A 95,898-nucleotide genomic window follows, 5' to 3' on the forward strand; every position below is an offset into this window, starting at 1 on the left:
TTGTTTCTTCGGCGGCTGCTCGGTCTTTTCGGTATCGCTGTCCGTTTCGACCTCATAACGGCGGATATAGGCGCCCGCGAACGCCTGCACCGTCGCGGTGACCGGAATCGCCAGCAGCGCACCGGTCGGCCCGAGTATCGCCGCACCCGCAATGACCGCGCCGAATGCCACGGCCGGATGCATATCCAGCGTGGTCGCGGTGATTCTCGGTTGCAGCACATAGTTTTCGAACTGCTGGTACACCACGATGAAGCCCAGAATCCACAGCGCGGTGGACGGACCGTGCACCAGTGCGACGAGTACCGGCAGCGCACCGGCGAGATAGGTGCCGACGGTCGGAATGAACTGGGAGACAACGCCGACCCACAGCGCTAGCGCGAATGCGGAAGGCACATCGAGGATGCGCAGCGCGGCATAGTGCGCGATCGTCGAGCACAGCGCGAGCAGCCCGCGCGAATAGATATAGCCGCCGGTCTTGTCGACGGCGATATCCCAGGCGCGCAACACATGTCGCTGGTGGCGCGGCGGCAGCAACGAGCAGACCGCATTGCGGAAGCGCGGTCCGTCGGCGGCGAAGTAGTAGGTGAACAACAGCACGCCGAGGGACTGGAAGATGGCCCCGACCGCGGCGGTGCCGACACCCCAGGCATTACCGGCCAGCCCGACCAGATAGCGGTCGATGGTGGAACTCCACTCACCAAGATACTTCCGCAGATCATTGCCGGACAGATTCGTCTTGAAGTTGCGATTGGCCCAGTCGACGGCCTGATCCGCGTTTTCGGGCGCGTTCTTGACAAGGGTGGTGACCTGGTCGACCAGTAGCGCGCCGAGCGTCCACACGAATGCGACGGTGCCGACGGCCAACACCAGGAACACCACCCCGGTCGCCAACCCGCGCCGAACCCCGCGCGCGGCAAGCCAATTCACCGCTGGCTCGATGGCAAAGGCAAGGAACAGCGAAACCAGCAGCACCAGTAGGAAACCCTGCAATTTCTGCAGAATCCAGAAGCCGCACACCAGCCCGGCCACCGTCGCCGCCGCGAGCAGGAATGCTCGCAACAGCCACGGCGGCGGCCCCGCGGTCACATCGGCGATGACCACCGCCGTTTCGGCGGGTGGGGATTGCTCTTCATCCGCAGACACATCGCCAAGCTAGCGAACCGGCGACGAATCGGCGCAACGACACGGACTAGATCGTCGAGGCGTCGATCACGAACCGGTACCGCACATCGCTGGCGACGACCCGGTCGTATGCGCCATCGATCTCATCGGCCGAGATCAGCTCGATCTCCGCACCGATTCCGTGGTTGACGCAGAAGTCCAGCATCTCCTGGGTCTGCGCGATACCACCGATCATCGACCCTGCCAGCGCCCGCCGGTATCCGGCGATGGTGAAAGGCTTGACGCTCAACGGCTTCTCGGGCATACCGAGGATCACCAGGGTGCCGTCCAGCCTCAGCAGGCGCAGGTAGCTGTCGATCGGCAGATCGGCCGAGACGGTATTGAGGATCAGATCGAAGTGGTTGCGCAGATCGCGGAAGGTTTGCTTATCGCCGGTCGCGTAGTAGTGGTGCGCGCCGAAGCGTTTGCCGTCGTCCTGCTTGCTGAGCGAATGACTCAGCACGGTGACCTCGGCCCCCATCGCCGCGGCGATCTTCACCCCGACGTGTCCGAGTCCACCCATGCCGATGATCGCGACCCGCTTACCCGGCCCCGCATTCCAGTGCCGCAGCGGGGAGAACACCGTGATACCCGCGCAAAGCAGCGGCGCCGCGACATCGAGTCCGATGCCCTCCGGAATCGACAGTACGAAGTTCTCGGTCACCACGACCTGGCTCGAATAGCCGCCCATTGTGTACCCACCCGGCTGGATGGATGCGTCCACCTGGGTGTTGTAGGTCATGGTGGCGCCGTTTTCGCAGTACTGCTCCTCATTGGCCAGACAGGGACCGCAAACGCCGCAGGAATCGACCATGCAGCCGACGCCGACGCGATCGCCGACCCGATGCTTGGTCACCTCCGGACCGACCGCGGCGACAATGCCCGCGATCTCGTGTCCGGGGACGCACGGGTATTTGGCGCCGCCCCATTCATCGCGGGCGGTGTGGATATCGGAATGGCAGATGCCCGCGTATTCGACATCTATCAGCACATCGCGTCGTCCGAGCTCGCGCCGCTCGATCGTGAGCTTCTCGAAATGCCCATCGGGCGTGGACATCGCATACGCAGCAGCAACGCTCATGCCCGCGCCTCACTGGTGCTCGGCTTCGGCATGCGCGGTGGGCGCCGCGTCATAATTCGCTCACTGCGTTCGCTCATGCGTACATGCCTACCGCCGCAGCGGAGGTTTGCCAAACGCGCCGCCGAATATTGATCTCCGGCCACAATGGAATTGGTCAAGGGCCCAGCCGGAGGCGGGAGAGCGGCATGGACGACGAGCGGCACCGCGCGCCCGAGCGGCAGCGAGAAGGTGGCGGGCGCGCGTTGGCGCTGATCGCGGCCTTCCTGCTCGCCGTGGCCGCGTTCTTCGGCTTCCGCGGTGAACTGCCCGACTGGTCGTCGACCTCTGGTGCGGACAACTCCCCGCCCGCCCTACTCGAGCCGCTGCCGCCGCTGGATCCGGTGGCGGTCGCCCAGGCCGTGGAACCGGCGCTGGTGAATATCAGCACGTCCTCACGGCCGTTCGGACTCGGTGCGGCCGGATCCGGGATCGTGCTCACCGCCGACGGACAGGTGCTGACCAGCCATCATGTGGTCAAGGGCGCCGAAACCGTGACGGTCACCGATGTCGGCAACGGCGCCGTCTACGACGCGAAGGTGCTCGGCTACGACGGCGGTGCCGATATCGCGCTGCTGGAGCTCAGCGGCGCCACCGATCTGACAATCGCGCGCATCGGCCGCTCCGCCGAGCTGCGCGTGCACGAGGACGTGCTCGCCATCGGCAATGCGGGCGGTGCGGGTGGCACGCCGACCTCGATCCAGGGCAATGTCACCGATCTGAACAGCTCGATCGTCGCGCTGAATTCCTCCGATCTGACCCGCAAAGCGCTGACCGGGATGGTGGAGATCGCGGCACCGGTCACCGCCGGACAGTCCGGCGGTGCGCTCGCCGATCCCGATGGCACGGTGGTCGGGGTGATCACCGCCGCCTCCGGCGAGACCTCACGCGAGGTCGGGCGCACCCCTAACGGCTATGCGGTGCCGATCGACACCGCGATGCGGGTGGTGGGCCAGATTCGTTCCGGCACGCCCACCGAAACCGTGCACATCGGGCCGACCGCGACGCTCGGTGTACTGATCTCCGACGCGAAACCGAGTGGGGCACGGATCGATGTCGCACTGTACGGGTTGCCGGCTCGCGCCGCCGGGCTCATCGATGGCGATGTGATCACCTCGATCGACGACCGTGACATCACAACCGCGACGGCGTTGCGGGCCGCGATCAATGTGCACAAACCCGCTGACACCGTGCAGTTGGGTGTCCTCGGTGTCGGCGGAGTGCAGCGCAAGATCACCGTGGTGCTCGCGCTGGGCACACCGAACTAGACCAGCGACAGCCAGTAATCCTGGAACTTCAGGAAGATCAGCAGCAGCACCACGGCGTAGAACACCGCGACGAAGGTCCAGCGCCACTCGACGACGATCCGCATCGGCCCCTGCGCACCAGCCCATAGCTGTTCGGTGGCCACCGCGAGCAGCGGCGTGATGATCGCCCACACCACCATGCAGTACGGGCACAGCGCGCCGATCCGGTACAGGCTCTGGAAGATCAGCCAGCAGATGAAGATCGTGCCGAGCACGGTGCCCACCCACAGCCCGCCCCAGATCCAGCGCGGGAAGCGCACATTGGCGACGGCGAGCACCGCGAGGGTGACGACCACCGAGAAGCCGACGATGCCGATGATCGGATTGGGAAATCCGAATCTGGCGGCCTGTTCGGTGGTCATTACGCTGCCGCAGGACAGGATCGGGTTGATGCTGCACGAGGGCCGGTAGCTCGGATCGGTGAACAGCTTGAACCGCTCGATGGTCAACGTGACCGAGGCGAGCCAGCCGGCCAGCCCGCCGATCAGCAGCACCCAGGCGGACCTGGATGTCGCGGTGTTCACTGGCCCGCGGCGGCGGCGATCGCGGGTGCGAGGCCGCCGGGAACCATCAGTTCCTGGCTGGACTGGAGCTGTTTGCCATTGACGAAGACCGTCGGGGTGGATTTGATTCCGCTGGTCAGCATGTCCTTGGTCTTGGCCCCGATGTACTTGTTGTAGCTGTCGTCCATGATGCACTGCCCGACCGAATCGGGAAGGCCGAGGCCCTTCGCGATGGTGATCAGCTGGTCATCGCTCAGCCCCGCGCTGCCCTCGGCGGGCTGCTGCTCGTACATGGTGGACAACCAGCCGAGGTACTTCGACGGATCCGCCTCGGCGACGCAGTAGGCCGCATTGGCCGCGCGCGAGGAGTACTTCGTAGTGGAGGCCTTGTCCAGGAACGAAATGATGTTGTATTCGACGATGGCCGTGCCCTTGTCGACGGCATCCTTGATGACCTGCGCGTTGGCGGCTTCGAAGGCCTTGCAGGCCGGGCACTGCAGGTCGGCGACGACACGGACGGTCACCTTCGCGTCCGGCTTGCCGATGCGGACCGCACCGTTATCGGTGATGGTCGCGGCGGCCCCATTGGGCAGCTGGCTCGCGGTGGCGGCGATGGACGGGGTGGCACCGAGATCGTTCTTGTCGGCGTTCTTCACCGCGATACCGATGCCGATCGCCGCGATGAGCCCGACCAGCACAACGGCCACGCCCACCTGGATGAGGATCTTGCGGTTGCGGTCGGCGCGCTCCGCCGCCGCGAGCGGATTCGTTTTACCACCCGGTTTTTTGCTCACCGTGCGTTCACCACGCCTTTCGCTTGCCTGCCGGTTTCCTGCCGCCACGATGGTAGATCCGGAACACCCCCGGGGCGTGGACGGGCACGGCCACATCATCCGTGGTCAACCTGAGAGGAACCTTGGTCAGACCCGGGTGAGCCTGCGCTGCTGATCCTCGACATCGAATAGGGCCGGCGGCCAGTCGAGTTTCAGCCCCGCCAGCGCATCGATGAGCAGTTCGGTGACCGCGAGGCGGGTGAACCACTTGTGATCGGACGGAATCACATGCCATGGGGCGTAGTCGGTCGAGGTGCGGTCCAGCACCACCTGGTAGGCCTCCTGATAGGCAGGCCAGTAGCCGCGTTCGTCGATATCGGCGGGATTGAACTTCCAATATTTATCCGGTCGGTTCAGCCGTTCGCGCAGCCGCTTCTTCTGTTCGTCGAGCGAGACGAACATGGCGACCTTCACCAGCGTGGTGCCCTGGTCGACCAGTTCCCGCTCGAAGACGTTGATCTCGTCGTAGCGCGGTTCCCAGACCTGCGGCGGCACCAGATTATGCACCCGCACGACCAGCACATCCTCATAGTGCGAGCGGTCGAAGACGCCGAGTTGGCCGGCACGCGGCAGGGCCTTGCGGATGCGCCACAGGAAGTGGTTGCTCTTCTCCTCCTCGGTCGGGACGCCGAAGGAGGCATGGTCGACGCCCTGCGGATCGACCGAACCGATCACGTGGCGGACGATGCCGCCCTTGCCCGCGGTATCCATCCCCTGCAGCACCAGCAGCACGCTGCGGGTATCGCCGGAACGGCCGTTGGCATAAAGCTTCTCCTGCAGATCCGACAGCACGGTGGTGCGTTCGGCGAGCAGCTTCTGGCCCTGCCTCTTGTCACCATTGAATCCGGGCGTACCGGAGGCGTCGAGATCAGCGATGCGCAAGCCATCGGCCCGCAGGGCCTCACTGGGCGGCAGAGACCATTTCTTCGCCATCGATGTATCTTATGGCTGTATTCGTGGCCGCGCCTTCGGCGCGAACGGGTCGCTCGCAAGATTCGCTCCGTTCGGGTGCGCGGATGCTGCGACGTGGCGACTGCCAGTGCCTGGCGACGGTCAGCTGACCTGGGCCAAGCGGAGCAGCTGAGCGGCGAAATCCTCGTCGGTGACCGGGGTCAGGGTCAGCTCGTGCGAGGTGCTGAGCAGATAGCGTCCGTCGCCGGTGAAATCGAGCCAGCTGCGGTGCCGGGTGGGCGGCGACATCGGGTTTTCCGGTTCCACGGTCACGGTGATGAAGCCGCGACCGTCCACCGGTTTTCGCAGGGCCTGGCGGAACCGGGCCGCGCGGCGATGGCCATTGGTGGCGCTGTCGCCTTCGTCGGAATTCAATACCGCGTCCTGCGGCTCCCGCATGGGCGCTAGCTTGCCCGGCTCGGCTGGACCGATGATCTCGACCAGATTTTTGCCGAGGTTGCGGGCGTGGGACATGCGCACCGTCACCTTGTCGATATCGGCGATCAGAATGCCCGCGTGGTTGTGCACCACCGCTGCGAAAACAAGGATCCGCTTGGCCCCCGACTCACCGGAGATGGTGATGGTGGTGGCGTCGGTGCGCGCGCACAGCATGAGTGCGGCGGCCAGATCGGCATCGGCCTGGCGAGCGAAACGCTGGGGTAGTCGCAGTGCGGCGTACTCGGATTCGGTGCGGACGGTGGCGGCGGGCGCCAGATTGACCGGGTAGGGGCGGCGGTCCAGACTCGTTTCGTTCTCCCAGACATGCGTGAATTCGTCCGGGGTGAATACCCATTTCACCGTGTGCCCCCGGGATCCGCCCGCGCGATCTGTGGTCCATCGGGTGGCGGGGTGAATCGGGGGACACGGTCGCCGGAGGTGGGCATGATCGGGGTGTAGACATAGGTCATCGTGTCCTGGACATCGGCCTGCGCCGTAGCAGCGGCCATGTCGTGGTCCATCCTGCGTTGTCCGCCGTGGATCGCCTCGGCGGCCGGATCTTCCAGAGCACGATACTGCGGCGGCGGTGGAATCGCCGCTCGGATGGCCTGTGCCGCATCGGAATTGAGCTCCATCAGGCGCTCTACCGCGCGGCAGATATCGTGCGCCTCGGTGCCGGCGCGGACGAATTCGCGGGTGGCGCGCAGTGCGGCATCGGCGGAACGACCAGACCAGTGCGCGAATTCGCGATTTGTGGCATCGGAGAAAGCCTGGAATGCCTCGGCGACCGCGGTGGCATTGGCGCGCCAGGCATCGGCGACCCGGCCGAGAGCCGCGGGATCGATGACCTCGTGCACCAGATCCCAGATCTCCTGGTGCGTAAAGGCGCCGAACAGTTCGCGCTCGGGTGCGTAGGGGGGATCGGTTCCGCCGCTGGCCGATCGGGCGGAGGCGGCGACGGCGCGCTGCTGGACCCGGATGGCGTCGGCGGCTGCCCTGGTGACGGAATCGGCCATGGGTCAGTGGTTTCCGTCGGCCTGTTCGCCGCGCGGCGACTCCAGGTAGTCGGTGATCAGCTGTAGCGCGGCGCGGTTCGCGGCCTCGGCATCCTCGAAACGTTTGCCCGCGGCCAGATAGGCGGCCTTGTACAGCAGGGCGGTCTCCTGGAATGCGGTGACGGTGTCGAGGAATTGAGTGCCCTTGTCGCCGAAGCCTTTTGCCAGGCCGTGGCCCGTCGGCAGATTGGGGAAGCCCGATACATCGGTGACGAGATGTCCGGTGGCCGTGGCTTTTTGTAGATCCTCGACGAGCTTGTCGCATGCGGCGGCAAGGTTTTCGGCGACATCCTCGGCCAATTCGAAGGGGGCGCCGCCGCTGGTTCCGGTGGCTGCGGCATACAACTGTCTGGCCATCCGCTGACCGGTATCCGGTACCGCCATCTGGGTCGCCCCCTCACGTTCGGTCCACCCACCGTTGCGGGCACTTTACCGCCCCCACCCACCGCCCCGTAACGCCTTATCCCCATCCCCCAACCAACCCTCCGCCGTAATGTGCCCCCTCACATACGTTCTGGGCATGTCGCACACCTTGGTGCTTGGGGTGCAGCGTGTCGTGCGGTGAGTCGGTGTGCGAGGTGTAGCGAAGGTGTGCGGGATGCGCGGAGGTGTGGGTCAGGTGGGGCGGGCGGCGCTCAGGTATTGGAGGGAGCGGTGGATCTGTTGGTCGATGTCGGTGAGGCCGTGTTCGGCAAAGAGTTCGGGGAAGGTGTCGGTGTCGAAGACGCGTAGACCGGCCCAGCCGGCGACGATTTGGCTGGCGCGGCTGAAGGGCGGGTCCCAACGGTGGCTGGTCGTGATGGCGATGCGGCCGCCAGGGGCGAGGACGCGGATCATTTCGCGGGTTGCCGCAATCGGATCGGGGATCAAATAGAGCGCGCCGAAGCAGCAGACGGCGTCGAAGGTGCCCTCGGCGAAGGGCAGGGTGCGGGCGTCACCGCGGAGGTAGCCGACGCGCGGGCCAGCGTTATCGGCGACGGCGCGGGCGAGCATCGGTGCGGAGTAGTCCAGACCGATGGCGTAGCCGTCTCCGTCGAGGGCATTGCTCAGGTAGCGAGTGAAGTTGCCTGGGCCGCAAGCGATATCGAGTACCTTCTGCGACCCGTCGAGGCGCAGGGTGGTGACGGCGTCGCGGCGGTCGGCGGTGGTGCTGCGTCCGCTCGCCAGATAGAACAGTGCAGGCCGCCAAGCCTTTTCGTAGATCGCGGCGAGGGCGGGGGCGTTCATGGTGCGTCGAGCCAGGTTCACCGCACCGACCTCGGGTCGGCTGGTAGCGGTGCGGTGACCCGTCTATGACGCTCGACTGGTCCGGATCTCATTTGTGCTCCTCGTCGTTGGGGAGTTCCGATCACGCGATCGAAGTGTCCGCATCTCGAGCTCTCGCATAACCTCCCGGTTCGGGTGCGGTGTGTCGCGCGGCGAGTCGATGTGCGAGATCTGCCGACGGTCTGCCACGTACGCGGAGGGTATGTGAGGCGGCGGCTGGTCGGGCGACGCGGATGGCAGTTAGGTGCGCTCGACCTCGATGGTCATGCCCGTGGCGCGCAACCGCTCGGTGAGCGCGTCGCCCATCGCGGATGCGGGGGTGAGGATGCCTGCCAATTCGGGCTGCTTCGCACCGTCGAATGCCAGGCACAGTCCGGCCTGTCCGAGCATAACGGCGGTGGCCTGGTAGCCGGGATCGCCGGTGCCGGAGAAGGTCGCCACGTATTTCCCGCCCGAAGACGTGCGCGCGTAGGTCTTCATGCTGAACCAGCCACTGGTGCGCGCCTGTTCGCTCGGTCCGGTGCCGGGCTTGGGCACGATCCGGTCGAGTAGCTTGCGGCCCACCGAGACTCGCGACAGCACCGCACCGGCGGCCATCGTCGCCACGATGCCGCCTGCCATACTGGCGGCCACCAGCGGTGCCGCGGCAGACTTGCCCGCGTTCATCACCTCGCGGTAGCGGAAGTTCTTGCCGTAGACCCAGCCGAGCAGGCCATTGGTGCGGCGCACGATCTTGGTGTTGTGCGCGGCCATGACGAAGGTGCCGACCCATCCGTCCAGGCTTGGATCGATGCTGCTTGCCCGCTGCAGCGCCTGGTCGGTTTGACGGCCGACATCGGGTTCCATCGACTTATCCGGGCTGAGCGAATACGGGTGGCTCATCACCGAACCCTTGGCCGGATCGGCCGCGATGGCCTCCATCATGGCCCGGCCGGAGTCGATGGTGCCCCCGCTCACGCCGCCCTTCAGCGATGCGATCAGCGTGGTGTCCTCGAGCTCGCCGGTGTTGTCCGCGACCGTGCGCTTGTACAGCTGGTACACGCTCAGATCCGACGGAATCGAGTCGTAGCCACAGGAATTCACGATCTTTGCGCCGGTCTCCACCGCCTGCTCGTGATACCCGTCGATCGCGTCCCGGATGAACAGCGGTTCACCGGTGAGGTCGGCATAGTGGGTCCCGGCCTTCGCGCACGCGGCCACCAGCGGCAGGCCGTAGCGCAGGTACGGGCCCACAGTGGTCACCACGACCGCGGCTCGCGCGGCCAGTTCGTCCAGAGCGGCCTGGTCGGTCGAATCGGCGACCACCAGACCCCAATTCGCGGCGGCCGGGCCGAGTTCGTCACGGACCGTGGTCAATTTGTCGAGCGAGCGACCCGCCAATGCGATGCGCGCCTCAGCAGGCGCCGCGCCGAGTAGATACTCCGCGGTGAGCTTGCCGACGAAACCCGTTGCGCCGAAGAGCACTAGGTCGAATTCTCGGTTGTCTGCCATGATCTTCCGTTCGATAGCCGCTGTGGTGGATTATTTGGTGCCGGAACCGCGCGGGGTCGGCTTCTTCGCCCGCGTCCGCGGTTTCTTGGTCGGCGTCGGCTTGCGCTCGATCAACCACTCCCGATGCGCCTTACCCAAATCGGTGACCGGTTCCTCGTCGTAGAGCCATTCGCGGGCGATCTTGTGCCAGTTCGCGGTGCATTCGAGTTGGCCGAGCATGCCGAAGGTGAGGAAGTCGGCGCGCCGGGAGAACAGGTGCTCCGGCGGCAGATTCTGTTGCTTCATCCCGGCGAATTCACTGGCCCGCGGATCGACAGCGAGCAGAAACGCACCGCTTGCCAGCTCCGGGGTAATGGTCAGTTCCTCGTCGGTCAGACACCATTCCGAGGCCGCGAGCACATATTCCAGGCATTCCTCGGCGCCGATCTCGTCCGGCGAATCGATCACGCCGCGCTCGATCATCAACTGCCGCAGGTCTTCGGCCCGATCCTCGGCCGCCGCGCGCAGACAGATCGTCTCGAACCGCACATGTCCGGGATCCATCCGATTGAACAGGCCGAAGTCGAGGAAGCCGACCCGGCCGTCGTTGGCCAGCAACACATTTCCCGGATGTGGGTCGCCACAGAATTCGTTGAAGCTGAACAGCGAACCGACATAGAAGCGGTAGATGATCTCGCCCATTCGATTGCGTTCGGTCGCGGGCAGCTGCCGGATCTCCTCGAATCCCTTGCCCGCCACATATTCACTGACCAGCACGCGCGTCGTACTGAGTTCGGGCAGCGACCGCGGCACCATGATGAACGGATGTCCGGCGTAGAGCTCGGCGATCTGGAGTTGGGTATCGGCCTCGGCGTGATAGTCGAGTTCGCTCTCCATATTCAGCCGCAACTCGTCGAGTACGGCGGGCGTCACCCATGGCATCGCCGATTGCAGTATGCGCCGGAACATGGCCAGATTCTTGAGATCGGCGCGCACCGCCGCATCGATGCCCGGGTACTGCACCTTCACCGCGACCTGACGTCCGTCGTGCAGCCGCCCCAGATACACCTGCCCGATCGAGGCCGCGGCAATGGGCTCGGGCTGGAATTCGGCGAATACCGCGTCCAGCCGCTGCCCGAAGTCCTCCTCGATCACCTGTCGCATCGATTCGAACGAGACCGTCGGCGCGGCGTTGCGCAGCACAGCGAGTCGTTTCTGGAAGCGTTCCCGATGGCTCTCCGGTACCAGATCCAGATCGAGCACCGACATCATCTGGCCGAGCTTCATGGCCACGCCCTTCATGGTCCCGAGGACCGTGACCACCTGCTCGGTGGTGCGGATCATGGACTCCTCGGCCATCTTCGCGCGTACGGCCTCCGACCTGCCCCGCATGGATAGGCGTGTGCGCTGGGTTCGGATTACCGAACTGGCTGCCACCGCACCCAGCTTGGTGCCACGAGCAAGCCGAGAAGTCGGCACTTGCTTCGCCATCGAGGTACCTCCATTGGTGCCAGCGGTCGGCGCGACGGGCGCGCAGGCGGTAGCTTGCGTAACCACGTAGCGACCCGCGCAGACCGCCATCAGGCAGAGCGCGGTGACGTGGGACACCCGCGTACCGCTGGGCTTCAGAGTAGCCAACCTCGCGGCGGTGTCGAGACCGCCGTCACTATTTCAGCTAGCGCCCCAGCTAGCGGCCTGTTAGCGCGCGAAGTCGGGCGATTGATCAGTTGGCGATCACGAGCTAGCGCTCAGGCGCCGGTCTGCGGCGGGTCCGGCAGGATGTGCGGCTGTGCGTTGAAGATCGCACGGGAGCCGCCAGCGCGCGCCATGCCCTCGATGGCACTCCAGGCCATCATGGTCAGGTAGTCGATGACTTCCTCGCGCGACATCGCCTTATCCGTGGTCCACCAGTGTGTTGCCAACTGGATGCCGCCGACCAGCACATACGACCACAGCAGCGCGCCCTCGGTCGCGAAGCCGTGCTCGGCGCCGCGATCAATGATGACCGTGGTGACGACCTCGGCGAAGAGTTTCTCGAATTCGGCCAGCGAGGACTGATCGGTCGAGCCGTTGCCCATGATGAACCGGTAGACCTCCGGGTCCTCGTCGACCGTGCCGACGTAGGCGGCCAGGGCCGAACGGACCAGGTGGTACTCGTCCGCGTCGAGGCTGATCGCCTCGTACACCCGCGGCATCAGGGTGCTCTCGATGAACCGCTGCATGGTCGCGTGGACCAGGTCGTTCTTATCCGAGAAGTACCGGTAGAGCACGGTTTTCGAGACGCCGATCTCCGCGGCGATCTCGTCCATGCCCGCATTGCTGCCTCGCGTGCGAATAGCCGCGAGGGTGCCATCGACCAGCTCTTCGCGGCGGTCGATCTTGTGCTGCCGCCATCGGCGCTTGCGACCGTCCGTCCGGCCGGTGCGCACCGCCGCCGGTCGTTCGGCAAGCTCGCCGACATCGACAAGGTCATCGGTGGACAGCGTGAGCTCCCTCGTTTGTATGGGTTCGTGGACCACCAGCTTAGGTCCAGGCAACGACCGACATGCGCGTTTGGGTGTGGGTTGCGACAGGTTGCACATAATCGGGCCATTCGGCGTCGGTTGCGTGTCGCTCGAGATCGGCCGGGAGCTCGGTCGGTGACACACAGCAGAATGGATGTCATGGAGAAAGCTCCCGGCAACACGGCGGCGCGAGCGACGGGCCCGGAGGCGGTAGCGGAGCGTAACCACGAAGGGCCCCGCGAACGCCGCCAATCCAGTACAGCGGTGCTGGATACGCCCAGGTCCGCAGCACCGACCAGTTTCGCGGCCTTCGTCGACGAGGCGGGTAAGCGTCGCGATCTGTTCAAGATGAAGGCCCTGGCCACCGGGTTTTTGGCGTTCGCGACGGCGATCTATCTGTTCTGCCGCTGGTTGGAATCGCGCGGGGCGGGTGATGATTGGGTCGGTTACCTGCGGGCCGCGTCCGAGGCGGGCATGGTCGGCGCACTCGCCGACTGGTTCGCCGTGACCGCGCTGTTTCGCCATCCGCTCGGCCTGCCGATCCCGCATACCGCGATCATCAGGAAGAAGAAGGATCAGCTCGGTGCCAGTCTCGGCGCCTTCGTCGGCTCGAATTTCCTTGCTCCGGATGTGGTCTCGGCGAAGGTGAATTCGGCGCAGGTCTCCTGGCGGGTGGGGCGCTGGATGGCCGATCCCGGACATGCGGGCCGGGTGGCGCAGGAGAGTTCGACCATTCTGCGCGCGGTGGTCGGGGTGCTGCGGGACGAGGATGTCGAGCAGGTGATCGACAACACCATCGTCAAGCGGATCGCCGAACCGCTGTGGGGTCCGCCGATCGGTCGGGTGCTTGCTGAGCTGCTCGCCGACAATCGGCAGTTGCCGCTGCTCGACATGCTTGCCGAGCGTGCGCACCAGTGGGCGCTCGGTTCGCAGGAAACGATCGACCGGATCGTTTTGCGGGACGCACCGCAATGGGCTCCGAAATTCGTAAACATTCTGCTTTCAGAAAGGATCTATCGAGAACTGGTCGAGTTCACCTGGAAGGTGCGGTCGAATCCGGAACACGAGGTGCGGCTCGCGGCGAATCGGTTCCTCGAGGAATTCGCCTACGACCTGCAGCACGACGACGCCATGATCAAAAAGGCCGAGCGGATCAAGGCGCAGATCATGGGTCGCGAGGAGATCACCGGCATGGCCGAGGCGACCTGGCGCGCGGCCAAGCGGCTGATCCTGGAATCGGCCGACGATCCGAACTCCACGTTGCGGCGCAAGGTCGCCGAGAATGTGCAGCAGCTCGGGGAGCGGCTGCGCGACGATGCCGAGATGCGTGCCAAAGTCGACGATTGGATCGACCGCGGCGCGCGGTATCTGGTGGAAAACTATGCCGGGGAGATCACCACTCTGGTCACCGATACGGTTGCCAGGTGGGATGCCGAGGAAGCTAGCAAGAAGATCGAATTGCAGGTTGGGCGTGATCTGCAATTCATTCGCATCAATGGCACCGTCGTAGGATCGCTGGCAGGGCTGGTGATCTACACGATTTCGCATTTGATGTTCGGCGGCTGACCGCCGCGGCGTGAGTTCAGGCCCGGAGGCAGCAGCCTGCGTAACCATGGCGAACTGGGTGGAGCGCGCTGTTACCGGAACGGTGCTAACAGTGTGCTTGCAATAGCTAGCACCCTGCCTTAGAATTGGATACGTACAACCGCCAGAAGGTGAGTGATGGCAGACCAGCCCGAAGGTTCCGCCGAGTACACCGACGATTCGCAGGAGAGATCCAGCGGTGTCGGCGAAAAGGCGGCGCGTGTGGCCAACGCGGCACACGACATCGGAGGTTTCATCAGGGCACAGCGAGAAGCCGCGCAAGTCTCGTTGCGTCAGCTCGCCACGCTGGCGGGAGTGAGCAATCCGTACCTCAGCCAGATCGAGCGCGGATTGCGTAATCCGTCCGCTGAAGTACTCGCGCAGATCGCAAAGGCACTGCGGGTCTCTTCGGAGGTGTTGTACGTACGGGCTGGCTATCTCGAGCAACGGCCGCACAGTCCGGTCCGGGATGCCCTGCTTGCCGATACGTCGATCAGCGAGCGGCAGAAGCAGGTGCTGCTGGAAATCTATGAATCGTTTCGCCGGGAAAACGGAGGAAGCGAGCCAGGGGGGAACGAGTGGGACAGCGACGTTCCGAGCACATCACCAACTCCGCCACGCCAGGAGAGCGAAGAATGACCGAAAACGCAACCATCAAGCCACTGTTCGCAACCGTCGGTGCCGGTGATGCCGTGTACACCGCGGTTGTCGACGCCGTCAGCCAGGTGCGTGAGCGCGCCGCCACCGCCGATGTCAGCGGTCGCGTCGAAGAGGCGCGCGAGCGGTTCGCCAACGTACCCGCCGATGTCCGGGCCCAGTTCGAGACGCTGCGCGAGCGGCTGTCCGGACTGCCCTCGGAGTTGCCGGAGGACCTCGCCGAGTTGCGCGAGAAGTTCACCCCGGAGGAGCTGAAGGCGCTCGCCGAGAAGTACTACACCCAGGTGCTCGACATCTACGCGGATCTGGCTGTGCGCGGCGAGGAGACCGTCGAGCGGCTGCGCGCCAACCACCTGGTCGAGGATCAGATCGAGCGCGTCGAGACGCTGTACAAGGATGCGGCCAGCCGCGCCGAGGATGCCCTCGCCAAGGTCAACGAGTTGATCGGCCGTCCGGTCAAGGAAGAAGACGAGGCCGAGGTCGAGCCGGTCGTCGAGGCCGAGGTCATCGATGTGACCACCGAGACCGCGCCCGCCACCGACGGCGCCGCCGCCAAGAAGGCTCCGGCCAAGAAGGCGCCCGCCGCCAAGAAGGCTCCGGCCAAGAAGGCGGCCCCCAAGAAGGCCTGACGCCCTTACCTTCTCCACGCCGACGGCCCCGCACACCCGACGTGTGCGGGGTCGTTGCTTCTATGATGGGCTGGTGGACACAGCGCACGGATTGGCCAGCTGGATCTTGTACGGGCTGCGGCTCTTGGCGCTCGGCGCGACGATTTTCGCGCTCATCCACGCCATCCGCCAGCGTCCCGACGCCTTCACCGCGGTCGACAAGCTGACCAAACCGATCTGGATCGCGATCCTCGGTGCCGCGCTGTTGTTCCTGCTGCTGTCGCTGAGCGTCACGAGTTTGCTTGCGCTGGTGTCGATTATCGCGACCGGCGTGTACCTGGCCGATGTGCGGCCGAAGGTGGACGAGGTTCAGCGCGGGCCGCGCTGGTAGTAGTGCGCTCGGTTGAGCTGTCGGGGGAGTGCGGCGCTCGCGGTTGGCTGCGTCGTGCTCGGCACGTCCGCCAACTACTCCCCGGAACGAATGATCTCTTCGATATTGCGCTCAGCCAGCGCACAGATCGTCAACGAGGGGTTCACTGTTCCGGTGCTGCCGGGCAAAGCCGCCCCGTCCATCACGTACAGGCCTCGATAACCACATACCCGACCGTACGGGTCCGTCGCGCGTCCGATCACCGCGCCGCCCAACGGATGTGAGGTGAATGAGGCGTCCGCCTCCAAGGCCGGTTGGGCGATGGACGGGCATTGGCAGGTCGCCTTGTTGTTGACTTCCCGCGCTCGCGCCAGGTAGTCGGTGGCACCGTTTGCTGGCCACTGCAGCTCGACGCTCCCGTCGGTCGGGTTGTAGACGAAACGGCCGCGGGTGTCGTCGAGCACAATGCCCAGCGACGCGACGATACCGATGTCGAAGGGCGTCGTGCCGGGGACGAACCAGTTCTCCAGCGACACGGGTGCGCCCGCCTCGTCCAGAATCCGGCTCGCGGACGGCGTGCCCTGCGTACCGACCTCGAGCGAGTTCGCAGGCCGCGCCAAGGCGACGTCGCCGTTGCTGCCCCAGCCTTCGCCGATATGCTCGTTCAGGTTCGGCAGCGCTCCGGTTTCCCGCGCGCATACCAGCAGCTCGGAGGTGCCGATGGAGCCCGCGGCGAGGAACAGCTTGTCGCAGGTCAGTGTTCGTATGCGGAGCACCTCGCCGGTAGGTGCGAGTTTGGTCACGGTGACGGTATAGCGACCCGACGCTCCCGGTTCCTTGGCGACGGCGTCCACGCGATGGCCGGGATAGATCTGGGCGCAGCCGGTGTCCTCGGCATAGCGCAGGTAGTTCTGGCTCAGATCGAACTTCGCGCCGTTGGAATTGCCGAGGTTCGAACAGCCGACCGTCGCCGACGGCATCGATCGTCCGGTCAGCTCGTCGCGGATGACGTCCCAATTCCAACTGCCGCCGATGCGCTGCGGCGTGTAGCCGGCCGCGCGGACCTGCTCGTCCCAGGCCCGCGAGTGGGTGAACGCGAAAGAGTCGTAGATATCGTTCGGTATCGAGCTCAGCCGCAACGTATTTCGGACCCTGGGGTAGTAGACGTCGTGCATCTCGCGGTAGTCGACCACACCCTGGAACACGCTGTCGAAGAACCGCTGCTCCGGCTCGATCATCACTCCGGTGAACACCACCGAACCACCGCCCACGCATGCACCGTGCCACACGTCGATACCCGGATAACTGGAAACGTCGAGGACCCCGCCGAACGGATCGATTTGCACCGGGATCTTGTTCACGCCGGTAAAGGTGGCGCGGTGCCAGAAGCCGCGGCCATCCGGAATCGTGTCGGTGGCGAAGATGTTGCGCCACGGATCACTGGGCCAGCGCGACCCCCGCTCGAGCACCGCGACCTGGGTCCCCGACTGCGCCAGACGCAGGGCGGTGATCGACGCCCCGAATCCCGATCCGATGACGATCGCAGGCACATGATCGGCCGGGTCCGGCAGCGGCGCGAAGATCTCCGGCACCAGCGTGCGGTACACCGACGATCTCGGGCTCGGGCTGTAGTCATCGGCCCGCGCCGCAAGCGTGCTTCCACTCGCAAAACCCAGCATCGTCGCCAGGCCAGCGCCCTTGACGAAACCGCGCCTGTCCATGGTGCCTCTCACCCGATCCGAAAGTTGCTCCAGCAGCCGATAGCTCCAGTCCGTCCATAGCGGCTATCTATCATATGAAAAGGGGGAGTCGGAGGTGACAACATGTGGATACGCGTATGGATCCGGTGGCTGATGATGCATGGCGTGCCACGGTTCTACCTCCTGTGGGCGGCGCGTCGGGGCGATCCCCTCGGACAGATCGCGGTCGGTCCGGATCGTTTGCTCGGCTCGTCGCAGTACATCGAGGAGATCCGCCAGCGAGGCCGGATGCCCAAGGTGTCGGGTTTGCGCGTGACCGCGGACTACGAATTGTGCCGACTCATCCTGCGAGACCGTCGCTTCAGCGTTGTCACGCCCAACCATTCGGCCTTGCCGAAGCCCATCCGCTGGGTGATGACCAAAACGGATCCTGGACTTCCCAACCTCGCGGAGCCACCCTCGATGCTGGTGACCGATCCGCCCGACCACACCCGGTACCGACGCCTGGTCGGGCAGGCGTTCACCCCGAAGGCGATCGCCAAACTACGGGAGCGGGTTGTCGAAGTGACCGATGACCTGCTCGACCGCCTGGAATCGGAGCCGCGACCGGATCTGATCGTCAACTTTTCCGCACAGTTGCCGGTCGCGATCATCGCCGAGATTCTCGGGTTGCCCGCGCATATGCATTCGACCCTGCTGAAGTGGGGAGATTCCGGTGCACCGCTGCTCGAACGCGGCCTGAGCTGGAGCACCTACCGCCACGCCATCGACGACTTGGCCGAGGTGCAGCGGTACTTCGACCAACACCTCGATGGACTCACCACCCAGCCGGGCGAAGATGTGCTCAGCATGCTGGTGAAGGGTGGTGAGCTGACTCGCCGCGAGCAGATGGCCAATGCGGCGCTGCTGCTGGACGCCGGATTCTTGACGACGGTGAATATGCTCGGCAACGGAATCGCCCTGCTGACAAGCCATCGTGACCAGCTGGAACTGCTGGCGGCGCGGCCGGAGCTGTGGCCACGCGCGGTCGAGGAAATCCTGCGCTACGACGGACCGGTGCGGATGACGGGCCGAGTCACGAACTGTGAGGTTCACATCGCCGATCAGCGCGTCGAATCCGGATCCCTGGTCCTGCTGTCGTTGGCGGGCGCAAACTACGACCCCGCCGTCTTCCCCGATCCCGAACGATTCGATGTGACCAGGGCCAACGCCGCGGATCATCTCGCGTTCGGCAGCGGGTTGCATGGTTGCCTGGGCGCCACGCTGGCCCGATTGGAGGGCTCCATCGCGCTGCGAGCCCTCTTCGAGCGGTACCCGGATCTGTCTCTGGACGGTCCGCCGATACCGCATCCCCTGCGCAATCTGCACGCCTACCGCTCCATGCCCGTCAAACTGAGTGCTTGAGCCGGTCGCGGCTGAGGTTGGGGATGGCCGTATTGAGCGCTCGCGGTCTGCGCGCGGTGGTCGGCTAGTCGGGAGATTGGGCTCTCGGCCCCAGAGGTAGCTGGGCGACGGGTGCTGGGCGGGAATTCGGTGGGTGGCGGGTGCTGGGCGGGAAAATTCGGCAGCTGGCGGACGCCGGGCGCGCGAATTCGGTGGGCGGCGGGTGCTGGTCGGAGATTCGGCTGGGCGGCGGGAATGGATTTTCGATCGACTTGGAGAGATCTGGTCGGAGGAACGGAGATTCGATTCGAGTGTGGTCCGCAGGTGGGCGCAATGGTTGGTTCGTGCTGGTGACGGCAGGTTTGAACCTTCGAGCGGTTGGGCGGATGGGCCCGGATTTGTGATCGGTCACAAGGATGGGCGGGGAGAAGTGGGGATAACTTTTGGGGTGCTTGCACTAGCAAGCACGGCGGTTTGCGTTTAGTGTATCGGGGAGTAACACAAAGGAGTGTCCGATGCGTGCAATGCCGCCTGCGCTGGTGGACTTCCCTGGTCGGGTCCGGGGGTTGCTTCACACACACCGCGCCAACCTGCGGTCGCGTACCTATGCGACCGCGGCCTTCAATCCGCCGACCGGGCCGTATGAGGTCGTTCCGGTGGTCACTCGGGATGGTGCGCGTTTGCGCGTACACGTCTACGGACCGGCCGATGCGCAGACGATCGTGCTGGTACACGGCTGGACCTGCGCCATCGAATACTGGAATGCGCAGATCAACGAGTTTGCCGATCAGTACCGCGTAGTCGTCTACGACGTGCGCGGTCACGGCGAGAGCGAACTCGGCTCCAGCCCTCTGACCACCGATCTGCTCGCCGACGATCTGGCCACTGTGCTCGATGCCACACTGCGCCCGGGCGAGCGGGCGGTTGTGGTCGGCCACAGCCTCGGCGGCATGACCCTGCAGGCCTGGGCCGGACGTTATCCGGACCGAGTCGCGAAGCAGGCATGCGCAGTACTGTTGACCAACACTGCGCCGGGGCGACTGATCGCCGAGACGACCGTCCTCCCGTTCCTCAATGCCCCACTCCCGTTGCTGAATTGGCGAATCGCGCTGCCGTACGCCCTCGGCCGCCTCGGCCTCGGCGCCGCGCTCGTCTTCCCGCCGATCGCCCCGGTGAAGTGGGCGTTCGCCCGACAGATCATGAGCTCGCGCTCCACCGGCGACGTAGTCGACTACAGCCTGGCGGTCGTCCGCTCCTGCCCCGCCCGCGTCCGTGCGAAATTCGGAATCCTGCTCGCCGAACTGGATCTCGGCGAATCGGCCCGCAACCTCGTCGTACCGACCACAATCCTGGCCGGCGAATTCGACGATATGACCCCGCCGGTACACGCCGAGCGAATCGCCGAAATGCTCAGGGAGACAGGCAGCCTGGTCAAGTACGAGGTGCTCCCGCAGGGACATCTGGGAAACACCGAGATGTACGAGCGGTTCAACGAGGAACTGGTTCTGATCCTCGATTCGATGCGTCAGCTCGCCAAAGCAGCCGGGTAAGGGGTCAGGAGAAGACCACGGTTCGGCGGCCGTGGACCAGGACGCGGCCCTCGAGGTGCCAGCGAAGGCCGCGGGCCAGGACTACGCGTTCGATATCGCGGCCCTGGCGGACCATATCGCGGACTTCGTCAGCATGGTCGATGCGGATCACGTCTTGTTCGATGATGGGACCCGCGTCGAGTTCGGCGGTGACGTAGTGACAGGTCGCCCCGATCAGTTTGACGCCGCGAGCGAAGGCCTGATGGTAGGGCCGGGCGCCGACGAACGAGGGCAGGAAGCTGTGATGGATATTGATCGCCTTGCCTGCCCAGTGTTCGCACAGTTCGGCGGGCAGCACCTGCATGAAGCGGGCCAAGACGACGGCGTGCGGGTCGTGGGCGTCGACCAGGGCGCGGACTTCCTCGAAGGCGGGGCCGCGTTCGGCCGGATCCTTCGGGAAGGGCACGTGGTGGAACTTCACGCCGTGCGCCTCGGTCATCCCAGCGAGGTCCGGGTGATTGCCGATCACCGCTTCGATGGTGGCAGGCAGTTCACCGCTCGCGGCACGACCGAGCAGATCGTGCAGGCAGTGGCCGTCTTTGCTGACCAGTAGTACGGCTCGGCGACGCTCACCGGAGTCCAGCAGTTGCCACTCTGTCTCCGTGCCGAAGTCGGCCGCGACTCCGGCGAACCGGTCGCGCAGTTCGGCGATGCCGAACGGCACCGTCGACGCCTTGATCGCCTGACGGGTGAAGAACCAGCCGATATCCGGATCGGAGTGATAACCCGCCTCCACAATGGACCCCCCGAACTCCGCGATGAAGGAGGTGATCCTGGCGATGATGCCGGGACGGTCCGGGCACCCGAGGGTGAGCACGTAGCGTCGGTCGTCCGAGGCAGGTGGAGCGGAACTCATGGGCTCATCCTCCCAGGTCGAGTATGTGCAATTCGCACCACCTGCGGGACCAGGTGTTGAGCGACCTCGCCGCCGAGAAAGCGCTCTTGGCGGGCCGCTGTCGGTGTTTGCCTCCACCGAGACATGCTGATCTTGAAATCGTCGGCCCCGACCCGTGCCCGGAAAACCCGCAGCGACCCACCTACAACTCGTAAAACGGCTCCGCATAACGGAATTCACCAGTGATCTGCGAGTCATACGCCGACAGCGTGCGCACCTGGAAGTGGGAAACCCAGGCCGGTTCGTTCGGCGTTATGCCGAGGCGGGCGGCGGGCAGGAAGCCGAACTGGGGGTAGTAGTCGAGGTGGCCGAGCAGGCCGATCAGGGGTTCGTCGAGGGCGTCGGCGGCGCCGAGAGCGGCGTGCATCAGGGCCGCGCCGACGCCATTGCCCTGATGTTCGGCCAGGACGCCGATCGGGCCGAGGGCGAGCACCGGGAACGGGCCGACACCCGCTCGGGTGAGGCAGACGTGGCCGATGACGGTGTCGTGTTCCACCGCGACCATCGATAGGGTGGGGATCCAGCCGGAGTCGCTGCGCAACCGGGTGACGAGGTCGACCTCGGGTGGGTCTTCGGTGAGTGCGGCCGTCTCCCGGTCGTTATCGGCGTTCGCGTACTGCGGTCCGAAGGCGCTGCGGTGGACGGCCGCGATCGCGGCGGCATCGTCGGCGCGTTCGCGACGGATCAGCACGGTGTCTTCTCCTCCTGAACGATTGGGCCATCCGCAACTGCGCAACACCTCGGCCGTGCAGTCGCAAGCGCTGTCTAGCTCCACCGACACTATCGAGTGTGCGCGATGTGTCGGAGGCACGCAACGGAATTCGCCACCGGTGTGCCAGACTCTCACCTTGTGGCAAATTCCGCGTCGCTGACCAGGGCCGAAGTGGCGGCCATGATCGATCACACGCTACTGGCGCCGGAGGCGACGGCCGCGGAGGTGGACGCGTTGGTCGCGCAAGCACGCGAACTCGGCGTCTACGCGATCTGCGTATCGCCGTCCATGCTGCCGATTCGGGCATCCGGCGTGGTGGTCGCCACAGTCGCCGGATTCCCTTCTGGAAAGCACCATTCGCTCGTCAAGGGCGCCGAGGCGCGCCTCGCGGTCGAGCAGGGTGCGGCCGAGGTCGACATGGTGATCGATGTCGGAGCCGCGCGCGCAGGCGATTACAGCGCGGTGCTGTCCGATATCGTGACGGTGCGTGAGGCTATGGGGGATCGCGCGGTGCTCAAGGTGATCATCGAATCGGCGGCGCTGTCCGATGCCGCGATCGTCGAGGTCTGCCGCGCCGCCGAACGTGCCGGCGCCGATTTCGTGAAGACCTCCACGGGATTCCACCCCTCCGGTGGTGCCAGCGTGCACGCGGTCCAGTTGATGGCCGAGACCGTCGGCGGACGTCTCGGTGTGAAGGCCAGCGGTGGCATCCGCACCTGCGAGGCCGCCGCCGAACTGATCGCTGCGGGCGCGACTCGTCTCGGACTGTCGAAATCCCGTGCGGTGCTGGAGGGTTTCCCGGCCTGATGCCGAACGCGTCGTCGAAGCATGCCGAGCGTGTGGGCTAATTCCTCTGTTGATTGCGATATCTCGGTCGGATCGCGTATGCCGCTGGTTCGACCGCGACGACGACCGCCACCGCGGGCGGTCGTCGCGGGCTTGATCCGCTCGTGCCCCTGCTGCGCACCGTCGGCAACCCAGACCTGCGTTGCTGGCGGACCTGGGTACAGCAAACGTGACTGATGACGCGGCGGCGGTCGGTCGAACCGGATGGAACCGAGGCCTGGGTCGGGCGTTGCATGGCGGATCCGACTACGGACCCCGGGGATTCGACAACCCAGCTATGGAAATGCCTACCTAGAACGCGTTTTCACCGACCGAAAGTCCGCTGCACCGCGCGGCCCGATGAGCCGCCTCAGCAGCTGACATTGCCGTTATTCTGCGCGGCGGGCAGTTCGGTGCGCCCACCGGCCAGCTTCACCACGACGCCGTTATCGGTGACCTTGACATCGGTGGCCTTCAGGCCCAGCGGGTAGCTCTGCAGACTCTGCGTGAACACTTCGACGATGCCCGACACCACATCGGTCGGTATCCCCATGCCGAGCAGCGCCGCCGACTTCGTCTCGATCTGCACGGTGCCGTCCTTGATCTCCGGCTTCACCTGCAGCTGCGCGAGTCCGCCGAGCACATCCAGGGTCAGCATCCCGGTCGACGATGCGGACGACACGCCGCTGACCAGGCCGCCGAGCGTCTCCCGGATGCCGTCGTTGCCCCAGGTGACGTCGGCTGAGGAGCTGCCGATGGTGCCGCCGCTGCCATTATCGCTGATCTCGACGTCGTTGAACTTGGCGTGCACCACCATGCCGACGGCCGGACCGAACTTGGAATCGTCGCTGTTCACCTTCAAGTGATCGACCTTCCCGTCGATCCAGGTGATCAGCATCGGCTTGGCTCCGAAGCTCACATCGATCTTCGAACCCATATCCTTCTCGAACTGTGTGCTGATGCACCGCGAAACCTGGTAGCGCGCGTATGCCTCCCCGCCGACCAGCACGGTAGCGAGCAGAATTGTGACCACGACGAGCGCGATCACGAGTGCCCGCCGGTTGACCGCCCGGGGCGGTGGGCTCTGCGTTCCTGTGTTCATGGGTCGCTCGTTGGGCTGGCTCATGCGCTCGATTCTTCCCGACCTTTCTGTGCTCGCTATGAGGGCGCTGTGAGGGGTTCGATTGTGACATGCGACACAGAATTCGAGCGTAGCCTGGTCGACATGGCTGGCGATGCGGCGGGCCGTGCACTCGATTCCGCCGAGCACGGGTGGCGTGTGCTGCGGCGATTGGCTGGGCGCCATGCCGGGTTCTTTACTACCAGGCAGGTGCTGCGCGCCGGATGTGAGGCGCGTGTTCGCGTCGGTCTGGGCGACGGCTCGGTGTCGCGAGCCGGGGTCGGGATTTTGCGGTTGGCCGAGTGGCCCACCGGCCCCCTCGACGAATACGCCATGTGGGCGGCCTGGTTCGACGGGGCCGCCGCGGTATCGCATCAGAGTGCTGCGGAGTTGCATGGACTCGGTCGACTACGGCCGCGATTCCTGCATTTGTCGGTCGGTTCCGGACGACCGCCGGTCACCCCGCGACTGGTGGTGCTGCGCCGCCCGCTGATTCCGGCCGATCTCGAATCCGCGGGCGCATTTCTGGTGACCACGCCGGTGCGCACGGTGCTCGATCTGGCCGAGGCCGATATCGGGCAATCCGCATTGGATGAGGTGGTCGGCGATGCGGTTGCCATCCATCGCTGCGATAGCGACGAAATCCGGTCCGCGAGTGTGCGACTACCGCCGCGTGCGGCGGCACGGGTGCGCCGGGCCCTCACCGCTGTGTGATCGGCGCGGTGAAGTCGCGAATGATCCGATTCGGCTATCAATTCGGTCGATCTCCGGTTTTGCCCGGCGCGCAATCATGGCAGGGTGACTGACCATGGGGACGGTAGGTCAGGGCAAGTGGGATCTCGTCTTTCCGTCCGGACCGCCCGAGCGCATCGGCGATATGTTCGCCACCGCCGTGGTCGCCGATGCGGTGCGCAGATATGACGCCGACCTCGCACAACAGGTCGAAACCTGCCGTGACTGGCGCTGCGGCTACCGCGGCATCTTCCGTGGCCTGACCGCGCTGGCCGCGAGCTCGCCCGCGGTGTCGGTGGGGACCGCGACCGACGGTTTGCGGGCCGCACGCCAGCTGCTGCGTTTCGTGACCGGGCACACGATCGCACCGCTGCACAGCGTCGACATCGATGCGATCGCCACACCCGATGGACTCCAAACCGGTCGGATCGACGGTACTGCGAAACCTGCCCCCAGACTCGAAATCCCGTTCCGTGGAGAACTATTGGCCGAAGAGGCGCTGTGGCAGCAGCTGACCGACTGGCGTCGCCGCGGCATAATCGAGCCTGCCTTCGCAGCGGCGGTGGAGCGGGTGATCGATCATCCGGAGTGGTTGTCGCTGCCCGGTTTTCGAGTGATCGTGACCGGGGCGGCGGCCGAACTCGGTCCGCTACGGCCGCTATTGCACTGGGGCGCTGACGTTCTCGCGATAGACCTACCCGGAGCGCAGCGATGGCGCGAGATTTCGGACCTCGCGAAGGCGGGAGCGGGTCGGCTGCGCTACCCCGTCACGGCGGGACCCGGCGCGGATATCACCAGGCAGTTCCCGGCATTGGTGCACTGGATCCGCGCCCAGTTCGACCGCGACGCCCGCCCGGTATTCGGCCTGTACGCGAATGGTCCCGGACCGCAAGGGGTTCGACTGGCCGCGGCCATGGATGTCCTCGTCGAGGATCTGCTCGAGCACCGCGATGACGCCGCCATCGCATACCTCGGTTCGCCGACCGACTGCTACGCCGTGCCCGAGGACGTCATCGCGGACGCTCACGCCCGTCTGCGCGAGCGCGGCGTCGGCCCGCACCTGTTGCGCGTGCTCACCGCATCAGCCCTGTACCGGCCCAACTACCGCACCACGAACCCCGACCACCTCGGCGCGACCTGGAGCGTCGCCGACACACTGCTCTCCGCCGAGGGGCCGAATCACGCACTGGCCCAACGCCTCCTGCGCTGGCGCACGGTCCTCGCGCACACCGCGGGCCGCACGGTCTCATGTGTCGTCGCACCACCCGCCATGACGAAATCCCTCCGCGCCCAACGCTCCCTCGCCGCCTCCTACCGCGGCGCCCGGCACTTCGGCATCGAAGTCTTCGACCCCGACACCGCCCGAACTCTGCTGGCGGCCAAGCTCGTTGCCGATCTCTCCGCCCCACCCGAAGCCGACTCGAACCCCGAGAACATATTCGTGGCCGGTGCCGCCCACGGCGGCCTCTGGCGTCAGCCCTTCGAGCCGACCTCGATCCTCCCGCTCGCGGCGCTGACCGGCTATTTCCGCACGCTCCTCGGCCGTCCCTGACGACCGAGGCCGATCGCCGCCGGGTCTTCTCGGGCGCGCGTCGCCGACCGAGAAGCCCCCGCCACCAGTGCGACCTGATCTTGATCTAAGGCGTTGGGTTGGGGGCGACGACGGGCCAGGGGACCGAGAGCACACAGTCGCGCATGCGGCGGCGATAGGTGCGGACCGGGTAACCCTCCTGGCGGAGGGTCTCGGCCGCTGCACGCCAGCGCACTCGGGGGCCGAAGGGGGCGAGCGGCGCGGCACGAGCCCACGCGCGATCAGCGGCCGTCAGCAGCGCGTGGATCGGTTCGCCGGGAACGTTGCGGTGGATCAACACCTTCGGCAGGCGCTCGGCGATATCGGACGGACGTTCGACCGTGAACGGATCCCACGCCAGGGTGAGCGAGAGCGGTCCGGATCGATCCAACAGCACCCAAGCGCAACGTTTGCCCAGCTCATCGCAGGTGCCGTCGACGAGTAAACCGGCCGGATCCATCCCGGACAGAATGGTGGCCCACGCATCGGGAACGGCCGGCTCCGGATATTGGCGCAGCACATTGAACGCGCGCACCAGCACCGGCCGTAGTCCGGCCAATTCGAAGCCGCCGCGCGCGAAGGTGACGCCGTCGCGGGCGGGCACCACACGTTCCGGATCGATCTCGAGCCCGACCACCCGCACGTCCGCGCGGACGGTGCGCAGGCGGGCCGCCAACTCCAGCGTGGTCCACGGACTCGCCCCATAGCCGAGGTCGACGACCAGTGGATCGGCCGCATCGCGCAGTCGACCGGTGACCAACTCGTCGTGGATCAGCCAGCGGTCGCTACGTCGTAATCGATTGACACCAGTGGTGCCCCTGGTGATGGTGCCGACCGGCCTCAGCGGGTCGGGTTTTGCTCTTCCAGCCACTTCACGGTCTGCTCGGCCTCGCCGCGGAACAGGTCGACCAGGTTGACCAGCATCAGCTGTTCGAGTCGCGGGCCGACCATCGGGATGAACACCTTGGCCTCGGAGGAGAATCGCATGGTGCAGCCGGTGTCGGTGGGGAACAGGCGAATGGTGCCGCCGAGGCTGCCCGGCCCGGCCGGAATGGAGGCCGAGAACTTGCCGACCGACTCGTTCTCGTCGAACGGTCCCCAGCTCTCCTTGCGGGTGATGACCATATCTTTGCGCATGACCGCCTGCGCGATCTCCGGCAGCATGTCGCGCGGCAGGATGTGGTTCAGCACGACATCGATACCCGAGTCGCTGACATCGAGGCTCGCGACTTCGTTACCGGGCGCTATTTTCGACATCTCCGCGCACCGGTCTTCCCAGTACTCCCGGGTCGACATCGCCGCGTACAGCTCCTTGGTGGTGTGCAGCGGGAAGCGGGCTGAATAGTCCAGTCGGCGAGCCATGAGGGTGTACGTTACCGGGACCGCATGCCGCCGCATCGCTCGGCGGTGGGTCTGGGGATTCGCCACAACTCCACACTCACGCCACGCGGAATCAGCACATCGTGTTCACTGCCCTGCCGACCAACCTCAGTGCTTGCCGACCCAGTTGTTCGTGAATTCTTCCTCGTTGGCCAGCAGTTCGGTCAACCGCTCGGCGATCGCGGCCTCGATCTTTCCGCCGAACAGCGGAATCTTCACCTCGATGGTGCCCTTGGTCTGTGCCACCGAACCGGAGCCGTCGGCCGTGAGCTCGATTGTCCCGTGGACCTCGGCGGGCGCACCCTCGACCCGCGCGGTGAAGGTGGCCGAATCGCCGGTCCAGCGCTCGGTGCGCGGGATGATCAGATCGCCGGGCCGCACCGCGGTGATCGCCGGCGGCAGCAGTTCGGCGGCGATGATCTGCGCCATCTCGACAATGACCTGGTCGCCGTTGGCGGTGACCGAATCCAGCCGGGCTTTATCGCCACCCACCTCGGCGATGCGGTCCTTCCAGTACTGCTCATCGGCGAAGGCCGCGCGTACGGCGGCAACCGGAGACGAGTAGTGAGCCGTGTACGCCAGGGGTGTAGCCATGGTCGAACAGGCTACCGTCTGGGGCGTGCGAACTTCACGGGTGGTGTCGGCGGACCAGCTGCGCGAGCTGCTGGTCGATAGCGGTGCGCGGCTGCGCGAATCGGTGCGGCTGGCCGAGCTGACTACATTGCGGGTCGGCGGTCCGGCCACGGTCGCGGAGTGCGCGACGACCGAAGCGCTGATCGCGACGGTCCGGACGCTGGACACCGCGGGCATTCCACTACTGCTGCTCGCGGGCGGATCCAACCTGCTCGTCGGCGACGACGGCTTCGACGGTGTGGTGGTCCTGGTGCGCAACGAGACGGTCGAGATCGGCGCGGACAGTGTGGTTGCCGAAGCAGGTGCGAACTGGGACGCGGTGGTCGCGGCCACCATCGAGGCCGGTCTCGGGGGGCTGGAATGCCTGTCGGGCATTCCCGGATCCGCCGGCGCGACGCCGGTACAGAACGTCGGTGCGTACGGCGTGGAGGTCGAGAGCCTGCTGCGCCGGGTGCGCCTGCTGGACCGCGCGAGCGGTGAGATCCGCTGGGTCGAACCGGCCGAACTCGGCTTCGGCTACCGCACCAGCGCCCTCAAGCATCGCGATACCGCCGTGGTGCTCGAGGTGGACTTCGCACTCAATCCCGACGGCTCGAGCGCACCGTTGCGCTACGGCGAACTCGCGAACGCACTCGGCGCGGACAATGGTGACTCCCGTCCCGCCGACCAAGTCCGGGCGGCGGTGCTGAAGCTGCGCGCGGGCAAGGGCATGGTCCTCGACCCCGCCGATAACGACACCTGGAGCGCGGGCTCGTTCTTCACCAATCCGGTCGTTGCGAACCATCGGGTCGAGCAAGTGAAGGCTGCGATCACCGCCCATGTGGGCGATGTCACGATCCCGACCTATCCGGCTTCCGACGGCGTCAAATTCTCCGCGGGCTGGCTCATCGAACGGGCGGGTTTCGCCAAGGGTTTTCCGGGCCCGGACGCCCCGGCCCGGCTGTCTACGAAACATACGCTGGCCTTGACCAACCGCGGCAGCGCGACCGCCGCCGATCTGGTCGCACTGGCCCGTACGGTCCGCGACGGTGTAGCCGAGCGATTCGGGATCCGGCTGGAACCTGAGCCGGTACCCATCGGGGTGGCTCTCTAAACGGTGAAACGGACACCACACTCTTCGCTGGCCGGGCACCCGGTTTTCGCCGCGTAAATTCGATGAAGTGAGCCATCGCCCAGTCATTCACAGACCGGCCGCCGCCGTCTCCGCCGTGCTGCTCGTGGTAGTCGCGCTGATGGCCGGATGCACGTCCGACAAAGGTGGTAAGAGTGACTCCGCCGAAGACAACGCCCCCGTCGCGAAGGTCACGCTGACACCTGCCGCCGACGCCAAGAACGTCAATCCGACCGCACCGATCTCGGTCACCGTCACCGACGGCACCATCGACCAGATCGCGCTGACCAATGCCAACGGCAAGCAGGTCGCCGGCGAACTCGCCGCGGACAAGCACAGCTACCGGACCACCGAACCGCTCGGCTACGACGCCGAATACACCTGGTCCGGCACCGCAGTAGGCCCCGACCACAGGCCGGCCCCGATCGAGGGCACCTTCACCACCCTGGCGCCGAAGAACACCTTCCCCGCGACGCTCAATATCGCCGATAACCAGGAAGTCGGCATCGCCGCGCCGATCATCTTGCAGTTCAAGGGATCTGTGCAGAACAAGGCCGCCGTGGAGAAGGCGCTCACGGTCACCACCAACCCGCCGACCGAGGGCGCCTGGGCCTGGTTCCCGGACGACAACGGCGGCTCGCGCGTGCATTGGCGGCCGAAGGACTACTGGGCGCCCGGCACCACCGTGCACGTCACGGCCAAGCTCTACGGCCTGGATCTCGGCGGCGGAAACTACGGATATTCGGATCTCACTTCGGATTTCCGCATCGGCCGCAGCCAGATCGTCAAGGCCAACGCACCGAGCCATCGCATGCAGGTCGTTCGCGACGGACAGATCATCTTGGACTTCGCGGTCAGCTATGGCCAGGGCAATGAAGCGCGCAACGTCACCCGTTCCGGTGTGCACGTCGTCACCGAGAAGTACGAAGACTTCATGATGTCGAATCCGCCGTTCTACACCAACGTTCGCGAACGCTGGGCCGTACGCATCTCGAATAACGGCGAATTCATTCACGCCAACCCGGAATCCCTTTCGGCACAGGGCTCTTCGAATGTCACCAACGGCTGCATCAACCTGTCGCCGACCGATGCGCAGGCCTTCTTTCCGACCGCCCTCTACGGCGATCCGGTCGAGGTAACCGGCACATCGATCGCGCTGTCGGCCGCCGACGGCGATCTCTACGACTGGACCATCGATTGGAATACCTGGACGGGGCTGTCGGCATTGCAGGGCGAGCCCAAGAATCCGGTATCCGCGACACCCGTGCCGCCGCTGCCGGCCGGTGGTCGCTGAGCTAGGCAAACCCAGCGCGACATGCGACGATCGGTCAGGTGACCAGCAAACCAGCCACGGAGGACCACCTACGCGAGCTCGCGCGCCTGCGTCGCATCCGTGACCGGATCGACCGGGAATACGACCAACCGCTCGATGTCGAGCGGCTGGCTCGCGACGAGCACATATCGGCCGGTCACCTGAGCCGCCAGTTCAAGCTCGCCTACGGCGAGTCGCCGTACTCCTACCTGATGACGCGGCGCATCGAGCGCGCGATGTCGTTGTTGCGGCGCGGCGATCTCAGCGTGACCGAGGTCTGTTTCGCGGTCGGCTGCCAGTCGCTGGGAACCTTCAGTACGCGGTTCACCGAGCTGGTCGGGATACCGCCCAGCGCCTACCGGGAGCAGGCCGAACACGCCACGGTGGACCTGCCGACGCTGGTCGTCAAAAGGGTGACCAGACCGATCAGGAATCGAGAAGCGCGGGTCACCTAGCAGCAATTAGCGTGAAAGCCATGGACATCATCATTCAAGCGAGCTTCCTTCCACAGGACGACCCGGAGGCCGCCCTCACCTTCTACCGCGACGCCCTCGGCTTCGAGCTGCGCAAAGACGTCGGATTCAACGGAATGCGCTGGCTCACCGTCGGCCCGGTCGACCAGCCCGGCACATCCATTGTCCTGCACCCACCGGCCGCCGATCCGGGCATCACCGATGAGGAGCGCCGCACCATCGCCGAGATGATGGCCAAGGGCACCTACGCCAGCATCCTGTTGGCTACCAAGGATGTCGACGCTACCTTCGAGAAGGTGCAGGCCACCAATGCCGAGGTCGTCCAGGAGCCGACCGATCAGCCATACGGGGTCCGCGACTGCGCCTTCCGTGATCCCGCCGGAAATATGGTCCGTATCCAGCAGTTGAGCTGAGTGCGATCGCTGCGCTCGACGCCGGTGACTACCGCGGGTCACCGGCGTCGAGCCAACGGCAAGCCACTTGCCACGACTCCCGCCGTAGAAGAACCGAAACGCACTGCTCGAAGCTGATTAGATCGAGCTAGTGGACTCCGACGGAGACCGCGCAGGCGGCCCGCGCAACCAGATGGAGAACCGATCGGCATGGCCAAGAAGACGGACACGCAACCCCACGCTGCCGACAGCCACGATCTGATCCGCGTGCTCGGCGCACGCGTGAACAACCTCAAAGACATCAGCATCGAAATCCCGAAGCGCCGGCTGACGGTGTTCACCGGTGTATCCGGCTCGGGCAAGAGTTCGCTGGTATTCGATACCATCGCCGCCGAATCGCAGCGGTTGATCAACGAGACCTACAGCAGCTTCGTGCAGGGCTTCATGCCCACACTTGCGCGGCCCGAGGTCGACGTGCTCGACGGGCTGACCACCGCGATCATCGTCGACCAGCAGCGCATGGGCGTCGATCCGCGCTCCACGGTCGGCACCGCCACCGACGCCAATGCCATGCTGCGCATCCTGTTCAGCCGACTCGGCAAGCCGCATATCGGCTCGCCGCAGGCGTTCTCCTTCAATGTCGCTTCGATCAGCGGCGCGGGTGCGGTCGCGATCGAGCGCGCCGGGAAGACGGTGAAGGAGCGCCGCAGCTTCAGCATCACCGGCGGTATGTGTCCGCGCTGTGAGGGCCGTGGTTCGGTCAACGACATCGACCTGACCCAGCTGTACGACGATACGAAATCGCTGAACGAGGGCGCGCTCACCATCCCCGGCTACAGCATGGACGGCTGGTTCGGCCGCATCTTCACCGGTTGCGGCTTCTTCGATCCGGATAAGCCGATCAAGAAGTACAACAAGCGCGAACTCAACGATCTGCTCTACAAGGAACCGACCAAGATCAAGGTCGACGGCATCAACCTGACCTATGAGGGCCTGATCCCGCGGATCCGCAAGTCGATGCTGTCCAAGGACGTCGACGCGCTGCAGCCGCATATCCGCGCGTTCGTGGAGCGGGCGGTCACCTTCCAGACCTGCCCCGAATGCGATGGCACCCGGCTCAGCGAGTTGGCGCGATCGTCGAAGATCAAGGGCATCAGCATCGCTGACGCCTGCGCTATGCAGATCAGCGATCTGGCCGAATGGGTCAGCGGGCTGAAGGAACCGTCGGTGGCGCCGCTACTGACCTCGCTGCGGCATACCCTCGACTCGTTCGTGGAGATCGGGCTCGGCTACCTCTCGCTGGAACGGCCCGCGGGCACGCTGTCGGGCGGTGAGGCGCAACGCGTCAAGATGATCCGCCACCTCGGCTCCTCGCTCACCGACGTCACCTACGTATTCGACGAGCCCACCGCGGGCCTGCACCCGCATGACATCCAGCGGATGAACGAACTGCTGCTGCGGCTGCGGGACAAGGGCAATACGGTGCTTGTGGTCGAGCACAAGCCGGAGACGATCGTCATCGCCGACCACATCGTCGACCTGGGTCCCGGTGCCGGTACCGGCGGCGGCACCGTCTGCTTCGAGGGCAGCGTCGATGGGCTGCGCGGCAGCGGCACCATTACCGGCCGCCACTTCGACGATCGGGCCGCGCTGAAGGAGACGGTGCGAAAGCCCGACGGCGCGTTGGAGATTCGCGGGGCATCGACGAACAACCTGCGTGATGTCGATGTAGACATTCCGCTCGGTGTGCTCGCCGTCATCACCGGTGTCGCTGGCTCGGGTAAGAGTTCACTTGTGCACGGTTCCATTCCGGCTGGCGCGGCTCGACTCGATGGCCGCTCCGCAAGCTCCGCGGACGTGGTGTCGGTCGATCAGGGCCAGATCCGCGGCTCTCGGCGGAGCAACCCGGCGACCTACACCGGACTGCTGGACCCGATCCGCAAGGCCTTCGCGAAGGAAAACGGTGTCAAGCCGGCGCTTTTCAGTGCCAACTCCGAGGGCGCATGCCCCAACTGCAATGGCGCGGGCGTCATCTACACCGACCTGGCGGTCATGGCCGGTGTGGCGACCACCTGTGAGGTGTGCGAGGGCAAGCGGTTCCAGGCCGCGGTGCTCGAGTACCACCTCGGTGGCCGCGATATCAGCGAGGTGCTCGCGATGTCGGTGGCTGAGGCGCAGGAGTTCTTCAGCGACGGCCCGGCGCGTACACCGGCCGCGGAGAAGATTCTCGACCGGCTCGCCGATGTCGGGCTCGGCTACCTCACCCTCGGCCAGCCGCTCACCACGCTGTCCGGCGGCGAGCGGCAGCGGCTCAAGCTGGCCACTCATATGACGGAGAAGGGTGGCGTCTACGTCCTCGACGAGCCGACGACCGGCCTGCACCTCGCCGATGTCGAACAGTTGCTCGGCCTGCTCGATCGGTTGGTCGACTCCGGTAAGTCGGTGATCGTCATCGAGCATCACCAGGCGGTGATGGCGCACGCCGACTGGATTATCGACCTCGGTCCCGGCGCCGGCCACGACGGCGGCAAGATCGTCTTCGAGGGCACGCCCGCCGACCTGGTCGCCGAGCGTGCCACCCTCACCGGCGAACATCTGGCGGCATACGTCGGCGCATGAACGAGAATCGCCCCCGCTCGGACGAACCGTGCGGGGGCGAAACGCGGGGCGATTACCGCGCGTTCTCCTTGACGAGCGAACCGTCCTTACCGAACGATTCGGCATCGACGACCGAATCCTTCTGCTGCTTGGCGAGCAGATCGCGAATCTCGATGAGCAATTCGATCTCGCTCGGCTCGGCCACCTTGGCGGTGCCGAAGCGGTTCTTCAGCGTCTTCATCGGCACCATCAGCACGAAGTACAGCACCCCGGCGACCAGCATGAAGTCGATGAGCGCGGTGATGATCGGCCCGATCGCGATGAAGGTGGCCGGCTTACCGGAGACCAGCTGAACTCCGAGCCCCAGCTCATTGGTCTTACCCAACACCGCGAGCAGCGGATTGATGATTCCCTTTGTCACTGCCGTCACCACTGCGGTGAACGAGGTCCCCATGACGACCGCGACGGCGAGATCGATGACATTCCCGCGCATCAGGAAATCTTTGAAACCCTTGAGCATGAGCCGAGCTACTCCAATCTGGTTAAATGCTTGTCCGCCTCCCCGCGCCTTTGCCCGGTGGTGCCACCCGAGTTCACATCCGGGCCGGCGGTCTTGTGTCAGCTGGGTTCGGGCGTACCCGGTGAGTTACTTGCGAGGCCGATTCGATCAGCCGCGGCGAGCGAAGCGTCCGGGACCGGCCTGATCACGGGGTTTGACGATGATCTGGTCCAGATTCACATGTGACGGTCGCGACGCCACGAACCCGATGATCTCCGCGATATCCTGCGCGACCAGCGGATCGATACCCTCGTACACCTTGGCGGCACGCTCCTCGTCCCCGGCGAAACGCACCAGCGAGAACTCGGTTTCCACTGCGCCGGGCGCGATTTCGCTGAGCCGCACCGGCTGGCCGAGCAGTTCGCCGCGCAATGTGCGGTGCAGTACGGCCTGTGCGTGCTTGGCCGAAGTGTAGCCGGATCCGTTGTCATAGGCCTCGAAGGCGGCGACCGAGGTGATGGTGACGATGAGCCCGTCACCCGAGGCGATCAGCTTCGGCAGCAACGCCTTGGTCACCCGCAGCGTGCCGAGCACATTGGTTTCCCACATCCAGCGCCAGTCGTCCAGATCCGCCTCGGTCACCGGGGCCAGCCCCTTCGCACCGCCCGCATTGTTGACCAGCACATCGGCGTTCTCGATCGCATCAGTGAAGGCGCATACGGAATCTTCCGAGGTCACATCGAGTTCGAGTGCGGTACCGCCGATTTCGTCGGCGAGGCGCCGCAGCCGATCGAGCCTGCGCGCGCCGACGACCACGTGATAGCCCTGTTTGGCGAGTTCCCGGGCGGTGGCTTCGCCGATTCCCGAGCTGGCTCCAGTGACGACGGCAGTGCGAATGCTCATGGTCCCGATCCTAAGTGCAGAAAATTTGCCGAAGACCGCGGCCGCGTGGAACGCATGAGCTGATTACGTGGGTAGCTCGCCGGGTACGTCCAGCAGCCGATCGGCCACTGACCGCCGGTCCGCGACGGGCCGTCCGCGGCACCTACGACGGGCAAAAGTCCGCCGGAGGCGGACTAGCCTCGGTGGCATGGCTATTCGGGAAGCGGTCAGTGCGGACGGAACGAGCATCGTCTATCGGGGCAGTGGCCCGGCCGACGGCAGGCCGCTGGTGCTGGTGCACGGCTGGTCGGCCAATCTGCAGTGCTGGGGCGCGGCCGCGGACGAACTGGCCGAGCGCTTCCGGGTACTCGCCGTCGACCTGCGCGGCCACGGCTACTCCGGCGCCCCGGCGACCGGCTACGACGATCCGAAGAATTGGGCCGCCGATATCGCCGCGGTGCTCGCCGCCGAGGGCGTCGACTCGGGTGCGGTGCTGCTCGGCTGGTCCTACGGCGGCATCGTGATCAGCGACTATCTGACCACCTACGGCACCGGCGCGGTCGCGGGCGTCATCTACTCGGGTTCGATGGCCAATATCGGCCGCGCACCCGGTGCGGAGACCGGTTCGGCCATGCAGGAGGCCATTCCCGGCGTTTTCGAGGAGAGTGCGGGTCGTGCGTTGCGCGCATTCGGTGCTTTCGGCAATGCCAACACCGGACCGGGTCCGGATAAGGGCGTCGATGCGCAGCGCATCTTCGGCGCGAGCCTCGGCACGCCGCCTCGGGTGCGCAAGGCGCTGTTCTACCGGACCGTCGACAACACCGAAACGCTACGTGCCCTGGACATTCCGGTGCTGGTCCTGCACGGAACCAAGGATCCGGTCGTGCCGATCGAGAATGGTCGCTACATCCTCGACGCGGTGCCCGATGGCCGCGGCTCGTTCTGGGAGGACGCCCAGCACGGGCTGTTCATCGAGGATCGCGCCCGCTTCATCGCCGAGGTCAGCGCGTTCATCGACGGTCTGAACTAGACGTCCGAAATTCGCTGGCGCCGCACGCTCGGCTCCAGCAGACTTGTCGTATCTCGGCGGATAGCGAACCGCGCGTGAGAACTCTCACGAAACTGCTGTGACGACTGTCACTTGGCCCGGTTACGGCGTCTGAGTTGGGCAATTCAACGTGCACTATGGATGGTGTGAGTCAACGCCCGGACCTACGGCCGAATCGGATCGCCGTGTTATCGGTGCACACCTCACCACTTGCTCAACCGGGCACCGGTGATGCGGGCGGCATGAACGTCTATGTGCTGCAAACCGCCATTCAGCTGGCCCGACGCGGCACCGAGGTCGAGATTTTCACCCGGGCCACCTCCTCGAACGTACCGCCGGTACAGGAGGCGGCCCCGGGGGTCCTGGTGCGCAATGTGGTGGCGGGCCCGTTCGAGGGGCTGGACAAGCACGACCTGCCGACCCAGCTGTGCCCGTTCACCGCCGAGGTGCTGCGTCAAGAGGCCAGACACCTGCCCGGTCACTACGACCTCGTCCATTCGCACTATTGGCTCTCCGGTCAGGTCGGCTGGCTGGCGCGCGATCGCTGGCGGGTGCCGCTGGTGCACACCGCGCATACCTTGGCGGCGGTGAAGAACGCGGCGCTGGCCGAGGGCGACTGCCCCGAACCCGCGACCCGCGAGATCGGCGAAAAGCAGGTGATCGCCGAGGCCGATCGGATGGTCGCCAATACCGCGGAGGAGGCGCGCCAGCTCATCGAGTTGTACGGCGCCGATGCCGAGCGCATCGATGTGGTGCCGCCCGGCGCTGATCTGACTCGCTACTGTCCCGGTGAAAAGGCCGCGGCCCGAGCCGAATTGGGTCTGGCCACCGACGAACGGATCGTCGCGTTCATCGGCCGCATCCAGCCGCTCAAGGCCCCGGATGTGCTGGTCCGCGCGGCCGCGGAATTGCTCTACCGCGACCCGTCGCGCAAGCTGCGGGTGCTCATTGTCGGCGGCCCGTCGGGCACTGGACTGGAGCGCCCCGATGCACTGATCGAACTCGCCGCCGCACTCGGCATCGCTGAGCATGTCACCTTCCTGCCGCCGCAGCCGCCGGACCGCCTGGTGCAGGTGTATCGGGCCGCCGACCTGGTCGCGGTGCCCAGCTACAACGAATCCTTCGGCCTGGTCGCCATCGAAGCGCAGGCCAGCGGCACCCCGGTGCTCGCGGCCGATGTGGGCGGGCTCGGCACCGCCGTGCGGCACGGTGAGACCGGCCTGCTCGTGCCCGGACATCGGACTCCGGACTGGGCCGATGCCCTCGGCCACCTGCTCGATGACGGTGAGCGCCTACGTCGGATGGGTATGCGCGCGGTCGAGCATGCCGGGCATTTCTCCTGGGAGCACACCGCGGACGGACTGCTCGCCAGTTATTCGGCGGCGTTGGCCGATTTTCGTGCGCTGCGCGCCGGTCTCGGTGCGGGCCGGCGCAAGGTCTTCGAGGCCGCGCGGGCGGAACTGCCGGGCGAACGCGCTAGCCTCCCGGGAGAACTCAGTGCTGTTCTCCTCGGCGAGATCAGTCAGGCCAGATCGCGGGCGCTGTGGCGGCGCCGGACGGGAGCGCACCGATGAGCACGGAAGCCGCGACCGCACAGCTGATCGACGAAACGCTGCGCGAGCGCGAGATCGAGTACACCCATCCAAGCCAGGAGACCTTCGTCGTCATCCTGCCCGGTGAGCGCAAACTGAAGACCACCGTGATGCTCACCGTCGGCAAGCACGGACTGCGGATCGAATCGTTCGTCTGCCGCAAGCCCGACGAGAACTTCGAGGGCGTCTACAAATTCCTGCTGCGCCGCAACCGCCGCCTCTACGCCGTGGCCTACACCCTGGACCGGGTCGGCGATATCTACCTGGTCGGCCGCTTGGCCACCCATGCCGTCACCTCCGACGAACTGGATCGGATCTTCGGCCAGATCCTCGAGGCCGTCGAGGCCGACTTCAACGTCCTGCTGGAACTCGGCTTCGCCGAATCCATTCGCCGGGAATGGAAGTGGCGCGTATCGCGCGGGGAATCCCTGCAGAACCTGCGCGCCTTCGAGCATCTGGTCGAGGCCGCCGACCAGCCCTGAATCCGACCGCGACGGTAGTCATATGGGTGCTGTCGAGTGCCATTCGAGCCGCCACACCTGACTACCGTCGATATGTCGCGTGCTCATGGTCCGCGCAGTCCCGGGAATACCGCGCCGGTGTGGGCGCGGTGGGCGACAATCGCGCTGTGGCGCATACGCTCGTGTGGGCCGCATAGCACGGAAGGTCGCACGGCGATGATGGTTCTTGCTCTGGATATCGGTGCGACGAAATTCGCTGCCGGGGTGGTCTACGGGGGCCGGAAGGTGCGCGATGTGCGGCGGGTCGATGTGCCACGCGAATCGGTGTGGGCCGGGTGCCGCGCCCTGCTGCTGGAAGTGGCCGGTGACGCGACGGTTTCGGCGATCGGGATCGGCTCGGCCGGGCCGGTCGATGTGCGGACCGGTGTCACCAGGCCGCTGAACATTCCGGAATGGAAGCCGGGCTTTCCGATCGTCGCCGAGGTGCAGCGGCTGTTCCCTTCCGCCGCAGTGCGGTTCGCCATCGACGGTGCCTGCCTTGCGCTGGCCGAACATCACCTCGGCGCGCTGCGCGGCATTCCGAACGGCCTGGCCATGACGGTTTCCTCGGGCATCGGCGGCGGCATCATCGCAGACGGTCGGGTGGTGCTCGGGCGCACCGGCAATGCCGGACACGTCGGCCACATCGTGGTGCCGGGTTGGGATGTGCCGTGTGAATGCGGCGGCGTCGGCTGCGTCGAGGCGATTGCCAGCGGCATGTCATCGGTGCGCTGGGCACGCGAACAGGGTTGGCGTGGCGAGACCGGTGCCGCGCTGGCGAAGGCAGCACACACCGGCAATGAGATCGCACTCGCCGCGCTGCATCGGGCCGGAACCGCACTCGGCACGGCCATCGCCTCCGCAGCCTCGACGCTCGATATAGATCGGGTGGTGATCGGCGGCGGCTTCGCGCAATCGGGCGAACCACTGTGGCAACCGCTGCGTGCGGCCGTGACCCGGCACGTCGGCTTGGACTTCCTGCGCGAGCTGCGGGTGGTGCCGTCGCGAATCACCAATGGCGCCACCCTGGTTGGCGCGGGCGTGCTCGCCGCGGGCCACGATACGGCCGATGCCATCTCCTGAGCAGTGGGAACGGATGCGAGCCCGGTTCGCGTACATGCCAGAATGGCCTGCATGACGTACACCCTCGTGTTGCTGCGCCACGGCGAGAGCGAATGGAATGCCATGAACCTTTTCACCGGCTGGGTGGATGTGCACCTGACCGATAAGGGCATCGCCGAGGGCAAGCGCGCCGGGGAACTGCTGGCCGAACACGGCATCCTGCCGGATATCGTCTACACCTCGGTGCTGCGTCGCGCGATCAGCACCGCGAATATCGCACTGGACGCCGCCGACCGGCACTGGATCCCGGTCGTGCGCGACTGGCGCCTCAACGAGCGCCACTACGGTGATCTGCAGGGCAAGAACAAGGCGCAGGTCCGCGACCAGTACGGCGACGAGCAGTTCATGCTGTGGCGGCGCAGCTACGACACCCCGCCGCCGCCCATCGACCCGGCCAATGAGTACAGCCAGGAGAGCGACCCGCGCTACGACGGCATCGACGTCCCCAAGACCGAATGTCTGCTCGATGTGGTGAACCGGATGGTCCCGTACTGGGAGTCGACCATCTCCAAGGACCTGCTCTCGGGCAAGACCGTTCTCGTTGCGGCACACGGCAATTCGCTGCGTGCTTTGGTCAAGCACCTGGATCGGATCTCCGATGACGATATCGCCGGGCTGAATATCCCCACCGGTATCCCGCTGCGCTACGAGTTGGACGAGAACCTGCGCCCGGTTCGTCCGCGCGAATATCTCGACCCTGAAGCCGCCGCGGCGGGTGCCGCGGCCGTCGCCAGCCAGGGCGGTAAATAAGCACTCAGATCGATAGGATCACGCGCCGCGACCGGGTTTCGGTCGCGGCGCGTTGCTGTTTCGACGGTGACACGCGGTTTGCCCCGATTGGAAATGGAACTGGGGCGCGAGTCGTGATCGGTTAGCTGCGCCTGTCTGGGTTAGTGTGAATTCTGCAGGTGGGCCTGAATTTTTTCAGGCTTGTGCAGGCGTTATGCGGTGTTGGTTGCTATATGTGAACCGACATTCGACTCATAATTCGGGTAACCCCGAGTTCGAACCTACTCGTCGGTATGTAAGCTCTGGTCGTTCGACCAGTCCGAGAGGCGGATCACCCCTGATGCAGACAATGTTGCGTGCCACAGTGGCGGCAGTCGCCACGGCGGTGCTCATTCCATTCGTCACCCAGAGCGCGATCGCCGCGCCGGAGCCGTCCGGTCCCGACGGGGGCGCGGCCGGCGCCGCCTGGGTCGCGGCCGAGGACGGTCCCCAGCAGTACCCGAATGTGAATATCCAGTGGGATGTCCCGATCACCATGAGCGACGGCACCGTCCTCCAGGGCAACGTGTACCGCCCGGCGGATTCTGCGGGGCGTCCGATCGACACCTCGACGCCCACCGTGGTCAATCTGACTCCGTACACCAAACTGGTCTCGAATATCGCCGACAGCGCCATGTCCATCCCTGGCCTGTCCGACGCTCTGATCGAACTGTTCCGACAGATCGACCTCAGCGGCACCCCACTATCCGGCGTCACCGATCTGACCAAATCCTTCGGCGGCGGCGAACTGCGCAACTTCGCGGTCGACCGTCAGCTCATCAAGAGCGGTTACACCCAGGTCGTCGTCGATGTGCGTGGCACCGGTTTCTCCCAGGGCACCTGGGACATGTTGCGCCAGCGCGAACAGCAGGACACCTACGAGGTGATCGACTGGGTCGCGAGTCAGCCGTGGTCCAACGGCCGCATCGGCATGAACGGCCTGTCGTATTCGGGCATCAACCAGCTCCAGGTGGCCGCGATGCGACCGCCCGCCCTGAAGGCGATCTTCCCTGTCGTGCCGGGCAGCGACCTGGTCAACGATGTGCTCGCACCTGGCGGCGGATTCGGCTTCAACTTCATTCCGCTGTGGCTGACCGCCATCAACGGCCTCAAGCTCGTACCGGATGTCGCATCGATACTCAACGGACAGTTCGATATGAAGTGGCTCGCGGATCGCGCGAAGGATCCGTTCACCTTCATGGATGTGCTGCTCAACGTCTACAGCACCACCCGGATCGAGGACCTGGACCCGCGTGCCAAGGAACTGCTGACCGGTTCGTCGACATCGCGCGCGGCTTGGCTCGGCGATCCGAGCAAGATTCAGGTGCCCACCTTCGTCACCGGTGGCTGGCACGATCTGTTCACCTACTCGGAATCCAAGATCTACAACGAAATTCCGCTGCCCGCGGGCCAGAAACAGCTGCTGATGGGCAATACCTACCACGTCAGCTCCGGCAATGAATACGGTAAGCCCGGCCTGCCGCCGCGTCTGGACGTGCTGCAGCGTGCCTGGTTCGACAAGTGGCTCAAGGGAATCGACAACGGTATCGATCAGTACGGCCCGATCACGCTGCGCCAGCAGGGCGGCGGCTGGATCACCACCGACTTGTTCGCCGATCCGCAGACCGGATCCCGAGATGCCGAATATCGCCGGATGTATCTGTCCGCCAACCGAAGTGGCACCGCGAACAGCCGGTACGACGGATCGTTGCTCGCCGCGGCGAGCCCGGACCCGGCGCGGCTCACGGTCGCGCCAGGCCTGACTACCCTGTGCTCCAACGACGCAGCGCAGGGTAGCGCGGGTTTCCTCTCGATCATCGATGGCTGTGCCAAGGACTCCCGGATCGCGGAGCTGAACGGGCTGACCTTCACCAGCGACCCGGTCGTCGAGCCGACAATCATCTCCGGCCGAATCGCCGCGCACCTCAATACTGTTCAGGATGCGACTGACGGCTACTGGGTGGTCACGGTGAACGATGTCGCTCCGGACGGTCAGTCCACCGTGCTGTCCTCGGGCCAGTTGATGGCGTCGCTGCGTCAGGTCGACGAGCCGAACAGCACCCGTTCCGCCAGCGGCGATTACACCGACCCGCGTGCCTACACATCGCTCGACCTGCGTCAGCCGACCGTGCCGGGGGAGGAGACGACCCTCGATATCGCTCTGCCCGCCACCGAGGCGATTCTGCAGCCGGGCCATCGCCTGCGCGTGGATGTCTTCGCGGGCAACTTTCCCAAGGGCCTGCCGGTACTGCCGATGCTGATCGATACGGGTCTGAAACCGCAGCACATCCAGTTGGATCCGGACCGGGCGAGCTTCGTCAACGTTCCGGTGCAGGGCAGGCCGGGATGGTGAAACTGACCTGACAACAGAGTTGAGCTATCCGCTCGGGTAGCGGCGCCTCTTCGGCTTTATCCGAATGCGCCCGAGTTTCGCGAATAACCAGTGCGGACGAACGCGGGCTGATAAGCCGAATCCGGCCCGAGCGTGCACCTCTCGCGCATTCATGCTCGAATCCGCGGGGTATGGGCGATTGGTGCACGCTCGGACCGTTCTCACGGGCTAGTCGGCCACGGCGAACGCCGCGTCCAATGGCGGGAAGATCGCGCGGGCGTCCGCGCCGGAGAACCAGAGACCGACGGTGAATACCGAGGTGGCCTCCAGGTATTTGGCCCGATGCAGGCCGCCCGCCGAAATCGGTTGGAGTGCCAGATCTTCCGCCAGCGCCGCGACCTGTTCGACGGCGGAAGCATCGTCACCGCAGATCGGTACCGCCAGCCTGCGGTCCTCGAAGACACGAGTTTCCGATTCCCAGACCTCGGCCGCGCAGACGTTGAACGCTTTCACCACATGCGCCTCGGGAACCGTCGCCGCGATGCGAGCGGCGACCGCGTCCTCGGACAGCACGAATGCCGGAACTCCTGCCGGCGCGGCCTCGTCCGGCAGGAACGCATTGGTGCAGTCGATCACAGTCCGCCCGGCGAGTTTTCCGCCGATCTCACCCAGTACTTCGTCAAGGGCGCTTACCGGTAGCGCCAGCAGCACGACCGCCCCGAATTCGGCGGCCGCGCCGACGCTTCCGGCTCGCGCTCCGTGCCCGATGGTTGCCGCCAGCGCGTCCGCGCGGGAACGAGCGCCGATGAGGACCTCGTGCCCGGCTGCGGCCCAGCCGCCGCCGAGTGCCTTCGCCATCGCGCCCGCCCCGATGATTCCGATTCGCATATCAACTCCTGATTCGGGATGTATACGGCACTGACGCTAGAGATTTCGATAGGCACCCGAAGGTGCGCAATGACGATGGCAGGCTGGTCTCATGACGGTCGAACATGCCGAACCAGTGGAATTCGCGCCCTATGGCGACTACGAGGCCGACTGTCCGGCCCGCCTCGGCGTCGACCTGTTCGGTAACCGCTGGCTCGCGGTCATCGTCTACATGTTGCGCGAAGGCCCGATGCGCCCCGGTGACCTGCGCACCGCCATCGGCGGCATCAGCCAGAAGATGCTCACGCAAACGCTGCGCCGGATGGAAACCATGACGCTCATCGAGCGCCACCGCTACGCCGAGGCGCCGCCGCGCGTCGAATACGAACTGACCGAAGCCGGACGCGATCTGCTCATTACGATCTATTCCCTCGGCGAATGGGCCGACCGCCACGGCGACTCGGTGCGCTCGGCAATGTCGGATTCCGACGAGTGAAAACGATCCGGACGCCATCGCGCGAACAACGCGTAAACAAGCGGCTAACGGGCCTGGAAGTGCCCATGACCTGCGTGAAACTTCGCGTACCCCGAGTTGGGTTGTCGGTTGGCGACCGTACGATTCAAGTGTGAGTGTTCCGCAGGCCGTACTGCTGGCAGTTCTCGCGGCTGTCGTCGGCCTGGCAGTCGGCGGGCTACTGATCCCGTTCATGAACGCCAGGCAGGCCGCCCGCAGGCAGGCAGATTCCGGTCTCACCATGTCGCAGGTGCTCGACCTGATCGTGCTCGCCTCCGAGAGCGGAATCGCGGTCGTCGACGAATACCGCGATGTGGTGCTGGTCAATCCGCGCGCCGAGGAACTAGGCCTGGTCCGCAACCGGCTGCTCGACGAACGCGCCTGGGCCGCGGTGGAGAAAGTGCTCGCCACCGGCGAATCCACCGAATTCGATCTCACCGCCAAGAACCCGATGCCCGGCCGCAGCCGGATCGCGGTGCGGGGGGTAGCCAGACAGTTATCGCGCGAAGAGACCAGTTTCACCGTGCTGTTCGCCGACGACGATTCCGAACAGGCCCGCATGGAGGCGACCCGCCGGGACTTCGTCGCCAATGTCAGCCACGAACTCAAGACCCCCGTCGGCGCGATGAGCCTGCTGGCCGAGGCCATGCTGGAATCCGCCGAGGACCCCGAGGCCGTCCGGCACTTCGGTCAGCGCGTACTCGGTGAATCCCGGCGCCTGGGCAAGATGGTCACCGAATTGATCGCGCTGTCGCGACTACAGGGCGCGGAAAAGCTACCCGAGCTAGAGGTGGTCGACGTCGACACCGTGGTCATGCAGGCGGTCGACCGCTCCCGCACCGCCGCCGAGGCCGCGGGCATCACCGTCAGCACCGATCGCCCGAGCGGACTCGAGGTGCTCGGCGATGAAACCCTGCTCGTCACCGCATTGTCCAACCTGGTGGAGAACGCCATCGCGTACTCACCCGCCGGTTCCCACGTCTCGGTGAGCCGCTCACTGCGCGGCGATCACGTCGCGATGGCGGTGACCGATCGCGGCATCGGCATCGCCAAGGAAGACCAGGAGCGGGTCTTCGAACGGTTCTTCCGATCCGATAAGGCGCGCTCGCGCGCCACCGGTGGTACCGGCCTCGGCCTGGCTATCGTCAAGCATGTGGCGGCCAACCACAACGGTGAGATCACCCTGTGGAGCAAGCTCGGCACCGGATCGACGTTCACCCTGCGAATACCTGCCCACCATGAAACCGGCGGCGAAGAAGAAGTCGACGGTCCCGCGGTGAGCATGAGAGAAACACACCCGCGCCCCTCGGGGCCGGGCAGACCCAATGGTGTGGAGGCACGCAGATGACGAGTGTTCTGATCGTCGAAGATGAGGAGTCGCTGGCCGATCCGCTTGCGTTCCTGCTGCGCAAGGAGGGCTTCGACGTCACGGTCGTCGGTGACGGACCATCCGCGCTCGCCGAATTCGACCGCTCCGGCGCCGATATCGTACTGCTCGACCTGATGCTGCCCGGTATGAGCGGCACCGATGTGTGCAAACAGCTGCGCACCCGCAGCGGCGTCCCGGTGATCATGGTCACCGCGCGTGACAGCGAGATCGACAAGGTGGTGGGCCTGGAGCTCGGCGCCGACGACTACGTCACCAAGCCGTACTCGGCGCGCGAACTGATCGCCCGCATCCGTGCCGTGCTGCGCCGCGGCGCGGGCGATGAACTGGACGGCGGCAATGAGAGCGGTGTGCTCGAGGCCGGTCCGGTCCGGATGGATGTCGACCGCCACACCGTGCACGTCAACGGCAGGCAGGTCACCCTGCCATTGAAGGAATTCGATCTGCTCGAATATCTGCTGCGCAATTCCGGGCGAGTGCTCACCCGGGGCCAGCTGATCGACCGGGTCTGGGGCGCCGACTATGTCGGCGACACCAAGACCCTCGACGTGCACGTCAAGCGATTGCGCTCGAAGATCGAGGGCGATCCGGCCAAGCCGGAGCATCTGGTCACCGTCCGCGGCCTCGGCTACAAGCTCGAGGCCTGACCGCCTCCCCGAATATTCGCAGACGCCGAGGCCCCGACAACCTCGGCGTCTGCTGCGTGCGTCCGAGAATCAGGGCAGGTAGACCCAGGTGGGGCCGAGGCCGGGGAGGTCGTTCTTGTGCAGGGTGATCCAGCCGAGGTCGTCTTCCTGCATGCAGTCGTAGACGTCGCCCGCGCTGGTGCCGCGGCAGGCGATGGTGCGGGTGACGCCGTAGGGGCTCATGATCAGGTTCTTGCCGTTCGCCTGGGCGTTGATCGCCTCGGGGGTATTGGCGGGCAGGAAGTCGGCGGTGAAATCGGCGTATTTGGCCGGGTCGCCATTGGGCTCGGCATGCGCGGCACCGGTCAGCGCGGCGGTGGCGCCGAGCGCGATGGCGGTCAGGGTCAGGGCTTTTTTCAACATGACCGCACATCCAACCGCATCCGAGTAAAGCCTGCATGGCGGGCAGGTGAATCACCCCAGATAGGTCACCCCAGATAGGTCCCCCAGATAGGTCACCCCAGATAGGTCACGCCGACTGGTCTGTGACGTGGTCGTCGGATCTCATTCGATTTGCATGCACGGTCGCGGGATGGATCGCGATGAGGCCGAGTCCCTCGCGGCGTTTGCAGTGTCTGGCCAGCTCTTCGTAGGCGGGTGCGCCGAGTAATTCCTTCAGTTCGGGAGCGTAGGACTGCCACACCGGACGGGTGCCGACGTGGGCGTCGGGGGAGCCTGAGCAGTACCAATCCAGGTCCTCGCCGCCGGGTCCCCAGCCGCGCCGGTCGTATTCGGTGATGGTGGTCTTCAGGATTTGCGCGCCGTCCGGGCGTTCCACCCAGTCCTGGGTGCGCCGGATCGGCAGCTGCCAGCACACGTCCGGCTTCACCTCGAGCGGCTCGATGCCCTTGCGCAGCGCCATGGTGTGCAGCGCGCAGCCGACGCCGCCCTCGAAGCCTGGGCGGTTGAGGAAAATGCAGGCGCCGTCGAAGCGGCGGGTGCGCAGCGCGGGCTCGTCCTCCAGTTCGTCGAGCTCGAGATAGCCCTTCTTGGTGATCTTGCCGTCGGCGTCGGTCGCCTCATCCATCAGCTGCCAGTCGCTCGGTGTGAGCATTTTCACAGCATTGGTCAATCGTTTGCGGTCGTCCTTGTCGGAGAGGAACGCGCCGTGCGAGCAGCAGCCGTCATCGGGGCGGTCGCTCAGAATTCCCTGACACGCCGGAGTTCCGAAAACGCACGTCCAGCGCGACAGCAACCAGGTCAAATCCGCGACGATCACATGCTCGTCGTTTGCTGGATCCACGAACTCGATCCATTCACGGGGAAAGTCGAGATCGACCTCCGGTGCCGGATCGATCTTTCCCGCTGGTCGGGGCCTCTTGGAGCCGCTGTTCGTTGCGCCTACCGTCACACTTCAGGACGCTAACAGTTCAGTCGCCTGGGCTAAAGGGCCGGATCACCCAGTACCGTATTCATGTGCGGCTTGGGGTACTCGATGTCGGAAGCAATACCGTCCACCTGCTAGTGGTGGACGCCCATCGCGGTGGTCACCCGATGCCGATGAGCTCGACAAAGGCCACCCTCCGGCTATCGGAGAATATCGATTCCGACGGCTGCATCACCGTCCAGGGGGCCGAACGGCTGATCGCGACGGTGGCCGAATTCGCCAGCATCGCCGAGACTTCCCGCTGCGTGGAGCTGATGCCGTTCGCGACCTCCGCGCTGCGTGAGGCCGCGAACTCCGATGAGGTACTCGCCAGGGTCCGCGCCGAAACGGGTGTCGAACTGCAGGTGCTCTCCGGTGTCGACGAGGCCCGGCTGACCTTCCTCGCCGTGCGCCGCTGGTACGGCTGGAGCGCGGGGCGGATCCTCAATCTCGATATCGGCGGCGGCTCACTGGAAATGACCAACGGCGGCGACGAGGAACCCGATCTCGCGGTCTCGCTGCAACTCGGTGCCGGACGGTTGACCAGAGAGTGGCTGCGTGAGGATCCGCCGGGTAAGCGCCGCGTCGCGGTGCTGCGCGATTGGCTCGACGCGGAGCTCGTCGCACCGGCGAAAGAGCTGCTGGAGACCGGAAAACCGGATCTGGCGGTCGGTACCTCGAAGACGTTTCGGTCGCTTGCCCGGTTGACCGGAGCGGCACCTTCTTCGGCCGGGTTGCGGGTGCGCCGTACACTCACCAGCTCAGGTCTGCGCCAACTGATTGCCTTCATCTCGAGAATGACGGCGGCGGACCGTGCAGAATTGGAAGGCGTAAGTTCTGATCGGTCACAGCAATTGGTGGCTGGCGCATTGGTCGCGGAGGCGAGTATGCGGGCACTATCGCTGGATACCCTCGAGATTTGTCCGTGGGCACTGCGCGAGGGGCTGATCCTGCGCAAACTGGATACCGATATGAACGGCGGACCGAGAGCTACGGCTTTGCCGGGTGTCGTTGTGGAAACGAGCGGTAAGCCGGTGCCCGGCGGTGGTCTATCGGGCCCGATGGAAACGGTGTCGTCATGAGTGAGGATTCCAAGCAGCTCTCGGTTGCCGAGCTGCTGGCACGCAATGGCCAGCAGGGCGCATCCGCCGGTGGCGGCGGACGGCGGCGGCGCAGTGGTCGCGGCATCTCGGTGGCCGAGCTGACCGGTGATCTGCCCGCCATTCCGGCCGGCGGTGGCGGTGGCCATTCGGCGCACGCCGCACCCGAGGACGACGAACCGGCGTACGAGCCAGTCGCGTACGAAGCCAATGGGTACGAAGCCAACGGGTACGAGGCGAACGGGTACGAGGCGAACGGGTACGACGCGTCGGGTTACCAACCTTCCGGCTTCCAGTCGGGCGGGTACGCGTCCGGTTTCGAAACGCCTGCGCAGGAACCCACTTCGTATGCCGCGCCGGATCCGGCGCCCTACGCCGCACCCGACTTGCCCAACTACTCGCCGATGTCGGGGCCGATCACCCGGTACGACCCACTCTCGGCCTACGCCCCTGCGGAAGCACCGGCCGATCCGCTGCCCCCGCCGGGATATTCGAGCCGAGTCATGCCTGGACGGGAGATGCCGGATTCGTCGTCGCGGCATGCCGCGCCCGCGGAGCCGCTGTCCACGCCGATATCGGATCTGTACGCTCCGGCTCCCGATCCGTACACCCCGGCTCCCGATCCGTACACCCCGGCTCCCGATCCGTACGCGCGGGACCCGCTGGCCGATGGGGCGGTCGGCTCGGGAAGCACCGGCCGCCGACATCGGCACGCCGAACCGGCGGAGGAGACCACCGATGTACGGCCGCTGCGCGATCTCGGCCGAAACATGGGCGCCCCGCCCGAAAGCCCGCCGAACGGATCGAGATCCGGCGGTCGGGCCGCCCGGCGACGCGCGGCGGAGGCAGCCGAAGCCGAGGCCAACAACGCCGGACCATCGACCGCTCCATGGTCGCCGTCCACCAATGGCTTCACACCGGAATCCGCGCCGCTGCCGATATCCCCGCTGCCGGACGGTCCGTCGCGCGGAGGTCATCCCGAGCCGCCGGATCAGCGAAGATCCGCACGGCGCGATGGTCCGCCCGACCGCGCTCTGCCCGCCTGGTCGGCGCGAAGAAACGTAGCGCCCAATAACAGTGCGCCCGAATCAGAGAGCGTCCCAACTGCCGGGTGGTCACTGGCCAGTCAGGATCAGCAGCTCGTCTCCGGCCAGACCGTGGCGGGCGACCTGCTGCGCGACGAGGTCGAGCGCGCCGAGGCCCAGCGGGCGAACGGGCGCGCCGCGGAGCGCAACGGGCGTGGCCGACGCGGCAGATCAAAGCCCGTCGAGCCGGATGATGTGTACGACGGTCTAACCGATGTGTATGAACCGTTCCCGACCGGCGATGTCCTCGACGACGACGAGGATTTCGACGGTGACGATGTCGATTCGGAACATTCGTTCGCCTCCCGCTTGTCCCCGAGACGCGCTCGCTCGCGGATCGCACGCAAGTCCGAGTACGACGCCAATCGCCGACAGTGGATGATTCTGGGCGGTCAGAGCACCGGCGCAGCGGTCGCCGGAATGTTGCTGTTCAAGGGCTTCGAGCGCATGTGGGAAATGCTGCCCTGGGTGGCGCTGTGCTTGGCGATGATCGTGATCTTGGGCTTGGTGGCACTGGTGCGAATACTGCGGCGCACCGATGACATTCTCAGCACGGTGATAGCCGTCGTTGTCGGCATCTTCGTCACCCTGGGACCGCTAGCCTTTCTACTCAGTACGAACTGAGCAGGGAGCGGTTGTGGGGAACATCGGGCAGGCGGACGACACCAGAACGGCGAGCGCGGCCACGGGGCGCGCTCCAGATCCCGACGTGCGCACCGAACCCCATTCGCCGGTCGAAGCGGCCGGTGGATCCGGCGGTCAGCAGATCCTCGTCGGTCTCTCGACGGCCTCGGTATATCCGCAGAACACCGAGTCGGCCTTCCGGTACGCGGCCGAAATCGGTTACGACGGTATCGAATTGATGGTCTGGGCCGAACCGGCCAGCCAGAGCATCGCCGCGGTTCAGGCCTATTCCCGCAAATACGGTGTGCCGGTACTGGCGATTCACGCACCGTGCCTGCTGATCTCCCAGCGGGTGTGGGGTTCGGATCCGGTGGCCAAACTCGAGCGCAGTGTGCGCACCGCTGAGGCGCTCGGTGCGGGCACCGTGGTGGTGCATCCGCCGTTCCGCTGGCAGCGCAGATATTCGCAGGGCTTCGCCGATCAGGTGGCCGAGTTGGAGGAGCACAGCCACGTCATCGTCGCGGTGGAGAATATGTTCCCCATGCGCGCGGACACTCTCTTCGGCCGCAAAACCGGCTCGGCGAAGCGGCTGGAGCGCCGTGGCGGACCCGGTCCCGGCCTGACCGCGTTCAGTCCGTCCTACGATCCGACCGATACCGGATTCCGGCACTACACCCTCGATATCTCACATACCGCGACCGCGGGCGCCGATCCGCTGGCGCTGGCCGCGCGGATGGGCCAGGGCCTCGCGCACCTGCATCTCGCCGACGGCTGCGGCGCGGCGCACGACGAGCATCTGGTGCCGGGCGAGGGCACCCAGCCCTGTGTCGAACTGTGCGCGGCACTGCTGCGGTCGGGTTTCGCCGGTCATGCGGTCGCCGAGATCAATACCCAGAACGCGCGCACCACCCAGGGCCGTACGGACATGCTGAACCGCACGCTGGAGTTCGCCAGGACGCACCTCAACGCATCCGCTCCGGCTCCCACGCACGCCAACCAGGTGTGATGCCGCACCTATCTACCGGCAGAGGGGAATTCCGACCGCGAATCGCTTCGTTCTACGCTGTACGAACGCCGCGTCTCGCCGATGCGGCCGACCGACGACAGGAGTGACGATGCCGGAGCTGACCGCCGAACTCGAGCAGGCCATCACGACGGACGCACCCTTCAGCCGGGTGTGCACACTGACCGAACTGCTGTCGGCCAACCCGGATAGCGGCCGCTACCTGGGCATCATCGACAAAATCTGGACCATCGGGCCGAAGGTGCACGGCGGCACCATGGTCGCGGCCAGCGCCGCCGCGGCCACCCGCTGGCTGCGCGCCTCCGATCCGGCCCTGGTTGGCATGGCGCCCATCGCGGCGAGCTCCGATTTCCTCGGCGCGCCCGAGCCGGGAGAGGTCGAGTACGAGGTGCACATCCGCAAGGTCGGTCGTCAGATCTGCCTGGTCGATGTGAACCTGGTCCAGAGTGGGCGCACGCTGGTGCGTACCGCGTTCACCTTCGGCCATCTCGACGATGCCGACCCGATCTACGCGCAGCAGCACGCTGATATGCCGATCGAACCGCCCGCCGACGCCATCGGTTACCGGGATTCGTCGATGGGCAAGATCGTCCATGTGGCGCGCGGTGCCGAACTGTTCATCGATCGGGAGTGGGCCCGATTCCTCGACGGCGCGAAAGGTGAACCGCGTCTGCGTCTTTGGATGCGTCCGTTCGAGGGCGACCAGCGGGATGCGGATATCGCCATGTACTTCGCGATCATGGCCGCCGATATGAGCCCGCCGGTCCCGCAGAATCTCGGCCAGTTCGGTTGGGCCCCGACGGTTCAGATGACCACCTACCTGCGCCGCCGCCCGGCCCCCGGCTGGCTGCGGATCATCGCGACCAGCCACCAGGTCGGCGCGCGCATGTTCGACGAAGACCAGCTGATTCTCGACTCCACCGGCGCGGTTGTCGCACAGAGCCGTCAGCTCGCGCTGGTGCCGCAGCAGCGCTAGGACCGGTTCCCCAGCGCCCTGCCGATATTGCCGCGCGATTAGCCTTAGCGCTATGACGAGAGTTGCGGTGATCGGTGGCGGTCGCATCGGGGAGGCGTTGATCGCCGGATTGCTCGAATCCGGACGGGCGGCGAAGGATTTGGTCGTCGTCGAGACACATGCCGATCGGGCCGAACTCATCGGCGATCGCTTCGGCGTGCGGGTCACCGATTCGATCGCGGACGCGATCGTCGGTGCGGATGTCCTGGTCATTGCCGTCAAGCCGGGTGATGTGGATACGGTCCTGACCCAGCTCGGCAAGGCCGAACTCGACGCCGACCGCGATCAGATCCTGGTGTCGCTGGCGGCGGGTGTGCCGACGGCGCGACTGGAGAACAAGCTGCCCGCCGGCTTCCCGGTGGTGCGGGTGATGCCGAATACCCCGATGCTGGTCGGCCAGGGCATGAGTGTGCTCGCACCGGGCCGCTACGCCCGCTCGGAACAGCTGGCCCAGGTGACCGAGCTGCTCGCCGCGGTCGGCAAGGTGGCAACTGTGACCGAGGCGCAGATGGATGCGGTGACCGCGGTCTCGGGTTCCGGACCCGCGTACTTCTTCCTGGTGGTCGAGGCCATGATCGACGCCGCTGTCGGACTCGGCCTGACCCGCGACGTCGCCACCGAGCTCGTCGTGCAGACCATGCTCGGCTCGGCCGCCCTGCTCGAGAGCTCCGGACAGACCGCCGCCGAGCTGCGTGCCGCGGTGACTTCGCCGGCGGGTACGACCGCCGCCGCGGTGCGTGAATTGGAGCGTGGCGGGGTGCGCTCGGCCTTCCTCGAGGCATTGCATGCGGCGAAGCACCGATCCGCGGAACAGGGTGCCAATGACGGGGCTGGCGGCAGCGCTTCCTGAGCGATCTTGGACGGGCGTTCATCAAACATCGTGCGTCTACAGGGTGACCGGTCGGTTCCCAGCGTGTAAACCGGATTTCTCACACCCGTCGCAGTAATCCCACTGGTCCCGCTAAGCTTCAAGGAGCACGTGCGTGTCTGTTCCGCCGGTGGGGAAGCTGGCGGCGCGGACGTGCCGGAGGTCAGTGGTGCGATGATGTCTAACAAGATGTCTGCAAATAGTTCAGGGACGTCGCCAGGAAGTTCCGGACCATCGAGTGGCCGGGCTGGTTCCCGGACCCAAGGCGGTTCGGCGAATCCGTCGCAGTCAGTGCTCGGAGGAGGTACTCAGTTCCTCACCGTCGCCGAGGTTGCCAATCTCATGCGGGTATCCAAGATGACGGTCTATCGGCTGGTGCACTCGGGTGAGTTGCCCGCCGTGCGGGTCGGTCGCTCGTTCCGGGTGCATGCCAAGGCGGTGCACGACTATTTGGAGACGTCCTACTTCGACGCTGGATGAGGCGGTTTCATCAGCTTGACGGTGTCCCGGTAGGATGAATCCTCGGTTCGTGTGCGCCTGCCGGCGGCACCGCTTTGTGGTGTCCGGTGCCAGCTGGCGGCGCGGACGCTGAAATAGGCGTACGTGATTGGCGTGCGCGCCGAGTAGAGAGAACGCGAGGACAACCCTATGGGTTCTGTGATCAAGAAGCGCCGCAAGCGCATGTCGAAGAAGAAGCACCGCAAGCTGCTTCGCCGCACGCGTGTTCAGCGGCGCAAACTCGGCAAGTGAGTAGCTGCGCATTAGCTGAGAGGCCCGTCACCGATTGGTGGCGGGCTTTTCTTTTTGAAACAGCGAATTTTGAAATTTGCTCATGTATCAGGTGACTGAAGTCATCGTTAGAAGCTGGTTAATACCCTCTGCGCATCGCAGTCGACCGGTTACTCTGGTACCGCAGTAAACAGAATTGGGGGCTGTCACAGTTGGGATCCGGTGCGGTGGGTTCTGAGATACGGGATGGACATACACCCAAAGTGGTTATGGTGACCGGTGCCAGCCGATTCTTCGGCGGCAACGTGGTCGCCCGTTTGACCCAGGATCAGAACATCGAACGCATCCTGGCCGTCGACACCATGACCCCGAGTCGTGAGCTGCAACGGCGCATGGGCCGCGCCGAATTCGTCCGCGCCGATATTCGAAATCCTTTGATTCGCAAGGTAATCGGCGGCAATGAGGTCGACACCGTTGTACACGTCGCGATGCTCACGCATCCGCCGGCCGGCGGCGGCCGGGCGGTGATGAAGGATCTCAACGTCCTCGGCGCGATGCAGCTACTCGCGGTCTGTCAGAAATCGCCTTCGGTGCGGCGCGTGGTGGTGCGCTCGACGTCTGCGGTCTACGGATGCAGTGCGAAGGATCCCGCCAAATTCACCGAAGAAATGAGCGCGCGAACCCCACCGAGTGGTTGGTTTGCTCGCGACATGATCGAAATCGAAGGATTCGTCCGCGGACTCGCTCGGCGCCGTCCCGATATAGCCGCTTCCATTTTGCGTTTGGCGCCCATTGTCGGCCCGCGATTGGCCCGCCGCGGTGTGCAGTATCTGCGTTCACCGGTCGCGCCGACGGTCCTCGGCCGCGATGCCAGGCTGCAGTTGCTGCATGAGGAGGACGCCATCGCCGCGATGGCCCATGCGGCGCGGCAGGCGCCCGGCGGCACCTACAACATCGCCGGGGACGGCGCACTGGTGCTATCGCAGGCGATCCGGCGTGCGGGGCGGATCGAGCTGCCGATCCCGTGGTCGGTCTTCCGCACCGCGGGCCGCGCGATCATGGGCCCGATCATGCGTGATTTCACGAGTGAGCAGATCGACTATTTCCATTTCGGCTGTGGCCTCGACACCACCCGCATGCGCACCGAACTCGAGTTCGTCCCGCGCTGGACGACGGTGCAGGCATTCGACGACTTCATTGGGGGCGCAGCGTCGCGGCCCGTCATCGATCCAGCGTGGATCGATGCCGCAGAACATAAACTGCTCGGCCTGCTCGGGGCCGGTACGGGAGCACATACATGAATGACGTAGCGAAAGTCATCCAACTCCACGATCTGAATATCGAAACGCGCCAGCGGACCACGCCGCGGCGCTGGCCGGAGCCGCTGACCGGCGAGGTCACGCCCAGCCCGGTGGTGACGTCGCTGACCGAACGTCTCGCGGCCGCCGAACCCCCGCCGCCGCGTTCGGTGTCGGATATGCTGCGCGGCGCCATCGGCAAGCAGATCCGCAGCACTGCGGATTTCGCGCGCCGTCGGCTCACCGGCGACTATCAGATCGACGAATTCGGATTCGACGAACATCTGCTCGAATCGTTGATCCTGCCCGCGCTGCGGCCGCTCTCGGATTACTGGTTCCGGGTGCAGGTCAACGGGATCGAGAATATTCCGGAAGCCGGTGGTGCGCTGATCGTCGCCAACCACGCGGGCACCATCCCGCTCGACGGGCTGATGCTGCAACTGGCGATCCATGACCGGCATCCGAAGGAACGCGCGCTGCGCCTGCTAGCCGCCGATCTCGTCTTCGAGACGCCGGTGCTCGGCGTGCTCGCCCGCAAGGCCGGACACACCCTGGCCTGCCATCCGGACGCCGAAAGGCTTCTGCGCGCAGGGGAATTGACCGGGGTATTTCCCGAGGGCTTCAAGGGCGTCGGTAAGCAGTTCACCGATCGCTATAAGCTGCAGCGCTTCGGTCGTGGCGGATTCGTCGCGGCGGCGGTGCGCACCGGCACGCCGATCATTCCGTGCTCGATCGTCGGTTCGGAGGAGATCTATCCGAAGCTGGCCGATATCAAGCCGCTGGCCCGGCTGCTCAATCTGCCCTACTTCCCGGTGACGCCGCTGTTCCCGCATCTGGGTCCGCTCGGTGCGCTGCCGCTGCCGTCGAAGTGGTACATCGAATTCGGCGAGCCGATCGCGACCACCGGCTATGAGGCCGAGGACGCGGACGATCCGATGACCATGTTCGAGGTCACCGACCAGGTCCGCGAAACCATTCAGCAGACCCTCTACAAGCTGCTCACCAAGCGCCGCAACCCGTTCACGGGCTAGTGCTCGCGGCGCCGGGTGACCGCCGCGGCGACCGCACCGCCGGCGGCGCCGAGTGCCAGCGCGGTCGGCACGCCGATCTTGGCTGCCTTGCGTCCGGTACGGAAATCGCGGATCTCCCAGCCGCGATTCTTGGCTACCTCGCGTAGGTCCGAATCCGGATTGATCGCTACCGCGGTGCCGACCAGCGACAGCATCGGCACATCGTTGTGGCTGTCGGAGTAGGCCGTACAACGCTTGAGGTTCAAGCCTTCTCGGATCGCCAGCGTACGCACCGCATGCGCCTTACCGAGTCCGTGCAGGATGTCGCCGACCAGTCGCCCGGTGAACTTTCCGTCCACGCTCTCGGCGACCGTACCGAGCGCACCGGTCAGCCCGAGTCGCTTCGCGATGACCTGCGCCAGCTCGACCGGCGTCGCGGTTACCAGCCAGACCTGCTGTCCGGCGTCCAGATGCATCTGTGCCAAAGCCCTTGTGCCGGGCCAGATCTTGTCGGCGATGATCTCGTCGTAGATCTCCTCGCCGAGGGCGGCGAGCTCGGCGGTGGGACGGCCCGCGATGAATGCCAGCGCCTTCTCCCGGCCCGCGGCCATATCGGTGCTGTTCTCCTTGCCGGTGACCCGGAATTTCACCTGCTTCCAGGCGACGTCCACCAGATCGGAGGTCTTGAAGTATTTGCGCGCGGCCAAGCCGCGGGCGAAATGCACGATCGACGCGCCCTGCACCATGGTGTTGTCGACATCGAAAAATGCCGCCGCGGTCAGATCCCGCGGCACCTCGGGCCCGGTGGCCTCGATATCGGCTTCGGCGAGTTCGGCATCGTGCAGCGACAGCGCCGCCTCGGCACTGGCCTCACCGGCCAGATTGGCCCGCAGCTCTTCCTCGCTCGGGCCGAACGGGCTGCGAGAGATGCGCGCGAGCTGGTCCTGCAGACCCTGGCCGAGCCGACCCTGATTCCACCGCACCGGAAACTCACCGAATCGTCCCGCGATGAAACCTGCCCTTGCCACCTTCGATTGTTCCGGCACCAGTACCTCCGCCCGTCGCGCGAACCACAACCACATTAGCTGGCCGCGGTGACAGTTAAGGCACTACCGCGCGCTCCGATCGGGGCGTGGCGAGGGGATTTAATATCGGCCATGACCAATCCCACACATTCGGTGACGCTGTTGACGAGATCGGGCTGCGGGCTCTGCGTCACCGCGCTCGAGCAACTCCGGGCGATCTGCGCCGATTTCGATATCGAGCCGTCCACCGTCGATGTCGACGAAGCCGCCGCAACCGTCCCTGGCCTGCGCGCGGAGTACGGCGACCGGCTTCCCGTGGTGCTTTTGGACGGCCGTGAGCACAGCTATTTCGATGTCGACGAGCCCCGATTGCGGGCCGACTTGACTCGCTGAGGGATTGCTGATCCGGCCCGATTCCGCCGCGATGCTGGTCGCGGCGGAAAATGAGGCCAAATTCACCGACTTTGTGAAGGGCTGCACAAGCGGTTACGGTGGTGGCACGCGACCCGCTCGCCGAGGCTGCGGATCCACCGCGTAATGAACCCAGCATTCCGAATACTTCGACCATGGCACCGGACCGCCCCGAGCCCGAGGTCGAACGACGAACCGGACCTCGCCGGAGGCCGGAACGAGGAGCCGACGACGTGACAGAGCAGCATGAGGCGCCGAGTGGCGTCTCCGGCAGGGCTCTGCAGAAGGACATCCCCCAGGCCACCGTGGCGCGGTTGGCCACCTATCTCCGGGTCTTGGCCATGTTGGCCGACGACGGTGTTGCCATCGTATCGAGTGAGGAACTGGCTGTCGCGGCGGGTGTCAATTCGGCCAAATTGCGCAAGGACCTTTCCTTCCTCGGCCCCAACGGTGTTCGGGGTGTCGGCTATGACGTCGCCAAGTTGCGCACCAGGATCGAAGATGTGCTCGGGCTGTCACAGGGACATCGGGTGGTACTGGTCGGCGCCGGAAATCTGGGCCGCGCCCTGGTGGGCTACGGCGGATTCCGGCGCCGCGGTTTCACCGTGGTCGGCATGTTCGACAACCATCCCGAGGTGATCGGCCGCTCTGTCGCTGGTCTGGTGGTGCGCGATGTCGCCGATCTGGCCCCGGCCATCGATGCGTTGAAGCCGACCATCGGCGTGCTCACGGTGCCCGACGCCGCGGCACAGGATGTCTGCGATCTGCTGGTCGCCTCCGGGCTGCAATCGATTCTGAGCTTTGCCCCGTGTGAGCTGACCGCACCGGAGACGGTGGAGGTGCGCCGGGTCGATCTGGCGGTCGAGTTGCAGATGCTGTCTTTCGAGACCGCACGCAATGCGCCGCCGCTGCCCGAGGTCGCGCACGCCGTTTCCGGTCGCATCGCCCACCGCGCGCCCGCGCACACCGCTGCCGGACATCCGGCACTCAAGCACTCGACGACCTCGCATTCGGCAACGGAGCCATCCAGCAAGGGATCGGTGGTTACACCATGAGAGAGCGCAGCGAACGAATCCTGTGCCAGCGCGCCATGCGCATGACGGAGCCGAGCGCCGGCGAGGCGCGGTCATGAGCATTCTTTTAGTCGGGATTTCGCATCGCAGCGCGCCCGTCTCGATTCTGGAGAAGGTCGCGATCACCGACGCGGACCGGCCGAAACTGATCGATCGAATGCTCGCCTCCAGTCATGTCTCCGAGGCGATGATCGTCTCCACCTGCAACCGCGTCGAGGTCTACGCCGTGGTGGACGCCTTCCACGGCGGTCTCGCCGAGGTCGGCGAACTGCTGACCAAACATTCCGGCCTGCCGCTGCCGGATCTGACCAAGCACGCCTACGTCCGCTACAGCGAGGCCGCCGCCGAACACCTGTTCGCGGTCGCCAGCGGCCTGGATTCGATGGTGATCGGCGAGCAGCAGGTGCTCAGCCAGATCCGCGGCGCCTACGCTTCCGCCGATGCCCAGCAGGCGGTCGGGCGAACCATGCACGAACTCGCACAGCACGCGCTGCGCGTCGGCAAGCGGGTGCATTCGGAGACCGGTATCGACCGGGCCGGCGCTTCGGTGGTTTCGGTCGCCCTGGATCGATCGCAGCAGGTGCTCGGCCCGCTCGCCGGGCAGACCGCCGTGGTGCTCGGGGCCGGGGCAATGGGCGGACTCGCCGTCGCGCATCTGTCGCGGGCGGGCATCGGGCGCATCATCGTGGTGAATCGCACGTCGGCCCGGGCCAAGCGGCTGGCAGCGACCGCGCGCAGTCACGGTGTCGAGGCACATTCGATGGAACTGTCGCGCCTGACCGAGGCCATGGCGGCCGCGGACGTCGTGATCACCTGCACCGGCGCGGTCGGCGCGGTGGTGACGCTGGCCGACACCCATCGCGCACTCGCCGAACGTGAGCGCGCCAGCCAGGTGGAACGGCCGTTGGTGTTCTGCGATCTCGGTCTGCCGCGCGATGTCGAACACGCCGTCGCCGGACTGCCTGGCGTCTCAGTCATCGATATCGAGACGTTGCAGCGCGATCCGGCGGCCGGTGCGGCCGCCGACGATACCGTCGCCGCCCGCTCGATCGTCGCCGACGAACTCGCGAAATATCTTGCGGGCCAGCGCATGGCGGAGGTCACCCCGACCGTCGCCGCCTTGCGGCAGCGCGCGGCCGAGGTGGTCGAGGCCGAATTGCTGCGCCTGGATTCCCGACTGCCCGGACTGGCCGATCCGGAACGTGACGAGGTGGCGCGCACCGTGCGTCGCGTGGTGGACAAGTTGCTCCACGCGCCGACGGTGCGCGTAAAACAGTTGGCCTCCACCCCGGGCGGCGATACCTACGCCGAGGCGCTGCGGGAACTGTTCGAGCTCAAACCCGGTGCGGCGCAAGCGGTTGCGGCTCCTATGGAGCTCAGTTCGATCAGCGACGAGCACACCGCGATTCGCTTCCTCGGCGATGTTTCGGTCGACCCGCAAGCGATCGTCGACGGCAGCGAGATCGCATTGGCCGACGACTTCACCGCCGGACACCGCGGCGAAGAACAGGGGCAGACGGCATGACAGTCGTGCAGGAAGAGGCAAACGTGACCGCAGGCAGCATTCGCGTGCCGTGGCGGATCGGCACCAGAGGCAGTTTGCTCGCCCTCACCCAGGCGGGCACCATCCGCGACAACCTGATCGCGGCCGGACACGATGCGGAGCTGGTGGTCGTCAAGACCCCGGGCGATCTGTCCTCGGATCCGGTGCAGCAAATCGGTGTCGGCGTGTTCACCTCGGCACTGCGCGACGAACTGGCCGCCGGGAATATCGATATCGCGGTGCATTCGTACAAAGACCTGCCGACCGCCCAGGATCCGCGTTTCACCATCGCCGCCATCCCGCCGCGCGAGGATCCGCGTGACGCACTGGTCGCGCGCGACGGTCTAGTGCTCGGCGAACTCCCCGCCGGTGCCCAGGTCGGCACCTCGGCGCCGCGCCGCGTGGCCCAGTTGCGTGCCCTCGGACTCGGCTTGGACATCGTGCCGCTGCGCGGCAATCTCGACACCCGGCTGCGCAAGGTCAGCGAAGGGGAGTTGGACGCGGTCGTGGTGGCCAGGGCCGGACTGGCCAGAATCGGTCGGCTCGACGTGGTCACCGAGGCGCTCGAGCCGGTGCAGATGTTGCCTGCGCCCGCACAGGGTGCGTTGGCGGTCGAATGCCGCAGCGATGACAGCGGACTGATCAAGGCGCTGACTGAACTCGACGACGCCGCGACCCGTGCGTCTGTCATTGCCGAACGGTCGCTGCTGGCCGAACTGGAGGCCGGTTGCACCGCGCCGATCGGCGCGATCGCCGAGGTCGTCGAATCGCTCGACGATGACGGCAGAATTGTCGACGAACTCTCGTTGCGCGGTTGCGCGGCGGCCGTCGACGGCTCCGATGTATTGCGAGCCTCCGTGGTCGGCGCTCCGGAGCGCGCCGCGGAGCTCGGCCGTGAGTTGGCCCGGGAACTGCTCGATCTGGGCGCTCGCGAGTTGCTCAGCACGCCGGAATCAGCGGTTAGTCCGCCCACTGACTTTTCCAATTCCAGCCCAATGGAGAACAACCAATGAGCGAGCGCAGCGAGCGAATCAACAGCACAGCGCCCCCGGCGATGTCCGTGCCGAGCGCTAGCGAGGTACGGGCATGAACCGAGCACACAAGAAGCATCCGGGTCGGATCCTGTTTGTCGGGTCGGGGCCCGGCGACGCGGCACTGCTGACAGTGCGTGCGCGCGAGGTGCTGGGGCGGGCGACATTGGCCTTCACCGATCCCGATGTCGACAAGGGCGTGCTCGCCCTGATCGGTATCGCGGTCGAACCGAGCGAGGACGGTGAGCGTCCGGTGGACGTGCGGCCCGCGCTCGGCGACCCCGCCGAGGTAGCCAAGACGCTGATCGCCGAGGCCCGCAGTGGGCACGATGTGGTCCGTGTCGTCGCGGGCGACCCGCTGACGACCGATTCGGTGATCGCCGAGGTCAATGCGGTGACGCGCTCGCATATGGTTTTCGAGGTGCTGCCGGGCCTGCCCAATGGTTCCGCCGTGCCCAGCTTCGCCGGTATCGCGCTCGGCTCCGGACACACCGAGGCCGATGTACGCGGTGAGGTCGACTGGGCCGCACTGGCCGCCGCGCCCGGCCCGCTGGTGCTGTCGGCGACCTCGGGTCATCTGGCCGAAACCGCGAGTGCGCTGGTCGAACACGGTATGGCGCCGCAGACCCCGGTCGCGGTGACGGTGCGTGGCACCACCCGCCAGCAGCGCACCATCGAGGCCACCCTGGCCACGCTCAACAGCGCGGCCTCCGAATTGGTCGGCCCGCTGGTGGTGACCATCGGCAAGGTGGTCGCGCAGCGGTCGAAGATGTCGTGGTGGGAGTCGCGGGCGCTGTACGGCTGGACCGTGCTGGTGCCGCGCACCAAGGATCAGGCCGCCGAGATGAGCGAGCGGCTGGTCACCCACGGCGCCATTCCGATGGAGGTGCCGACCATCGCGGTCGAGCCGCCGCGCAGCCCGGCGCAGATGGAGCGCGCGGTCAAGGGCTTGGTCGACGGCCGCTACCAGTGGGTGGTGTTCACCTCCACCAATGCGGTGCGCGCGGTCTGGGAGAAGTTCGCCGAATTCGGTCTGGACGCACGGGCCTTCTCCGGTGTGAAGATCGCCTGCGTCGGCGAAGCCACCGCGGACAAGGTGCGCTCGTTCGGCATCAACCCGGAGCTGGTGCCGAGCGGCGAACAGTCCTCCGAGGGGCTACTCGCCGACTTCCCGCCCTACGACGATGTTTTCGACCCGGTGAACCGAGTCCTGTTGCCGCGCGCGGACATTGCCACCGAAACCCTGGCCGAAGGTCTGCGCGACCGCGGCTGGGAAATCGATGACGTAACTGCCTACCGCACCGTGCGCGCCTCGCCGCCGCCCGCCGAGACCCGCGAGATGATCAAGACCGGTGGCTTCGACGCGGTGTTGTTCACCTCGTCCTCCACGGTCCGCAATTTGGTCGGTATCGCGGGTAAGCCCCACGCGCGCACCATCGTTGCGTGCATCGGCCCGAAGACCGCCGAGACGGCCATCGAATTCGGCTTGCGCGTGGATGTGCAGCCGGAGGTCGCCCAGGTCGGTCCGCTGGTCGAGGCGTTGGCCGAGCATGCGGCTCGACTGCGCGCCGAGGGGCTGCTGCCCCCGCCGCGCAAGAAGAGCCGCCGCAGCCGCTGAATATCCGTTGCCTACCCGGTTGTGCGGCGAAGGCAGGCCTTTCGAGCGACCTGCAAGCAATCGCTAGCTGACCGTTTCGAGCGACCTGCAAGCAATCGCTAGCTGACCGTTTCGAGCGACCTGCAAGCAATCGCTAGCGGTGTGGCCCTTCGCCGCACAACCGGAGCTGCCGCAACCGTTGAGCTCCGTTGATCAGCGGCTGTAGCGCATCAGGGTCCGCACCAACCGGCAGGTGGTGTCGGACGGCGGGCGGATATCGATGAGTTCGGCTGTGCGCCGGATCCTTTCGTTGCTGGCTTGGCTCGGCAGGTAGATCCCGGAGTCGAGCAGGGCGATGGTCAGCCGCATGGCCTTGAGCCGCCGATTGTGCGAGATGTACCACTTGCGCGGCCGCCCGGTGGGCAGTGGCCGCTTCTGCAGCGGAACATAGGGCCGATCGATAACCTTCGACTTCGGTGCGGTGTTGGGCACGGTGGCGTCCTCCCGTCGCGATCGGGAACCCGGAGCGATTCCCTCGAACACACCTTCGATTTTACTCCTGCCCACCGACAAAAACGCCCGCCCACAAGGGCTTTCGCACGCTACTGCCGACTGTGCGGTGATCCGCGAATCCCGCGTTCCAGCCGGAACAACCGGGGACGCGGTGCCCGGCTGTGAGACGGGATGCTCGGTGCGCGTGATTTGTTGGCGGGTGCGTGTTCAGACATCATCCGCCCCTCGCACCGCACTCTTCGAGCGCCGGTACATCACCCCGCAGCAGGCCCGGGAATGCGCACCGATCCGAGACCGTCGTGCGGTGCGCCACCGTTACCGATCCGGCCGCAACGGCCGCGGCAGAACCGCCGGACGAGCCACCAGAGCTGCGCGGGATTCCACAGGTTCCGGGTGATGTGGCCGGCGACCGCCGGGGGCTCGCGGTGTCGCGCAGCGGGCTTATCGAATCTTCGAGACATCCTTCACGGGGATGATGTGGTGTCCTCCGATCGGCCGAAAGGTCGGGCCGGTAGGAGGAAGTGGCCCGCGCCACCCGCCGAGATGATCGGTGCATGCATACGGAATCGACACCGGATACCGAATCCACTGGGGGACAGAGTCGTTCACGCCGGGCGTTCATGGGACTCGCGGCCGCCGGTGCGGGTGCCGCCGCGGTTGCGACGGCCGTTGTGGTGCCGCCGTACCTGCGCGATCCGCCGACCGATCCGCTTCCGACGGCGGCTTCGAGTGGGCGCTTCGCCGGGAAGGTGGTGCTGGTGACCGGCGGTACATCCGGTATCGGCGAGGCCGCGGTGCGAGCCTTCGCCGCCGAGGGCGCGTCCGTGGTGTTCTGCGGTCGCCGCGAACAGCTCGGCAAACAGGTCGCCGAATCCATCGGCGGCGCAGCACACTACGTGCGCGCTGACGTTCGCGTTCGGGCTGATATCGAACAACTGGTCGCCGAGGTGGAGCGCCGGTTCGGTCGCCTGGATGTGGCATTGAACAATGCGGGGATCAGAATCGAGGGCGCGGCCGAGGAACTGCCGATCGAGCAGTGGGACGACGTCCTCGACACCAATCTGCGCGGAGTCTTCCTCTCGGTGAAATACGAGGTACCGCTATTGGAGCGCTCGGGCGGCGGGGTGATCCTGTGCACGACCTCGAAATCATTGATGGCCGATGCGCCGGCCTACTCGGCGAGTAAGGCCGGGATCGAGGGGATGGTCGGCTCGATGGCCCAGCAGTACGGCCCGCGCGGTATCCGGGTCAATGCGATCGCGCCGGGTACCACCGATACCGCGTTGATCCGCCCGGCCGGCCTGCCGGATGCGATGTGGTTGGTGTTCAAGGACGCGTGGGGTCCACTGAATGTCTCCGCGCTGGGCCGAATGGCCGAGCCTGCGGAGATCGCTCGCGCGATCCTGGCACTATGCGGCGACGACCTCGGATATATGGCGGGGTCGACCGTATTGGTCGGCGGCGGTCCGTTCGGCGGCGGAAAGATGCAGATGCCGCCGGGGTTCCCGGCCCGCTGATCCGTCGGCGCACCCGCCGCCTGCGACTCGCATTCGGACCGGGCGTATCGTGCGGTTTATGACCGGATTGGACCGCCCGCGGCGGTTGCGCCGTACCCCCGCCCTGCGTCGTCTCGTGGCCGAAACAACTCTCGAGCCACGGCAATTGGTGCTGCCGATGTTCGTCGCCGACGGACTGGAGGAGCCGCGCGAGATCGGCTCCATGCCCGGCGTGCTGCAGCATTCGATGGATTCCCTGCGCAAGGCGGCGGTCGAGGCGGTCACCGCCGGTGTGGGCGGGCTCATGCTCTTCGGTGTGCCGCTGCCCGAGGACAAGGACGCCACCGGCAGCAAGGCCAGCGATCCCGACGGCGTTCTCAACCGGGGTCTGCGCGCGCTCGCGGACGAGGTCGGCGATTCGACGGTGGTCATGGCCGATACCTGTCTGGACGAATTCACCGATCACGGGCACTGCGGCGTGCTGTCGGCGGACGGTGCCGTCGACAACGACGCCACCCTGCACCGCTACGTGGAGATGGCCCTCGCACAGGCCGAAGCCGGTGCGGATCTGCTCGGTACCAGCGGCATGATGGACGGTCAGGTCGGCGCGATCCGGCGCGGACTGGACGCGGTCGGGCGCACCGATACCGGCATCCTCGCCTACGCGGCGAAGTACGCATCGGCCTTCTACGGTCCGTTCCGCGAGGCGGTCGCGTCCTCGCTGGAAGGGGATCGGCGCAGTTATCAGCAGGATCCGGCGAACCGCCGCGAGGCTATCCGGGAGCTGCAACTGGATCTGGCCGAAGGCGCGGACATCGTGATGGTCAAGCCCGCGATGTCGTATCTGGACATCCTGCGCGATGTCGCCGACCAATCGACGGTGCCGGTGGCCGCGTATCAAATCTCGGGCGAATACGCGATGATCACCGCCGCCGCCCAGCGCGGCTGGATCGACCGCCGCGCCGCCATCCTGGAATCGTTGATCGGCATCCGCCGGGCCGGCGCGGATATGGTGCTCACCTACTGGGCGACCGAGGCCGCGCACTGGCTGTCGTGACGAATCCGCCCAGACCCGAGGCCCCGGAGTCGGAGTCCGGCAGTCCGAAGTCGTTGGAGTCGTCGAGTTCGGAGTCGGCATCGCAGTCATCCTCCGAGCCGGGTGGATCCGATTCGCCGGACCGCGAGTCGGGCGGGGCGGAGTCGCGCGGGTCGAGTCCGCGAGGAGCCGATACTCAGGGACCGAATCCTGCCGAGCCCCTGCCGGAGGGCGTGCATCCAGCTGCGGCGCATCCGCCCGGCCCGATTCCGCCCGGACTGCATCCGCAGGGCGCGATTCCGCCGGGGGAGTATGCACCGATGCCGTACCCGCTTGGGATGTATCCACCGGGGCCGCACCCGCGTGGACCAATTGTCGGACCGCCGCGGCCGCGGCCCGAACCGCCGGAGGACATTCGGACGGCGCGGCAATTGTGGTGGGGCGTAATTGGATTCGGCCTTCTGCAGATGATCGGGTCGGTCGTTGCGGCGTTTCAGCAGCGCAAGGATTTCGCACAGAAGATGTACGACCAGGTACACGTCGGCGATCCGAATTTCACGATGGCCAATGCCGAGCTAATGGTCTCGTTGGCCTTTGTTGTCGCTGTGGTGATCGGGTTGGCCCTGGCCGCATTCGCTTTGCTGTTCGTGCACCAGTTCGTGCGCGGAAAGCTGTGGGCGCGCACGCTTTTGACCGCTGTCGGCGTCTGGCTCGTACTGGTCGCGGTGGGCACGCTGTTCGCGCTGGAAGCGGTGACCGGGGCGGCCTCGCTGCTGGCCGGTGGTGCGGCAATCGTGCAGGGCGTGCTGGCGGCGGGTGCGGTGTATTTGAGTCACCGTCCGGACTCGACTGCCTACTTCCAGCTGAATCGCAGGTGACCCGCGGCTGGAGCGGTCGCGAGTTTGTCAAGAAATCGGCAGCATGTATCGTGAGGGTTGTCACAGAGGACATGGGAACCGGAAGTCACTTGTTGCGCGTTGTCTTACGTTTTGTAAGTACGTCGACCAGATGGCTCCGGGAGATCGGAGGCATCGATGCGAGTGGTGATCCAACAGCCGCAGAGCATTCGACGAGATCTGCTCGTGCTGAGCCTGCTGATCTTGTTCGCGTTGGTCACCGTCGCCGTGCTGCTGTTGCCCGGCGCGGTCGGCTGATCAGGAGTCGGGTGTCGATTTCCGTCGCCGTGCTCGGCGCGACCGGGAGCATGGTGTGACGGCTTCTGGGGATGGCGCGACCATCTTGTTCGCCGAACCGGGCGCGCGCTGGCGTTCGGTGGCCTACGGGCCGTTGTTGTGCCTGATCGTGCTGATTCTGGAATTGGTGACCGCTGACCAGGTGCACTGGTTCGCCCTCATCTTCTGTGCCGCGCTGATCGCGGGTTTTGTTGTCCTGCAGGTGATCGCGGGACAGCGGCATGTGAGCGTCGAGCTGACCCCCAGCACGCTGCGCGAGGGCACTGAGACCCTACCGCTGGCGACCATCGACGCGGTGCTGCCCGAGCGGGACGAGGACTCCTGGGATGATGAGGACTGGGAATCGGCGCGTTCGCTCGGCGAGCTGAGCGGAGTGCCGCGCCGGCGCAAGGGCATCGGGCTGCGGCTCGTCGGTGGTGAACTGGTGCAGGCGTGGGCGAAGGATCATCGCGGTCTGCGGGCCGCGCTCACCGAAGCGCTCGGCGGGACCGAAGATCTGTCCACGCGGACCGAGGAAATCGAAGACAGCGAGAACGGAGCGGATCGTTGACGCGCTTGATCGCGATCGGTGACCGGATGCTTGCGGCATTGGTCGAATTGACGCTCGCGCTCGGGTGTGCGGTTCTCGCGGTGGTGAGCTGGCGCAACGGGCTGATCACCACCACCTTCGCGCCGTCGGGGGACGTGCCCGGCTTCGACTCCACCCGCTACGGCGCTCCGTGGCTGGTGCTGGCCGCTTTCCTGGTAATGGTGGCCGGTGTGCTCGCGATCGATGCCGTCGCCCGCACGGTGCGTGCCGCGCGTTCGCGCTGAACCAGGGCAATCACCGGCGATCCACATCGCCGCACCAGTTCGGTCGTGAATTTCGCGGGAAAATCGCAGGCATGATGCCCACAATCCCGTCGTTTTCGCTGCTGAACCTGCTTCCGGTCCCGTTGGCCTGTCTGCTGACAACCGGCTTCGCCTTGTTCTGCGTCGGCGCCACCGCGTAGCGCCGTATCACGCTCGGGCGCAACGGCCGATCCGGGACGTGCCCTGGCGCATCCGCCGCGACTGCACTACCGTGCAAGTGCCGCGCCGCGAGGTGCAACGGTCGGCATTCAGTGAATACTGTTGTGGCCGTTACGCTTTCGGCCGGTATCCGAATTGTGTCGACTGGGAGAAATGCTTGTGATTCGTTTTGCCGGGAAAGTGTGCGCTGCGGTCGTCGCGACGGCCGCGATCGGTGCGGCGCCCGCATGGGCCGCGCCGGGACTGCCCCTGGAGCCCGCCGCCCAGACCGACACTCAGACCGAGGTGTCCCAACCCGCGCCGATCTTCGTGCCCGATTCCGGTTCGGCGGGTGTGTACAACAACTTCATGTGCCAGCTGCACACCATTTCGGCCTCGGCGCCGTGCATGTATACCTAGTCCCAGCTCTGATAAATGTCCAGCGCGCGGCCGTCCCTGGTGCCCGGCGCGTTGACATACAGGGTGACGGTGCCGTCCGGATGGCTGGCCGCCTCCATGATGACCTGGCGCAATGAGGCGTGTACTCCGCCGTTCTCGTCGCGGTAGATCTCGGTGTCACTCTTGAGTCCGGCACCGATCCGGTTCAGCGGCACCACCATGGTGACCAGCGCGGGCAGTGGTCCGTCGCTGAGGGCCGCGGTCTCCGCGTGATTCAGATGCAGCCCGACCCGGTCGGGCTGGCTGACCGGATCCGCGGCGGCTGCGGTCCCGGCGCCGAAGGTGACGGTGGCGAGCGCGGTGAAGAGCGTGGCGCTGATGACGGCGAACCGCATTGGACCCTCCCGATGGGCTAGATGGTGCGACGACGCACCGAGATTACGCATCAGTAATCGGTCAGTGACCGATATCGGCCGCAACCATGATCGGCGTGTTGCGCCGAAGAGGCTGCGGTGCGTGCGGTCTGCGTCACTCGACTACACCCTGTCGTCGACTCGTTCCAATCGGGCTGAGACACTGGATGTCGTGAGTTCTTCTCCGCGCGTGACCAGGGCATCGGTGCCGGTCTCGGCTCAGCTCTTCGACCGGGCCGCTTCGGTGATTCCGGGTGGTGTGAATTCGCCGGTGCGGGCCTTCAAGTCCGTCGGCGGCACACCGCGATTCATCGCATCGGCCAAGGGCTACACGCTCATCGATGTCGACGGCAACGAATACGTCGACCTGGTGTGTTCTTGGGGGCCGATGATTCTCGGCCACGCGCATCCCGAGGTGGTCGCGGCGGTGCAGCGTGCGGCCGTCGGCGGACTGTCCTTCGGTGCGCCGACCGAAGCCGAGATCGAGCTCGCCGAGCTGATCGCCGAACGGATGGCGCCGGTGGACCGGGTCCGCTTGGTCAACTCCGGCACCGAGGCGACCATGAGCGCGGTCCGGCTGGCCCGCGGCTACACCGGCCGCTCCAAGATCATCAAGTTTTCGGGTTGCTATCACGGCCATGTGGACGCGCTGCTCGCCGATGCCGGCTCCGGTGTCGCAACGCTCGGCCTGCCGACCTCGCCCGGGGTTACCGGCGCGCAGGCGGGCGACACCATCGTGCTGCCGTACAACGACATCGAGGCCGTTGCCGCCGCCTTCGCCGCGCATCCGGGCGAAATCGCCTGCGTGATCACCGAGGCGGCGGCGGGCAATATGGGTGCGGTCGCGCCGCTGCCCGGTTTCAACGAGGGCCTGCGCAAGCTGACCGCCGATGATGGCGCGCTGCTGATCATGGACGAGGTGATGACCGGATTCCGGGTGAGCCGGTCCGGCTGGTTCGGCCGCGACGGTGTCGCCGGTGACCTCTACACCTTCGGCAAGGTGATGAGCGGTGGTCTACCTGCTGCCGCATTCGGCGGGCGCGCCGAGATCATGAATCACCTTGCGCCGCTTGGTCCGGTGTATCAGGCGGGCACCCTCTCCGGTAACCCGGTCGCGGTCGCCGCTGGGCTCGCCTCGCTGCGTGCGGCCGATGACGCGGTGTACGCGGCACTCGATCGCAATGCCGAGCGACTGGGCGGCTTGTTCACCGAGGCACTCGGTGCCGCAGGGGTCGAGCATCAGGTCCAGTTCGCGGGCAATATGGTGAGCGTGTTCTTCGCCGACCGTCCGGTCACCGACTACGCCACTGCCAAAGCCAGCCAGACCTGGCGTTTCCCCGCCTTCTTCCACGCACTGCTCGACGGCGGTGTGTACGCGCCGCCGAGCGCGTTCGAGGCATGGTTCGTCTCCGCGGCGCTCGACGAGGACGCATTCGACCGTATCGCCGCCGCCCTGCCCGCCGCCGCACATGCGGCCGCGGCCGCCACCCCCGAAGGATCCCGCGCGTGAGTTCCGACCAGCCAGATTCAGAAATGCGCGAACTACCAGATACCTCTGTCGACAGCGCGGAAGCCGCCGTTGTCGCCGACGAGTCCGATGCCGCTGCGCCCGAGCAGTCCAGCGCCATTGACGAATCGGGCATTGTCGCGCAGCCCGGCGACGCTGCCGCATCCGGTGTCACCGCCGAGGCCGTCGGCCAGCCTGATTCCGACGAGACCGAGGAGTCTGTCGCCGTCGCGTCGCCGCGTACCTCCGGCACCGTCACCCGTCCGCGCGGCGAGGAGTCGGTCGATGACGATTCGGTCGAGACCATCGTGCATGTGCTGCGGCACGGCGAGGTGCACAACCCGAAGGGCATTCTCTACGGTCGCCTGCCCGGGTTCAGTCTGTCGGTCACCGGTCGGTCGCAGGCCGGTGCGGTCGCGCGGTCGCTGGCCGATCACGACATCGCGCTGGTGATCGCCTCGCCGCTGCAGCGTGCGCAAGAGACCGCCGAGCCGATCGCGCGTCAGCACGGGCTACTGGTTCGCACCGACGAGAATCTGATCGAGGCCGGTAATACCTTCGAGGGCCTGCGGGTTTCGGTCGGCGATGGTGCGCTGCGCAAGCCGAGGCACTGGTGGAAGCTGCGCGATCCGTTCACCCCGTCCTGGGGCGAGCCGTATCTGCAGATCGCGCACCGCATGCTGGCCGCGGTCAATAAGGCCAGGGTCGAGGCGGCTGGACACGAGGCGGTGCTGGTTTCGCATCAGCTGCCGGTCTGGACGCTGCGGCGGTTCCTGCAGGGCCAGCGGCTCTGGCACGATCCGCGGCACCGGCAGTGCTCGCTCGCCTCGCTGACCTCGCTGGTCTACCAGGGCGACACCCTCGTCGACATCGTCTACTCCGAGCCCGCTGGCGGTTCGGATCCCACGGTGCACGGCGCATGAGAACTTCTTCCCGGCCGTCGGCCCGGCGTTCGGCGCCGGTCCTGCTCGCGTGCGTGGCCCTGATGGCCGCGCTCGCGGGTTGTTCGACCGGGAAGGATGCGGTGGCCTCCGGCGGTACGTTCGAATTCGTCTCGCCCGGCGGCAGAACCGATATTTTCTACGATCCGCCCGCCGCGCGTGGCACCATCGGCAAGCTCGCCGGGCCGGATCTGATGACCTCGGGTAAGACCACCTCGGTCGCCGACTTCCCGGACAAGGTGGTCGTGCTCAATCTGTGGGGGCAGTGGTGCGGGCCGTGCCGTGCCGAGGCGCCCGCGCTCGACAAGGTCTACGAGGCAACCAAGGACAGGGGCGTCGTTTTCCTCGGCATCAATGTCCGTGATTTCCAGCAGGACAAGGCGCAGGACTTCGTCGTCGACAACAAGGTCGGTTATCCGTCCGTCTACGACCCGTCCATGCGCACCCTGCTCGCGCTCGGCGGTAACTTCCCGACCAGTGTCATTCCCACCACGTTGGTGCTGGACCGGCAACATCGGGTCGCCGCTGTCTTCCTCCGCTCGCTCTTGGCGGAAGACCTCCAACCAATTGTCGAACGCATTGCGGCGGAAGGTTCGCAGTGATTCGTTCGGCCCACGCCGTAATTACGTCCCGCTCAGTAGCGAGCGGTAGGAAGGTGCAATCGTGAATCGCGATCGCCGTACTCGTAGCCCGCGTGCCTGTCGCCCGCGGCAGGCCGCCCGTCTCGTCCGCGGTGTCTGGACGGTCGATGACCGGTGGGTCGGCGTTTCCGCCGTACCGCGCAGCGCCGCAGCCGATTCCATGATGGACTTCGCACCGGAACCCGCGCCGGTGCCCGAGCGAGCTGATCGACCCCCGGTGGAGTCCGACTGATGGTGCTTGCCGCAGTAGGTGATTCGTTCCAGCAGACGGCGGCGACGGGGCCGCTGTTATTGGCGCTCGGTGCGTGCGTACTGGCCGGACTGGTCTCGTTCGCCTCGCCGTGTGTGGTGCCGCTGGTACCGGGTTACCTGTCCTATCTGGCCGGGCTGGTCGGCGCCGAAGCGCCGCCCGCCACCGCTGCGCAGACCAAAGGTCTTGGCGGCAAAGCGGTTTCGGTGGATCGGGCTGCGGCACGTACGGATCGAATCCGAGTGGCCGGTGCGGCCGGACTGTTCGTGGCGGGCTTCACCGTGGTGTTCGTGCTCGCCACCGCAACGGTTTTCGGTGTCATCCAGACCTTGAACGTGAATCGTGAACTGCTGCAACGGGTCGGTGGTGTGGTCACCATCCTGATGGGTCTGGTGTTCATCGGCCTGGTCCCCGCGTTGCAGCGCGATACCCGGATGGAGCCGCGCAGGCTCACGAGCATTCTGGGCGCTCCGCTGCTCGGCGCGGTTTTCGCGCTCGGTTGGACACCGTGTCTCGGGCCGACGCTGTCCGGAGTGATGGCGGTTTCGGCCGGGACCGAGGGCACGACGGCCGTGCGCGGGGTTGCGCTGATCGTCGCCTACTGTCTCGGCCTCGGACTGCCGTTCGTGATCCTGGCCTTCGGGTCGGCGAGCGCGTTGCGCGGCGTCGGTTGGCTGCGGCGCAATTCGCGCACCATTCAGATCATCGGGGGCATATTGCTCGTCGCGGTCGGGATCGCGCTGGTCACCGGGGCGTGGGACCAATTCGTCGCCTGGGTGCGCGACGCATTCGTTTCCGAGGTGACGCTGCCGATATGACCGTGCTCGACAAACCCGAGGCGCCGGTGACGCCGCCGCGTCAGTCGCTACCGGGTCGCGCGTGGGCGCTCGTGCGCAATGGCTGGCGTGGGCTCACCAGTATGCGCACCGCGCTGGTATTGCTGTTCCTGCTGGCCTTGGGTGCGATTCCGGGTGCCCTGCTGCCGCAGCGAAATCTCAACGAGGGCAAGGTCGATCAATACATCGCCGACCGGCCGACGCTCGGGCCGTGGATGGACCGGTTCCAGCTGTTCGACGTGTTCTCCAGCTTTTGGTTCACGGCAATCTATGCGCTGCTGTTCATTTCGCTCGTCGGCTGTATTCTGCCGCGCTGCCTGGACCACTATCGCGCACTGCGCACCCCGCCGGTTCGGGTGCCGCGCAACCTGTCTCGGCTGCCGCATCACTACTCCGAGACGATCGACGGCACCCCGGACGTCGTGCTCGAGCATGCGCGAAAGGGACTGCGCGGCTGGCGGACCGAGGTGCGCGAAGGTACTCGAGAAGGCGAGATCACCCTCTCCGCGGAGAAGGGGTACACCCGCGAACTCGGCAACCTGGTCTTCCACCTGGCCCTGGTCGGGCTACTCGTCGCCATCGCGGTCGGCAAGCTGTTCGGTTATGAGGGCAGCGTGATCGTCATCGCGAACAACGGGCCCGGCTTCTGTACCACTTCGCCCGCCGTCTTCGACTCGTTCAAGGCGGGCAATATCAACGACGGCACCGGTATGGCGCCGCTGTGCGTGCGGGTCAAGGACTTCAAGGCCGACTACCTGCAGAACGGGCAGGCCGAGATGTTCACCTCGCATATCGAATATCAGGCCGGGGGCGATCTGCAGAGCGATACCTGGCGTGATACGCAGATCCAGGTGAATCATCCGCTGCGCGTCGCGGGGGACCGGTTGTATCTGCAGGGCCACGGTTTCGCGCCGACATTCACGGTCACCTTCCCGAACGGGCAAACCCGCACCGAATCCGTGCAATGGCGGCCCGACAATGCGCAGACCTTCCTGTCCAGTGGTGTGCTGCGGATCGATCCGCCCGGCGGCATGTACGCGACCGACGAAGAGCGCCGCAAGAACCAGATCGCCATCGAGGGCCTGTTCGCGCCGACCGCGCTACTGCACGGCAGCCTGCTCACCTCGTCGTTCCCGACCATGGACGATCCGGCCGTCGCGGTGGACATCTATCGCGGCGATACCGGTCTCGATACCGGTAAGCCGCAGTCGCTGTTCGCGCTGGATCCGGAGCAGGTCAAGCAGGGGCGACTGACCAAGGAGGCGAGGGTCAACCTGCGTCCCGGCGAGTCGGCGACGCTGCCCAATGGCACCAAGGTCACCTTCAACGGCGCGCAGGAATACGTGAATCTGCAGGTATCGCACGATCCGGCGCAGCAGTGGGTGCTGGTGAGCGCGCTGGCCATGATGGCCGGGCTGCTGGTGTCGCTGCTGGTGAAGCGGCGGCGCATTTGGATCCGTGGCTACCCGGCCGAGGACGAAGCAGGTACCGTGGACCAACGACGCACCGTAGTAGAGATGGGCGGGCTCGCCAGAACCGATCAGGCGGGCTGGGGCAGCGAATTCGATCGCCTGCGCAAGCGCCTGCTCGGTGACCGATCCGCCACAGGAGAGTGACCATGCCGATCGACGAGACCATCGCCCAGTACAGCGATCTCGCCTTCAAATCGGCGATCGTCGTGTACGCGCTGGTGCTGGTGCTGCTGATCGTGCAGTACGCGGCGGCGCGCACGCAGAAGGTCGTCGCGCGTGAACTGGTGACCGCGGGCGGCGGCTCCGATCGTCCCGCCGGACCCGGCCGGGTCGAGACGCCGCAAGCCAAGCCGTTCGCCGAACGCGCTGGCAATATGGCGTTCTCGGTACTGTTCGTCGCGATCGCCCTGCATGTGACCTCGATCGTGTTGCGCGGCTTCGCGACCCACCGCTTCCCGCTCGGCAATATGTACGAATTCGTCACCATGGCGACCGCTGCGGCCGCCGTGGTCGGCATGGTGTTCCTGCGCGAACAGCGTTACCGCTCGATGTGGGTATTCCTGCTCGTCCCGATCCTGATCCTGCTGTTCCTGGCCGGCACTGTGCTCTACGCCGACGCGGCACCCGTTGTGCCCGCACTGAAGTCGTTCTGGCTGCCCGTGCATGTCACCATCGTCAGCATCGGCAGCGGCGTCTTCCTGGTCTCCGGCATCGCCAGCCTGCTGTTCCTCTATCGCCTGCGTCAGCCCGAAGGCGCCGAATCCGACAACATCCTGGGCACCATCGCCCGCCGCCTCCCCGACGCCCGCACCCTCGACCGCCTCGCCTACAAAACCACCATCATCGGCTTCCCCCTCTTCGGCGCCGGCGTAATCCTCGGCGCCATCTGGGCCGAAGCCGCCTGGGGCCGCTTCTGGGGCTGGGACCCCAAGGAAACCTGCTCCTTCATAGCCTGGGTATTGTACGCCGCCTACCTCCACGCCCGCGCCACATCAGGTTGGCGCGACACCAAGGCCGCATACATCAATATCGCGGGGTTCGTCGCGATGCTGTTCAACCTTTTCATCATCAACATCGTGATCAGTGGGTTGCACTCATATGCCGGGCTGAACTGAGGATCGAAATAAGTGCTCTGAGCTGCTGATTAACGATTGTCGGCGGAGTTGGCGGCCGACGTGGTCGGCGTCTCGGTACGCAGTGAGTACGCAGTAGATTGCAGCCGGTCCCGTAGTACGCCAGCGACCGCTGTTCGCGTGGATTCGTCGGCGTCCGGCCAAAGGTGCGCGTAGTAGCGCAATGTTGTCACGGCGCTTCCGTGGCGAACTCGGGTCTGAACCGTCTTGATGTCGGCGCCCTGGCTGAACAGCAGGGAGGCGTAGTAATGGCGGAGGTCCTGGAAGCTGCCCCTTCCGGCAGTCCGGGTATCTCATCCTTGATACCGCGCAGGTTCCACCCGATTACCCAGGGCGACACCGGCTTGCACAGTTCGTCGCACACGAGGTTGGTGCCGGATCGAGCGGCGGATGTCTCGAGCATGTCGACCAGCTCGGCGGGAATCGGCAAGGGGTTGTAGCTGGCCTTCGTCTCGAGTGGCTTGTCCGGCCACTGTCGTTGCGGGTAGACCATGGCGCCGTCGAAGTCGACATCGTCGAAGCGGAAACCGGCCGCTTCTGCGATCCGAAGCCCGACGAATGCGCCGAGCAAGATCGCGGTTCGCAGGTGCTGGGGCATTGAATCGTGAAGTGCCCAGACCTGTTGGGTCGTCGCGACATAGACCTTCTGCTGTCCGGCCCGCGGTGATGTCCGACGCGAGCAGGGGTTCCGAGCCAAGAGCCCGTCATGTACAGCCTCGCCGAGGATCTGTGACACCGCTCTCCTGAAGCGAGTGTCGCAGTTTCGAACCCCACCGAGGACAGCGTTGATGCATAGGCATCAATGCTCGGCGTCGAAAGACTGCGGACCATCGCGCGCGGTAATGCGGCATGTCGGCTCATCTAGGTGGGAGGATTACGGGCCATGTGGATCTCGACGCTCGCCGCCGAAGCTGCCAACGATCCCGGGAGAGGACCCGTTGTCCTCTGGATCGCTGCCTCTGCGGGTGGATACGTATCGGCGATCGCCGGGCTGATCGCTGCGTGGATATCCGAGAAGACTGCCGCCTCTGGAGGGATGCCGGGCCGCCCTGAAGTACCTGCGGTCGCCACAGAGGCCATCAACGCTCCCGACGCAATACAGGAGGCCCTCGAAGAAGCATCGAACGATCTCGCGAACTACAGAGTCCGCTCGATACTCATGCTCCACAGGCTGGCCGACCTGATGTTGATACTTGCAATCACAGCTGCGATCGCGGGGCCGCTGACTGGATTTGCGCTAGGTAGCTACTTGGCAGGCGGAATCATCGGCGGCATTGTCGCACCCGCGTACACCGCGCATCGTCGGCTGGAGAAGGCAGCGGCACGCCGCGAAGCATCAGTCGACGCAGCTGATCGGGGCAAGCATGAATCTGGCATGCGAAACGTAGAGCTTCAACGGAAACAGTGGGAATTGGAGACGGAAAAGCGACTGTTTAATTTGGAGTGGGAGCAGAACCGGGCAGAGCAACAGGGCGCATGAGTAGGAGCGTGCGTCCCCGCTCTGCAATGTGGGGTGGCGGTTGATCCATAGGCATCAAACCGCCGCGCGGTCCACCAGTCGGGCGCGACGAACGCACGGCAATACGCGATGATGACAAATGAACTCCCTGGTGCAGCAATTGATCTCAGCAATTACTGCTTTACCAGGAGTTCACTCGAATCTCGAGCGTCACACGCTCACTCAGAAGCACCAGACGGCACTGCCGAGGGGGATACACCACGTCGCTGATCCGAATGATCCGTCGACCGGAGCTATGGTGGACGATGGAGGCGCCGCGGTCGAATCGGCAGTGGCTGCGGGCGCCGCGAGGACGAGCAGGGGCGCGGCCATAACAGTCGCGGCTAGGGTTTTGACGATTTTGCTAGACATTTTGCTTCCTTACAACGAGCTTTATGATGTCCGCGTAGTGGGCCGCGCTGCCGAGCTACCCGGACTGGGGCTGCGAGTGCGATACGTGCCGAATCGACTTTGCGACACGCGATTCGCTACTTGGTGACGTACATGATGCATTCCCGATAGGGACGTCAGGCTGGCAGCTACAGCATCGACCGAACCCGAGACGTCATTCGGTACCGCGGAACGCGTCAACAACAGCTTACCGCTGGCTACCAGACGATTCGGCCGCACGAGAACATTTAGAAGCTAACTTTTCTGTTTGAGTCAGCGTCTGAGAACTGTGTCAGGTGTGGGCGGGCCGGCGTGACATGACGGCGATCATGGCGATGTAGACGATGGCTTCGTGGTGGTCGAGTGTAAGGGGCTTGGCGCGCGCGTTACTCGAGCATCCCCGGCTCGCGGTCGGGAGGTAACCGCCGGGAGCGGCAAGAAATCGGGAATCCGTGGGGTGCAGGGGCTTCCGGTGTTGTCGTGCGCCCGGCGATAGCTACAAGCGGTGGACGCAGACTACGAATTGGCGTTGTTGGTACACGATTCCGCGGTCGCTGGAGGAGCAGACGTTCACGTTTGTGGTGTTTTGTTTGATGTCCATGACGCGGACGGCGTTGGGGACGCCTTTGGTGTTGCACTCGAGGCGCTTCGGGTTGTCTTTGTTCGGGTCCATGCAGCCGCCGATTACCCAGTCGATGTCCAGGCAGAGGGCGGCGCGGTTGACGCCGCGCAGGGTGTCGTTGAGGGCGCGGTCGGCGTCGGTGGGGCAAGCGGCGTTTTCGGCCGCCTTGTCGATGACCTTGTAGTTGGAGGTCGCGCTGCCGCAGGCGGACTTGCCGAGCGTCGGGTTGTCGCCGCTGCCGCCGATCTCGATGCAGTCACCGACGTCGATCTTCAGGCCGCCCGCGATCTTGTCGAAGGTGCTGCGGATGGCGGAGGTGGTCGGCGGGGCCTCGGGAGTGGTCAGCGGTAGCTCGGGGAACGGTTCCGGCGAGGTGGTCGGCGCGAGGTCGTTCTGAGCTGCGGGCGACGGGCTGCTCGCGGTGGACTTGTCGTTGCTCAGCGACATCGCCGCCACGGCCACTACGGCCGCGGCCAGCGCGGTTACAGCTATGAAGACCGTCAAGGTGAGACCCGCACGGACACGTTGACGCGACACCTGTGACGTCCTCCAGGGCTGTTCGAACTCGCGCGCCGAGATACGAAGTTGAAAGTTGCAATGGTGAGAGATCACGTCATGCCTACACCATCAGATGCGTGCGCGTCGAGTCACCCATTTTTGAGGATAAAAAGGATACTTGTGTGAAATGATCATAGGTCGGATGCTGGGGTAACAATCGAATAACGATGGCTGTCAGGGGTTCCCAAATGCCGTGCGGGGCAACAAGCTACGTGGCGCTAGACGCGTCAACCGGCTACCGGGGCCGGTGCTTGTCAGAAGGAAACCTTGATGAAGTTCGGCACGTTCGCCGTCACCCTCGTGTCCATCGCCGCCGTGGGAATCGCAGCGGGAACCGCGAATGCGAAGCCAGCGGAAGTTGCCAAAGAGGTGTCGGCCTCCGGCGTCGAGCAGGGAATCGGTTACCACACGGTGGCTTCCGAAATCTCGGATGGGCACCGGGACCGCGTCCTCACCACCGAGGTCGACAGCGGCAAGTTCGAACTCGCCGACAACGGCACCAAGGTCCTGCTGAAGTCCGATGCCGGCGCTGTGGTGACGGAAGTCCCCTTGACCTACGAGCTCTCCGGCACCAAGGTCGCGGTCGACCAGACGATCTCCGATAACGGCCGAACCCTCGCTCTCACGCCGAAATTGAGCGCCAAGAACATCGGCGAGATGCAGCCGGTCAATTCCATGGCCCGCCTGACCGACGAAATCAACAAGAACATCGTCGGCGTGGTCCTCGGCGGCGTTCTCGGCCTCGTCATCGGCGCCATCGTCGGCGTGTTCTTCTTCAGCATCATCACCGGCCCGATCGGCGCCGTAATCGGCGCGATCGCCGGCGGCTACATCATGGGCGGGCAGTCGTTCATGGACGCCCTGATGGCCGTCATCAACGGCGAGCCGTGATCGTTTGAGCAGTCGAACGGCACGCTGAGGAATACGACGGCGGCCTTCGCTGACTCGAGTTTCGGCGACCTCGTCGGCTTATTGACCGAGGAGGATCTGCGGCCGGTCGTACTTCGCTTGGTTGCCGGCCGCGTCGGTCGGCCGCGGATCGAGAAACAACACCCGAGCCTCGGAGGCATCTCTCGTTCGCGTGGGCTGTCGAGGCCGAACCCGACTTCTCGTCCACGTGCCAGGAAGTGCGTTGGCGCGACCGCGGTGGTCGTGAGTGATCATTTGCGATACCAGCCCGCTGGTGGCTGGTTGCGAAACGGTAGAAACCGATTTGCGGCGCATGGGCGCGATTCAGCATTGGCGCAGAAAAACAAACCGCGCGGGCAGTATGCGTTGCGCGACTGAAGGATTCGCGTCTGCCTACCGGAAACGCCCGGCGAACCGGGCGTACCCTACTCAGCGCTCGGCAGACCCGTCACCATCACGATGCTGGCGCGAAATGCGCCAGAGGAATTCGGGGTCGTCATCGGGCCCCATGATGCGCTTGCGCTGCGGCGAACGCGTGGGCGGTCCGGCTGTCTTCTCGGGGCCGAACGCCTTCCAGCACAACACCGCGACTGCCACAACTGCGATGAGTGCCAACAGGTACGTCACGTCGCTCACCTCCTGCTAACGAGGGTAGTCGCGTGCGTAGCCTTCGAACACCGCAGACACGAAATTGGTGGGTGCGGGCCCCTAGACAGGGATATCGAACTCACAGCTACGGGCCCGCGGACCATGATCAGCGCGCGGTGGCCTCGGTGGTCAGCGACTCGAGCAGCTGGAGTACTTCGGATTCGCGGAACCGACGGTGCCCACCCGGTGTGCGCAGCGATCCCAGGCGCCCGGCGTGCGCCCAGCGGGTGACGGTCTTCGGATCGACGTGGAACATGGCGGCCACTTGGCCCGGTGTCAGCAGGGTGTCCTGGCCGCCGACGGTGATCGCAGTCATAGCAAACCTCTCCGTTCTCGACAGTTCCCTCATCAGATGGCGCCATCGTTGCACTGCAACCCCTAGGTACTCGAACCACCTACAGTTGGTAAAGGGGAAGTAATAGACAAAACGGATACGCGCCCTGGCCTCGACGGCAGGTAGCGCCGAGGGTGGGCCATAGCTTCGCATAGGCTGGACGGCGTGAGTGAGGCAACTCCACCGAAGGGTGAACCCGAACAGCAAACCACTGGCATCAGCGCGCGGCTGGCCCGCAACCTGGCGCTGTACACGCTTGCCAGGCTCGGTCTGGTCGTGGTCATCACCGCCGCGATCGTCGGCGTCGCCAGGCTCGTCTCGGTGGAGATCCCACTGGTGGTCGCCGCCCTGTTCGCGTTGATCATCGCGATGCCGCTGTCGCTGACGCTGTTCAAGAAGTTGCGCGCTCGGGTCAACGAGGACATCGCGGTCGTCGATGCGAAGCGCCGCCAGGATAAGGCGCAGCTGCGCGCCCGGCTTCGGGGTGACGACGACCCGCCCGGGACGGACTCGTGAAGTACTGCGATCGCAGTGCGCCACGCGCCTGGGTCGACAATGCCGTGCGGCTCATCGAGGCCGATACGCAGCGCAGCGCCGACACCCACCTGATCCGGTACCCGCTGCCCGCCTCATGGCGGGTCCAGCTGTATCTGAAGGACGAGTCGACCCACATCACCGGCAGCCTCAAGCACCGGCTGGCGCGGTCGCTGTTCCTGTACGCGATCTGCAACGGCTGGGTCACCGAGGGCGCCACGGTGGTCGAGGCGTCCTCCGGTTCGACCGCGGTCAGCGAGGCGTATTTCGCCAAATTGCTCGGCCTGGATTTCGTCGCGGTGATGCCCGCGAGCACCTCGCCGCAGAAGATCGAGTTGATCGAAGCCCAAGGCGGCCGTTGTCATTTCGTACAGCGACCACCGGATATGTACACCGAGGCGGCGCGTCTTGCCGCCGAATGCGGTGGCCACTTCATGGATCAGTTCACCCATGCCGAGCGCGCCACCGACTGGCGCGGCAATAACAACATCGCCGAATCCATCTTCCAGCAAATGGAATTGGAGGCGCATCCGGTGCCGGACTGGATCGTGGTCGGTGCGGGTACCGGCGGCACCAGCGCCACCATCGGTCGCTACATTCGCTATCACCGCTACCCGTCGAAACTGGCCGTGGTCGACCCGGAGAACTCCGCGTTCTACGGCGGCTACGAAACCGCTGACGCCGGTTATCAGACCGGAATGCCCTCGCGCATAGAGGGAATCGGCCGCCCGCGGGTCGAGCCGTCGTTCATCGGTCAGGTGGTGGATCGGATGATCGAGGTGCCCGATGCCGCATCGGTCGCCACTGCCCGCCTCGCGAGTCGGGTAATCGGCCGCCGCGTAGGCGGTTCCACCGGAACCAATCTGTGGGGTGCGTTCGCACTCATCGCCGAAATGATCTCCGCCGGTCGTTCGGGCAGTGTGGTCACCCTGCTCTGTGACGGCGGAGATCGTTATGCCGGAACATATTTCGATGACGCATGGGTCCAGGCGCAGGACATGAACCTCACCGAACCCGCCGCGATCCTGGACAAGTTCGCCGCGACCGGAATCTGGTCCGGCTAGCAAGCGATACCGCAACCCCGGCCGCAGTGCCGGGGTTTTCTTTCGGCGAACATCGTCAATTTTCGTTGACAACTCCGGAGTTCGTCAATCAAAATTGACGACATGACTGAAGCGACCACACTGGCGGCCGCCGCAGGCAGTCCCGACCCCAAGGTCGGGCTGCGCGCGGTGCTCGCACTGCGTCGGCTGCTCGAACGGCTCGAAGCGATTCAGGTGACCAATGCCCGCGAACAGGGCTGGTCCTGGCAGGCGATCGCGGAGGCGCTCGAGGTCAGTAAGCAGGCGGTCCACCAGAAATACAACCGGAGAGGCGGGAACCGCTGATGTTCGAACGGTTCAGCAGGTCGGCGCGGACGGTGATCGTCATCGCCCAGGAAGACGCGCGCGAACTGCGCGCACCCAGGATCGAGGTGGAGCATGTGCTACTCGGTCTGTTGTCACAGGGCGAAGCGGAATTGAAGACACTGCTCGAGGAGGCGGCCGGGCTAACCCACCGAGACGTGCTGGAAAGCCTCGGCCAACAGGCCAAAGGCCAGCCGCTCGGTGCGGAGGACGCCGAGGCGCTGCGCTCGATCGGCATCGATCTGGATGCGGTGCGCGAGAGTTTGGAGGCCACCTTCGGCGAGGATGCGCTGGAACGGGCCGTGCCCGAGGAGCGGTCCCGATTCGGCCGCGGCCGCGATCGGAACTGGGGGCACATTCCGTTCACCAGGGACGCCAAGAAGGTATTGGAGTTGGGACTGCGCGAAGCCCTGGCCCGCAAGGACAGGTCCATCGAATCCGGGCATCTGCTGCTAGGCATTCTGCGCGCGCCCAATGCGACCACAACCCGCATCCTGGGCGGTCCGAAGGTGATCGACGCCCTCCGACCGAAGGTGCACGCGCTGCTCGACCGTGCGGCGTGAGAGGTCGGGCATGTGCGCGCCACCCCATTCGCGCTTTGGGGCAGCACATGCCCGCCGGTCGGGCCTAGCATCAAGCCATGCAGCTTCTGATTCGCTTGATTATCAACGCCGTTGCCATCTGGCTGGCGGCAGCCTGGGTCGACAAGATCGAGATTTGGAGTCCCGAGGACAAGGGCAATGGCGGCAAAGTCATTGTCATCCTGGCCGTCGCCGTGGTCTTCACCGTGGTGAATGCCCTGGTCAAGCCGATCGTGAAACTTCTATCGCTACCGCTGGTCATCGTCACCCTCGGCCTGTTTCTGCTGGTGATCAACGCGCTGATGTTGTGGCTCACCGCGAAGATCACCGAGACCACCGACTACGGCCTACGTATCGACGGCTTCTGGGCAGCGGTGTGGGGCGGGATCATTGTCGCGGTGGTCAACTGGATCCTCGGCGTCCTGGTTCCGGACGGCGACGACTAGCAGCTTCCTGGCGCGCTCACGGCTCGCTCGAAGGCGGAATGGGTCCGAGCGTGCATTCTTTGCGCGAACTAGGCGGAAATCGCCGAATTCGGCCGGAAAGTGCATGCTCGGCTCCGCCGGCGCCAACCGGGTGCCGCGCTTCGCGGTCCCTAACCCACGATACCCAGCGCCAACGCGGTAACCGCCGACCACACCAACAGCGCCAACCCCGAATCACGCAGCGCCGGAATCAATTCCAGCCCGCCCTTACCGGAGCGCACCGGTGCGTTGGCGCGCACTGCCAGCGGCACGGCGACCAGTCCGACCAGTGCCCACGGCGTGCGGACGACCAACAGCAGCGTCGCGATGAACGGCACCGCGAGCAGCGCCAAGTGCAGCGTGCGAGTCCGCGGATCGCCGAGTTTGACCGCGAGGGTGACTTTCCCGGATTCGGTATCGGTCGGAATGTCACGCAGATTATTGGCGACCAGCACCGCGCTGGAGAATGCCCCGACGCCGATCGCGAGCACCAGGCCCGCCCATTCGATCCGCTCGGCCTGGACGAATTCGGTACCGAGCACACCGATCAGACCGAAGAAGACGAAGACCGCCAACTCACCGAACCCGCTGTAGCCATACGGCTTGCTGCCGCCGGTGTAGAACCAGGCACCGGCCAGGCATGCCGCGCCGACCAGCAGCAACCACCACGCCGTCGCGATGACCAGCACCAGCCCGAAGATCGCGCCGATGGCCAGGCTGATGATCGCGGCATTCTTGACCGCGGCGGGCGAGGCGAGCTTCTGCCCGACCAGCCGCAGCGGACCGACCCGCACGTCATCTGTTCCGCGGATACCGTCGGAATAGTCGTTGGCGTAATTCACCCCGATGATCAGGGCCAGCGAAACCAGCAGCGCGAGAACGGCTTTCCACCACACCGCGCCTTCGATGGAGGCGGCGGCGCCGGTTCCGGCAAGAACAGGGGCGATCGCGTTCGGCAGGGTACGGGGCCGTGCGCCCTCGATCCATTGCGCTGCAGTAGCCATATTCGCAGCCTAATGCGCGGCCGCGGTTCGGTCCGCTCGGGCGGTTCAGTTGGCTTCGGCGGCGGTCTTCAGTCGGTCGAGGCCCTTCTCGAAGTCCTTGCCGATCATATTGTCGATCGGGAACACCTTTCCGATCACGCCCATCAGGCCCTTGTGCTGGCCTCTCATCCGCCAGACCACCTCGGTGCGGGGTTCTCCTCCTTCGAGGGCCGAGACCGGGTTCAGCTCGAAGGTCGTCTTGTTGGTGGCCTTGAACGGCTTCTCGAAGGCCAGCCGGATATCTATTTCCCGGTCGTCGCTGGAGGTGATCTCCATGCTGCCGCGACCGGCCTTGCGGTTGCCGTCCCAGGCGTACTGGGCGCCGACTCCAGCGTCCGGCCCGGAGTACTTCCGCTGCAGTTGCGGATCGACGTCCTCCCACGGCGACCACTTGGTCCACTCGTGGAAGTTATCGATCAGCCCATGAATGCGCGCGGGCTCGGCCGTGATCACAGCCTGCCGAACGATTTCGAACTCAGCCATGCGCACAGCGTAAGCGCCTTACCGGTCCGAACAGGGGCGAAAAACCATGTCAGCCTGGCAGACAGTATTCGATTTCGGCACTCCCGGGTCCCTTAATGGGCCCGCCCGTCTCCCACCGCCACCCTCGACGGACGGCCTGGCGGCCGACTGTTCTTGCCGTTGCGCTACCGCCTCCGGGCCCGTCGCTCGCGCCGGGGCTCGCATACGATAACCACGGAATGTTTCCCGATCAGAGCGGCCCGAACGGCCGAAGTCAAACCCTGACGACGCCCGCAGGCGAATCGGTCGTAGTGGCCCTGCTGGGCGAAATCGCGCTACGCCGAGACGGCACGCTCGCAGCGCTCCCCGGCGCACGGTCGCGACTGCTGCTCGCCGCGCTGGCCCTGTGTCCCGGCCGCAGCCGCAGCGCCCAGGCGCTGATCGATGAGGTGTGGGGTGAGCAGCCGCCGCGCGCGCCGATGAACGCGCTGCACACCCAGGTGTCGCGGCTGCGCTCGGCGCTACCGGATGCGGCCCTGGAGATCGGCCCGGCGGGCTACCGCCTGAGGCTGACCGCCGATCAGGTCGATTTGACCCTCGTGGACGACTTGGTGCACGCGGCCCGCGTCAAACAAGCCGACGGTGACCACGCCGGATGTCTCGAGGTGCTGACCCAGGCCAGATCGCTCTGGCGCGGCGAGCCCGGTGCCGACTTACCCGCGGGCGACCTCGCCGACGAACTGCGCACAGCGGCCGCGCGCCGGTGGTCCGAACTGGAGGCGATCGAGGTCGCCGCCCGGGTCGCCACCGGTGATCTCGACGGCGCGGTGGCCATCACCCGCCGCACCGCGGTCGCAAAGCCACTCGACGAGGCCGCGCACGCCACCTTGATGCGGCTGCTCGCCGCGGCCGGGCGGCCGAACGAAGCCCTCGATGTCTTCGCATCGATGCGCGGGCGGCTGGTCGAAGAACTCGGCGCGGATCCGGGCCCGGCGCTGGTGGAACTCAATACCGCGATCCTGCGCGGTGATCCGGTGCCCGGATTCGCATCGCGGGCCGATCATGGTGGGGCCGTGCCGAAGCCGACGCCCGCTACGAATTCGGCCACATCGGGTGATCCGACGATATCGGTCGCGGTAGGTGATTCGGTCGCGCGGTATTCCGCCGGGCGGGACTCGGTGTCACTGGATTCGATTGGACGAGTTTCCGATTCGGCCGTTGCCGCACCGCCGAGTACCCTCGCCGCGATCGGACTGCGCGCGGCCCCCAATGCGCTGCTCGGACGTGCCGCCGATCTGGACGCACTCGAGCAACTGCTGCACCGCTCCCGAGTGACGACCGTCCTCGGCCCCGGCGGCACCGGAAAGACCAGGGTGGCCAACGAATTGGGTGCTCGGGTCGCGCGCAGCGAATCCGTGGTGCTGGTGGAGCTGGCGTCGGTACGGGCCGATACGGCCGCCGACGCCGACCCACGCGCCGATATCGAAGCCGCGATCAGCACGACCCTCGGCCTCGGCGAGATCGTCCGGGAGACGGCATGGCGGCGCTCCACCGGCTACAGCGATGCCGGTCGGCGATTGCGAGATGCGCTCGCGGCCCGTCCGACGCTGTTGATATTGGATAACTGTGAGCATCTGATCGACGCGGTCGCCGAAGTGGTCGCCGATCTGGTCGGCAGCTGCGACCAGCTCAGTGTCCTTACCACAAGCCGAGCACCACTGGCGATCACCGCGGAAACGGTCTATCCGCTGGCGCCCTTGGCAATCGACGCGGCCGGATCACCGGCCACCGACCTGTTCATGGCCAGAGCGCGTGCGGTGCGGCCGACCGTGCGCCTGGATCCCGAAGTGGTGGCCCGGCTGTGCGGCACGCTGGACGGCCTGCCGCTGGCCATCGAACTCGCGGCCGCCCGTGTGCGGACCATGAGCGTCGAGGAAATCGAGACCCGCCTGGAACACCGATTCGCCTTGCTGCGCAGCGGAGATCGCTCCTCGCCGGAACGGCACCGCACCTTGCACGCCGTCATCGCGTGGAGCTGGAATCTGCTCGAAGCGCCGCAACAGATCGCCTTGCGCAGGCTGTGCCGCTTTCCGGCCGGATTCACCCTCGATGCAGCCGAAGTGGTGGCGGGTGGCCCGGATGTCGACGATGTGACCACGGCCGTGGACGGACTGGTCAGCCAATCGCTGCTCACCGTCCTGGACGACGACGAGGGCCTGATCGGAACCCGCTACCGAATGCTGGAAACGGTGCGCGAATTCGGTGAGGAACAGCTCGCACTGACCGGGTCCGATGCTGCGGCAGGCATTTCGGATGCGGTCGACGAGCGTCCGGTGGTGATGGATCGCATGTCGCGCTGGGCCCGTGACTATTCGATCGCCACGGTGCACCGTTATCTCTCCGACGAGCAGGTGGCCACGGTGCTCTCGGCCGGTGCGGAGCTCGACAACCTTGTCACGGTGCTGCGATATGCGTTGGAGCGCAGGGACGCCCGCACGGTGTACCGAGTGTTCCCGATCGCCGGCACGCTATGGGTAATGCGCGGCGCGCACATGGAGCTGAGCAGTTGGGCGCGCCGGATTCTCCCCCTGGCACCTGAACCCGGTCCGGTGCGCGGTACGGTCGCGGATCTGCAGATGCTCGCGCACTTGCAGATCGGTATGCACATGTTGTACCTGAACAGCGGTCTGCGTCAGGTGGCGACCACGCGGGCACGGATCCGTCGATTGCTCAGCACTGCAATAGATCTCAATAGTGGAGCGCGTTTTCTCGGCGTCATGGCCTGCGGGGATATCTCGGGCTCGGATTCGCCGAGGCTGTTCGCGGACGGCGCCCGGTCGCCGGACCCGCTGGTGCGCGCCGCAGCGGTGTTCATGCGCGCGAATGTCCGGGAAAACTCCGGCCATGTCTACGGTTCCACCCGGGACGCGAAAGCCGCCCTGCAGCTGATCGAGGGAAGCGATGTCTGGGGGACGGCCATGGTCACCCAGCATCTCGGGCAGCTCGCCGGACAGACCGCACACTATGCCGATGCGGTGGTGTACTACCGCCGGGCCGCGGAACTGTTGCGGGAGTTGCGCGCACACGAGGAAGCCGTGGAGATGCGCAGCTATCTCGCGGTGTCGTTGATCGGCGCGGGTCGGCTCGACGAGGCGCGGCGGGAATTGGGCTTCGCGCTCGGCGCCGCAGATGGTGATCCGGCGCACGGTACCGCGATCGACGATCCGCACATCCGACGCAACCACCGCCTGGCGCCGGTTGTCATCGGAATGGCGGAACTCGAACTTGCCGAGGGCGATACCGACGCCGGGCTGCGCCATTATCGGCGGGCACTGGACCTGTACGGCTGGCCCGATGACGAACCAATGCCCGGCCCGGGCATCCTGATGACCGCGAGCGGCGCCGTGGACGCATACGTGCTGCACGGGCGGGCGGCGGAGGCCGACGATATCGCGCGCACGCTGATTCGCCTCGCGACGGGCCGACTCGGGCAGTTCTACGACCTGCCACAGATCGGCGCGGTCGGCAACGCGGTCGGAACATTTTATCTCGCGGTCGGACGCGATTCGAAGATCGGCTTGGAGTTGCTTTCGCTGGCCACCAAGGTGACGGCGCGACAGGACAATCCGTCGGCCCAATTGCGACATCACGCGGCACTGCACCGAACAACGGTGGGGGACGGGCGCTTCGACGAAGCACTGACCCGGGCCGCCGGCATGCGTCGGCGGCAAGCGGCGGCCAGGATCCTCGACCTTCTACAGGAACTGTCGTGCGACAACGAAAATCGCGGTGGGTGACTCACCCACCGCGACTTCCGGGAATCATGCTCGGCGCATGTACGCCTTGATGCTCAGCGGTGCGAAGATCGCGATCACGATCACCGAGCCGATCAGCGACCAGGCCAGATCGCTGCCGTAGACATTGCCGTTCATCAGCGCTCGGGCCGCATTCACCATGTAGTACACGGGATTCACGTGATTGAGCCCCTGCATCCATCCCGGCATGGTGCTCACCTGAGCGAACGCGCCGGACATGAAGGTCAGCGGGAACATCACCATCATCGAAATGCCCTGCACGCCCGCGGCACTCTTACCGGTGACACCGACCAGCGCCCAGATCCAGCTCACCGCGAACGAGCAGACCACGATGACCAGACCGGCCACCACGACACCGGCGACACCGCCCTCGGGCCGGTAGCCGATGGCCAGGCCGACCACGATGGTCAGCGTCGTCGCCAGCGCGTAGCGCACCATATCGGCGATCAACGCACCCGCCAGCACCGAAATGCGGGCGATGGGCAGGGATTTGAACCGGTCGAAGACGCCCTTGTCCATATCCTCGCGCAACTGGGTGCCGGTGACGACCGAGGTCAGGATCACGGTCTGCACCAGAATGCCGGGAATCAGGACCGGCAGATAGTTCGAAACGCTCCCGCCGATCGCCCCGCCGAAGATGTAGGCGAACAGCGCGGTGAACAGGATCGGCTGAATCGTCACATCGAACAGTTGCTCGGGATTGTGCTTGATTTTCAAGATGCCCCGATAGGCCATGGTGAGCGAGGTCGACATGGTCTGTTGCAGGCTGATCTTATTGCTGACCTCGGGAATCGAGGTCGCTGCCGCATGCCGCGCGGTGGTGCTTTCGGCGGTGATGGTCGTCATGCCGCGCTCCGTTCCGAATCGTTGTCGTCGGCCGGGTGGCCGGTGATGGTGAGGAAGACCTCGTCGAGGCTGGGTTTGGTGACGGTGATCTCGTCGATCTCGATCTCCCACTCGCGCAGGCGGATCAGCAGGTCGGCGGTCATGCCCGCGTCCGCGAGCGGCGCGGTGAGCCGTCCGGCCTCCGGCGTGATCTGGGCGTCGACGCCGAGGAAGTCACCGACAACCCGGCGGGCTTCCTCGAGCTGGGCCCGGTCGACCAGCGTCAGATGCAGTGAAGAGCCGCCGACCGAGGATTTGAGTTCGTCGGCGGTGCCATCGGCGATCACCTTGCCGTGGTCGATGACGGCGATCCGGTCGGCGAGCTGATCGGCCTCGTCCAGGTATTGCGTGGTGAGCAACACCGTCGCGCCCTCCCGGACCAAGCGGCGGATGGTCTCCCACATCTGGGCGCGGGTGCGCGGATCGAGTCCGGTGGTCGGCTCGTCCAGGAACAGCAGCGGTGGTGTCGCGATCAGGCTGGCGGCCAGATCGAGACGGCGTCGCATGCCGCCGGAGAAGTTCTTCAGCGGCTTATTCGCCGCCTCGGTGAGGTCGAACTCCTCCAGCAGTTCGACCGACTTGCGCCTGGCATCGACGCGGCTGAGGCCGAGCAGGCGGGAGAAGATGATCAGATTTTCGGTGGCGCTGAGATCCTCGTCGACCGAGGCGTACTGCCCGGTGACGCCGACCAGGGACCGGACGGCCGTCGGTTCCGCGACGACGTCACGGCCGAAGATGCGGGCGCTGCCGCCGTCAGGGCGCAGCAGGGTGGCCAACATGCGGATGGTCGTGGTCTTGCCCGCGCCGTTCGGTCCGAGCACGCCGTAGACCGAGCCCTGCGGAACCGCCAGGCTCACACCGTCGACGGCGCGCTGTTCCCCGAACACCTTGACCAGGCTGTCCGCCTCGACGGCGAGCGCTGAAGTGGGTGTGTAAGAAGTCATGCCCAAGACTTTGCGGCCCGTGTCTTGCACTGTCCTTGCACCGCGGTGTCACCGCACTCTTGCACCCGCTTGCATGTTCGCGCGCCCCAACAACATCGAGGACCTATCGCGAGCCTGCTCGGACGAGGTACCGGCCGCACGCGGGCCATCCTGGCCGTGTGCGTCGCGCGGCTGCGAGTCTGTTGGGCGTTTCCGCGCTCGTCAGCCTTGTACGGTGCCCGACTCGAGCCGTTGATGTCGATCGTCGACAGCAGCGGTCGCTACGGATTCGGCCGCGGGCCCCGGCCTCAGTGCGCCGATTCCGCGAGGAGATGCTCACGGAGCCTGGCTCGGTCCGGCTTGCCCGGTCCGCGCAGCGGGAGCTCGTCGAGGATTGCCAGCTCGCGCGGTGCGGCGATGGAATCGAGTTCGCGCACGACGTGATCGCGCAGTTCCTCGAGAGTCGGGCTGGCGCCGGGGGCGGGAACCACCGCGACCGCGACCCGCTGGCCGAGCCGATCGTCTGGTAGGCCGAGCACCACGCATTCGCTGATGCCGGGATGGGTGATCAGCACGGCCTCGACGACCTGCGGGACGACGAGCAGTCCACCGGTCATGATCGCCTCGTCGAGACGTCCGGTGATGCTGAGCACGCCGTTCTCATAAGTGCCCGCGTCTTCGGTGCGGAACCAGCCGGGTTCGGCGAACGCCGGATGGTCCGGATGGCCGCGATAGCCTTTGGCGATCATCGCGCCGCCGAGCAGCACGCGGCCGTCCTCGATGCGAATCTCGGTGCCCTCCAGCGGAACTCCGTCGTACACACAGCCGCCGCAGGTTTCGCTCATGCCGTAGGTGCGAACGACGTTGATACCGGCGGCTTTCGCGCGCTCGTAGACCGGTGCAGGGGTGGCCGCGCCGCCGACCAGCACGCCGTCCAACTGGGCAAGTGCCGCCGCGGCGGTGGGCGCCTCCAGCGACTTGATGAGCTGGGTCGGTACCAACGCGGTGTAGCGGCGTTCACCGCGCATACCGGAAATCGCGCCGGCCAGCGCCTCGGGTAGGAAGCCACCGGAAACGTCCAGCACACTGGGTTCGGTACCGGCCAGAATGCTGCGCAGCAGTACCTGAATGCCCGCGATGTGATGGGTCGGCAGGGCGAGCAGCCAGGTGCCGGGACCACCGAGTCGATCGTGTGTCGCGGTCCCGCTGGCCCGCAGCGCGGCTGAACTGAGCATGGCGCCCTTCGGCACGCCGGTGGTGCCGGAGGTGGTCACCACCAGCGCGACCTCGTCATCGATCAGTTCGCCGGGTGTGAGTGCGTCGCTCAGTCGCCGGGCCTCCCGACGGTCGCTGGTCGGTATCGGCAACCACGCGGGGCCGTTGCCCTCCAACACTTCTCGCAGATGCGGCATGACATCGCCCAGTCCCGATCCGGTCGGCATCGGCAGCGTCCGCAGGGTGCGGCTCATGCCCGCGCCTCGCTAGCGCTCGGCACGGTCATGCCCGAAGGCGCTGCGCTGTTGATTCGCTCGCTGGGCTCGCTCATGGATTTCGCCCCCGTCATGCGCGACCGCACCTCGCTGGTGCTCGGCGCCGTCGTGCGCAGGCGCGCTGTGTTCATGGTTCGCTCGCTGCGCTCCCTCACGAGTCTGATCGTGTCATGTCAACGTGACCGCACGCGGCAGGGGTCGGTTTGCTGGGGCGGCGCGCTGGAGGTTCGGCCGCGTCAGGGGAGGAGAAGGCAGGTACGCCGGACATCGAGACTGCGATTCACTCGGAGGACGGTACTCAGCGGTGGTCGCCCGGACGTCGGCGGTCGAGCGGCCATGTGTGGGTTATCGTCCTCGTCGGTGTCGGCATTGGCAACTCGAGCCGCCCCGCCCGTGCCACCGTTGCCGTCGTGATCAGTCCGGTGACCAGCGCGAATCACGTCGGATCGGATGCTCGGCGGGAACTTCGACCAAAACGATCGGCACCCCGTCCGGATCGCGCACCCACATTTCGATCAGTCCCCACGGCTCCTGCACCGGCTCCCGCTCGATGCGAATCCCCTTCAGCGCGAGCTCTGCCGCCGCGTCCGAAATGTCGCGAACCTGCAGCCAGAGCGCACCTTCGAAGGTGGTCGATTTGCCGGATCCGCCGTGCGCGGCGACCTCGATCAGCGACTGTCCAGCGAAGAAAACCGTGCCGCCCGGATACTCGCGTGCGATCGCCAATCCGAGTCCGTCGCGGTAGAACGCGAGGGTCGCCTGGTAGTCGGCGGGCCGCAGAATGACCCGGCTGCTGAGGATGTCCATCAGAAGTACCAGGGGTAGGGGGTCCAGTCCGGCTCGCGCTTTTCCAGGAAGGCGTCGCGACCCTCGATCGCCTCATCGGTCATATAGGCCATCCGGGTGGCCTCGCCCGCGAAGAGCTGCTGACCCACCAGACCGTCGTCGAGCAGATTGAACGCGTACTTCAACATGCGCTGGGCCTGTGGGGATTTGCCGTTGATATCGGCGCTCCACTCCAGCGCGACGTTTTCCAGTTCGGCGTGATCGACGACCTTGTTCACCGCGCCCATCTGATGCATTTCCTCGGCGGTATAGGGACGACCGAGGAAGAAGATTTCCCGCGCGAATTTCTGGCCCACCATTTTCGCCAGATACGCGCTGCCGTAACCGCCGTCGAAGCTGCCGACATCGGCGTCGGTCTGCTTGAACCTGGCGTGCTCGCGGCTGGCCAGGGTCAGATCGCAGACCACGTGCAGACTGTGCCCGCCGCCCGCGGCCCAGCCGTTGACCAGCGCGATGACCACCTTCGGCATGAACCGGATCAGCCGCTGCACCTCGAGGATGTGCAGGCGGCCCGCACGCGCCTGGTCGACGGTGTCCGCGGTCTCGCCCTCGGCGTACTGGTAGCCGCTGCGGCCGCGAATGCGCTGGTCACCACCCGAGCAGAAGGCCCAGCCGCCGTCCTTGGGGCTGGGGCCGTTGCCGGTGATCAGCACGGCGCCGACGTCCGGGGTCATCCTGGCGTGATCGAGCGCGCGGTAGAGCTCATCGACCGTATGGGGGCGGAACGCATTGCGAACCTCCGGCCGATCGAAGGCCACCCGGACGGTGCCCTGCTCGATATGCCGGTGATAGGTGATGTCGGTTAGGTTCTCGAATCCCGGAACGGGCCGCCACAGCTTCGGATTGAACGTCACCCCTGTGATTATTGCCCCCACCGATGTTTCGGATGCCAGCGACTTCCATGCGAACTTCTATGGTGTCGATTCCATTACTCGGCGGTACGACTTGACGGTGTATAACAACGCGATACCGTGCAAGCATGACTTCAGCATCGCGGAGCGATTCGATGAGGGGCGGCGGTCGGGCGACGGGAGGGCGTCCGGCAGTTCCAGAGCGCGCCGGCGGGCGGTCCGGTCCGCGCATCGACGACAGCGCGGTGGACGAATCCCGGTACGAAAGCCACGGCGGCTTCCCCAAGGTCTCCCGCGCGCGAGTCGGCGCCAACTTCGGCCCGCTCGTCGAGGCCCTGCGCACGCTGCAGGATCTGGCCGTCTGCGTGGACGCCCCCGACGAGATCTACGGCGAGGCGCTCGACCGCACCCGCGAACTCATCGATCTGCTCGAGCCGCATCGCGCACCCGAACTCCAGGGCCCGGCGGGCCGCGCGGTCGAATTGCCCGGGCGCGGCAGCCTTTTGCTGCTGCCGTGGCAAGTGGTCGAAGCGGGACCAGACGGCATCGTGATGACCGGTGAATTCCGTCGCTTCCATCTCGGCGGCAACGGCGCCGCACACGGTGGCGTGCTCCCGCTGCTGTTCGACGATCTGCTCGGCATGATCGTGCACTACGCGGGGCGACCGATCAGCCGCACCGCCTATCTGCACGTGAACTACCGCAAGATCACCCCGTTGCAGACGCCGCTGACCGTGCGGGGTCGCGTCGATCGCATCGAAGGGCGCAAAACCTTCATCACCGCCGAATTGGTCGATGAGCAGGGCAATTTCCTCGCGGATTGTGAAGGACTGATGGTCCAGTTGCTGCCGTGGCAGCCGTAGGCGAGGGCGGACTTCGTCCGGCGGCGCCTCATTAGCGGATGAGTACCGTGTGACTCCGCGCACCAGTGCGTATAGTGACGTGCGCTCGTTCATCGACATTGATCCCGGAGGAACCTGAAAGTGGTTGCAGCACTGTCTGAATCCCTGCTCGACGACGCAAAGCGCACGGCCTTCCTTGCCGATGCCAAGGAGGTTCTGGATGCCGAGGTGTCGGACAAGGGTGGTGCGTCGGGCCTGGCCGTCAAGGGTGGCTACGCGGCGGTCAAGAAGATCAGCCCGTCCATCGTGCCGGACGCGCTGGAGTCCTTGGCCCCCAAGCTCGTAGCGCAACTGGAGCCGTTCTGGCAGGAATACACGGCGAGCGGGTCCGGCAAGTTCGCCGACCTGCTGGTCGCCAAGTCGGATGAGGTCGCCGAGGCTCTGCTCTCGGTGACCGACGCGCGCGCCGCGGCCTCCACGCGCCCGGCGCTGCAGAAGGTCTACTCCTCCATGCGTTCCTCGGCCAAGAAGAACGTCATCGAGGCCCTGCCGCGGCTGGGCGACCTCGTACAGCGGCACGCCTGAGCTGTGTCTGATGGCCGCGCCTTCGGCGCGGCGGGTTCGCGGCCCCCTGGTGTCTCGCGTCCGAGTCGTCGAGACTCGCGCCTGCGGCGCATGCGCTTCGACGACTCGGACGCGAGACGGGCCGCGAACGGTCGCTCGTAACACCCG

The 95,898-nt window shown here is 65.8% G+C and carries 98 protein-coding genes (1 of these 98 cut by a window edge); 60 read left to right on the top strand and 38 right to left on the bottom strand.

The window, feature by feature from the left end; genetic code table 11:
• Both ACIBI6_RS27210 and ACIBI6_RS27215 read right to left on the bottom strand, forming a co-directional pair.
• On the bottom strand, nucleotides 1-1,143 hold the 5' portion of the coding sequence (locus ACIBI6_RS27210) for an AI-2E family transporter (protein WP_364356367.1). Its footprint begins 60 nt before the window's first position; 1,143 of the gene's 1,203 nt are visible here — the first part of the coding sequence; it begins with the start codon at nucleotides 1,141-1,143; its stop codon lies off the left edge, out of view.
• Nucleotides 1,144-1,189: 46 nt separating this feature from the next.
• On the bottom strand, nucleotides 1,190-2,242 hold the full coding sequence (locus tag ACIBI6_RS27215) for an NAD(P)-dependent alcohol dehydrogenase (protein ID WP_364356364.1): 1,053 nt from the start codon (nucleotides 2,240-2,242) through the stop codon (nucleotides 1,190-1,192).
• A 185-nt stretch (nucleotides 2,243-2,427) separates the two neighbouring features.
• On the opposite strand from ACIBI6_RS27215, the gene ACIBI6_RS27220 reads away from it, so the two are divergent.
• Nucleotides 2,428-3,546 carry a trypsin-like peptidase domain-containing protein gene (locus ACIBI6_RS27220; protein ID WP_364356361.1) on the top strand — a complete coding sequence of 373 codons (1,119 nt, stop codon included), beginning with the start codon at nucleotides 2,428-2,430 and terminating at the stop codon, nucleotides 3,544-3,546.
• Here the strand turns inward: ACIBI6_RS27220 and ACIBI6_RS27225 are convergent.
• From ACIBI6_RS27225 to ACIBI6_RS27270, 10 genes are all read right to left on the bottom strand, one after another.
• Nucleotides 3,543-4,109: a vitamin K epoxide reductase family protein gene (locus ACIBI6_RS27225; protein ID WP_364356358.1), complete on the bottom strand. Its 567-nt coding sequence runs from the start codon at nucleotides 4,107-4,109 to the stop codon at nucleotides 3,543-3,545. The two genes, ACIBI6_RS27220 and ACIBI6_RS27225, sit on opposite strands and share 4 nt — an antisense overlap.
• Entirely contained in the window at nucleotides 4,106-4,882 is a 777-nt protein-coding gene (locus ACIBI6_RS27230) for a thioredoxin domain-containing protein (protein ID WP_364356355.1), read from the bottom strand. The genes ACIBI6_RS27225 and ACIBI6_RS27230 overlap by 4 nt, the downstream gene beginning before the upstream one ends.
• A gap of 126 nt (nucleotides 4,883-5,008) precedes the next feature.
• Nucleotides 5,009-5,854, bottom strand: coding sequence for a polyphosphate kinase 2 family protein (locus tag ACIBI6_RS27235; protein ID WP_396958277.1), 846 nt, complete (start codon nucleotides 5,852-5,854; stop codon nucleotides 5,009-5,011).
• Nucleotides 5,855-5,974: 120 nt separating this feature from the next.
• Nucleotides 5,975-6,670 (bottom strand): ESX secretion-associated protein EspG, encoded by a 696-nt coding sequence (locus ACIBI6_RS27240; protein ID WP_396958278.1) that lies wholly within the window; start codon nucleotides 6,668-6,670, stop codon nucleotides 5,975-5,977.
• Nucleotides 6,667-7,326, bottom strand: a complete 660-nt coding sequence (locus ACIBI6_RS27245) for a hypothetical protein (protein ID WP_364356346.1) — start codon at nucleotides 7,324-7,326, stop codon at nucleotides 6,667-6,669. Before ACIBI6_RS27245 ends, ACIBI6_RS27240 begins: the two co-directional genes overlap by 4 nt.
• A 3-nt stretch (nucleotides 7,327-7,329) precedes the next feature.
• A complete protein-coding gene (locus ACIBI6_RS27250; RefSeq protein WP_364356343.1) occupies nucleotides 7,330-7,749 on the bottom strand; it encodes a hypothetical protein in 420 nt (139 codons plus the stop codon).
• Between the two features lie 231 nt (nucleotides 7,750-7,980).
• Complete coding sequence (locus tag ACIBI6_RS27255; protein ID WP_396958279.1) at nucleotides 7,981-8,613, bottom strand: class I SAM-dependent methyltransferase; 633 nt, start codon at nucleotides 8,611-8,613, stop codon at nucleotides 7,981-7,983.
• Nucleotides 8,614-8,871: 258 nt separating this feature from the next.
• A complete protein-coding gene (locus tag ACIBI6_RS27260) occupies nucleotides 8,872-10,125 on the bottom strand; it encodes a saccharopine dehydrogenase NADP-binding domain-containing protein (RefSeq protein WP_364356422.1) in 1,254 nt (417 codons plus the stop codon).
• A 27-nt stretch (nucleotides 10,126-10,152) separates the two neighbouring features.
• Entirely contained in the window at nucleotides 10,153-11,592 is a 1,440-nt protein-coding gene (locus ACIBI6_RS27265) for an ABC1 kinase family protein (protein ID WP_396958280.1), read from the bottom strand.
• A 257-nt stretch (nucleotides 11,593-11,849) separates the two neighbouring features.
• A complete protein-coding gene (locus ACIBI6_RS27270) occupies nucleotides 11,850-12,530 on the bottom strand; it encodes a TetR/AcrR family transcriptional regulator (protein WP_364356419.1) in 681 nt (226 codons plus the stop codon).
• A 423-nt stretch (nucleotides 12,531-12,953) separates the two neighbouring features.
• Between ACIBI6_RS27270 and ACIBI6_RS27275 the strand changes: the two genes are divergently transcribed.
• The 4 genes from ACIBI6_RS27275 (at nucleotide 12,954) to ACIBI6_RS27290 (ending at nucleotide 15,845) form a co-directional block, all read left to right on the top strand.
• Nucleotides 12,954-14,171: a DUF445 family protein gene (locus ACIBI6_RS27275; protein WP_364356416.1), complete on the top strand. Its 1,218-nt coding sequence runs from the start codon at nucleotides 12,954-12,956 to the stop codon at nucleotides 14,169-14,171.
• 156 nt (nucleotides 14,172-14,327) lie between these two features.
• Nucleotides 14,328-14,828 carry a helix-turn-helix transcriptional regulator gene (locus tag ACIBI6_RS27280; RefSeq protein WP_364356334.1) on the top strand — a complete coding sequence of 167 codons (501 nt, stop codon included), beginning with the start codon at nucleotides 14,328-14,330 and terminating at the stop codon, nucleotides 14,826-14,828.
• Nucleotides 14,825-15,475: a heparin-binding hemagglutinin gene (locus tag ACIBI6_RS27285; protein ID WP_396958281.1), complete on the top strand. Its 651-nt coding sequence runs from the start codon at nucleotides 14,825-14,827 to the stop codon at nucleotides 15,473-15,475. Before ACIBI6_RS27280 ends, ACIBI6_RS27285 begins: the two co-directional genes overlap by 4 nt.
• Before the next feature lie 73 nt (nucleotides 15,476-15,548).
• The gene (locus ACIBI6_RS27290; RefSeq protein ID WP_396958282.1) at nucleotides 15,549-15,845 is read left to right on the top strand and encodes a DUF2516 family protein; all 297 of its coding nucleotides are present in this window, start codon (nucleotides 15,549-15,551) and stop codon (nucleotides 15,843-15,845) included.
• 74 nt (nucleotides 15,846-15,919) lie between these two features.
• Here ACIBI6_RS27290 and ACIBI6_RS27295 read toward each other — a convergent pair whose 3' ends face one another.
• Entirely contained in the window at nucleotides 15,920-17,545 is a 1,626-nt protein-coding gene (locus ACIBI6_RS27295) for a GMC oxidoreductase (protein ID WP_396958283.1), read from the bottom strand.
• 102 nt (nucleotides 17,546-17,647) lie between these two features.
• Here ACIBI6_RS27295 and ACIBI6_RS27300 point away from each other — a divergent pair, with 102 nt between their 5' ends.
• Together ACIBI6_RS27300 and ACIBI6_RS27305 are read left to right on the top strand one after the other, a co-directional pair.
• Complete coding sequence (locus tag ACIBI6_RS27300) at nucleotides 17,648-18,928, top strand: cytochrome P450 (protein ID WP_396958284.1); 1,281 nt, start codon at nucleotides 17,648-17,650, stop codon at nucleotides 18,926-18,928.
• Between the two features lie 494 nt (nucleotides 18,929-19,422).
• Nucleotides 19,423-20,457, top strand: coding sequence for an alpha/beta fold hydrolase (locus tag ACIBI6_RS27305; protein WP_396958285.1), 1,035 nt, complete (start codon nucleotides 19,423-19,425; stop codon nucleotides 20,455-20,457).
• 4 nt (nucleotides 20,458-20,461) lie between these two features.
• Here ACIBI6_RS27305 and purU read toward each other — a convergent pair whose 3' ends face one another.
• Together purU and ACIBI6_RS27315 are read right to left on the bottom strand one after the other, a co-directional pair.
• Nucleotides 20,462-21,352, bottom strand: coding sequence for a formyltetrahydrofolate deformylase (purU, locus tag ACIBI6_RS27310; RefSeq protein WP_396958286.1), 891 nt, complete (start codon nucleotides 21,350-21,352; stop codon nucleotides 20,462-20,464).
• A gap of 181 nt (nucleotides 21,353-21,533) precedes the next feature.
• Nucleotides 21,534-22,082, bottom strand: coding sequence for a GNAT family N-acetyltransferase (locus ACIBI6_RS27315; RefSeq protein ID WP_396958287.1), 549 nt, complete (start codon nucleotides 22,080-22,082; stop codon nucleotides 21,534-21,536).
• Between the two features lie 201 nt (nucleotides 22,083-22,283).
• Between ACIBI6_RS27315 and deoC the strand changes: the two genes are divergently transcribed.
• Nucleotides 22,284-22,910: a deoxyribose-phosphate aldolase gene (gene deoC, locus ACIBI6_RS27320; RefSeq protein WP_364356413.1), complete on the top strand. Its 627-nt coding sequence runs from the start codon at nucleotides 22,284-22,286 to the stop codon at nucleotides 22,908-22,910.
• 388 nt (nucleotides 22,911-23,298) lie between these two features.
• On the opposite strand, the gene ACIBI6_RS27325 is transcribed toward deoC, so the two are convergent.
• Nucleotides 23,299-24,030 (bottom strand): DUF2993 domain-containing protein, encoded by a 732-nt coding sequence (locus ACIBI6_RS27325; RefSeq protein WP_364356310.1) that lies wholly within the window; start codon nucleotides 24,028-24,030, stop codon nucleotides 23,299-23,301.
• 123 nt (nucleotides 24,031-24,153) lie between these two features.
• Between ACIBI6_RS27325 and ACIBI6_RS27330 the strand changes: the two genes are divergently transcribed.
• Nucleotides 24,154-24,762, top strand: coding sequence for a hypothetical protein (locus tag ACIBI6_RS27330; RefSeq protein ID WP_396958288.1), 609 nt, complete (start codon nucleotides 24,154-24,156; stop codon nucleotides 24,760-24,762).
• Between the two features lie 94 nt (nucleotides 24,763-24,856).
• Complete coding sequence (locus tag ACIBI6_RS27335) at nucleotides 24,857-26,332, top strand: hypothetical protein (RefSeq protein ID WP_396958289.1); 1,476 nt, start codon at nucleotides 24,857-24,859, stop codon at nucleotides 26,330-26,332.
• Nucleotides 26,333-26,417: 85 nt separating this feature from the next.
• Here ACIBI6_RS27335 and ACIBI6_RS27340 read toward each other — a convergent pair whose 3' ends face one another.
• The 3 genes from ACIBI6_RS27340 to ACIBI6_RS27350 all read right to left on the bottom strand — a co-directional run bounded on the left by ACIBI6_RS27340 (nucleotide 26,418) and on the right by ACIBI6_RS27350 (nucleotide 28,324).
• Entirely contained in the window at nucleotides 26,418-27,221 is an 804-nt protein-coding gene (locus ACIBI6_RS27340) for a class I SAM-dependent methyltransferase (RefSeq protein ID WP_364356301.1), read from the bottom strand.
• The gene (locus ACIBI6_RS27345) at nucleotides 27,191-27,712 is read right to left on the bottom strand and encodes a DUF2505 domain-containing protein (protein ID WP_364356298.1); all 522 of its coding nucleotides are present in this window, start codon (nucleotides 27,710-27,712) and stop codon (nucleotides 27,191-27,193) included. Before ACIBI6_RS27345 ends, ACIBI6_RS27340 begins: the two co-directional genes overlap by 31 nt.
• A gap of 126 nt (nucleotides 27,713-27,838) precedes the next feature.
• Nucleotides 27,839-28,324 carry a DUF2505 domain-containing protein gene (locus ACIBI6_RS27350; protein WP_364356295.1) on the bottom strand — a complete coding sequence of 162 codons (486 nt, stop codon included), beginning with the start codon at nucleotides 28,322-28,324 and terminating at the stop codon, nucleotides 27,839-27,841.
• Between the two features lie 40 nt (nucleotides 28,325-28,364).
• Here ACIBI6_RS27350 and ACIBI6_RS27355 point away from each other — a divergent pair, with 40 nt between their 5' ends.
• The 5 genes from ACIBI6_RS27355 (at nucleotide 28,365) to ACIBI6_RS27375 (ending at nucleotide 34,270) form a co-directional block, all read left to right on the top strand.
• Entirely contained in the window at nucleotides 28,365-29,456 is a 1,092-nt protein-coding gene (locus ACIBI6_RS27355; RefSeq protein WP_364356410.1) for a UDP-N-acetylmuramate dehydrogenase, read from the top strand.
• A 139-nt stretch (nucleotides 29,457-29,595) separates the two neighbouring features.
• Complete coding sequence (locus ACIBI6_RS27360; RefSeq protein WP_364356407.1) at nucleotides 29,596-30,768, top strand: Ig-like domain-containing protein; 1,173 nt, start codon at nucleotides 29,596-29,598, stop codon at nucleotides 30,766-30,768.
• Nucleotides 30,769-30,806: 38 nt separating this feature from the next.
• Entirely contained in the window at nucleotides 30,807-31,241 is a 435-nt protein-coding gene (locus ACIBI6_RS27365; RefSeq protein ID WP_364356292.1) for a helix-turn-helix transcriptional regulator, read from the top strand.
• A 20-nt stretch (nucleotides 31,242-31,261) separates the two neighbouring features.
• On the top strand, nucleotides 31,262-31,672 hold the full coding sequence (locus tag ACIBI6_RS27370) for a VOC family protein (RefSeq protein WP_364356289.1): 411 nt from the start codon (nucleotides 31,262-31,264) through the stop codon (nucleotides 31,670-31,672).
• Between the two features lie 189 nt (nucleotides 31,673-31,861).
• Nucleotides 31,862-34,270, top strand: a complete 2,409-nt coding sequence (locus ACIBI6_RS27375; protein WP_364356286.1) for an excinuclease ABC subunit UvrA — start codon at nucleotides 31,862-31,864, stop codon at nucleotides 34,268-34,270.
• Between the two features lie 52 nt (nucleotides 34,271-34,322).
• On the opposite strand, the gene mscL is transcribed toward ACIBI6_RS27375, so the two are convergent.
• Together mscL and ACIBI6_RS27385 are read right to left on the bottom strand one after the other, a co-directional pair.
• Nucleotides 34,323-34,769 (bottom strand): large conductance mechanosensitive channel protein MscL, encoded by a 447-nt coding sequence (mscL, locus tag ACIBI6_RS27380; RefSeq protein WP_364356283.1) that lies wholly within the window; start codon nucleotides 34,767-34,769, stop codon nucleotides 34,323-34,325.
• A 147-nt stretch (nucleotides 34,770-34,916) separates the two neighbouring features.
• On the bottom strand, nucleotides 34,917-35,651 hold the full coding sequence (locus ACIBI6_RS27385) for an SDR family NAD(P)-dependent oxidoreductase (RefSeq protein ID WP_364356280.1): 735 nt from the start codon (nucleotides 35,649-35,651) through the stop codon (nucleotides 34,917-34,919).
• Between the two features lie 187 nt (nucleotides 35,652-35,838).
• Between ACIBI6_RS27385 and ACIBI6_RS27390 the strand changes: the two genes are divergently transcribed.
• From ACIBI6_RS27390 to ACIBI6_RS27415, 6 genes are all read left to right on the top strand, one after another.
• The gene (locus ACIBI6_RS27390; RefSeq protein ID WP_364356277.1) at nucleotides 35,839-36,660 is read left to right on the top strand and encodes an alpha/beta hydrolase; all 822 of its coding nucleotides are present in this window, start codon (nucleotides 35,839-35,841) and stop codon (nucleotides 36,658-36,660) included.
• 155 nt (nucleotides 36,661-36,815) lie between these two features.
• The gene (mshA, locus tag ACIBI6_RS27395; protein WP_364356274.1) at nucleotides 36,816-38,252 is read left to right on the top strand and encodes a D-inositol-3-phosphate glycosyltransferase; all 1,437 of its coding nucleotides are present in this window, start codon (nucleotides 36,816-36,818) and stop codon (nucleotides 38,250-38,252) included.
• Complete coding sequence (locus tag ACIBI6_RS27400; RefSeq protein ID WP_364356271.1) at nucleotides 38,249-38,752, top strand: YbjN domain-containing protein; 504 nt, start codon at nucleotides 38,249-38,251, stop codon at nucleotides 38,750-38,752. The genes mshA and ACIBI6_RS27400 overlap by 4 nt, the downstream gene beginning before the upstream one ends.
• Nucleotides 38,753-38,947: 195 nt before the next feature.
• Nucleotides 38,948-39,853 (top strand): ROK family protein, encoded by a 906-nt coding sequence (locus tag ACIBI6_RS27405; RefSeq protein WP_364356268.1) that lies wholly within the window; start codon nucleotides 38,948-38,950, stop codon nucleotides 39,851-39,853.
• A gap of 51 nt (nucleotides 39,854-39,904) precedes the next feature.
• Complete coding sequence (locus ACIBI6_RS27410) at nucleotides 39,905-40,642, top strand: phosphoglyceromutase (protein ID WP_364356265.1); 738 nt, start codon at nucleotides 39,905-39,907, stop codon at nucleotides 40,640-40,642.
• 319 nt (nucleotides 40,643-40,961) lie between these two features.
• On the top strand, nucleotides 40,962-43,013 hold the full coding sequence (locus ACIBI6_RS27415; RefSeq protein WP_396958290.1) for a CocE/NonD family hydrolase: 2,052 nt from the start codon (nucleotides 40,962-40,964) through the stop codon (nucleotides 43,011-43,013).
• Between the two features lie 207 nt (nucleotides 43,014-43,220).
• On the opposite strand, the gene ACIBI6_RS27420 is transcribed toward ACIBI6_RS27415, so the two are convergent.
• Entirely contained in the window at nucleotides 43,221-43,880 is a 660-nt protein-coding gene (locus ACIBI6_RS27420) for an NAD(P)-binding domain-containing protein (RefSeq protein ID WP_364356259.1), read from the bottom strand.
• A 91-nt stretch (nucleotides 43,881-43,971) separates the two neighbouring features.
• On the opposite strand from ACIBI6_RS27420, the gene ACIBI6_RS27425 reads away from it, so the two are divergent.
• The 3 genes from ACIBI6_RS27425 to ACIBI6_RS27435 all read left to right on the top strand — a co-directional run bounded on the left by ACIBI6_RS27425 (nucleotide 43,972) and on the right by ACIBI6_RS27435 (nucleotide 46,407).
• Complete coding sequence (locus tag ACIBI6_RS27425) at nucleotides 43,972-44,355, top strand: helix-turn-helix domain-containing protein (RefSeq protein WP_364356256.1); 384 nt, start codon at nucleotides 43,972-43,974, stop codon at nucleotides 44,353-44,355.
• Between the two features lie 130 nt (nucleotides 44,356-44,485).
• Nucleotides 44,486-45,721: an ATP-binding protein gene (locus ACIBI6_RS27430; protein ID WP_364356253.1), complete on the top strand. Its 1,236-nt coding sequence runs from the start codon at nucleotides 44,486-44,488 to the stop codon at nucleotides 45,719-45,721.
• Complete coding sequence (locus ACIBI6_RS27435) at nucleotides 45,718-46,407, top strand: response regulator transcription factor (protein ID WP_364356250.1); 690 nt, start codon at nucleotides 45,718-45,720, stop codon at nucleotides 46,405-46,407. Before ACIBI6_RS27430 ends, ACIBI6_RS27435 begins: the two co-directional genes overlap by 4 nt.
• Nucleotides 46,408-46,476: 69 nt before the next feature.
• Here ACIBI6_RS27435 and ACIBI6_RS27440 read toward each other — a convergent pair whose 3' ends face one another.
• Both ACIBI6_RS27440 and ACIBI6_RS27445 read right to left on the bottom strand, forming a co-directional pair.
• Nucleotides 46,477-46,809 (bottom strand): hypothetical protein, encoded by a 333-nt coding sequence (locus ACIBI6_RS27440; protein WP_364356247.1) that lies wholly within the window; start codon nucleotides 46,807-46,809, stop codon nucleotides 46,477-46,479.
• A gap of 106 nt (nucleotides 46,810-46,915) precedes the next feature.
• Nucleotides 46,916-47,797, bottom strand: coding sequence for a hypothetical protein (locus ACIBI6_RS27445; protein ID WP_396958291.1), 882 nt, complete (start codon nucleotides 47,795-47,797; stop codon nucleotides 46,916-46,918).
• Nucleotides 47,798-47,862: 65 nt separating this feature from the next.
• On the opposite strand from ACIBI6_RS27445, the gene ACIBI6_RS27450 reads away from it, so the two are divergent.
• From ACIBI6_RS27450 to ACIBI6_RS27490, 9 genes are all read left to right on the top strand, one after another.
• Nucleotides 47,863-48,894, top strand: coding sequence for a Ppx/GppA phosphatase family protein (locus ACIBI6_RS27450; protein WP_364356244.1), 1,032 nt, complete (start codon nucleotides 47,863-47,865; stop codon nucleotides 48,892-48,894).
• Nucleotides 48,891-50,621 carry a hypothetical protein gene (locus ACIBI6_RS27455; RefSeq protein ID WP_364356241.1) on the top strand — a complete coding sequence of 577 codons (1,731 nt, stop codon included), beginning with the start codon at nucleotides 48,891-48,893 and terminating at the stop codon, nucleotides 50,619-50,621. Before ACIBI6_RS27450 ends, ACIBI6_RS27455 begins: the two co-directional genes overlap by 4 nt.
• Nucleotides 50,622-50,763: 142 nt before the next feature.
• A complete protein-coding gene (locus ACIBI6_RS27460; protein WP_396958336.1) occupies nucleotides 50,764-51,627 on the top strand; it encodes a sugar phosphate isomerase/epimerase family protein in 864 nt (287 codons plus the stop codon).
• Nucleotides 51,628-51,736: 109 nt separating this feature from the next.
• On the top strand, nucleotides 51,737-52,621 hold the full coding sequence (locus tag ACIBI6_RS27465) for a thioesterase family protein (protein ID WP_396958292.1): 885 nt from the start codon (nucleotides 51,737-51,739) through the stop codon (nucleotides 52,619-52,621).
• Between the two features lie 52 nt (nucleotides 52,622-52,673).
• Nucleotides 52,674-53,510 (top strand): pyrroline-5-carboxylate reductase, encoded by an 837-nt coding sequence (gene proC, locus ACIBI6_RS27470; RefSeq protein WP_364356235.1) that lies wholly within the window; start codon nucleotides 52,674-52,676, stop codon nucleotides 53,508-53,510.
• Nucleotides 53,511-53,717: 207 nt separating this feature from the next.
• Nucleotides 53,718-54,008, top strand: a complete 291-nt coding sequence (locus ACIBI6_RS27475) for a helix-turn-helix domain-containing protein (RefSeq protein WP_364356232.1) — start codon at nucleotides 53,718-53,720, stop codon at nucleotides 54,006-54,008.
• A 168-nt stretch (nucleotides 54,009-54,176) separates the two neighbouring features.
• Nucleotides 54,177-54,278, top strand: a complete 102-nt coding sequence (locus ACIBI6_RS27480) for a 30S ribosomal protein bS22 (RefSeq protein ID WP_003402602.1) — start codon at nucleotides 54,177-54,179, stop codon at nucleotides 54,276-54,278.
• A gap of 248 nt (nucleotides 54,279-54,526) precedes the next feature.
• Nucleotides 54,527-55,558, top strand: a complete 1,032-nt coding sequence (locus ACIBI6_RS27485; protein WP_364356398.1) for an NAD-dependent epimerase/dehydratase family protein — start codon at nucleotides 54,527-54,529, stop codon at nucleotides 55,556-55,558.
• Nucleotides 55,555-56,586, top strand: a complete 1,032-nt coding sequence (locus tag ACIBI6_RS27490; RefSeq protein ID WP_364356229.1) for a lysophospholipid acyltransferase family protein — start codon at nucleotides 55,555-55,557, stop codon at nucleotides 56,584-56,586. The genes ACIBI6_RS27485 and ACIBI6_RS27490 overlap by 4 nt, the downstream gene beginning before the upstream one ends.
• Here ACIBI6_RS27490 and ACIBI6_RS27495 read toward each other — a convergent pair.
• Entirely contained in the window at nucleotides 56,583-57,593 is a 1,011-nt protein-coding gene (locus ACIBI6_RS27495; RefSeq protein ID WP_040696263.1) for an HAD family phosphatase, read from the bottom strand. The two genes, ACIBI6_RS27490 and ACIBI6_RS27495, sit on opposite strands and share 4 nt — an antisense overlap.
• Nucleotides 57,594-57,722: 129 nt before the next feature.
• Here ACIBI6_RS27495 and ACIBI6_RS27500 point away from each other — a divergent pair, with 129 nt between their 5' ends.
• The 5 genes from ACIBI6_RS27500 to ACIBI6_RS27520 all read left to right on the top strand — a co-directional run bounded on the left by ACIBI6_RS27500 (nucleotide 57,723) and on the right by ACIBI6_RS27520 (nucleotide 63,266).
• Entirely contained in the window at nucleotides 57,723-57,983 is a 261-nt protein-coding gene (locus ACIBI6_RS27500; RefSeq protein ID WP_364356226.1) for a glutaredoxin family protein, read from the top strand.
• A 251-nt stretch (nucleotides 57,984-58,234) separates the two neighbouring features.
• Nucleotides 58,235-59,056 (top strand): redox-sensing transcriptional repressor Rex, encoded by an 822-nt coding sequence (locus ACIBI6_RS27505; RefSeq protein ID WP_364356223.1) that lies wholly within the window; start codon nucleotides 58,235-58,237, stop codon nucleotides 59,054-59,056.
• A 73-nt stretch (nucleotides 59,057-59,129) separates the two neighbouring features.
• Complete coding sequence (locus ACIBI6_RS27510) at nucleotides 59,130-60,599, top strand: glutamyl-tRNA reductase (protein ID WP_396958293.1); 1,470 nt, start codon at nucleotides 59,130-59,132, stop codon at nucleotides 60,597-60,599.
• Nucleotides 60,596-61,630: a hydroxymethylbilane synthase gene (gene hemC / locus ACIBI6_RS27515; protein WP_396958294.1), complete on the top strand. Its 1,035-nt coding sequence runs from the start codon at nucleotides 60,596-60,598 to the stop codon at nucleotides 61,628-61,630. Before ACIBI6_RS27510 ends, hemC begins: the two co-directional genes overlap by 4 nt.
• 73 nt (nucleotides 61,631-61,703) lie before the next feature.
• The gene (locus ACIBI6_RS27520) at nucleotides 61,704-63,266 is read left to right on the top strand and encodes a bifunctional uroporphyrinogen-III C-methyltransferase/uroporphyrinogen-III synthase (RefSeq protein WP_364356214.1); all 1,563 of its coding nucleotides are present in this window, start codon (nucleotides 61,704-61,706) and stop codon (nucleotides 63,264-63,266) included.
• A gap of 192 nt (nucleotides 63,267-63,458) precedes the next feature.
• Here the strand turns inward: ACIBI6_RS27520 and ACIBI6_RS27525 are convergent, their stop codons facing one another.
• Entirely contained in the window at nucleotides 63,459-63,788 is a 330-nt protein-coding gene (locus tag ACIBI6_RS27525; protein ID WP_364356211.1) for a hypothetical protein, read from the bottom strand.
• A gap of 524 nt (nucleotides 63,789-64,312) precedes the next feature.
• On the opposite strand from ACIBI6_RS27525, the gene ACIBI6_RS27530 reads away from it, so the two are divergent.
• The 6 genes from ACIBI6_RS27530 to ACIBI6_RS27555 all read left to right on the top strand — a co-directional run bounded on the left by ACIBI6_RS27530 (nucleotide 64,313) and on the right by ACIBI6_RS27555 (nucleotide 68,893).
• The gene (locus ACIBI6_RS27530; RefSeq protein WP_396958295.1) at nucleotides 64,313-65,275 is read left to right on the top strand and encodes an SDR family NAD(P)-dependent oxidoreductase; all 963 of its coding nucleotides are present in this window, start codon (nucleotides 64,313-64,315) and stop codon (nucleotides 65,273-65,275) included.
• Between the two features lie 58 nt (nucleotides 65,276-65,333).
• Nucleotides 65,334-66,311 carry a porphobilinogen synthase gene (gene hemB / locus ACIBI6_RS27535; RefSeq protein ID WP_364356205.1) on the top strand — a complete coding sequence of 326 codons (978 nt, stop codon included), beginning with the start codon at nucleotides 65,334-65,336 and terminating at the stop codon, nucleotides 66,309-66,311.
• Nucleotides 66,312-66,757: 446 nt separating this feature from the next.
• The gene (locus ACIBI6_RS27540) at nucleotides 66,758-67,168 is read left to right on the top strand and encodes a hypothetical protein (RefSeq protein WP_364356202.1); all 411 of its coding nucleotides are present in this window, start codon (nucleotides 66,758-66,760) and stop codon (nucleotides 67,166-67,168) included.
• 331 nt (nucleotides 67,169-67,499) lie between these two features.
• Nucleotides 67,500-68,033 carry a hypothetical protein gene (locus tag ACIBI6_RS27545; RefSeq protein ID WP_396958296.1) on the top strand — a complete coding sequence of 178 codons (534 nt, stop codon included), beginning with the start codon at nucleotides 67,500-67,502 and terminating at the stop codon, nucleotides 68,031-68,033.
• Entirely contained in the window at nucleotides 68,030-68,296 is a 267-nt protein-coding gene (locus tag ACIBI6_RS27550) for a hypothetical protein (RefSeq protein ID WP_364356196.1), read from the top strand. Before ACIBI6_RS27545 ends, ACIBI6_RS27550 begins: the two co-directional genes overlap by 4 nt.
• A 351-nt stretch (nucleotides 68,297-68,647) precedes the next feature.
• Nucleotides 68,648-68,893, top strand: a complete 246-nt coding sequence (locus tag ACIBI6_RS27555; protein WP_364356194.1) for a hypothetical protein — start codon at nucleotides 68,648-68,650, stop codon at nucleotides 68,891-68,893.
• Here the strand turns inward: ACIBI6_RS27555 and ACIBI6_RS27560 are convergent.
• Nucleotides 68,890-69,267, bottom strand: a complete 378-nt coding sequence (locus ACIBI6_RS27560) for a hypothetical protein (RefSeq protein ID WP_364356191.1) — start codon at nucleotides 69,265-69,267, stop codon at nucleotides 68,890-68,892. The two genes, ACIBI6_RS27555 and ACIBI6_RS27560, sit on opposite strands and share 4 nt — an antisense overlap.
• A 190-nt stretch (nucleotides 69,268-69,457) precedes the next feature.
• Here ACIBI6_RS27560 and hemL point away from each other — a divergent pair, with 190 nt between their 5' ends.
• From hemL to ccsB, 6 genes are all read left to right on the top strand, one after another.
• Nucleotides 69,458-70,795, top strand: a complete 1,338-nt coding sequence (hemL, locus tag ACIBI6_RS27565) for a glutamate-1-semialdehyde 2,1-aminomutase (RefSeq protein ID WP_364356188.1) — start codon at nucleotides 69,458-69,460, stop codon at nucleotides 70,793-70,795.
• Between the two features lie 302 nt (nucleotides 70,796-71,097).
• Nucleotides 71,098-71,715 (top strand): histidine phosphatase family protein, encoded by a 618-nt coding sequence (locus tag ACIBI6_RS27570; RefSeq protein WP_364356394.1) that lies wholly within the window; start codon nucleotides 71,098-71,100, stop codon nucleotides 71,713-71,715.
• Nucleotides 71,716-71,777: 62 nt separating this feature from the next.
• Complete coding sequence (locus ACIBI6_RS27575; RefSeq protein ID WP_364356391.1) at nucleotides 71,778-72,335, top strand: TlpA disulfide reductase family protein; 558 nt, start codon at nucleotides 71,778-71,780, stop codon at nucleotides 72,333-72,335.
• 270 nt (nucleotides 72,336-72,605) lie between these two features.
• A complete protein-coding gene (locus ACIBI6_RS27580; RefSeq protein ID WP_364356185.1) occupies nucleotides 72,606-73,442 on the top strand; it encodes a cytochrome c biogenesis CcdA family protein in 837 nt (278 codons plus the stop codon).
• The gene (locus tag ACIBI6_RS27585) at nucleotides 73,439-75,076 is read left to right on the top strand and encodes a cytochrome c biogenesis protein ResB (protein WP_396958297.1); all 1,638 of its coding nucleotides are present in this window, start codon (nucleotides 73,439-73,441) and stop codon (nucleotides 75,074-75,076) included. The genes ACIBI6_RS27580 and ACIBI6_RS27585 overlap by 4 nt, the downstream gene beginning before the upstream one ends.
• 2 nt (nucleotides 75,077-75,078) lie before the next feature.
• Nucleotides 75,079-76,047, top strand: a complete 969-nt coding sequence (ccsB, locus tag ACIBI6_RS27590) for a c-type cytochrome biogenesis protein CcsB (protein ID WP_364356179.1) — start codon at nucleotides 75,079-75,081, stop codon at nucleotides 76,045-76,047.
• Between the two features lie 187 nt (nucleotides 76,048-76,234).
• Here ccsB and ACIBI6_RS27595 read toward each other — a convergent pair whose 3' ends face one another.
• Entirely contained in the window at nucleotides 76,235-76,801 is a 567-nt protein-coding gene (locus ACIBI6_RS27595; protein ID WP_396958298.1) for a hypothetical protein, read from the bottom strand.
• Between the two features lie 147 nt (nucleotides 76,802-76,948).
• On the opposite strand from ACIBI6_RS27595, the gene ACIBI6_RS27600 reads away from it, so the two are divergent.
• The gene (locus ACIBI6_RS27600; RefSeq protein ID WP_396958299.1) at nucleotides 76,949-77,545 is read left to right on the top strand and encodes a hypothetical protein; all 597 of its coding nucleotides are present in this window, start codon (nucleotides 76,949-76,951) and stop codon (nucleotides 77,543-77,545) included.
• 904 nt (nucleotides 77,546-78,449) lie between these two features.
• Here the strand turns inward: ACIBI6_RS27600 and ACIBI6_RS27605 are convergent.
• A complete protein-coding gene (locus ACIBI6_RS27605; RefSeq protein ID WP_364356176.1) occupies nucleotides 78,450-79,031 on the bottom strand; it encodes a hypothetical protein in 582 nt (193 codons plus the stop codon).
• A gap of 372 nt (nucleotides 79,032-79,403) precedes the next feature.
• Between ACIBI6_RS27605 and ACIBI6_RS27610 the strand changes: the two genes are divergently transcribed.
• On the top strand, nucleotides 79,404-80,024 hold the full coding sequence (locus tag ACIBI6_RS27610) for a hypothetical protein (RefSeq protein ID WP_396958300.1): 621 nt from the start codon (nucleotides 79,404-79,406) through the stop codon (nucleotides 80,022-80,024).
• 447 nt (nucleotides 80,025-80,471) lie between these two features.
• Here ACIBI6_RS27610 and ACIBI6_RS27615 read toward each other — a convergent pair whose 3' ends face one another.
• Together ACIBI6_RS27615 and ACIBI6_RS27620 are read right to left on the bottom strand one after the other, a co-directional pair.
• Nucleotides 80,472-80,669, bottom strand: coding sequence for a hypothetical protein (locus ACIBI6_RS27615; protein WP_040696246.1), 198 nt, complete (start codon nucleotides 80,667-80,669; stop codon nucleotides 80,472-80,474).
• A 127-nt stretch (nucleotides 80,670-80,796) separates the two neighbouring features.
• Nucleotides 80,797-81,006: a BldC family transcriptional regulator gene (locus ACIBI6_RS27620; protein WP_364356169.1), complete on the bottom strand. Its 210-nt coding sequence runs from the start codon at nucleotides 81,004-81,006 to the stop codon at nucleotides 80,797-80,799.
• 183 nt (nucleotides 81,007-81,189) lie between these two features.
• Between ACIBI6_RS27620 and ACIBI6_RS27625 the strand changes: the two genes are divergently transcribed.
• The 5 genes from ACIBI6_RS27625 to ACIBI6_RS27645 all read left to right on the top strand — a co-directional run bounded on the left by ACIBI6_RS27625 (nucleotide 81,190) and on the right by ACIBI6_RS27645 (nucleotide 83,991).
• The gene (locus ACIBI6_RS27625; protein ID WP_364356166.1) at nucleotides 81,190-81,540 is read left to right on the top strand and encodes a DUF4229 domain-containing protein; all 351 of its coding nucleotides are present in this window, start codon (nucleotides 81,190-81,192) and stop codon (nucleotides 81,538-81,540) included.
• Nucleotides 81,537-82,622, top strand: coding sequence for a PLP-dependent cysteine synthase family protein (locus tag ACIBI6_RS27630; RefSeq protein WP_396958301.1), 1,086 nt, complete (start codon nucleotides 81,537-81,539; stop codon nucleotides 82,620-82,622). The genes ACIBI6_RS27625 and ACIBI6_RS27630 overlap by 4 nt, the downstream gene beginning before the upstream one ends.
• A 102-nt stretch (nucleotides 82,623-82,724) precedes the next feature.
• Nucleotides 82,725-82,946, top strand: coding sequence for a hypothetical protein (locus tag ACIBI6_RS27635; protein ID WP_040696163.1), 222 nt, complete (start codon nucleotides 82,725-82,727; stop codon nucleotides 82,944-82,946).
• On the top strand, nucleotides 82,946-83,527 hold the full coding sequence (locus ACIBI6_RS27640) for a Clp protease N-terminal domain-containing protein (RefSeq protein ID WP_396958302.1): 582 nt from the start codon (nucleotides 82,946-82,948) through the stop codon (nucleotides 83,525-83,527). Before ACIBI6_RS27635 ends, ACIBI6_RS27640 begins: the two co-directional genes overlap by 1 nt.
• Nucleotides 83,528-83,604: 77 nt before the next feature.
• Nucleotides 83,605-83,991, top strand: coding sequence for a phage holin family protein (locus ACIBI6_RS27645; protein WP_040696159.1), 387 nt, complete (start codon nucleotides 83,605-83,607; stop codon nucleotides 83,989-83,991).
• A gap of 149 nt (nucleotides 83,992-84,140) precedes the next feature.
• On the opposite strand, the gene ACIBI6_RS27650 is transcribed toward ACIBI6_RS27645, so the two are convergent.
• Both ACIBI6_RS27650 and ACIBI6_RS27655 read right to left on the bottom strand, forming a co-directional pair.
• A complete protein-coding gene (locus ACIBI6_RS27650) occupies nucleotides 84,141-85,013 on the bottom strand; it encodes a 1,4-dihydroxy-2-naphthoate polyprenyltransferase (RefSeq protein ID WP_396958303.1) in 873 nt (290 codons plus the stop codon).
• Between the two features lie 45 nt (nucleotides 85,014-85,058).
• Nucleotides 85,059-85,535, bottom strand: a complete 477-nt coding sequence (locus ACIBI6_RS27655) for an SRPBCC family protein (protein ID WP_364356152.1) — start codon at nucleotides 85,533-85,535, stop codon at nucleotides 85,059-85,061.
• 218 nt (nucleotides 85,536-85,753) lie between these two features.
• On the opposite strand from ACIBI6_RS27655, the gene ACIBI6_RS27660 reads away from it, so the two are divergent.
• Nucleotides 85,754-89,311: an AfsR/SARP family transcriptional regulator gene (locus tag ACIBI6_RS27660; protein WP_396958304.1), complete on the top strand. Its 3,558-nt coding sequence runs from the start codon at nucleotides 85,754-85,756 to the stop codon at nucleotides 89,309-89,311.
• A 24-nt stretch (nucleotides 89,312-89,335) separates the two neighbouring features.
• Here ACIBI6_RS27660 and ACIBI6_RS27665 read toward each other — a convergent pair whose 3' ends face one another.
• The 5 genes from ACIBI6_RS27665 to ACIBI6_RS27685 all read right to left on the bottom strand — a co-directional run bounded on the left by ACIBI6_RS27665 (nucleotide 89,336) and on the right by ACIBI6_RS27685 (nucleotide 94,327).
• Entirely contained in the window at nucleotides 89,336-90,166 is an 831-nt protein-coding gene (locus tag ACIBI6_RS27665; RefSeq protein WP_396958337.1) for an ABC transporter permease, read from the bottom strand.
• A gap of 5 nt (nucleotides 90,167-90,171) precedes the next feature.
• Entirely contained in the window at nucleotides 90,172-91,158 is a 987-nt protein-coding gene (locus ACIBI6_RS27670) for an ATP-binding cassette domain-containing protein (protein WP_364356143.1), read from the bottom strand.
• A 287-nt stretch (nucleotides 91,159-91,445) separates the two neighbouring features.
• Nucleotides 91,446-92,606 (bottom strand): o-succinylbenzoate--CoA ligase, encoded by a 1,161-nt coding sequence (gene menE / locus ACIBI6_RS27675; RefSeq protein ID WP_364356140.1) that lies wholly within the window; start codon nucleotides 92,604-92,606, stop codon nucleotides 91,446-91,448.
• Between the two features lie 435 nt (nucleotides 92,607-93,041).
• The gene (locus ACIBI6_RS27680; RefSeq protein ID WP_364356137.1) at nucleotides 93,042-93,434 is read right to left on the bottom strand and encodes a VOC family protein; all 393 of its coding nucleotides are present in this window, start codon (nucleotides 93,432-93,434) and stop codon (nucleotides 93,042-93,044) included.
• Nucleotides 93,434-94,327, bottom strand: a complete 894-nt coding sequence (locus ACIBI6_RS27685) for a 1,4-dihydroxy-2-naphthoyl-CoA synthase (protein ID WP_364356134.1) — start codon at nucleotides 94,325-94,327, stop codon at nucleotides 93,434-93,436. Before ACIBI6_RS27685 ends, ACIBI6_RS27680 begins: the two co-directional genes overlap by 1 nt.
• Before the next feature lie 227 nt (nucleotides 94,328-94,554).
• Here ACIBI6_RS27685 and ACIBI6_RS27690 point away from each other — a divergent pair, with 227 nt between their 5' ends.
• Together ACIBI6_RS27690 and ACIBI6_RS27695 are read left to right on the top strand one after the other, a co-directional pair.
• A complete protein-coding gene (locus tag ACIBI6_RS27690) occupies nucleotides 94,555-95,187 on the top strand; it encodes a PaaI family thioesterase (protein ID WP_396958338.1) in 633 nt (210 codons plus the stop codon).
• A 120-nt stretch (nucleotides 95,188-95,307) separates the two neighbouring features.
• On the top strand, nucleotides 95,308-95,751 hold the full coding sequence (locus ACIBI6_RS27695; RefSeq protein WP_364356128.1) for a DUF6918 family protein: 444 nt from the start codon (nucleotides 95,308-95,310) through the stop codon (nucleotides 95,749-95,751).
• The last annotated feature ends 147 nt before the right edge of the window (nucleotides 95,752-95,898 follow it).

Origin of the sequence: Nocardia sp. NPDC050412, assembly GCF_044458825.1 — a bacterium.
In the GTDB taxonomy this organism is placed as follows: domain Bacteria; phylum Actinomycetota; class Actinomycetes; order Mycobacteriales; family Mycobacteriaceae; genus Nocardia.

Coding starts and splice junctions, on each gene's coding strand:
- ACIBI6_RS27215 (WP_364356364.1), bottom strand. CDS start 2,242: ATGAGCGTTGCTGCTGCGTATGCGATGTCCACGCCCGATGGGCATTTC.
- ACIBI6_RS27220 (WP_364356361.1), top strand. CDS start 2,428: ATGGACGACGAGCGGCACCGCGCGCCCGAGCGGCAGCGAGAAGGTGGC.
- ACIBI6_RS27235 (WP_396958277.1), bottom strand. CDS start 5,854: ATGGCGAAGAAATGGTCTCTGCCGCCCAGTGAGGCCCTGCGGGCCGAT.
- ACIBI6_RS27245 (WP_364356346.1), bottom strand. CDS start 7,326: ATGGCCGATTCCGTCACCAGGGCAGCCGCCGACGCCATCCGGGTCCAG.
- ACIBI6_RS27250 (WP_364356343.1), bottom strand. CDS start 7,749: ATGGCGGTACCGGATACCGGTCAGCGGATGGCCAGACAGTTGTATGCC.
- ACIBI6_RS27265 (WP_396958280.1), bottom strand. CDS start 11,592: ATGGCGAAGCAAGTGCCGACTTCTCGGCTTGCTCGTGGCACCAAGCTG.
- ACIBI6_RS27275 (WP_364356416.1), top strand. CDS start 12,954: ATGAAGGCCCTGGCCACCGGGTTTTTGGCGTTCGCGACGGCGATCTAT.
- ACIBI6_RS27280 (WP_364356334.1), top strand. CDS start 14,328: ATGGCAGACCAGCCCGAAGGTTCCGCCGAGTACACCGACGATTCGCAG.
- ACIBI6_RS27285 (WP_396958281.1), top strand. CDS start 14,825: ATGACCGAAAACGCAACCATCAAGCCACTGTTCGCAACCGTCGGTGCC.
- ACIBI6_RS27295 (WP_396958283.1), bottom strand. CDS start 17,545: ATGGACAGGCGCGGTTTCGTCAAGGGCGCTGGCCTGGCGACGATGCTG.
- ACIBI6_RS27300 (WP_396958284.1), top strand. CDS start 17,648: ATGTGGATACGCGTATGGATCCGGTGGCTGATGATGCATGGCGTGCCA.
- ACIBI6_RS27305 (WP_396958285.1), top strand. CDS start 19,423: ATGCGTGCAATGCCGCCTGCGCTGGTGGACTTCCCTGGTCGGGTCCGG.
- purU (WP_396958286.1), bottom strand. CDS start 21,352: ATGAGTTCCGCTCCACCTGCCTCGGACGACCGACGCTACGTGCTCACC.
- deoC (WP_364356413.1), top strand. CDS start 22,284: ATGATCGATCACACGCTACTGGCGCCGGAGGCGACGGCCGCGGAGGTG.
- ACIBI6_RS27325 (WP_364356310.1), bottom strand. CDS start 24,030: ATGAACACAGGAACGCAGAGCCCACCGCCCCGGGCGGTCAACCGGCGG.
- ACIBI6_RS27330 (WP_396958288.1), top strand. CDS start 24,154: ATGGCTGGCGATGCGGCGGGCCGTGCACTCGATTCCGCCGAGCACGGG.
- ACIBI6_RS27335 (WP_396958289.1), top strand. CDS start 24,857: ATGGGGACGGTAGGTCAGGGCAAGTGGGATCTCGTCTTTCCGTCCGGA.
- ACIBI6_RS27345 (WP_364356298.1), bottom strand. CDS start 27,712: ATGGCTCGCCGACTGGACTATTCAGCCCGCTTCCCGCTGCACACCACC.
- ACIBI6_RS27350 (WP_364356295.1), bottom strand. CDS start 28,324: ATGGCTACACCCCTGGCGTACACGGCTCACTACTCGTCTCCGGTTGCC.
- ACIBI6_RS27360 (WP_364356407.1), top strand. CDS start 29,596: ATGGCCGGATGCACGTCCGACAAAGGTGGTAAGAGTGACTCCGCCGAA.
- ACIBI6_RS27370 (WP_364356289.1), top strand. CDS start 31,262: ATGGACATCATCATTCAAGCGAGCTTCCTTCCACAGGACGACCCGGAG.
- ACIBI6_RS27375 (WP_364356286.1), top strand. CDS start 31,862: ATGGCCAAGAAGACGGACACGCAACCCCACGCTGCCGACAGCCACGAT.
- mscL (WP_364356283.1), bottom strand. CDS start 34,769: ATGCTCAAGGGTTTCAAAGATTTCCTGATGCGCGGGAATGTCATCGAT.
- ACIBI6_RS27385 (WP_364356280.1), bottom strand. CDS start 35,651: ATGAGCATTCGCACTGCCGTCGTCACTGGAGCCAGCTCGGGAATCGGC.
- ACIBI6_RS27390 (WP_364356277.1), top strand. CDS start 35,839: ATGGCTATTCGGGAAGCGGTCAGTGCGGACGGAACGAGCATCGTCTAT.
- mshA (WP_364356274.1), top strand. CDS start 36,816: ATGGATGGTGTGAGTCAACGCCCGGACCTACGGCCGAATCGGATCGCC.
- ACIBI6_RS27400 (WP_364356271.1), top strand. CDS start 38,249: ATGAGCACGGAAGCCGCGACCGCACAGCTGATCGACGAAACGCTGCGC.
- ACIBI6_RS27405 (WP_364356268.1), top strand. CDS start 38,948: ATGATGGTTCTTGCTCTGGATATCGGTGCGACGAAATTCGCTGCCGGG.
- ACIBI6_RS27410 (WP_364356265.1), top strand. CDS start 39,905: ATGACGTACACCCTCGTGTTGCTGCGCCACGGCGAGAGCGAATGGAAT.
- ACIBI6_RS27415 (WP_396958290.1), top strand. CDS start 40,962: ATGCAGACAATGTTGCGTGCCACAGTGGCGGCAGTCGCCACGGCGGTG.
- ACIBI6_RS27420 (WP_364356259.1), bottom strand. CDS start 43,880: ATGCGAATCGGAATCATCGGGGCGGGCGCGATGGCGAAGGCACTCGGC.
- ACIBI6_RS27425 (WP_364356256.1), top strand. CDS start 43,972: ATGACGGTCGAACATGCCGAACCAGTGGAATTCGCGCCCTATGGCGAC.
- ACIBI6_RS27435 (WP_364356250.1), top strand. CDS start 45,718: ATGACGAGTGTTCTGATCGTCGAAGATGAGGAGTCGCTGGCCGATCCG.
- ACIBI6_RS27440 (WP_364356247.1), bottom strand. CDS start 46,809: ATGTTGAAAAAAGCCCTGACCCTGACCGCCATCGCGCTCGGCGCCACC.
- ACIBI6_RS27455 (WP_364356241.1), top strand. CDS start 48,891: ATGAGTGAGGATTCCAAGCAGCTCTCGGTTGCCGAGCTGCTGGCACGC.
- ACIBI6_RS27465 (WP_396958292.1), top strand. CDS start 51,737: ATGCCGGAGCTGACCGCCGAACTCGAGCAGGCCATCACGACGGACGCA.
- proC (WP_364356235.1), top strand. CDS start 52,674: ATGACGAGAGTTGCGGTGATCGGTGGCGGTCGCATCGGGGAGGCGTTG.
- ACIBI6_RS27475 (WP_364356232.1), top strand. CDS start 53,718: ATGTCTGCAAATAGTTCAGGGACGTCGCCAGGAAGTTCCGGACCATCG.
- ACIBI6_RS27480 (WP_003402602.1), top strand. CDS start 54,177: ATGGGTTCTGTGATCAAGAAGCGCCGCAAGCGCATGTCGAAGAAGAAG.
- ACIBI6_RS27485 (WP_364356398.1), top strand. CDS start 54,527: ATGGTGACCGGTGCCAGCCGATTCTTCGGCGGCAACGTGGTCGCCCGT.
- ACIBI6_RS27490 (WP_364356229.1), top strand. CDS start 55,555: ATGAATGACGTAGCGAAAGTCATCCAACTCCACGATCTGAATATCGAA.
- ACIBI6_RS27500 (WP_364356226.1), top strand. CDS start 57,723: ATGACCAATCCCACACATTCGGTGACGCTGTTGACGAGATCGGGCTGC.
- ACIBI6_RS27510 (WP_396958293.1), top strand. CDS start 59,130: ATGAGCATTCTTTTAGTCGGGATTTCGCATCGCAGCGCGCCCGTCTCG.
- hemC (WP_396958294.1), top strand. CDS start 60,596: ATGACAGTCGTGCAGGAAGAGGCAAACGTGACCGCAGGCAGCATTCGC.
- ACIBI6_RS27520 (WP_364356214.1), top strand. CDS start 61,704: ATGAACCGAGCACACAAGAAGCATCCGGGTCGGATCCTGTTTGTCGGG.
- ACIBI6_RS27530 (WP_396958295.1), top strand. CDS start 64,313: ATGCATACGGAATCGACACCGGATACCGAATCCACTGGGGGACAGAGT.
- hemB (WP_364356205.1), top strand. CDS start 65,334: ATGACCGGATTGGACCGCCCGCGGCGGTTGCGCCGTACCCCCGCCCTG.
- ACIBI6_RS27540 (WP_364356202.1), top strand. CDS start 66,758: ATGATCGGGTCGGTCGTTGCGGCGTTTCAGCAGCGCAAGGATTTCGCA.
- ACIBI6_RS27555 (WP_364356194.1), top strand. CDS start 68,648: ATGCTTGTGATTCGTTTTGCCGGGAAAGTGTGCGCTGCGGTCGTCGCG.
- ACIBI6_RS27560 (WP_364356191.1), bottom strand. CDS start 69,267: ATGCGGTTCGCCGTCATCAGCGCCACGCTCTTCACCGCGCTCGCCACC.
- ACIBI6_RS27575 (WP_364356391.1), top strand. CDS start 71,778: ATGGCCGCGCTCGCGGGTTGTTCGACCGGGAAGGATGCGGTGGCCTCC.
- ACIBI6_RS27580 (WP_364356185.1), top strand. CDS start 72,606: ATGGTGCTTGCCGCAGTAGGTGATTCGTTCCAGCAGACGGCGGCGACG.
- ACIBI6_RS27585 (WP_396958297.1), top strand. CDS start 73,439: ATGACCGTGCTCGACAAACCCGAGGCGCCGGTGACGCCGCCGCGTCAG.
- ccsB (WP_364356179.1), top strand. CDS start 75,079: ATGCCGATCGACGAGACCATCGCCCAGTACAGCGATCTCGCCTTCAAA.
- ACIBI6_RS27600 (WP_396958299.1), top strand. CDS start 76,949: ATGTGGATCTCGACGCTCGCCGCCGAAGCTGCCAACGATCCCGGGAGA.
- ACIBI6_RS27610 (WP_396958300.1), top strand. CDS start 79,404: ATGAAGTTCGGCACGTTCGCCGTCACCCTCGTGTCCATCGCCGCCGTG.
- ACIBI6_RS27620 (WP_364356169.1), bottom strand. CDS start 81,006: ATGACTGCGATCACCGTCGGCGGCCAGGACACCCTGCTGACACCGGGC.
- ACIBI6_RS27635 (WP_040696163.1), top strand. CDS start 82,725: ATGACTGAAGCGACCACACTGGCGGCCGCCGCAGGCAGTCCCGACCCC.
- ACIBI6_RS27640 (WP_396958302.1), top strand. CDS start 82,946: ATGTTCGAACGGTTCAGCAGGTCGGCGCGGACGGTGATCGTCATCGCC.
- ACIBI6_RS27645 (WP_040696159.1), top strand. CDS start 83,605: ATGCAGCTTCTGATTCGCTTGATTATCAACGCCGTTGCCATCTGGCTG.
- ACIBI6_RS27650 (WP_396958303.1), bottom strand. CDS start 85,013: ATGGCTACTGCAGCGCAATGGATCGAGGGCGCACGGCCCCGTACCCTG.
- ACIBI6_RS27655 (WP_364356152.1), bottom strand. CDS start 85,535: ATGGCTGAGTTCGAAATCGTTCGGCAGGCTGTGATCACGGCCGAGCCC.
- ACIBI6_RS27660 (WP_396958304.1), top strand. CDS start 85,754: ATGTTTCCCGATCAGAGCGGCCCGAACGGCCGAAGTCAAACCCTGACG.
- ACIBI6_RS27670 (WP_364356143.1), bottom strand. CDS start 91,158: ATGACTTCTTACACACCCACTTCAGCGCTCGCCGTCGAGGCGGACAGC.
- menE (WP_364356140.1), bottom strand. CDS start 92,606: ATGAGCCGCACCCTGCGGACGCTGCCGATGCCGACCGGATCGGGACTG.
- ACIBI6_RS27680 (WP_364356137.1), bottom strand. CDS start 93,434: ATGGACATCCTCAGCAGCCGGGTCATTCTGCGGCCCGCCGACTACCAG.